The organism is Paenibacillus melissococcoides, from assembly GCA_944800085.1.
Classification (GTDB): Bacteria; Bacillota; Bacilli; order Paenibacillales; family Paenibacillaceae; genus Paenibacillus_B; species Paenibacillus_B melissococcoides.
In genome coordinates, this window is the sequence record CALYLO010000003.1 from 1 (window position 1) to 115,343 (window position 115,343).

The 115,343-nt window shown below is 56.8% G+C and carries 104 protein-coding genes, 1 other RNA gene and 1 pseudogene (1 of these 106 running past the window's edge); 88 read left to right on the forward strand and 18 right to left on the reverse strand.

What is annotated here, in order from left to right:
- The first annotated feature begins 101 nt into the window (after positions 1-101).
- The 9 genes from OCY70_RS11635 to OCY70_RS11675 all read left to right on the forward strand — a co-directional run bounded on the left by OCY70_RS11635 (position 102) and on the right by OCY70_RS11675 (position 7,507).
- Positions 102-644 carry a baseplate J/gp47 family protein gene (locus OCY70_RS11635; protein ID WP_261948764.1) on the forward strand — a complete coding sequence of 181 codons (543 nt, stop codon included), beginning with the start codon at positions 102-104 and terminating at the stop codon, positions 642-644.
- Positions 559-771 carry a hypothetical protein gene (locus OCY70_RS11640; protein WP_261948765.1) on the forward strand — a complete coding sequence of 71 codons (213 nt, stop codon included), beginning with the start codon at positions 559-561 and terminating at the stop codon, positions 769-771. The genes OCY70_RS11635 and OCY70_RS11640 overlap by 86 nt, the downstream gene beginning before the upstream one ends.
- Positions 772-1,292: 521 nt before the next feature.
- On the forward strand, positions 1,293-1,934 hold the full coding sequence (locus tag OCY70_RS11645) for a hypothetical protein (RefSeq protein ID WP_213431202.1): 642 nt from the start codon (positions 1,293-1,295) through the stop codon (positions 1,932-1,934).
- 17 nt (positions 1,935-1,951) lie between these two features.
- Positions 1,952-4,783: a hypothetical protein gene (locus OCY70_RS11650; protein WP_261944878.1), complete on the forward strand. Its 2,832-nt coding sequence runs from the start codon at positions 1,952-1,954 to the stop codon at positions 4,781-4,783.
- Between the two features lie 12 nt (positions 4,784-4,795).
- Positions 4,796-5,434: a hypothetical protein gene (locus OCY70_RS11655; protein WP_261944879.1), complete on the forward strand. Its 639-nt coding sequence runs from the start codon at positions 4,796-4,798 to the stop codon at positions 5,432-5,434.
- Positions 5,431-5,580 carry an XkdX family protein gene (locus OCY70_RS11660; RefSeq protein ID WP_213431628.1) on the forward strand — a complete coding sequence of 50 codons (150 nt, stop codon included), beginning with the start codon at positions 5,431-5,433 and terminating at the stop codon, positions 5,578-5,580. Before OCY70_RS11655 ends, OCY70_RS11660 begins: the two co-directional genes overlap by 4 nt.
- 80 nt (positions 5,581-5,660) lie before the next feature.
- Complete coding sequence (locus tag OCY70_RS11665; RefSeq protein ID WP_213431454.1) at positions 5,661-5,939, forward strand: hypothetical protein; 279 nt, start codon at positions 5,661-5,663, stop codon at positions 5,937-5,939.
- Between the two features lie 18 nt (positions 5,940-5,957).
- Positions 5,958-6,224 carry a phage holin family protein gene (locus OCY70_RS11670; RefSeq protein ID WP_213431455.1) on the forward strand — a complete coding sequence of 89 codons (267 nt, stop codon included), beginning with the start codon at positions 5,958-5,960 and terminating at the stop codon, positions 6,222-6,224.
- Positions 6,224-7,507, forward strand: coding sequence for an N-acetylmuramoyl-L-alanine amidase (locus tag OCY70_RS11675; RefSeq protein WP_261944880.1), 1,284 nt, complete (start codon positions 6,224-6,226; stop codon positions 7,505-7,507). Before OCY70_RS11670 ends, OCY70_RS11675 begins: the two co-directional genes overlap by 1 nt.
- Positions 7,508-7,622: 115 nt before the next feature.
- Here the strand turns inward: OCY70_RS11675 and OCY70_RS11680 are convergent, their stop codons facing one another.
- The gene (locus tag OCY70_RS11680; RefSeq protein ID WP_249725592.1) at positions 7,623-8,036 is read right to left on the reverse strand and encodes a stress protein; all 414 of its coding nucleotides are present in this window, start codon (positions 8,034-8,036) and stop codon (positions 7,623-7,625) included.
- A gap of 407 nt (positions 8,037-8,443) precedes the next feature.
- On the opposite strand from OCY70_RS11680, the gene OCY70_RS11685 reads away from it, so the two are divergent.
- A complete protein-coding gene (locus OCY70_RS11685; RefSeq protein WP_261944499.1) occupies positions 8,444-9,688 on the forward strand; it encodes an IS110 family transposase in 1,245 nt (414 codons plus the stop codon).
- 262 nt (positions 9,689-9,950) lie between these two features.
- Here the strand turns inward: OCY70_RS11685 and OCY70_RS11690 are convergent, their stop codons facing one another.
- From OCY70_RS11690 to OCY70_RS11705, 4 genes are all read right to left on the reverse strand, one after another.
- Positions 9,951-10,127 (reverse strand): hypothetical protein, encoded by a 177-nt coding sequence (locus OCY70_RS11690; RefSeq protein ID WP_213430905.1) that lies wholly within the window; start codon positions 10,125-10,127, stop codon positions 9,951-9,953.
- Positions 10,124-10,342 carry a hypothetical protein gene (locus tag OCY70_RS11695; RefSeq protein WP_213431355.1) on the reverse strand — a complete coding sequence of 73 codons (219 nt, stop codon included), beginning with the start codon at positions 10,340-10,342 and terminating at the stop codon, positions 10,124-10,126. The genes OCY70_RS11690 and OCY70_RS11695 overlap by 4 nt, the downstream gene beginning before the upstream one ends.
- A 75-nt stretch (positions 10,343-10,417) precedes the next feature.
- Positions 10,418-10,762, reverse strand: coding sequence for a hypothetical protein (locus OCY70_RS11700; RefSeq protein ID WP_213431354.1), 345 nt, complete (start codon positions 10,760-10,762; stop codon positions 10,418-10,420).
- A 55-nt stretch (positions 10,763-10,817) separates the two neighbouring features.
- Entirely contained in the window at positions 10,818-12,389 is a 1,572-nt protein-coding gene (locus tag OCY70_RS11705) for an IS5 family transposase (protein ID WP_390905248.1), read from the reverse strand.
- Between the two features lie 329 nt (positions 12,390-12,718).
- On the opposite strand from OCY70_RS11705, the gene hemW reads away from it, so the two are divergent.
- Positions 12,719-13,930 carry a radical SAM family heme chaperone HemW gene (hemW, locus tag OCY70_RS11710; protein WP_261944881.1) on the forward strand — a complete coding sequence of 404 codons (1,212 nt, stop codon included), beginning with the start codon at positions 12,719-12,721 and terminating at the stop codon, positions 13,928-13,930.
- 93 nt (positions 13,931-14,023) lie between these two features.
- Here the strand turns inward: hemW and OCY70_RS11715 are convergent, their stop codons facing one another.
- A complete protein-coding gene (locus OCY70_RS11715; RefSeq protein ID WP_213431352.1) occupies positions 14,024-14,206 on the reverse strand; it encodes a hypothetical protein in 183 nt (60 codons plus the stop codon).
- Positions 14,207-14,464: 258 nt separating this feature from the next.
- Here OCY70_RS11715 and OCY70_RS11720 point away from each other — a divergent pair, with 258 nt between their 5' ends.
- Positions 14,465-14,926 (forward strand): N-acetyltransferase, encoded by a 462-nt coding sequence (locus OCY70_RS11720; RefSeq protein ID WP_213431351.1) that lies wholly within the window; start codon positions 14,465-14,467, stop codon positions 14,924-14,926.
- Positions 14,927-15,449: 523 nt separating this feature from the next.
- Here the strand turns inward: OCY70_RS11720 and OCY70_RS11725 are convergent.
- Positions 15,450-16,694: an IS110 family transposase gene (locus OCY70_RS11725; RefSeq protein ID WP_261944499.1), complete on the reverse strand. Its 1,245-nt coding sequence runs from the start codon at positions 16,692-16,694 to the stop codon at positions 15,450-15,452.
- A 407-nt stretch (positions 16,695-17,101) separates the two neighbouring features.
- Here OCY70_RS11725 and hrcA point away from each other — a divergent pair, with 407 nt between their 5' ends.
- The 8 genes from hrcA (at position 17,102) to OCY70_RS11765 (ending at position 27,481) form a co-directional block, all read left to right on the forward strand.
- Entirely contained in the window at positions 17,102-18,130 is a 1,029-nt protein-coding gene (gene hrcA / locus OCY70_RS11730; RefSeq protein ID WP_213428714.1) for a heat-inducible transcriptional repressor HrcA, read from the forward strand.
- A 17-nt stretch (positions 18,131-18,147) separates the two neighbouring features.
- Positions 18,148-19,722 (forward strand): TCP-1/cpn60 chaperonin family protein, encoded by a 1,575-nt coding sequence (locus OCY70_RS11735; RefSeq protein WP_213428712.1) that lies wholly within the window; start codon positions 18,148-18,150, stop codon positions 19,720-19,722.
- Between the two features lie 59 nt (positions 19,723-19,781).
- Positions 19,782-20,375, forward strand: coding sequence for a nucleotide exchange factor GrpE (grpE, locus tag OCY70_RS11740; protein ID WP_213428710.1), 594 nt, complete (start codon positions 19,782-19,784; stop codon positions 20,373-20,375).
- 75 nt (positions 20,376-20,450) lie between these two features.
- Entirely contained in the window at positions 20,451-22,286 is a 1,836-nt protein-coding gene (dnaK, locus tag OCY70_RS11745; RefSeq protein WP_213428708.1) for a molecular chaperone DnaK, read from the forward strand.
- 185 nt (positions 22,287-22,471) lie between these two features.
- Positions 22,472-23,596, forward strand: a complete 1,125-nt coding sequence (gene dnaJ / locus OCY70_RS11750) for a molecular chaperone DnaJ (RefSeq protein ID WP_213428706.1) — start codon at positions 22,472-22,474, stop codon at positions 23,594-23,596.
- Between the two features lie 258 nt (positions 23,597-23,854).
- Positions 23,855-25,624, forward strand: a complete 1,770-nt coding sequence (locus OCY70_RS11755; RefSeq protein ID WP_213428704.1) for an ABC transporter ATP-binding protein — start codon at positions 23,855-23,857, stop codon at positions 25,622-25,624.
- A 43-nt stretch (positions 25,625-25,667) separates the two neighbouring features.
- Positions 25,668-26,342 (forward strand): response regulator transcription factor, encoded by a 675-nt coding sequence (locus OCY70_RS11760; RefSeq protein WP_213428703.1) that lies wholly within the window; start codon positions 25,668-25,670, stop codon positions 26,340-26,342.
- Positions 26,339-27,481 (forward strand): sensor histidine kinase, encoded by a 1,143-nt coding sequence (locus OCY70_RS11765; RefSeq protein ID WP_213428701.1) that lies wholly within the window; start codon positions 26,339-26,341, stop codon positions 27,479-27,481. Before OCY70_RS11760 ends, OCY70_RS11765 begins: the two co-directional genes overlap by 4 nt.
- A 136-nt stretch (positions 27,482-27,617) precedes the next feature.
- Here the strand turns inward: OCY70_RS11765 and OCY70_RS11770 are convergent, their stop codons facing one another.
- The 4 genes from OCY70_RS11770 to OCY70_RS11785 all read right to left on the reverse strand — a co-directional run bounded on the left by OCY70_RS11770 (position 27,618) and on the right by OCY70_RS11785 (position 31,523).
- Positions 27,618-28,328: a glycerophosphodiester phosphodiesterase gene (locus tag OCY70_RS11770; protein ID WP_249725188.1), complete on the reverse strand. Its 711-nt coding sequence runs from the start codon at positions 28,326-28,328 to the stop codon at positions 27,618-27,620.
- 80 nt (positions 28,329-28,408) lie between these two features.
- On the reverse strand, positions 28,409-29,746 hold the full coding sequence (locus tag OCY70_RS11775; protein WP_213428696.1) for an ABC transporter substrate-binding protein: 1,338 nt from the start codon (positions 29,744-29,746) through the stop codon (positions 28,409-28,411).
- A gap of 50 nt (positions 29,747-29,796) precedes the next feature.
- Positions 29,797-30,618 (reverse strand): carbohydrate ABC transporter permease, encoded by an 822-nt coding sequence (locus OCY70_RS11780; protein WP_213428695.1) that lies wholly within the window; start codon positions 30,616-30,618, stop codon positions 29,797-29,799.
- A complete protein-coding gene (locus tag OCY70_RS11785; RefSeq protein WP_213428693.1) occupies positions 30,615-31,523 on the reverse strand; it encodes a carbohydrate ABC transporter permease in 909 nt (302 codons plus the stop codon). Before OCY70_RS11785 ends, OCY70_RS11780 begins: the two co-directional genes overlap by 4 nt.
- 314 nt (positions 31,524-31,837) lie before the next feature.
- On the opposite strand from OCY70_RS11785, the gene OCY70_RS11790 reads away from it, so the two are divergent.
- The 9 genes from OCY70_RS11790 to deoC all read left to right on the forward strand — a co-directional run bounded on the left by OCY70_RS11790 (position 31,838) and on the right by deoC (position 38,408).
- Complete coding sequence (locus tag OCY70_RS11790) at positions 31,838-32,410, forward strand: glycerol-3-phosphate responsive antiterminator (RefSeq protein ID WP_213428691.1); 573 nt, start codon at positions 31,838-31,840, stop codon at positions 32,408-32,410.
- 100 nt (positions 32,411-32,510) lie between these two features.
- A complete protein-coding gene (locus tag OCY70_RS11795; RefSeq protein ID WP_213428690.1) occupies positions 32,511-32,708 on the forward strand; it encodes a YfhD family protein in 198 nt (65 codons plus the stop codon).
- Positions 32,705-32,899: a hypothetical protein gene (locus OCY70_RS11800; RefSeq protein ID WP_213428689.1), complete on the forward strand. Its 195-nt coding sequence runs from the start codon at positions 32,705-32,707 to the stop codon at positions 32,897-32,899. Before OCY70_RS11795 ends, OCY70_RS11800 begins: the two co-directional genes overlap by 4 nt.
- A 155-nt stretch (positions 32,900-33,054) precedes the next feature.
- A complete protein-coding gene (prmA, locus tag OCY70_RS11805; RefSeq protein ID WP_213428687.1) occupies positions 33,055-34,032 on the forward strand; it encodes a 50S ribosomal protein L11 methyltransferase in 978 nt (325 codons plus the stop codon).
- 37 nt (positions 34,033-34,069) lie between these two features.
- On the forward strand, positions 34,070-34,753 hold the full coding sequence (locus OCY70_RS11810) for a site-2 protease family protein (protein WP_261944882.1): 684 nt from the start codon (positions 34,070-34,072) through the stop codon (positions 34,751-34,753).
- A 105-nt stretch (positions 34,754-34,858) separates the two neighbouring features.
- The gene (locus tag OCY70_RS11815; protein ID WP_213428684.1) at positions 34,859-35,623 is read left to right on the forward strand and encodes a 16S rRNA (uracil(1498)-N(3))-methyltransferase; all 765 of its coding nucleotides are present in this window, start codon (positions 34,859-34,861) and stop codon (positions 35,621-35,623) included.
- A gap of 3 nt (positions 35,624-35,626) precedes the next feature.
- Positions 35,627-36,976 carry a tRNA (N(6)-L-threonylcarbamoyladenosine(37)-C(2))-methylthiotransferase MtaB gene (gene mtaB, locus OCY70_RS11820; RefSeq protein WP_213428683.1) on the forward strand — a complete coding sequence of 450 codons (1,350 nt, stop codon included), beginning with the start codon at positions 35,627-35,629 and terminating at the stop codon, positions 36,974-36,976.
- 152 nt (positions 36,977-37,128) lie between these two features.
- On the forward strand, positions 37,129-37,563 hold the full coding sequence (locus tag OCY70_RS11825; protein ID WP_213428681.1) for an NUDIX hydrolase: 435 nt from the start codon (positions 37,129-37,131) through the stop codon (positions 37,561-37,563).
- A 131-nt stretch (positions 37,564-37,694) separates the two neighbouring features.
- Positions 37,695-38,408: a deoxyribose-phosphate aldolase gene (gene deoC, locus OCY70_RS11830; protein ID WP_213428680.1), complete on the forward strand. Its 714-nt coding sequence runs from the start codon at positions 37,695-37,697 to the stop codon at positions 38,406-38,408.
- Here the strand turns inward: deoC and OCY70_RS11835 are convergent.
- A complete protein-coding gene (locus OCY70_RS11835; protein ID WP_213428679.1) occupies positions 38,341-39,306 on the reverse strand; it encodes a Na/Pi cotransporter family protein in 966 nt (321 codons plus the stop codon). The genes deoC and OCY70_RS11835 overlap by 68 nt on opposite strands.
- 149 nt (positions 39,307-39,455) lie before the next feature.
- On the opposite strand from OCY70_RS11835, the gene OCY70_RS11840 reads away from it, so the two are divergent.
- The gene (locus OCY70_RS11840) at positions 39,456-40,844 is read left to right on the forward strand and encodes a class I SAM-dependent rRNA methyltransferase (protein ID WP_213428678.1); all 1,389 of its coding nucleotides are present in this window, start codon (positions 39,456-39,458) and stop codon (positions 40,842-40,844) included.
- Between the two features lie 84 nt (positions 40,845-40,928).
- Here the strand turns inward: OCY70_RS11840 and OCY70_RS11845 are convergent, their stop codons facing one another.
- Positions 40,929-41,894: a DUF1835 domain-containing protein gene (locus tag OCY70_RS11845; RefSeq protein ID WP_213428677.1), complete on the reverse strand. Its 966-nt coding sequence runs from the start codon at positions 41,892-41,894 to the stop codon at positions 40,929-40,931.
- Positions 41,895-42,216: 322 nt separating this feature from the next.
- On the opposite strand from OCY70_RS11845, the gene addB reads away from it, so the two are divergent.
- The 5 genes from addB to OCY70_RS11870 all read left to right on the forward strand — a co-directional run bounded on the left by addB (position 42,217) and on the right by OCY70_RS11870 (position 55,936).
- Positions 42,217-45,759 (forward strand): helicase-exonuclease AddAB subunit AddB, encoded by a 3,543-nt coding sequence (gene addB / locus OCY70_RS11850; protein WP_213428675.1) that lies wholly within the window; start codon positions 42,217-42,219, stop codon positions 45,757-45,759.
- Entirely contained in the window at positions 45,740-50,086 is a 4,347-nt protein-coding gene (gene addA, locus OCY70_RS11855; protein ID WP_213428673.1) for a helicase-exonuclease AddAB subunit AddA, read from the forward strand. Before addB ends, addA begins: the two co-directional genes overlap by 20 nt.
- A gap of 364 nt (positions 50,087-50,450) precedes the next feature.
- Positions 50,451-51,647, forward strand: coding sequence for an exonuclease SbcCD subunit D (locus OCY70_RS11860; RefSeq protein WP_213428671.1), 1,197 nt, complete (start codon positions 50,451-50,453; stop codon positions 51,645-51,647).
- The gene (locus tag OCY70_RS11865; protein ID WP_213428670.1) at positions 51,644-55,123 is read left to right on the forward strand and encodes an AAA family ATPase; all 3,480 of its coding nucleotides are present in this window, start codon (positions 51,644-51,646) and stop codon (positions 55,121-55,123) included. Before OCY70_RS11860 ends, OCY70_RS11865 begins: the two co-directional genes overlap by 4 nt.
- Before the next feature lie 387 nt (positions 55,124-55,510).
- On the forward strand, positions 55,511-55,936 hold the full coding sequence (locus OCY70_RS11870; protein WP_373871464.1) for a hypothetical protein: 426 nt from the start codon (positions 55,511-55,513) through the stop codon (positions 55,934-55,936).
- Positions 55,937-55,991: 55 nt separating this feature from the next.
- Here OCY70_RS11870 and OCY70_RS11875 read toward each other — a convergent pair whose 3' ends face one another.
- Positions 55,992-56,759, reverse strand: a complete 768-nt coding sequence (locus OCY70_RS11875) for an alpha/beta hydrolase (RefSeq protein ID WP_213428668.1) — start codon at positions 56,757-56,759, stop codon at positions 55,992-55,994.
- 115 nt (positions 56,760-56,874) lie between these two features.
- Here OCY70_RS11875 and OCY70_RS11880 point away from each other — a divergent pair, with 115 nt between their 5' ends.
- The 27 genes and pseudogenes from OCY70_RS11880 to OCY70_RS12010 form a co-directional block, all read left to right on the forward strand.
- Positions 56,875-57,225, forward strand: coding sequence for a histidine triad nucleotide-binding protein (locus OCY70_RS11880; RefSeq protein ID WP_213428667.1), 351 nt, complete (start codon positions 56,875-56,877; stop codon positions 57,223-57,225).
- A 170-nt stretch (positions 57,226-57,395) separates the two neighbouring features.
- The gene (gene rpsU / locus OCY70_RS11885; protein WP_005547957.1) at positions 57,396-57,569 is read left to right on the forward strand and encodes a 30S ribosomal protein S21; all 174 of its coding nucleotides are present in this window, start codon (positions 57,396-57,398) and stop codon (positions 57,567-57,569) included.
- Between the two features lie 15 nt (positions 57,570-57,584).
- On the forward strand, positions 57,585-58,028 hold the full coding sequence (locus tag OCY70_RS11890) for a GatB/YqeY domain-containing protein (protein ID WP_006676232.1): 444 nt from the start codon (positions 57,585-57,587) through the stop codon (positions 58,026-58,028).
- A 148-nt stretch (positions 58,029-58,176) separates the two neighbouring features.
- A complete protein-coding gene (locus OCY70_RS11895; RefSeq protein WP_213428665.1) occupies positions 58,177-59,550 on the forward strand; it encodes an NfeD family protein in 1,374 nt (457 codons plus the stop codon).
- A gap of 139 nt (positions 59,551-59,689) precedes the next feature.
- Entirely contained in the window at positions 59,690-60,682 is a 993-nt protein-coding gene (gene floA / locus OCY70_RS11900) for a flotillin-like protein FloA (protein ID WP_213428663.1), read from the forward strand.
- 10 nt (positions 60,683-60,692) lie between these two features.
- Positions 60,693-61,190, forward strand: coding sequence for a hypothetical protein (locus OCY70_RS11905; protein ID WP_213428657.1), 498 nt, complete (start codon positions 60,693-60,695; stop codon positions 61,188-61,190).
- A 440-nt stretch (positions 61,191-61,630) separates the two neighbouring features.
- Complete coding sequence (locus tag OCY70_RS11910) at positions 61,631-62,836, forward strand: IS4 family transposase (RefSeq protein ID WP_261944567.1); 1,206 nt, start codon at positions 61,631-61,633, stop codon at positions 62,834-62,836.
- Between the two features lie 863 nt (positions 62,837-63,699).
- Entirely contained in the window at positions 63,700-63,993 is a 294-nt protein-coding gene (gene yqfC / locus OCY70_RS11915) for a sporulation protein YqfC (RefSeq protein WP_006675584.1), read from the forward strand.
- Positions 63,990-65,231: a sporulation protein YqfD gene (gene yqfD, locus OCY70_RS11920; RefSeq protein ID WP_213430171.1), complete on the forward strand. Its 1,242-nt coding sequence runs from the start codon at positions 63,990-63,992 to the stop codon at positions 65,229-65,231. Before yqfC ends, yqfD begins: the two co-directional genes overlap by 4 nt.
- Positions 65,232-65,257: 26 nt before the next feature.
- Positions 65,258-66,226 (forward strand): PhoH family protein, encoded by a 969-nt coding sequence (locus OCY70_RS11925; protein WP_168178990.1) that lies wholly within the window; start codon positions 65,258-65,260, stop codon positions 66,224-66,226.
- A gap of 15 nt (positions 66,227-66,241) precedes the next feature.
- Positions 66,242-68,650 (forward strand): HD family phosphohydrolase, encoded by a 2,409-nt coding sequence (locus OCY70_RS11930; RefSeq protein ID WP_213430172.1) that lies wholly within the window; start codon positions 66,242-66,244, stop codon positions 68,648-68,650.
- Between the two features lie 25 nt (positions 68,651-68,675).
- Complete coding sequence (gene ybeY / locus OCY70_RS11935; protein WP_213430173.1) at positions 68,676-69,179, forward strand: rRNA maturation RNase YbeY; 504 nt, start codon at positions 68,676-68,678, stop codon at positions 69,177-69,179.
- Between the two features lie 10 nt (positions 69,180-69,189).
- Positions 69,190-69,549 (forward strand): diacylglycerol kinase family protein, encoded by a 360-nt coding sequence (locus OCY70_RS11940; protein WP_306433970.1) that lies wholly within the window; start codon positions 69,190-69,192, stop codon positions 69,547-69,549.
- A 199-nt stretch (positions 69,550-69,748) separates the two neighbouring features.
- Complete coding sequence (gene era / locus OCY70_RS11945; protein WP_213430174.1) at positions 69,749-70,678, forward strand: GTPase Era; 930 nt, start codon at positions 69,749-69,751, stop codon at positions 70,676-70,678.
- A 134-nt stretch (positions 70,679-70,812) separates the two neighbouring features.
- Entirely contained in the window at positions 70,813-70,953 is a 141-nt protein-coding gene (locus OCY70_RS11950; RefSeq protein ID WP_093471043.1) for a YqzL family protein, read from the forward strand.
- Between the two features lie 126 nt (positions 70,954-71,079).
- Positions 71,080-71,844, forward strand: a complete 765-nt coding sequence (gene recO / locus OCY70_RS11955; protein ID WP_213430175.1) for a DNA repair protein RecO — start codon at positions 71,080-71,082, stop codon at positions 71,842-71,844.
- A gap of 339 nt (positions 71,845-72,183) precedes the next feature.
- On the forward strand, positions 72,184-73,071 hold the full coding sequence (gene glyQ / locus OCY70_RS11960) for a glycine--tRNA ligase subunit alpha (RefSeq protein WP_213430176.1): 888 nt from the start codon (positions 72,184-72,186) through the stop codon (positions 73,069-73,071).
- Positions 73,064-75,136: a glycine--tRNA ligase subunit beta gene (gene glyS, locus OCY70_RS11965; protein WP_213430177.1), complete on the forward strand. Its 2,073-nt coding sequence runs from the start codon at positions 73,064-73,066 to the stop codon at positions 75,134-75,136. The genes glyQ and glyS overlap by 8 nt, the downstream gene beginning before the upstream one ends.
- Before the next feature lie 228 nt (positions 75,137-75,364).
- On the forward strand, positions 75,365-75,844 hold the full coding sequence (locus OCY70_RS11970; protein ID WP_240764831.1) for a YaiI/YqxD family protein: 480 nt from the start codon (positions 75,365-75,367) through the stop codon (positions 75,842-75,844).
- 22 nt (positions 75,845-75,866) lie between these two features.
- Positions 75,867-77,732 carry a DNA primase gene (gene dnaG, locus OCY70_RS11975; RefSeq protein ID WP_213430178.1) on the forward strand — a complete coding sequence of 622 codons (1,866 nt, stop codon included), beginning with the start codon at positions 75,867-75,869 and terminating at the stop codon, positions 77,730-77,732.
- Positions 77,733-77,767: 35 nt separating this feature from the next.
- Positions 77,768-78,892, forward strand: coding sequence for an RNA polymerase sigma factor RpoD (gene rpoD / locus OCY70_RS11980; protein WP_006675596.1), 1,125 nt, complete (start codon positions 77,768-77,770; stop codon positions 78,890-78,892).
- A gap of 142 nt (positions 78,893-79,034) precedes the next feature.
- Positions 79,035-79,922, forward strand: coding sequence for a hypothetical protein (locus OCY70_RS11985; protein WP_213430179.1), 888 nt, complete (start codon positions 79,035-79,037; stop codon positions 79,920-79,922).
- Positions 79,882-80,655 carry a tRNA (adenine(22)-N(1))-methyltransferase gene (locus OCY70_RS11990; protein ID WP_213430180.1) on the forward strand — a complete coding sequence of 258 codons (774 nt, stop codon included), beginning with the start codon at positions 79,882-79,884 and terminating at the stop codon, positions 80,653-80,655. The genes OCY70_RS11985 and OCY70_RS11990 overlap by 41 nt, the downstream gene beginning before the upstream one ends.
- Entirely contained in the window at positions 80,631-81,746 is a 1,116-nt protein-coding gene (locus OCY70_RS11995; RefSeq protein ID WP_213430181.1) for a Nif3-like dinuclear metal center hexameric protein, read from the forward strand. Before OCY70_RS11990 ends, OCY70_RS11995 begins: the two co-directional genes overlap by 25 nt.
- 54 nt (positions 81,747-81,800) lie before the next feature.
- Positions 81,801-82,206: RNase P RNA component class A (rnpB, locus tag OCY70_RS12000), an RNA gene on the forward strand.
- Between the two features lie 454 nt (positions 82,207-82,660).
- Positions 82,661-83,866, forward strand: a complete 1,206-nt coding sequence (locus OCY70_RS12005) for an IS4 family transposase (RefSeq protein WP_261944567.1) — start codon at positions 82,661-82,663, stop codon at positions 83,864-83,866.
- Positions 83,867-84,250: 384 nt separating this feature from the next.
- Positions 84,251-84,604: pseudogene (locus OCY70_RS12010) on the forward strand (transposase); the annotation flags it as partial.
- Between the two features lie 144 nt (positions 84,605-84,748).
- On the opposite strand, the gene OCY70_RS12015 reads toward OCY70_RS12010, so the two are convergent.
- The gene (locus tag OCY70_RS12015) at positions 84,749-86,656 is read right to left on the reverse strand and encodes a S8 family peptidase (protein WP_213427934.1); all 1,908 of its coding nucleotides are present in this window, start codon (positions 86,654-86,656) and stop codon (positions 84,749-84,751) included.
- Between the two features lie 258 nt (positions 86,657-86,914).
- Between OCY70_RS12015 and OCY70_RS12020 the strand changes: the two genes are divergently transcribed.
- The 12 genes from OCY70_RS12020 to OCY70_RS12075 all read left to right on the forward strand — a co-directional run bounded on the left by OCY70_RS12020 (position 86,915) and on the right by OCY70_RS12075 (position 96,375).
- Complete coding sequence (locus tag OCY70_RS12020; RefSeq protein WP_213427933.1) at positions 86,915-87,415, forward strand: DUF3907 family protein; 501 nt, start codon at positions 86,915-86,917, stop codon at positions 87,413-87,415.
- Between the two features lie 159 nt (positions 87,416-87,574).
- Positions 87,575-87,781: a DUF1540 domain-containing protein gene (locus OCY70_RS12025; protein WP_168178975.1), complete on the forward strand. Its 207-nt coding sequence runs from the start codon at positions 87,575-87,577 to the stop codon at positions 87,779-87,781.
- Between the two features lie 25 nt (positions 87,782-87,806).
- Positions 87,807-88,154: a hypothetical protein gene (locus tag OCY70_RS12030; RefSeq protein ID WP_213427932.1), complete on the forward strand. Its 348-nt coding sequence runs from the start codon at positions 87,807-87,809 to the stop codon at positions 88,152-88,154.
- 251 nt (positions 88,155-88,405) lie between these two features.
- Positions 88,406-89,563, forward strand: a complete 1,158-nt coding sequence (locus OCY70_RS12035) for a cysteine desulfurase family protein (RefSeq protein ID WP_213427939.1) — start codon at positions 88,406-88,408, stop codon at positions 89,561-89,563.
- Between the two features lie 24 nt (positions 89,564-89,587).
- On the forward strand, positions 89,588-90,874 hold the full coding sequence (gene thiI, locus OCY70_RS12040) for a tRNA uracil 4-sulfurtransferase ThiI (RefSeq protein WP_213427931.1): 1,287 nt from the start codon (positions 89,588-89,590) through the stop codon (positions 90,872-90,874).
- A gap of 94 nt (positions 90,875-90,968) precedes the next feature.
- A complete protein-coding gene (locus OCY70_RS12045; protein WP_213427930.1) occupies positions 90,969-91,637 on the forward strand; it encodes a TerC family protein in 669 nt (222 codons plus the stop codon).
- Between the two features lie 213 nt (positions 91,638-91,850).
- The gene (locus OCY70_RS12050; protein ID WP_213427929.1) at positions 91,851-92,336 is read left to right on the forward strand and encodes a glutamate synthase; all 486 of its coding nucleotides are present in this window, start codon (positions 91,851-91,853) and stop codon (positions 92,334-92,336) included.
- A 151-nt stretch (positions 92,337-92,487) separates the two neighbouring features.
- The gene (typA, locus tag OCY70_RS12055) at positions 92,488-94,329 is read left to right on the forward strand and encodes a translational GTPase TypA (RefSeq protein ID WP_213427928.1); all 1,842 of its coding nucleotides are present in this window, start codon (positions 92,488-92,490) and stop codon (positions 94,327-94,329) included.
- A gap of 37 nt (positions 94,330-94,366) precedes the next feature.
- The gene (locus OCY70_RS12060; RefSeq protein WP_006675609.1) at positions 94,367-94,657 is read left to right on the forward strand and encodes a YlaH-like family protein; all 291 of its coding nucleotides are present in this window, start codon (positions 94,367-94,369) and stop codon (positions 94,655-94,657) included.
- Between the two features lie 60 nt (positions 94,658-94,717).
- A complete protein-coding gene (locus tag OCY70_RS12065; protein WP_213427927.1) occupies positions 94,718-94,999 on the forward strand; it encodes a hypothetical protein in 282 nt (93 codons plus the stop codon).
- Between the two features lie 18 nt (positions 95,000-95,017).
- Positions 95,018-96,139, forward strand: a complete 1,122-nt coding sequence (locus OCY70_RS12070; protein WP_213427926.1) for an LCP family protein — start codon at positions 95,018-95,020, stop codon at positions 96,137-96,139.
- 83 nt (positions 96,140-96,222) lie between these two features.
- Entirely contained in the window at positions 96,223-96,375 is a 153-nt protein-coding gene (locus OCY70_RS12075; RefSeq protein WP_213427925.1) for a hypothetical protein, read from the forward strand.
- Positions 96,376-96,483: 108 nt separating this feature from the next.
- On the opposite strand, the gene OCY70_RS12080 is transcribed toward OCY70_RS12075, so the two are convergent.
- Positions 96,484-97,026: a YhcN/YlaJ family sporulation lipoprotein gene (locus OCY70_RS12080; protein ID WP_213427938.1), complete on the reverse strand. Its 543-nt coding sequence runs from the start codon at positions 97,024-97,026 to the stop codon at positions 96,484-96,486.
- 150 nt (positions 97,027-97,176) lie between these two features.
- On the opposite strand from OCY70_RS12080, the gene OCY70_RS12085 reads away from it, so the two are divergent.
- Together OCY70_RS12085 and OCY70_RS12090 are read left to right on the forward strand one after the other, a co-directional pair.
- Positions 97,177-98,505 (forward strand): PhoH family protein, encoded by a 1,329-nt coding sequence (locus tag OCY70_RS12085; RefSeq protein WP_213427924.1) that lies wholly within the window; start codon positions 97,177-97,179, stop codon positions 98,503-98,505.
- Between the two features lie 176 nt (positions 98,506-98,681).
- Positions 98,682-100,100, forward strand: a complete 1,419-nt coding sequence (locus tag OCY70_RS12090) for an extracellular solute-binding protein (RefSeq protein WP_213427923.1) — start codon at positions 98,682-98,684, stop codon at positions 100,098-100,100.
- A 28-nt stretch (positions 100,101-100,128) separates the two neighbouring features.
- Here OCY70_RS12090 and OCY70_RS12095 read toward each other — a convergent pair whose 3' ends face one another.
- Positions 100,129-101,241, reverse strand: coding sequence for a hypothetical protein (locus OCY70_RS12095; RefSeq protein ID WP_213427922.1), 1,113 nt, complete (start codon positions 101,239-101,241; stop codon positions 100,129-100,131).
- 221 nt (positions 101,242-101,462) lie between these two features.
- Between OCY70_RS12095 and OCY70_RS12100 the strand changes: the two genes are divergently transcribed.
- Complete coding sequence (locus OCY70_RS12100) at positions 101,463-102,581, forward strand: class I SAM-dependent methyltransferase (protein WP_213427921.1); 1,119 nt, start codon at positions 101,463-101,465, stop codon at positions 102,579-102,581.
- Positions 102,582-102,711: 130 nt separating this feature from the next.
- Here OCY70_RS12100 and OCY70_RS12105 read toward each other — a convergent pair whose 3' ends face one another.
- Entirely contained in the window at positions 102,712-102,948 is a 237-nt protein-coding gene (locus OCY70_RS12105) for a DUF2626 domain-containing protein (protein WP_040730274.1), read from the reverse strand.
- Positions 102,949-103,286: 338 nt separating this feature from the next.
- Here OCY70_RS12105 and OCY70_RS12110 point away from each other — a divergent pair, with 338 nt between their 5' ends.
- The 11 genes from OCY70_RS12110 to OCY70_RS12160 all read left to right on the forward strand — a co-directional run.
- Positions 103,287-103,931 (forward strand): RsfA family transcriptional regulator, encoded by a 645-nt coding sequence (locus OCY70_RS12110; protein ID WP_213427920.1) that lies wholly within the window; start codon positions 103,287-103,289, stop codon positions 103,929-103,931.
- Positions 103,932-104,124: 193 nt separating this feature from the next.
- On the forward strand, positions 104,125-105,099 hold the full coding sequence (locus OCY70_RS12115; RefSeq protein ID WP_213427919.1) for a ketopantoate reductase family protein: 975 nt from the start codon (positions 104,125-104,127) through the stop codon (positions 105,097-105,099).
- A 40-nt stretch (positions 105,100-105,139) separates the two neighbouring features.
- Positions 105,140-105,514, forward strand: coding sequence for a DUF3397 domain-containing protein (locus OCY70_RS12120; RefSeq protein ID WP_213427918.1), 375 nt, complete (start codon positions 105,140-105,142; stop codon positions 105,512-105,514).
- Between the two features lie 95 nt (positions 105,515-105,609).
- Entirely contained in the window at positions 105,610-107,238 is a 1,629-nt protein-coding gene (gene bshC / locus OCY70_RS12125) for a bacillithiol biosynthesis cysteine-adding enzyme BshC (RefSeq protein WP_213427917.1), read from the forward strand.
- 78 nt (positions 107,239-107,316) lie between these two features.
- Complete coding sequence (locus OCY70_RS12130) at positions 107,317-108,588, forward strand: adenosylhomocysteinase (RefSeq protein ID WP_213427916.1); 1,272 nt, start codon at positions 107,317-107,319, stop codon at positions 108,586-108,588.
- Between the two features lie 864 nt (positions 108,589-109,452).
- Positions 109,453-109,626 carry a hypothetical protein gene (locus OCY70_RS12135; RefSeq protein ID WP_213427914.1) on the forward strand — a complete coding sequence of 58 codons (174 nt, stop codon included), beginning with the start codon at positions 109,453-109,455 and terminating at the stop codon, positions 109,624-109,626.
- A 114-nt stretch (positions 109,627-109,740) separates the two neighbouring features.
- The gene (gene mraZ, locus OCY70_RS12140; RefSeq protein ID WP_213427913.1) at positions 109,741-110,172 is read left to right on the forward strand and encodes a division/cell wall cluster transcriptional repressor MraZ; all 432 of its coding nucleotides are present in this window, start codon (positions 109,741-109,743) and stop codon (positions 110,170-110,172) included.
- 328 nt (positions 110,173-110,500) lie between these two features.
- Positions 110,501-111,451, forward strand: a complete 951-nt coding sequence (rsmH, locus tag OCY70_RS12145) for a 16S rRNA (cytosine(1402)-N(4))-methyltransferase RsmH (RefSeq protein WP_213427912.1) — start codon at positions 110,501-110,503, stop codon at positions 111,449-111,451.
- Between the two features lie 18 nt (positions 111,452-111,469).
- Positions 111,470-111,856: a cell division protein FtsL gene (gene ftsL, locus OCY70_RS12150; RefSeq protein WP_213427911.1), complete on the forward strand. Its 387-nt coding sequence runs from the start codon at positions 111,470-111,472 to the stop codon at positions 111,854-111,856.
- Between the two features lie 14 nt (positions 111,857-111,870).
- Positions 111,871-114,054: a penicillin-binding protein gene (locus OCY70_RS12155; protein WP_213427937.1), complete on the forward strand. Its 2,184-nt coding sequence runs from the start codon at positions 111,871-111,873 to the stop codon at positions 114,052-114,054.
- Between the two features lie 69 nt (positions 114,055-114,123).
- Positions 114,124-115,343, forward strand: partial view of a stage V sporulation protein D gene (locus tag OCY70_RS12160; RefSeq protein WP_213427910.1) — the 5' portion only. It continues 709 nt past the right edge of the window; only the first 1,220 of its 1,929 coding nucleotides appear in the window; the start codon lies at positions 114,124-114,126; its stop codon lies beyond the right edge, outside the window.

The following is a 115,343-nucleotide window of genomic DNA, read 5'->3' on the forward strand; positions in this document are numbered from 1 at the left end:
TAGCATCGACATTCGTTTCGACAAGGAGAATCGAATGCTCCACATCTTTTTCACTGCGACCGCAGTAAATGGGGAGAAGGTAGAAAGCGAGGTGAGTTTGGATGCTTGATGCATCTGGATTCAAGCGGATGCGGTACAGCGATTTACTGGAGCAGATGGAAGAACAGGCGCGGGCAAAATACGGTGAAACCACGAATACATCGGCACTATCTCCACTCGGGATCATCCTACGGATATTCGCTTTTTTTCTGGCCTATGTTTGGCAGGGAGTGGAGCACGTATACTACGCGGCGTACCGAGACACAGCAACCGGCGTGAGTTTGGACCGCCTCGCTCCGCAAGTGGGGATTAAACGATTCCAAGAGGAATTTGCATACGGAGAGTTAACATTCATAGGAACGCCAGAATATACGATACCGGAAGGCACAATCGTCGGCACCGCCACAGGAAAATATTTCGTGACAAATGAGGATCTGACTCTCGATAATGACGGCAAGGGTTCTGTGGGGGGCGCGCCAAGAAGTGGGAACAGGATGGAACGTTGCAACTGGCACAATTGTGGCTTTGCTCAATCCCGATGCGAATATCCTCTCTGTCACGAATCCGAGGCCAACAACAGGCGGACGGGAGCGAGAGACGGATGAAGAATTTCGCGCCCGGTTCCAGCAATCGGTAGCGGGCGGCGGCGCGGACCTCTGTCGATGCCCTTGGGTGTCGAAGGGGACGCTATTACGGTTGTCTGGTGTTCGAGCGAGGCGCGGCCGTGATTAGAAAACACCTCACTATACTACAAGATGCGGCAGCTAGGCCCGGGATAATACGTTCCAGTGCTATGTGGTTGGGAGGCGTATGGAGCAAGAGATCGCAGCCGCCATTTTCGCAACAAAGGCGCTGGACGAGTTATCGAAGCACTACGGCGATATTGATTCGCGAGGTTACCCGGGATGTCGCTAGGTTACTAAGCAACAAGGTCAAGTTCAGCCGTGCTGAGGAAGTTTTGATTTCTGTTCATGCGAAGGATAAAGCGAACTGTTCAAATACCCGGCTGACGGTGACGAAAAGGTGATATCCGAAATCGTGCAGTACATCGGCGGGGAGCACGACGGTAAGTATTACAACGGCTTGTCCATGGGGGGCGGCCGTAATATACAAACAAATTAATTAGCGCGGTGTACAGGGTTCCAGGCGTGGATGATGTAGAATTGCTGCCTGAACGGTGATTCGAAAAACATTGAAATCGCCCCCTCATCAGGTGGCGAGGATTCGGGACCAGAATATCGAGGTGACCAGCCGTGTTTAGCGTGAAGGACATGCTTGGTCGGTTCACCGATGCGTATAACAAAAACCCTGAGAGCAATCTTGGAAAACTGGTGTCAATCCTACACTCTCAGCTTACAAGCCTGGAAGATACGCTGGACAAAATTCAGGAATGGCGAGACATTGACCGGGCCCGGGGAACAACCCTGGACAGGATCGGGGAAAACGTAGTGCAGCCGCGTGGAGCTGCTACCGACGAAATTTACAGAATTTTGTTGAAGTCGAAGGTAGCGCGAAACTTATCGAAGACGGACATTAACACGATCATTGAAGTTTTAGCTTTGGCCCTAGATTGCGATTTTTCGGAAATTCGAATCGAGGAAAAGCATGCGGACCCGAACGAACCGGAGCCGGCCGCACTTTCTTTGCTACGTGTGCCGATAGCTCGCCTGAACGAAGTGGGAATGTCACCGTACCAGTTCGCGCAGATCATCCAAAAAACAGTGGCTGCAGGCGTCCGGGTTGCACAAATTGATTTGTCTGGAACCTTTCTCCTGGCGTCGAAGCGAGCGGAAGTTGAAAAGAGCAAATTTGGGCTCGCGGATATCGCTATGACAACAGGCGGCACCCTTGGAACGGTCTATATGCCGGGCAATGACTACGAATTACCGATTTAGGGAGGGAGAAGATAGGAATGCCATTCAATAAAGAATTACCCGAATGGAAGGCAGCAGGAATACAACCTCCTGAGTCAAAACGGGTGAAGGGCTGGGAAGTTGAGGATCGGCCGCCAGCTGATTGGCTCAATTGGCACATGAATCGATCCTATGAGGCGCTGCAGGAGCTGCAGGAAAAGGCTGCGGAGAAGGATGATGTATCGAAGGCACTTAAAGATGCCAAGGAATACACGGACCAGAAGGCTCAGGCGGTTACCCCCGAAAGCATCGGGGCTGAAACGCCAACAGGGGCCCAAGAGAAAGCGGATGCTGCCCTTACAGTGGCGAAGCAGTACACCGATGAAAACATCAACGTATTAAGGGCGGATGTTGATAGCAATACGGACGAAATACGCAACCTAAAGCAATCTGTCGATCACGTTTTAGGCAAGCCCTTGGGGATTAAACCCGGCCTCCAGGTGGTGGAGGTCGAGAATGATACGCCGTTCCAGATGGGGGAGATAAAGGGCCGGACACTCATCAACCTACTAGGACGAGTTGGAGACTGTGAAAATACAGCCGATTGGTCTGCACCCGGACCCGGTGTTAAGGCTCTAAGCACCGAGCGGGTATACGGATCCTTTTCCATCGAAGTGGCGAGTACGAAGGAGGAACAGGCGGGATTTGGTATTCGTTCCAATGGTGCTGTAAAAGACCTGGATAAATACTATATTGCCGTCGGGTATATTCGAAACATATCCGCTCAGTATGTACACCTCTCCTTTGCAGAAGTGAAGAGCGAGGCCAATGTAACATCATGGTTCAAGTCGAATGGGACAGTCAAGTCCAATCAGTTCACATATGCATATGTCGCTGTTTCCCCCGTGGATCTCGCTGGCAAAGACAGGGTGGAAGTCTACGTCCGAGGCGTAGCATCAGAAGCAGGCCAAAAGATATCTGCGGATGGAATCGGGCTGTATGAGATCACCGAGGCCGAGTACAATGCAATTGAAGGCATGACACCGGAACAGGTGGCCAAACGCTATCCATACGTAGACAGCATGACGAACGTAACCAACCCATACGCCATCGTAACGGGAGGCAATCTGCTGCCGCCGTTTTATGAGTGGAACGGTGGAACATCCGGAATATTTTTGGAGCCGTACACACAAAAAGTAGTGTCTACAGGCGACCGGATGAACAGTGCTACGCAAATGCCAGCGGTAGAAGGCAAAACGTACACGTTGCGTATAGAACGCGAGGGCGACGGCGAAATCGGGCTTGATTTTCGGGATGATCATAACAACGTGTTATGGACATCTGAATTTGTCAAGCAAGATAATATAATCGCAACCGCGCCACAAGGGACAGCATATATGAATGCTTGGACGTCTGCGCCCGCAGCAGGGGAATTTATTTTCCGCAACCCGATGCTGACCGTTGGCACCAAACCGAAGCCCTTCACGCCGCAGCAACGCAGCATGCTCGCCTTTGAGACGGAGCTCGCCGCTCATCCCGTAAACGGCAGCAATCCCGATACGCTATTTATGAGAGACGATGGGCTGCCGTATGTGTTGGAGAAGTGGAGGAAGATTTCAAACTTCAACGATTTCGGCGAATATAGAATATCCTCAAACACAAGCACAACATTTAAAATCGTGAATGTAAGAAATGTAGATGTAAATATTAATCACCCTACATCATTTATGACAAAATACACAGGGAGCCCCCTGGAATATTCGTCCACCCCTGTGGTTACATGGACTGAACCTGACTTTTACCGCGTATCTCCAGCAAATTCAGGTGAGACAGAAACGCACTTGTGGGTTTCAATCTCCAACACAGACAGCGGATGGGGGCCGGATTACACTCCGACGCAAGATGAGATTAGGGCGTATTTCTACGGGTATCGCCTTTTGAAAGCTGACGGTAGTCTGTACGATGGGAACGGACAAAGATACTGGAATGTCATTAATCCCGATGGTTCTGTTGCTCCGGGCCAGTACACGACTGTATTGCCCACACAACCTCACAGCCAATGGACACCATACCGCCTCCAATACCTGAAAGCTAAGCCAACCGTCGAACCCGTCCGGAATTACGAGTTGGGCGCGACACTCTCCGGAGGCTCAAACATGGTTGAGGTCGGCAGCGGTATTGTGATTCGGGAGAAGACAACTCCTTACGGTAATTACATCAACGCGATAAATGCACCTGGTGGACGTTTGCAACATAGAACAACGAATCTCCTTGCAGTATACCGGTTTCAAACCAGAGATTTCGGCTGGACTTTCAAGGATAACATTTGGGACGGTGAGCCGTACCAGTACGCCGAGAACCCGATCCCTGCGCTTGCGAATGCAATCTACCACGTCACCTATACGATGCTCGATCCAACACTTGCGGCTGGAATCAGCGGCACCGTGGCGGCCAACCTGCGTGGGACTGTATCGGACTTGGTGCAGGATGTGGGCGACATCGGGCGGCGGCTGTCGGTGGTGGAGACGCAGAAGGCGGAGAAGGATGCGCCACCTCCTCTGCGGATTAAACCTACATTATTGAATGGGTGGGTAGATTATGGATCGCCTTTTGAACATTCGTTCTACTATAAGGATGATTCGAATGTTGTTTCGATTGAGGGCTTGATAGGTAGGGGAACGGCAGCGTTGGGTACATCTTTGTTTATACTTCCAACAGGGTTTAGACCTGACAAATCGCTTATTTTCCCTGTGCTTGGATGGGTAACAGGTGTAGGCGAGGCTCTTGTCCGCATTGACGTGGATCCAACGGGGATTGTAAAGATTGGCTCGCCTAATGCAAAAAATGATTATCTCTCATTGCAAGGTATATCGTTCCTTGCAAATAAATAAGGAGGACGTAAGATGAAAGAAGCAATCATAACCGACCTATCCGGCCGATACATCGAACCGACGCTCGTTGCGGACTCCGTAACGGGCGTTTTTGATCGGCGTGAACCGATTGAGCCAGACGAACCCGGCACACTTCGGCAGCCGGAACCGGAGCAGCGCGACGACGGTCAAGAGGATGAACCGGAAACGGTACTCGTAGGCTACACCGTAGCTGTGCCGATGCCTGACGGGCTGTATCAGCCTATATTCGATGTCGAGGGCTACAGAGCAGCGCAGGAGGCTTATGAGGCTGCATACGCCGAATACATGGCCGTGCTGGCCGAGCATGACCCGGAGAGCGACGATCCGCTGCCGGAGCCGCCGCAACCCGTGGACGGCCCAAGCTTCTGGCGGAACGGACTCACGGACGAGGAAATCGAAGCGCTGAATCCGGATCCGCAGCCGTCACAGACCGACGCGCTGGGCCAAGAATTGACGCAAATGAAAATCAGGAATATCCAGCAGCAGAGCGTCATTGATGACCTTGGCAGAATGTTGACCCAATCGCGGCTGGACAGCATGCAGAAAAAGCAGACTATCGACAGCCTGGGTGCGGAATTGACGAATGCTAAACTTGAAATTATTGAATTTAAAGGAGGGCAAACGGAATGAATTTCTGGAAACTTGCTTTTGATTGTGAATGGATCGACGCAGAGGGGCTATGCGCAGCCGTTAAGACGGAGGCCAACCGATTCGGGGAAATCACGCCGGAAGAGTACGAGAAGATTACTGGGATAAAATTTCCGACACAGGAATAAGCGCCACGCCATAGAGCAGGCGCTTTATTTATGCCCTCGGGATACCCGGGGGCTATTTATTTATCAATAGGGGGATCAGTATGGAGTTGACGGCAGTAGTAGCCATGATTGCCGCTATCAGCGGTATTGCGCTGGGCTGGATGGGCCGCAATAGAACAGTTAAGCATGATATTGTCCAGGAGGCCGGAGCAGACGCTGTACAGCGCACAGACGTCGAGTATATCAAGCGCGGGGTAGATGATATCCGTGTTGACTTACGAATGCAAGGGCAGCGCCTGGACGGGCTGGCGGAGCGTGTGACGCGGGTAGAAGAGTCATCGAAACAAGCACATAAGCGCATTGATCGCTTGGAAGAATAATAGAAGGGATGATATCGAATGGAGTGGCAAATGATTTTTGAATTGATTGATCCGGCCCTATTTGTCGTGGTTGGAGCCTGTTGGGTGATTGGGTACATGCTCAAGCAAACGCCGCCGGTGCCAGATTGGAGCATCGTATACATCGTTGTTGTGTTGGCGGTAGTGTTTACGGTTGGAACGCTTGGCTGGAGCGTTGAAGCTATCATACAGGGCATTCTTGCGGGGGCGTTCGCAGTATTCGGTCACCAGGCGGTAAAGCAGATGAAGAAGGGTGGTGAAAAGTAATGGTTGCGGCAATTGAGGAAGTGAAAAAGGTATTATGGGATGGCGGCCACGGAGGTAAGGACCCGGGATCCAGCGGGAACGGAGTTGTCGAAAAGAATATAGCGCTACAAGTTGCTACAGAAGCGGCGAAGCGATTGGAGCGGGACTACGAAGGTGTTAAATGCCTTCTTTCCCGTTCTTCTGATGTTTACTTGACATTGAAAGAGCGGACGGACAAGGCCAATGCTGCAGGAGCACATTTGCTTGTCAGCATCCATTGTAATGCTGGCGGTGGAAAGGGTGGATTCGAATCGTTCACATACAGCGGCACAAAGGACGCGGCTACAGCAGCGTTTCAAGACGTGCTGCACTCCGAAATCATGAAAAAGTTGAAACCGTTTGGAGTCATTGACAGAGGGCAGAAGAAAAAGGATCTACATGTGTGCCGGGAGTCACGCATGCCGGCCGTCCTGACCGAAAACCTATTTGTCGATGTTGCAGCAGATGCAGCACGGCTCAAGCGGCCAGAAGTTATTGAGGCGATTGTTGCGGGTCATGTGGCCGGGGTAGCCAAGTATCTAAAGTTGCAGCCGAAGAAAGCACAGCAGCCGCCAGCGAGCGGAGCGACCAACATCCTTGGCCCAGCATCGGCTACCGTCGAGCAGGCCCGAGAATGGGCCCGGAGCAAGAATGCCCCGGCTGAGTTTGTCGATCTAGCGGAATTGTACTGGGAACTGGCCCCGAAGCACGGCGGAGTGGACCCGGCGGTCGCCTACGTACAGTTCGGTCATGAGACGGGCTATCTCTATCGGGACGGGCGGAGCGCTGCCGGTATCGATGCCTCTTATAAAAATCCATGCGGCCTAAAGGTCACGGCGGGCGGCGGTGATTATCAGGCATCGGCGCACAAGCGCTTTACGGATTGGCGCGAGGGTATCACCGCCCATCTGGATCACCTTGCGCTTTATGCCGGAGCTGCTGGTTACCCGCGCGCGGGCACGCCTGACCCTCGGCATTTTGCGTATCTGTTAGGGACCGCCAAGACAGTGGAGTCGTTGGGTGGTAAATGGGCACCATCAACATCATATGGGCAGAAATTAGTGCAGTATTTAAAGGAGGTACAAGCAATGGAGAAACCGAAACAGCCGGACTACGTGGGACACTGGGCCGAAGCGTCTATTCGGCGTGTGATGGAAGCGGGGATCATGAATGGCCGTAACACTGGATTCGCGCCGAACGAGCCGATTACGCGGGCAGAGATTGCTGTTGTCGTGGATCGTATGTTGAAGCAGATGGGGAAATAAGCATTCTGGCCTCGCCGGGGATATGGGCGGGGCCTCTTTTCATCTGCGCAGTTTTTAAGAATTACCTCTCCAACCGAATTAAAAAGCCCCGGGAGGTCCCGAGGCTCTTACTCATTTATTTAACTGCTTCATCCATAGCTTTAGCATACTTCTCAAATTCAGCTTTATCCATATTGCCGTTCATTTGCAGCAGTACATTACCAGCTGCATGCGTATGCGAGAATGCCGCCGCTGTTGCCTTTCCTAGTTCATCGTAATAGGTTTTTACCTTCTCAAGATCGGAATTCTTATCGAAAATAAATAGCCGTCCGCCTTTATCTTCCCCCATGGCCAGAACGAGGATACGCTTGGACTCCTTGTCCAACTTAGGAGCCATCCCGTATTCTTTAGCTTCTAAGTCTCTCGCTTCAATCTCTAGCCCTGCATCCTTGAACTTCTGGACCATTTCATCGGCAGAGATGTTTTTGCCGCCCCCGCAGCCTACCAAGACTAAAACACACATTAGGAATATTGCACTTAATTTCTTCAAAATTCCCCCTCCTCGTATAGTATTTCCTGAAGGCAGTTTTGAGTCTTTTTCCAGTCCTTTATAGAAACATAGAATGCCTTCAAAATTTCCAGCTTGCACATTGAAAATTAATATGGGGACTGGACTTTCCGGAATGTCTCTGGACAATGGAACTTAGGGTTCCATTCGGGGAAATTCGTCTCCCTCCTGTAGTCCAATCTACTTTTTAAGTCTGTTTCTCCGGTACTCGCTTGCACTTCTTACCCGCTGGCTGTTCCCTTCGGCAACTCATGCCCGACTGTAGCAGCGTCGGGGCAGCTCGTGAACCGAAGCGTGTTCTCATATGCGAGGGTGATTGATCGGCGAGTGCGCCGGAGACAGTCCGGAGAGTCCGTTCCCTGAATCCCTTATAGAAAGGAGGAATTCTCTTGAAGCTTTTTGTCGGTATTGACGTCAGTTCCGAAGAACTGGAAGCCTGTTTGATGAAATCGGATGGCGACACCCTGGAGACCTTCAAGACCACCAACAATCTGCACGGCGCTTCTTACTTGCGGGATCGCATCATTTCTGCTGCGGTCAAGACAGCCTGCTCTGAGGTTCATATCGGGCTTGAAGCCACATCCGTCTACAGTTGGCATCCAGCCATGTACTTGCATGAGGATGAGGCCCTTCAACAATTGAATGCCAAGGTGTTCACCATTAATCCGAAGCTGATTAACAAATTCAAAGACGCTTATGCCGACCTGGACAAAACCGATCGCATCGATGCCTGGATCATTGCAGACCGCCTGCGTTTTGGCAGACTCACGACGACTATCGTGATGCAGGAACAGTACATCGCCTTGCAGCGGCTCACTCGCATGCGATTCCATCTCGTACACAACCTTACCCGCGAGAAGCAATACTTTTTGCAAAATCTGTTCTACAAGTGCAATGCTTTTCGCGCGGAGGTGGACAGTTCCGTGTTCGGCCATGCCATCATGGAAATGCTCTCGGAAAAGTATAGTCTGGATGAGATGGCGAATATGGATGTCGCCCGTTTGGCTGACTATCTCAAGGACAAGGGGAGAAATCGTTTCCCCGATCCCGAACACGTCGCCCGCTGTATTCAAAAGGCGGCTCGGGCCTCGTACCGTCTCTCGAAGGTTGTCGAGGATTCCATTGATTTGGTGCTGGGCACCTCAATTCAGTCGATCCGGAGCATCCAGAGTCAGCTTAAAGAGCTCGACAAGGCGATTGAGCGCATTTTAGACGGCATTTCCAGCAGCCAGTGCCTCCGTTCCATTCCGGGCATTGATCGGGTCTATGCCGCAGGCATCCTGGCCGAGATCGGCGACATCGACCGCTTCACGGATCAAGCCGCCTTGGCCAAGTATGCGGGTCTGACGTGGCGCAAGCACCAATCCGGCTCCTTCGAGGCGGAAGATACAAAGCGCATTCGTTCCGGCAACCGATTCCTTCGCTACTACCTTGTTGAAGCTGCCAACTCGGTAAAAAACCGCGACCCGGAATTCGGTGAGTACTACCGGAAGAAATTCAATGAAGTCCCTAAGCATCAACACAAACGTGCCCTCGTCTTAACGGCAAGAAAACTTGTGCGTCTGGTCGATGTGCTGCTACGCAACGACCAACTCTATACGCCCAGAAGGAAGGTGAAGCCGACAGAGCAATAATGCCTTGGCTCATGAATTTTCTTCTCTAATTCCCAGTTAAATTATGGTATTTTACTTAATTTTCGACTGGGTCTAGTTTGGTGATGCCTTTTTTGGGATTGATCCTGCTGCACGCCAAGGAAATTTTCCAATTCTCATCAATCAGGGACTTGACATCATACCGCTGGACTTTTCTTCAATTATATGACTATATGCCCATATATTCTATACCTTGAATTGGACTAAATAGAGAAAACCCCGGATCGCTCCGGGGTGAACAGTTTCATTTTTTCGGTCTCGACTTAATATAAATCCGTTCTTTCTTCATTTTTACGAAGCCTAACCCCATATCGGCCATCTCCATCTCCATCTCCTTCGCGCCCTGATTCCGTCTGTATGCCTCAACCTGCAGATTCTCCAATCGCTTCTGGAACTCCGACTTCTTCCCTTCGTTCGTCATTGTTCCTTCCTCCATTCTACCCTTGCCATCTGTTCATATTCTTCCAGCATTTTTAATTGCTCTTTTACGCGACGCTCCGCCACTTCTCGTGCTGCTTCCCGGGCTTTTTCTTCAGATAGGAAGCTTTCCCGCCTTACCCGTCTGTTCTTCCCTTCTCCGATGTTATAATCAAAGTACCAGCGATCCCCGCGTCGTTTGATTCGTGGTATTTCCATCCTCTTTCATCCTTTCATCCTTTATCAGTCGAATTATGATGTTACATCCAGCATACATCATGGGGCGGTTCCGCGCTATGATTTCGCCCAATCGAGTAGCGTTTCAATGTGTCCGATGCTAGCGTCACATATATAGGTGATACCGTAAGGTCCGTAGTATCCTGCAATGAGCATTCTGCCGTATTTCGTTTCGACTAAAAACTCAAAAGAATAAAAATGCTCCGACTTTGTTATGATTGATTTACGGATCTCGCCCTGATGAAGCTTTATTTCAAGACGGCGAACGTCCTCATTTTTCATTACATCCTTTAGTTCATCAATGGTCATGACCATCGCCCCCCTCTTTTTCGGCAACGCTTGTTCAATTCCGCTTTGTCTGCCGCAAGCCGCTCGCTGCGATTCGAATGTTTTCTTGTTCATCGATTTTTTCCTCCATTATATATATCGTTTCTTGCCTCTATAGTTCATCCACCGATTAGCCACCGTTTTCGGTGGATGAACGTCGCGTTTGACTCGATATGATAAAATACATTATGATAATTAGGGCTTGCTGAACATATTGCCTTTTAGGCCACAGAGGCTGACGGCACAGATTCAGCAGCAGTCTGAAAATCGGCAAAAAGAGAACGCGCAGCTTGCGTTCGAGATTCATAACAAGCAGTTGCAGAGCAATGACCGTTTCGCTTGTCTCTCGAAGGCGTGCTCGAATACGCCCCAGTCCGTAGGAGCGTTTGCCTTCTCCGAATTTTCCTTCGATCGCGTTACGCATTGAAGCATCCTGTCTGGCCTGGTTCCGTTCTGGTTCCGCTTCTTTCTTCGGACGTCCTAAGTTTGGACCACTCAGACGGATGCCGTGCTCCTTACAATAGCGAAGGTTCTCCCGGTTTCGGTAGATTTGGTCGGCTAGAATGGCTTCCGGATAACATCCATATCGCTGGACGAACGACTCCACGGAAGCTTTCAGTGTCATGCTTTCGTTGAAGTTATCCCAGGACAGCTTCTCCATCCGAGCGTAACCATCCACCAGACTGATCGCCAGCTTTGCTCCAAACTCGACGGGAGCATTCACTTTCCCGCGGACAATCGGCCGTACATGCGGTTGGGAAAGACTGACGATTCGATCTTCCACCGAGTGTGTCCGTTTGTCGTACATCTCTTGCTGTTGACGATACAGCTCGGAAATGACGAGCAATTGCCGATACTGCTGCGAACCCAGTTGATTCAAGCTGCTTTTCGCTGCCAGCATTTCGATGATGCCAAGATTACGCGAAACATAACGAAGCTGTTTGCCAACCGCTTTCCGGATGGATTTGGCACCCGTTCGCCGTTTCTTGGCGATCTCGAGGTAGCATTTGCGGGCGGTTTGACGATACGTTCTCGGTTTCTTGGCCTTCCCGACGAAAGGCTCGTGCAGAACATCGATGATCGCTTCGAGTTTTTCCCGCGCCTCGTTCAATAATTTCAAATCGGTCGGATACGAGATGTCGGCCGGTGCGCAGGTCGCGTCGAGCATCAAGGTGCCTTTGTTGCATGGTTTCTCTTTGCTTTTGCCGTCTTCATTAACGGATGTTCCATCAGAGCCATGGCCGCTGCCTGGAGGATCTTGAGGATCGCTCTTGTTTTGTTCCTGTTTCTTTCGCTCTGCGTCCTCTTCCAAAATCCAATCGTTGATTCGTTCAATGACATCCGCACCCAATCGCTTGCGGAAATGGGTCAACAGCGAGTGATGGAACGGAGGCTTATCTTGGAACGCCGGCAGCCCAAGGAAGTACTGGTAGTACGGATTTTCGGCGATCTGCTGGACCGTCTCTCGATCATCGAGCTGCATACGTTCCTGAATGTACAGCGCTCCCAAAGCCATACGAACAGACAAAGGGATCTGACCGCGCATTGATTTCTTGAACGACTTCGCGTAGAATTCTTCTGCCCGCCACCACGGGATGATAGCGGCCAGTTGAACCCAACGGTTCTCCTTATTTAATTTACCGCCAAACGGCAAGTAGAAATCTTCGAACAACTGAAGCTGGCTTTCGGTTCTACGATACATGTTGGTTCACTCCACGTGCACGATTTTTTGCAAGAAATTCGCATTTTCCTTGCATTTTATTTCGAGTTAGAGTCCAGAAATCCTTGTAAAACCTTAGAAAAATGATTGTTCAGCAAGCCCTAATTAAACCCTTATAAATGCTTGTTATATCAACGTTCACAGACTATGATAAGATTCAAGTAGATACAACAGAATAAACAGATTTCCATAAGAAGCGTTCATGGCCGTGCTTAAAATTGATGATAATAAGTAGCGGGGAGGGGGCGGATGCTCCCTCTTTTTTCAGAGACAACACGTAAGATAGAAGCAGGAAATGGGAGGGAATATGCATGACACGGAACGAACGAAGCGAAGGATCCCCTCCTTCGTCTGAAGGCCGCGCTCCGCGCGCGGTCTATATCCACATCCCGTTCTGCACGAATAAATGCCATTATTGCGATTTTAATTCCTATGTGCTTAAGGGACAGCCGGTGATGGACTACCTGAGAGCGCTGGAGCAAGAAATGGAGCATACCGTTCAGCAGCATCCCCCCGGGATGATTGATTCGATATTCGTCGGCGGAGGAACGCCGACCGTCTTGACGCCGGAGCAGATGGAGTATTTTCTGGCCTCGGTCCGGCGCGCCTTTCCGCAGTGGAGCCCGGATATCGAGTTCACGATGGAAGCCAACCCCGGCACGACCGATGAGGACAAGCTGGAGGTCATGCGGGAGGGCGGCGTGAACCGGATCAGCTTCGGAGTCCAATCCTTCAACAATGATCTGTTGACCGGCATCGGCCGCATTCATAAAACGGACGACGTCTACCGGAGCATCGACAACGCGAAGCGGGCCGGATTCGCTAATATGTCCATCGACCTGATGTTCGGCCTGCCGAACCAGACGGTAGAGATGGTAGAGCATAGCGTCAAGAAAGCGTTGGAGCTCGACCTCCCGCATCTGTCGATTTACAGTCTGAAGGTGGAAGAGAACACGATGTTCCATGCGATGTACCACCGCAATGAGCTGCCGCTTCCGAGCGAAGAGGAAGAGCTCGACATGTATATGCTCATCATGGATCGGATGAAGGCGGCCGGCTACGAGCAGTACGAGATCAGCAACTTCGCGCGGCCGGGCTACGCGAGCCGGCATAATACGACTTATTGGCGCAATGAGGACTACTATGGCCTCGGCGCCGGCGCGCACGGCTATGTCGGCCGACAGCGGCATCTGAACATCAAGGGCGTCACTCCATATAACGAAGCCTGCAAGCAAGGCTTGCCGCGCCTGGATTCATTCCGGGTCGAGGAAGCGGAAGCGATGGAAGATTACATGATGGTCGGCCTGCGGATGCTGGAAGGAGTAAGCAGCGAGCGCTTCGCGGAGCAATTCAACGGCGCGCTGCTCGACAAAGTGTTCGCTCAGCCGATTAAGCGGCTGCTGAAGAAGGGGCTGCTGGAGCCGACGGAAGCGGGCTATCGGTTGACAGAGCAGGGCTTGTTGTTCGGCAATGATGTGTTCGCCGCCTTTGTCGGCGCGCTGGCGCCAGGAACGGAGCAATAACGATAGGCATAGGTCCGCAGCAGACCGTGACCGCCGCAGCTTGATCGAATCAGGTTGCGGCGGTTTTGTTCTATTTTACGGCGGAAGCCGGGGCTAGCGCTTCAGCAGCAAACGCATGAAGAGGGCAACGGCGAAGCCCATGAACAGCGAACCGATAAGCACACCTGCGAAGGTGAACACGATGTCGCCCATCGAAGGCTCGATCATTTGCGGAATAACGAACATGGAGCCGATGACCGCGAAAAAGACGGTAATGAATAATACTCTTTTTGTCATACTGCGCTTACTCACCTGCCTTCTTATGACACGATGCGTTATTGCTAGTATGTCCCGGGCAAGGCGAGTCATGTACTTCATGAACAGGTTTCGCGGCGGCGGCCCGTCTTTGGCGGAAAAATGGATTGATAAGCGTGCAGGAGGCGATAGGGGAGCAGCTTGAGCGAAGGGGAAATTCTCCTTGAAAATCTATGCATCATATTGTATATTCATACATACACCACAATGTGAGGCAGGTCACACTCGGAGGGACTCAACATGTTACCCATCGTAAGAAAAGCTGTATCGGAAGACATTGACGCTTTAACGGAACTTATTCGTTTTTATGCAGAGCAAGGGATCATGCTTCCTCGTTCCCGCAAGGTGCTGGAGGCGCAATTGGAGCACTTCGTGGTGGCCGAGCTCGATGAGCGCCTGGTCGGCTGCGGCTCGCTGTGCCAGCTCGGTACCGATCTGGTCGAGATCCGCTCGCTGGGCATCGTGCCGGAATGCAAGGGCCGGGGCATCGGCTCGCTCCTGGTTGACAAGCTCCTGGAAGAAGCCGAGGCCCGTTCGATACCGAAGGTGATGGCCTTGACATATGAAGCGCGTTTTTTTCAGAAGAACGGATTCGAGATCGTGGAGAAGGAGATTTTCCCGGAAAAGGTATGGACCGACTGCGTCCACTGCAAAAAGCGGCACTGCTGCGATGAGATAGCTGTCTTGAAAGTACTCAACTGACTTGGCGGAGGTGAATATATGAAAAAACCAATCGACACCAAGATTCTGAAGAGAAGAGTAGTGTCCGATCTTGTATATATCGTGCTTTGTATTGGAGTAATTATTTATTTTTTGATAACAGAAGAACGGTCTCGATCTCATCTTTATTCCGATTATCGTGCTGGTGCTATTTGTGGTGATTTTTCGTTATAACTATAAAAAATGGAGAGACAGCAAGCCGCGAAATTAATGAAATATCAATGCATGCCCAAAGTACCGAACTGACTTGACAATCGTCTTGTCCGTTTGGTATTTTTGTAGTGACGGTTAGCACTCGACGATGATGAGTGCTAACGGATATCCTACTACATCTAAGTCCAGCGGTATGATGTCAAGTCCCTGATTGATGAGAATTGGAAAATTTCCTTGGCGTGCAGCAGGATCAATCCCAAAAAAGGCATCACCAAACTAGACCCAGTCGAAAATTAAGTAAAATACCATAATTTAACTGGGAATTAGAGAAGAAAATTCATGAGCCAAGGCATTATTGCTCTGTCGGCTTCACCTTCCTTCTGGGCGTATAGAGTTGGTCGTTGCGTAGCAGCACATCGACCAGACGCACAAGTTTTCTTGCCGTTAAGACGAGGGCACGTTTGTGTTGATGCTTAGGGACTTCATTGAATTTCTTCCGGTAGTACTCCCCGAATTCCGGGTCGCGGTTTTTTACCGAGTTGGCAGCTTCAACAAGGTAGTAGCGAAGGAATCGGTTGCCGGAACGAATGCGCTTTGTATCTTCCGCCTCGAAGGAGCCGGATTGGTGCTTGCGCCACGTCAGACCCGCATACTTGGCCAAGGCGGCTTGATCCGTGAAGCGGTCGATGTCGCCGATCTCGGCCAGGATGCCTGCGGCATAGACCCGATCAATGCCCGGAATGGAACGGAGGCACTGGCTGCTGGAAATGCCGTCTAAAATGCGCTCAATCGCCTTGTCGAGCTCTTTAAGCTGACTCTGGATGCTCCGGATCGACTGAATTGAGGTGCCCAGCACCAAATCAATGGAATCCTCGACAACCTTCGAGAGACGGTACGAGGCCCGAGCCGCCTTTTGAATACAGCGGGCGACGTGTTCGGGATCGGGGAAACGATTTCTCCCCTTGTCCTTGAGATAGTCAGCCAAACGGGCGACATCCATATTCGCCATCTCATCCAGACTATACTTTTCCGAGAGCATTTCCATGATGGCATGGCCGAACACGGAACTGTCCACCTCCGCGCGAAAAGCATTGCACTTGTAGAACAGATTTTGCAAAAAGTATTGCTTCTCGCGGGTAAGGTTGTGTACGAGATGGAATCGCATGCGAGTGAGCCGCTGCAAGGCGATGTACTGTTCCTGCATCACGATAGTCGTCGTGAGTCTGCCAAAACGCAGGCGGTCTGCAATGATCCAGGCATCGATGCGATCGGTTTTGTCCAGGTCGGCATAAGCGTCTTTGAATTTGTTAATCAGCTTCGGATTAATGGTGAACACCTTGGCATTCAATTGTTGAAGGGCCTCATCTTCATGCAAGTACATGGCTGGATGCCAGCTGTAGACGGATGTGGCTTCAAGCCCGATATGAACCTCAGAGCAGGCTGTCTTGACCGCAGCAGAAATGATGCGATCCCGCAAGTAAGAGGCGCCGTGCAGATTGTTGGTGGTCTTGAAGGTCTCCAGGGTGTCGCCATCCGATTTCATCAAACAGGCTTCCAGTTCTTCGGAACTGACGTCAATACCGACAAAAAGCTTCAAGAGAATTCCTCCTTTCTATAAGGGATTCAGGGAACGGACTCTCCGGACTGTCTCCGGCGGACTCGCCGATCAATCACCCTCGCATATGAGAACACGCTTCGGTTCATGAGCTGCCCCGACGCTGCTACAGTCGGGCATGAGTTGCCGAAGGGAACAGCCAGCGGGTAAGAAGTGCAAGCGAGTACCGGAGAAACAGACTTAAAAAGTAGATTGGACTACAGGAGGGAGACGAATTTCCCCGAATGGAACCCTAAGTTCCATTGTCCAGAGACATTCCGGAAAGTCCAGTCCCCATATTAATTTTCAATGTGCAAGCTGGAAATTTTGAAGGCATTCTATGTTCCTATAAAGGACTGGAAAAAGACTCAAAACTGCCTTCAGGAAATACTATACGAGGAGGGATGCGCATGTTGACGGAACGCCAGCGTATGATTTTGAATGCCATCATTGATGATTACATCCGTTCTGCGGAGCCTGTCGGATCTCGCAGCATATCGAAGCGGGGCGACGTGAATTTCAGCCCGGCCACGATTCGCAACGAGATGGCCGATCTGGAAGAGCTCGGTTATCTGGAGCAGCCGCATACGTCAGCAGGGCGCATTCCATCTCATAAAGGGTACCGTTATTATGTCGATCATCTCGTTCGCCTTGATCGTCTGTCCAGCGAAGATGTCACGCGGTTGAAATCCGCCTTCGCGGAGAAGATAACAGCAATGGAAGAGATTGTGCAGCATACGGCATCGATTTTGTCTCAATTGACCAATTATACGTCAATCGCGCTGGGGCCGGAAGTTTTCGACGCCTCGCTTCGTCATTTTCAGCTTCTGCCGCTGAACGAGAATACGGGGGTCGCGATTGTCGTGACAAGCACAGGCCATGTCGAGAACAAGACGGTGACGCTGCCTGAGGGCGTCTCCGCCTCCGAACTGGAGACCGTGGTCAACCTGCTGAACGCGAAGCTTGTCGGCGTTCCTCTATATAAGCTGCGCTCGCGGCTGTATAGCGAAATTGGATACGAAATGAACCAATATGTATCGCATGTCCAGGAGCTGATGGCTCTCGTGGAAGGCGTTTTGGCCGACAATAGCGATCATCGGCAAGTCTACTTGAGCGGGGCGACCAACATGCTGACTCAGCCGGAATTCCAGGATGTCGACAAGATCAAGACGATCTGGGAGCTGCTCGAGGAGACGCCGGCCCTGATCAAGGTCGTGGGCTCCGCCCCTTCCGGCATCCAGGTCCGCATCGGCCAAGAGAATGCGCATGCCGCGATTACGAACTGCAGCATGATTACCGCAACCTATTCGGTCGACGGACAGACGCTGGGTACGGTCGGTATCCTGGGGCCGACCCGGATGGAGTATGCGAAGGTCATCACGCTGATGAACCATCTGTCCGGCCAAATGGCGTTATTCATGCAGCAATGGTATAAATAATCGGGAGGGGGCGGCTTGTGACTCAAGGACAAGGACAAGTACAGGAGACCGATGAGCGCTATGCGACGCTCCTGAATAATGCCAATGCCGTCCGGGCGCTCGCCTCGGCTGTCGAGGGCACGCTTGGCCCGAAGGGGCTGGACGTCATGCTGGTCGGCGCGAATGGCGACGTCGTCATTACCAATGACGGCGTCACCATTTTGGAGAAAATGGATGTGAGCCATCCGGCAGCCCGGCTGCTCATCCAGGTGGCGCGCGCCCAGCAGAGCGAGGTCGGCGACGGCACGACGACGGCGACGGTACTGGCCGGCGCGTTGGTGCAGGAAGGCGTGGCCCAGGTGACGAGAGGCGTCCCCGCGGCGAAAGTCGTGACCGGGATGCTCGAGGGCATCCGCGTCGCGGCCGGCCGGCTGGCGGAACGCGCGCTTCGGCTCGACGGCTGGGACGACCCGAAGCTGCACCGAGCGGTATATATCGCGGGCCGGGAGCAGAGCGACATCGTCCGCCTCGTGCTGGAGGCGGGACAGGCGGTAGGCTGGGAGCAGCTGCAGGATCCGGCCTACCGGCTCGCCGAGCAGATTGTCGCGCACGAGAAGGCGGGCAATGAATGGTTCCACGGCGTGCTCCTGAAGCAGAAGCCGCTGCAGCGGGATTGGCTGCGGGAGCGGGCCGGCTGCCGGGTCCTCATCCTGCAGGATGCGCTCGAACCGGACACGCTCGACGAGCAGCTGCTGACGACCGAAGCCGGCTTCCAGCAGTATATGGCTCACCGCTCGGCATTCATGGAGCGGCTGCAGCGTCTTCACGAGCTGGGGGTCGGCTTCCTTGTGCTGGAGCGAGGGCTTCATCCGGAAGCGGAGCAATTTTGCCTCGACCATGATATGATGGTCGTGCAGCGTGTCAGCCGCGAAGATATTATGCGCGTCTGCCGCCTTACGGGCGGCAAGCCGCTGAAGCGGGCCGCCCTGGCCAAGGATGCGGCGGTGCTGGAGCCGCTGCTCGGCCGCACCGCCTGCGTGCGCTACGATGAGCGCCTGGAGCGCGTGCGGTTGTACGCCCCGCAGGCGGCCCTCAGCTCGGGCGGCACGACGGAGCCGGCGGGCATGCGCCGCGCGCAGGTGACGCTCATCGTGGGCGCGAGCACGCGCGAGGTCGTGGGCGAGCGGGCGCGCATCGCCCAGGATGCCGCGGCGGCGCTGCAAGCCGCGATCCAGAGCGGCGTCCTGCCGGGCGGCGGCACGACGGAGCTGGCGCTCTCTTACATGCTGGAGCGCTACCGGGAGACCGTCCGCGGCATGGAAGCCTTCGGCGTGGCCGCGGTGGCGCAGGCGCTGCGCAAGCCGATGGCCCAGATTGTGCTGAACGCCGGCTTCAATCCGCTGGAGAAGCTGGAGGAAGCGCGGGCGGCACAGACCGCGTCGGCATCCGATGCCATCGGCATTGACTGTGACAGCGGGGCGCTGCTGGATTATGTCGAGGCTGGCATCGTCGACCCGGCCGCCGTGAAGCTCCATGCGCTGCGGGCGGCCGGCGAAGTGGCCGCCGCCGTGCTGCGGATTCACACGGTCATTAAGATGAAGCCGGAAGCGTAAGGCTCCGGCTTCCCGGAGCAGGAAGATAGAAGCTTGACTACATAAGGGAGGTGCAAGGATTGAACCCGGAACAAGAAGAGAAGATCGACAGGAACGATCAGGTGGACTCGGAGGCTGTGGAAGCAGCCGACGTTGAACATAAGCAGGAGGCCGAGGAGGCATCCGAAGCAGAAGGCAAGGCAGCGGAGGAAGCACAGGGAGAGCCGGCAGAGCTGAAGGAGGCCCGCGCGCAAGCCGAGGAGCTGCAGCAGCGCCTGCTCCGCGCCCAGGCGGATTTCGATAATTTCCGCCGCCGCACGGTGAAGGAGAAGGAGGAACTGGCTCAGTACGCATCGTCCAAGCTGGTGACCCAACTGCTGCCGGTGCTCGACAACTTCGAGCGCGCCTTGGCCGCAGCCCAGACGGGCAGCGAAGAGCAATCGTTCGTCAAAGGCGTGGACATGATCTTCCGCCAATTCATGCAGGTGCTGGAGCAGGAAGGCGTGAAGGCGATGAACGCCGTGGGCGAGCCGTTCAACCCGGAATTCCATCAGGCGATTATGCAGGTGGAGTCGGAAGAGCATGAGGAAGGCATCGTCGTGGAAGAAGTCCAAAAGGGCTACATGCTCAAGGATAGGGTGCTTCGCCCGGCGATGGTCAAGGTAAGCGGCTAAGAGATGGCGGTCACATGCTATCCGCTTGGTTAATATGAAATAGATTGAGAGCCAGTTGAGGAGGTTACATTTGCAATGAGTAAAGTTATCGGTATTGACTTGGGAACGACCAACTCTTGTGTTGCGGTAATGGAGGGCGGCGAAGCCGTCGTCATTCCGAATCCGGAAGGCGCCCGCACAACCCCATCGGTTGTCGGCTTCAAAAAAGACGGGGAGCGCATCGTCGGGGAGACGGCGAAGCGCCAGGCGATTACGAACCCGGATCGCACGATCAGCTCGATTAAGCGTCATATGGGCTCGGCGCATAAGACGACGATCGACGACAAATCGTATACACCGCAAGAAATTTCTGCCATGATTTTGCAGAAGCTCAAATCCGACGCAGAGGCATATTTGGGCCAAACGGTAACCCAGGCGGTTATTACCGTACCGGCGTACTTCAACGATTCCCAACGCCAGGCGACGAAGGATGCCGGCAAGATCGCGGGTCTGGAAGTGCTCCGCATCGTGAACGAGCCGACAGCGGCTGCGCTTGCTTACGGCGCCGACAAAGAAGGCGACCATACCATTCTCGTCTACGACTTGGGCGGAGGCACATTTGACGTCTCGATTCTCGAGTTGGGCGACGGCTTCTTCGAAGTCAAAGCGACGAGCGGCGATAACCAGTTGGGCGGAGATGACTTCGACCAAGTGATTATCGACTACTTGGTAGCGGAGTTCAAGAAAGACCAGGGCATTGACCTGAGCAAAGATAAAGCGGCTGTGCAGCGTCTGAAGGATGCGGCGGAAAAAGCGAAAAAAGAGCTGTCCGGCGTCTTGACGACCACGATCAGCCTGCCGTTCATCACGGTCGTCGACGGCGTTCCTCAGCACTTGGAGCTGAACCTGACGCGCGCCAAGTTCGAGGAACTGTCCGCGCACCTCGTGGAGCGCACGCTCGGACCGACGCGCCAAGCGATGCAGGATGCGGGCATGACGCCGTCCGATATCGACAAAGTCGTCCTCGTCGGCGGATCGACCCGGATCCCGGCCGTCCAGGAAGCGATCAAAAAACTGACCGGCAAAGAGCCGCATAAAGGCGTGAATCCGGATGAAGTCGTCGCTCTGGGCGCAGCCGTACAGGCGGGCGTACTGACCGGCGACGTGAAGGACGTCGTCCTGCTTGACGTCACTCCGCTTTCCCTCGGTATCGAGACGGCAGGCGGCGTATTCACGAAGATGATCGAGCGCAATACGACGATCCCGACGAGCAAGTCGCAGATTTTCTCGACCTATGCGGACAATCAGACGAGCGTCGAGATCCATGTCCTGCAAGGGGAGCGCTCCATGGCGGCGGACAACAAGACGCTGGGACGCTTCATGCTGGGAGACATCCCGCCGGCGCCGCGCGGCGTGCCGCAGATCGAAGTTACGTTCGATATCGATGCGAACGGCATCGTCAAAGTATCCGCTCAGGATAAAGGAACCGGCAAGATGCAGAACATTACGATTACCTCCTCCAGCGGCTTGAATGACGAGGAAATCGACCGCATGATGAAGGAAGCGGAATTGCATGCGGAAGAAGACAAGAAGCGCAAAGAAATGGTCGAGGTGAAGAACAACGCCGACCAATTGGTATATACGACAGAGAAAACGTTGAAGGACTTGGGCGACAAGGTCGACCAAGCCGAAATCGACAAGGCGAACGAAGCCAAGGAAAATGTGAAAAAGGCGCTCGAAAGCGACAATATCGACGAAATCAAAGCGGCGACCGACAAGCTGTCCGAAGTCGTGCAGCAGCTGTCCGTGAAGCTGTATGAACAGGCGGCGCAAGCGCAGCAGGCCGGCCAACAGCAAGCGAATGACGGCGCGGCCCCAAAAGATAATGTAGTCGATGCCGATTACGAAGTCGTGGACGAAGACAAGAAATAAGCGCGGATGGACAGGGTCAAAGCCGGGTTTCGCCCGGCTTTGGCTTTGCCTGTTTACAATGAAGAATGCGGAACGGCATGGCGTTTGCGCCATGCGGCACCTGTCCGGCGGCGCGTCCCCTTCCGCAGGTTACGGCGGGACGGGGACGGAACACCGGGCTTTTAAGTTGCAATGGGGGTGGAAGAGTGGCGCAAAAGCGAGATTATTATGAAGTGCTCGGCGTAAGCAAAGGGGCTAGCGAGGATGAAATCAAAAAAGCCTACCGGAAGCTTGCGCGTGAATATCACCCTGACGTGAACAAGGCAGCGGACGCGGAAGAGAAGTTCAAGGAAGTGAAGGAAGCGTACGATGTGCTTGGCGACGATCAGAAGCGGGCGATGTATGACCAGTACGGGCATGTAGATCCGAATCAAGGCATGGGCGGAGGCGGGTTCTCCGGCGATTTCGGCGGATTCGGCGACATATTCGATATGTTCTTCGGCGGAGGAGGACGCACACGCGATCCGAATGCGCCGCAGCGAGGCAGCGATCTGCAGTATACGATGCAGATTGAATTCAAGGAAGCCGTCTTCGGCAAAGAGACGGATATTACGATTCCGCGGACAGAGCAATGCGACACCTGCTTCGGAACCGGGGCCAAGCCTGGCACGAAGCCGGATACCTGCTCGGCCTGCCGCGGAACGGGACAGCAGGAAGTCGTGCAAAATACGGCGTTCGGCCGTATGGTCAACCGGCGCACTTGTACGGTATGTCAAGGCAAGGGAAAGATTATCCGCGAGAAATGCGGCACCTGCCATGGCAATGGAACCGTGAAAAAGCAGCGCGTCATTCATGTGCGCATTCCGGCAGGGGTAGACGATGGCGCCCAACTGCGCATGAGCGGAGAAGGCGAGAGCGGATTGCGCGGCGGTCCGAACGGCGACTTGTACATTGTCATTCGCGTGAAGCCGCATGAATTTTTCGAGCGCGACGGCGACGACATCTACTGCGAGGTGCCGCTCACCTTTGCGCAGGCGGCGCTGGGCGACGAGATTGAAATCCCGACGCTGACCGAGAAGGTCAAGCTCAAAATTCCGGCCGGCACGCAGACAGGGACCTTCTTCCGGCTGCGCGGCAAAGGCGTTCCGCGCCTCCGGGGCCACGGTCAAGGCGATCAGCATGTCAAGGTGGTCATCGTGACGCCGACGAAGCTGAATGACGAACAGAAGGAGCTGCTCCGGCAGTTCGCGGCCAGCGGCGGCGAGCAGACGCACGGCGGGCACGAGGAGACGTTCTTCGATCGGATGAAGCGGGCGTTCCGGGGAGACTAGACCCCGGCCCCTCTTGATCACATGGTCCATATTTTTCCTCATCCAAATATAAGTTCATCCTATCGGTCGGAGATACGGATCAGGACCACAACGGCGCATAGAGGACACTCTATGCGATGGTTGTGGTCCTTTTTTGCCATCAGAGACCACTGGCTACCGGCGCCAGGAGAATGGCCTGTACGGTTTACATTCCGTTTACATTCGTCATCTATGATGGACTCCATAGCTTAGTTGGTGTGTAAAGAAGGAGCGGATGTAATGAGAAACGAATTCGATCAGACGAAAGGCTCGTTAGGCAATTGGAGGCAATTTCTGAATCTCATAAATGAGACCAAGCCGTCCAGGCTCATGTTATTCGTCGCTTTGCTGATGAGCATCGGCGGGGCGGCCGTATCGCTTGTCATTCCGATGTTCACCAAGGGGATGGTCGACAACTTCGCCATGTCGCAGCTGGATACGATGCAGATTGCGGCGTTGGCGATCGCGTTCATTGTCCAGACGGTGGCCGCCGGCTTGTCCATCTATATGCTCAATCTTATCGGACAACGCGTCGTCGCCGTCTTGCGAGACCGGCTGTGGAAGAAGATGCTGGTGCTCCCGGTGTCCTACTATGACCAGAACAAGACGGGCGAGACGGTCAGCCGCATAACGAATGACACGGGGATTGTAAAAGGATTCATAACGGAGCATCTGTCGAGCTTCTTCACCGGCATCATCTCTGTCATTGGCTCGCTCATTGTATTGTTGTATCTTGATTGGCAAATGACGGTCATTATGCTCCTCGTGATACCGCTCGCCGCCTTGGTGCTGTTCCCGCTTGGCAAGCAAATGTTCAATATATCCAAAGGACTGCAGGATGAGACGGCTTCCTTCACGGCCGTATTAAGTCAAGTGCTGTCGGGAATTCGATTGGTGAAAGCATCCAATGCCGAAGCGAGGGAATACGAGAACGGGCGCAAGGCCATTACTCGTCTGCTTCGCTTCGGCATTAAGGAAGGCGTCGTGCAGGCGTTGATTTCGCCCATTATCTCGTTCGTGCTAATGGTGCTGCTGGTCGTCATTATTGGCTACGGCGGCATGCGCGTATCGTCAGGGGCGCTGACCGCAGGCGAGCTGGTCGCCTTCATTTTGTACCTGATTCAGATTGTGATGCCGATGAGCCAGTTGTCCATGTTTTTCACGCAGCTCCAGAAGGCGATTGGAGCAACCGGCCATATGATTGCGATTTTACAGGCGCCGGAAGAAGAGCCTATGCATGGGAAAGAGGCCGGGCAGGCGAATTTACCGATTCATGCGGAGCATGTGCACTTTGCATATGCCGAAGGAGAGCCTATACTTGAAGACGTAAGCTTCACTATCAGTCCGGGCAAGGTAACGGCTATTGTCGGGCCTAGCGGGAGCGGCAAGACGACGCTGTTCTCCCTCTTCGAGCGCTTCTACCTGCCGACCTCCGGTGTCATCAAGCTGGGGAAGGAAGACATTAATGACTTCTCGCTGCATTCCTGGCGCGCTCTGATTGGTTATGTGTCGCAAGAGAGTCCGCTGATTGACGGGACGATTCGGGACAATATTTGTTATGGGATGAATCGGGATGTGACGGAAGAGGATCTGAAGCAGGCGGCCGCAATGGCTTATGCGGACGGCTTCATTGAAGAGCTGACCGACGGATACGATACGGAAGTGGGCGAGCGCGGCATGAAGCTGTCAGGCGGACAGCGCCAGCGGATTGCTATCGCGCGGGCGCTGCTTCGCAATCCGCGCATCCTGATGCTGGACGAGGCGACGTCGAGCTTGGACAGCAAGTCCGAGATTGTCGTTCAGAAGGCGCTGAACAATCTGATGAAGGGACGGACGACGCTGGTCATTGCCCACCGGCTGTCTACTGTCGTAGACGCGGATCAGATTCTGTTCATCGACAAAGGCAAGCTGACAGGATGCGGCACGCATGAACAATTGCTGGAGAGCCATTCCATGTATCGGGAGTTCGCAATGCAGCAGCTTAAAATTCAGGAACAGTACGGAGCTTAGAGCGATAACGCGCCCAACGGCGAGAAAGGCGGTATTGTGCAGGATGGCAACCATTCTTGTCGTAGATGACGATCCTCATATTCGGGAATTTGTCACCGTATTATTGCAGAAGGAGGGCTTCCGGACGATGGAAGCCTCTGACGGCGTGGAGGCGCTCCGTCTGATGGAGTCGGACAGAGCCGATCTGGTCGTGCTCGATATCATGATGCCGAATATGGATGGATGGGAATTATGCCGCGAGCTGAAAGCGCTGCATGATATTCCGTTGTTGATGCTGACCGCCAAGGGAGACACGTCGCAGAAGGTGAAAGGCTTCAATCTGGGAACCGACGATTATTTAGTGAAGCCGTTCGAGCCTATGGAATTGGTCGTGCGGGTCAGGGCGCTGCTGAGAAGGTATCAGATTGCCGCATCGCAGATTGTTCACATCGGCCGGGTGACGGTGAATCGTCAGACATTCGAGATCACCTCGGGCAGCGATACGTTCTCTTTGCCGCTGAAGGAATTCGAGCTGCTCTTCAAGCTCGGCGCAGTTCCCGGGAGGACATGCTCCAGAGAGCAGTTAATTGAGGAGATATGGGGTTATGATTATGAGGGGAACGAGCGGACGCTGGACGTGCACATTAACCGCCTGCGCGAGCGATTCTCCCCAAGCGAGCATGGATTCCGGATCAAGACCATTCGCGGGCTCGGTTATCGGCTAGAGGTGCTCGAATGAGGCTGCCCGAACGATTCAACAGGTTCAAGACAACGAAGACGTGGAGAAGGATTAAGTTCATAGGCAGCATTGGCGTCTTCCTGTTGTTCATGTTCGCGTCATGGTCGATTGCCTATCTCATCAATCCGACACTGCTAAGGTGGTTCGGATGGGAATTGACGGCATACGGGGCCTTTATCATGACAGGGACGGTAGGTCTCCTGATTCTGTGGGCCATAATCGGGATCTTTATGCCTTTTGCGCGCAATAAGCATCTCCTCTTCTATCATTCCATCATCGAAGCCGTCAACCGGATTTCCAAGGGAGATTTCGATGTGACGATCAAGATGAATGAAGATTTTGAACGTGAATACGGCATGCTGATCGAGAGCATCAACAAGATGGCTGGCGAGCTGGGAGTAATGGAGAAGATGCGCCAGGAATTTATTTCGAATGTGTCCCATGAGATTCAATCGCCGCTTACGTCGATTCGCGGATTTGCCCATGCCTTGCAAAATGACGAATTGAGCGAGAAGGAGCGCCGGCATTACTTGCAGATTATCGAGATGGAAACGACAAGACTGTCAAAGTTAAGCGACAATTTGCTGAGGCTGACGTCCTTGGAATCGGAGCATCATCCGATCAAGCCCCAATCGTATCGCCTGGATCAGCAGTTGCGCAATCTTGTATTGGCGAGTGAACCGCAGTGGGCGGCCAAAGCATTGGATATCGAGTTGAACCTGGATAAGGTTCATATTACGGCAGATGAGGATATGCTGAGCCAGGTGTGGGTCAATCTGATTCATAATGCCATCAAGTTCACGCCGGAGAGGGGCTTCATTCACATTGGGCTGACGGTGCACGAGCCCCATGTTGAAGTGAGGATTGAAGATAGCGGCATTGGAATCGATAAGGAGCATATCCCGCATCTGTTCGAGCGCTTCTTCAAGGCCGACGCGTCCCGCAACCGGATGCAAGGAGGCAGCGGATTGGGGCTATCCATCGTGCAGAAGATTGTTCAGCTCCATCAGGGAACGATTGCCGTAAGCAGCGAGAGAGGAAAGGGGTCTGTCTTTCGCGTGAAGCTCCCGCTGCGCATGCCGGACCACAATTATCATGTTGACAAAGAAGCGCCCATGGTTCGAGCGAACAAGGCTTAGCTTGACCGTCGTATTCCTCTTGCGCTCACGGCGAACGCGGATATGTTTCCGGAATAAGGCAGCGAAATGCAGCATAACCATGCCCGATTCGGCAGTCCGGATCGGGCATGGTCATGAGGAACAAGGTGCCGGCCTGCTATCCCAGCCGATCCGGCACGTTGGAGAAGATGCCGTCGATGCCGGCTTGCCGGAGCATGGCGGCCCACTCCGGCCGGTCGACGGTGTAGGCGTACACCTTGGAGCCTGCCCCATGGCATTCCGCGATGAAGTCCGCGTCCGCGAACGAGAAATGGGGATGGACGCTGTAGACCGGGAAGGGCAGCGACTGGATATATTGCCCCGGACGGCAGAGGCGATCGGCCATGAGCACGCCGAGCTTCACGCCGGGCTCCAGGCGGGCGAGCTTATCCAGTGCCTGATGGTCGAAGGAGGAGACGATAATCCGATCCAGCAGGCCGCGCTTCTTGGCGGCGTCAAGAAGCTTTTGTTCGATTCCGTCATAGAAGAAAGGGATGTTCTTAATCTCGATGTTGGTAATGAGATCCTGATCCTGCACCAGATCGAGATAGTCATCGAGCAGCGGGATCCGTTCCTCCTTGAAGTCCGTGTGGAACCAGCTTCCCGCGTCAAGCCCGCCCAGCTCCTCCCAAGTCAGGTCCGCAATGTAGCCTTGGCCTGATGTCGTGCGGGCGACATTTTCGTCATGGATGATGACGAGCCGGCCGTCCTTCGTCTGTTGAATATCAAGCTCGATGCCGGCGCAGCCGCGATCGAGTGCCGCCCGAAAAGCGGCCATCGTATTTTCCGGCGCATACCCCGATGCGCCCCGGTGGGCAAATATGAACATGTCGCCAACCTCCAGCTTCATGATGGGGGCGGACAGGGAAACGGCGTGATCCGCCGCATCCTTGCCCGCCGTGCTCCTGCTTATTTCGGCGCGTTCACATTGTTGTCCTCTTCGATGAGCTTGTCGATTTTCGCGGTCAAGTCGTCAACGACCTTCTGCGGAGCGTCTCCCTGGTAGAGCTTCTCGATCGCCGTCGCGACTTCGTTGCGCGTCTCCGGGAAGACGGAGATCAGCGCGCCGCGGGTAGCCGAGCCGGCCTTCGTATTCTGAAGCTGCTTCACGGTCGTCAGGAATTGCGGCGCTTGCTCGTATTTCTCCTTCAGGACGGGCTCCTCATGCGCGGCCTTCGTAATCGGGAAGTAGCCGGTGCCCGCCGCCCATTCGGCCTGAACGGCAGGGGTCGTTCCATATTTCATGAAGTCCCAGGCCGCTTCCTTCTCTTCTTCGGCGACGCTGTTCATCAGCCAGAGCGAGGCGCCGCCCACGATGACGCCATTGGCCTCCTTGCCGTCCGGCGCCGGAAGGAAGCCCGTGCCGACTTCGAAGGGCGAAGCCTGCATGACGCCGGCGATGCCCGCGGTCGAATCCATATACATGGCGACCTTCCCGGCGCTGAAGGCAGCCCGGATATCATCCCACTGCCGCCCGTAGTTGCCGAGCGTGCCCTCCTTGTTCATATCGTCGAGCCATTGGAAGATGCCGAGGCTTTCCGGGGAATTGAGCAGCGACTTGGTTGCGAGACTGTCGCGCCCGTTGCCGTTATCCACGAAATCGGCTCCTTGATTCGCCAGCAACTGCTCGATGAACCAGCCATAGATGAGCAGTGCGAACCCTTTTTCATTTTTCCCGTTGTCGGTCAGCTTCTTGGCCATTTCCCGGATTTCCCCGAACGTCTTCGGCGGCGAATCCGGATCGAGTCCGGCCGCTTTGAATTTGTCCTTGTTGTAGATTAAGATAGCGTTCGAAGTGTTGAACGGCAGCGAGTAGAGCTTGCCGTCGATTTGATAATAGCTGAGGATATTCTCCTCCCATTGGGACAAGTCGAATTTGTCTTGGTCAATCAGGTCCTGAACCGGCTGGATATAACCGCTGTTAACCATATACTTCGTTCCGATCTCCTGCACCTGCATCAGCGTCGGCGCCTCGGACGTGCCGCCCACCGCCTTCAGCTTCGTCAACGATTCCTCGTACGAGCCTTGGAAAATCGCATCGACGAAGTATTTATCCTGCGATGCATTGTAGTCGTTCGCCATCTTGGCGATCAGTTCCCCGGCATTGCCGCTCATGGCATGCCAGAAGGTGACCTTGATTCGTCCGTCATCCGATTTTCTCGCTTCCGAGCCGGACGAATTCGTGCAGCCGATAGCGGACAGCGACAGCACCGCCAGCAGCAGCATCAGTACGCTTGCTTTTTTCACTTCCATATCCCCCTCGCGAAATTTTGATCATGCCGGCTAATCATGCTGATTTATCCTTTTAATGCCCCGGACATCAAGCCGCGCTTGAGCTGCTTGAGACTGAGGAACAAGAAAAGCAAGGTTGGCACGAGCACGATGACGACGCCGGCCATGACGCCGGGCCAATTCGTGTTCGTCTCCTGGGCCTGCATCATTTTCAAGCCAATCTGCACGGTGCGGACCGAATTGTTGGTGGTCGTCAGCAGCGGCCACAAATACATATTCCAGGTCGTCAAAAATCCGTATACGCCGAGCGCGCTCAGCATCGGCAGAGAAAGCGGGACGACGAACGACACCAGATACCGCAGCCGGCCGCAGCCTTCCAATTGGGCCGATTCATGCAGCTCCTGCGGCAGCGTCAGGAAATGCTGGCGGAGCAGAAAGACGCCGAAAGCGAGCGCGAAGAACGGCATCGACAATCCTTGGTACGTATTGACCCAATTCAGCCCGACGATGGTCAAATAGTTCGGAATCATCGTCGCTTCCCACGGGATCATCATCGTCGAGATCAACAGGAAGAACACGAAGTTGCGCCCTTTGAACGGAATAAAGACGATGGCGTAGGCCGCGAGGCTGCATACGATAAGCTGGCCGATCATGACGGTGAGCGAGACGATCAGGCTGTTCACCATGAACTTGAGCAGCGGCACGCTCTTGAGCGCGATCGTGAAATTGTCGAATACGAAGCTGGCAGGGAACAGCTTGCCCGTCATAATCTCCTCGGTCGTCATCAGGCTGGCCAGGAGAGCATAAATGATCGGGAAGAACATGAGGCCGGCCGCCGCCAGCAGCAATATGTAAAACACCCATTTCTGGTACAGCGCCATTCTCATTGATAATGCACCTTCTTTTCGCCGACTTTGAACTGAATCAGCGTCGCCAGCAGCACGATCAGGAACAGAATAATCGCTTGCGCGCTCGCGATGCCGAATTTGTAGTGAATAAAGGCGTTCTGATAGATGGAATACACAATGAGATTGGTTGATTCCGCAGGTCCGCCCTTGGTCAGGATATCGATCTGTCCGAACGATTGAAAGGAATGGATGACGGTCACGATGATGACAAAAAACAGCGTCGGCGAGACCATCGGCAGCGTAATGCGGAACAAGCGGGACCAGTAGCCGGCGCCGTCAATGCGGGCGCTCTCGTAAATGTCCTCGGGTATGCTCTGCAGGCCGCCGAGGAGGATGATGTAATTGAAGCCGACGCCCATCCAGATGCTGGTCGCTGCGATGGAGATGAGCGCCCACTTCGGATCGGTCAGCCAATGGATCGGCGGCAGTCCGACCCAACCAAGCATATGATTCAGGAACCCGATGCTGGGGTGGAACAGGAACAGGAAGATCATTGAGCCTGCGGCCACCGACACGCCGACCGTGGAAGAGAAGATCACGCGAAAAAACTCGATTCCCCGCAGCTTCTCGCTTGAGATGACAGCCAGAAAGAAGGCGAAGGCGACACCCGGCGGCACCGTGTAAAGCACGAACAGGAACGTGCCGGTCATGCTTGTCAGGAAGCTGTCGGACTGGAACAGGCCGGCATAATTATCCAAGCCGACGAACATGACCGGAACGCCGCGCGCGTTCGTGGAGAAGAAGCTGTAATAAAGCGTTTTCAACATGGGGTAGAACGTAAAGGCCGATAAAATGATGAGCATCGGACTTAAATAGAGCAGGCCCGCTGCCAGGAGGCGCAGCGGCGAATCTTTCTTGCGGAGGGTTGTGGCAGATGGATACATTTGACGATTCCCCTTTCTTAACCAGCGCAACGGTCAGAAAAAAAGAAGACCACAGAACGACCAAATGGCGGCAGCCAATTGGAACAAGCGTGGTCTTCTCCGTTTCCCGAAACCGGACTATTAACTTGCATCCCAGTATAATTCACACAATATTAAAAATCAATACAAATTATGGGTATTTGTTGTGATGCTTGCGCTTGACGAATTGGAGATCATGTTGACGGGGCGGCGCGAGGGCATTACGATAGCGGTAGAAGCAGCAAGATAGCCGCATCAGAGAAAAACTGAGCTACAGACCGAAGGGAGAGCGAGCGATGCACTTCGCCAACCAGGCCATCCTGCCGGCCGTAAGGCAGATGAAGGATATGGAAAAGCTGCTGGTCAGTCCGTTCGAATACATTGTGCTGTTGGATGTTCATATCGCGCAGCTGAAGCCTATTTTTCAGATGATTCGTCCGCATAACAAGAAGCTGCTGCTGCATGTGGATCTGATTCAGGGACTGCAGAACGACAGCTACGCGGCGGAATATTTGTGTCAGGAATTTACGCCGTACGGGCTTCTGTCGACGAAGGCGAGCGTCATTATCCGCGCGAAGCAAAAGGGCGTCGTCGCCATCCAGCGCATTTTCCTGATCGACAACAGTTCGTTCGAGAAGAGCGGCGCCTTGCTGGAAAAGACGAATCCCGACTATATCGAGGTGCTGCCGAGCCCGATGCTGCCTTATTTGAAGCAGTTGAAGACCGGACGCGACATTCCGCTTCTCGCCGGCGGCTTCATCCGGACCGAGGACGATGTGAACAGGGCGCTTCAAGCGGGCGCCGTGGCGGTCACGACCTCCAGCCAGACGCTCTGGAAGCAGTACGCTGCCGCGGGATCGCGTCAGTAATCAGCGGCAAGGGCGGCTGAGGCCATCGTATAAAGTCCCCGCTTCCGACTCATGTTATAGATGACCATCTATGAAATGATGAGGCAAAGGAGGAAGGGCCATGACCAATTACCGGGACAGCCGCCGGAAGAACCATCTCAACGGCTTCGAGGAGCAGCCGGATCTCGCCGTCGGCAAGACCAATGCGTCTGCCGGCAAGAACGAAGACGTGGAATTCTCGATCGAGCAGGCGGATGCCGACGATCTGGAGGCGCTTGAGCGGGCCAGACAAGCGGATGAACGGGCGGAACGTCCATGAGACATATCGAAGCAAAGTTCCAGGACGAATCGAAGGCCGAAGCTTGCAGGCGCAAGCTGAACGCGCTGCGGGCGCATGCGATTCAGGTCGTTCCCCGGGAAGACGGATATATCGTCACGGCCGATGTGAACCATGCCGTGCTTGATCAGGCGTATGCCGTGATGCGCGATTCCGAGGGCACGCTCTTGTAAGGCAACAGAACTCCTGCGGCGAGCGGGTAAGACCGCTCGTTGTGTGGAGTTTTATTTTTGTGTACAATAAATAGAATGTGCGGACGGTTATCAATCGTACGGGGCACACCGTCAAACTTGTCGGCACCGATCTTATTCATAGGGGGAATACCATCGTGCGCTGGCATGAATTAACGATACATACAAAGGAAGAAGCGGTCGAGATGATCTCGAACTTCCTGCATGAGGCGGGAGCGGGAGGCGTCTCGATCGAGGAATCCGGAACGCTGAACAAGGAGCGGGACACGACCTATGGCGAGCTGTATATCGCCCCGCTGAACGATATTCCCGAAGGCGAGGCGAAGATTCAAGGCTACTTCGCCGAAGGAACGGATCTGGCGGCTATCGAGGGCGAGGTGGCCGGCCGCATTCGGGAACTTCGGACGTACGGAATCGATCCGGGCGAGGCTTCCATGTCCTGGCGTTCCGTTCATGAAGACGATTGGGCGGATGCCTGGAAGCAATATTTCAAGCCGGCGCGCATTACGAGCAAGCTCACGATCAAGCCGTCCTGGGAGCCCTATACGCCGACGGCGGAGGAGATGGTCATCGAGCTCGATCCCGGCATGGCCTTCGGCACCGGAACCCATCCGACGACCTCGCTCTGTCTCCAGGCGCTGGAAAGCGTGATTCAGGGCGGGGAAGACATCATCGATGTCGGAACCGGCTCCGGCATTCTGGCGATCGGGGCGTGCAAGCTCGGCGCCCGGCATGTGCTTGCCATTGACCTGGACCCGGTAGCGGTCAAGAGCGCCCGGGAAAATGCGGCAATGAACGGGCTCAATGACGCGGTTACCGTACGGGAGGGAGATCTCCTCCACATGCTGAAGGCGAGCGGAACGGAAGAAGCCCCGGCGCTTGGCGTCACGCTTCCTGTCCAGATCGCGGTCGCCAACATTTTGGCCGAGGTGATTCTGCTGTTCGTGGAGGATGTGTTCGCGGCGCTGCAGCCGGGCGGAATCTACATTGCCTCGGGGATTTACAAGAACAAAGAAGAGGCGGTAGAGCGGGAGCTGATCCGCCGCGGCTTCCTCATCGATGCGAAGCATCGCGAGGAGGACTGGGTTGCTTTCGTCGCCAAAAAACCAATGTAATAGAGATCACATGCAATAGAAGAAAGCGAGGGAAGATATGGATTTTTTGAACAACTTGTTCGCCGTCAAGCTGGAGATGCTGCCGTTTCTCGTGTCGGTTCTGCTGATCGCCTTTACGGTCCATGAATTCGCGCATGCCTATTTTGCCTGGAAATTCGGGGATCCGACCGCAAAGATGCTGGGCCGCGTCAGTCTGAATCCGGCGAAGCATGTCGACTTCCTCGGCATGCTGTTCTTCGTCATCGCCGGCTTCGGCTGGGCGAAGCCGGTGCCGGTCAACCGGGATAACTTCAAGCATCCGCGGCTGATGGGCATCGTCGTGTCGGCCGCCGGACCGATCAGCAACCTGCTGCTGGCCTTTATCGGGACCATCGTGATTCATCTCGGTCTCAAGTTTGGCTTCGTCCAGTTAGGATCTCCGGATCGCGTCCATCTGGCCGTCTATTACTTTTTGAATTATTTCATCACTTATAACGTGCTGCTGTTCCTGTTCAATCTCATTCCGCTGCCGCCGCTGGACGGGTACCGCATTGTCGAGGATCTGGCGCCGCGCAGCCTGCGTCTGCGATTGCAGCAGTTCGAGCAATGGTCGATTCTTATTTTCTTCATGCTTGTATTCATTCCGCCGCTGCGGAATATGACGCTTACGCCGCTCTTCAGTTTGATCGAGCCGATCGTCTTTAACTTTTCGCGGACCGCCGCTTATCTGGTCGGCATGTAGACTGCCGTCCCGGCAGGCGGATGAATGGCGTGGACTTTCTGGAAATATCGCTGCAAATCTAGCGCATTGCGCGCAAAACGTGTATGATGAGGAATGTTGATTACGATGCAAAAATACTTTGTCAGCCCCGAAGCGTTCGGGGATCAGCACATACGGATTACCGGCGCGGATGCGCATCATATCGTCAATGTGATGCGGGCCAAGCCGGGCTTCACTTTTCTGGTGAGCGACGGGGCCGGCCGCGAGGCCGTAGCCGTGTTCGAGAGCGGCGACGGCGAGACGGCCATCGCCCGGCTGGAGGAGCTGGTCGCTGCCGATCGGGAAGCCGCAGTCGAGGTGACTATCGCCCAGAGTCTGCCGAAGGGCGACAAGATGGAACTGATTATACAGAAATGCACGGAGCTGGGAGCGGCGGGATTCCTTCCGTTCCTGTCGGAACGCACGGTCGTGCAGTATGACGCGAGGAAGGAAGCCAAGCGGCTGGAGCGCTGGACCAAGATTGCGAAGGAAGCGGCCGAGCAGTCGCATCGCAACCGCGTTCCCGCCATTGCGTCGCCTGCGGCCTGGGCGAAGCTGACCGGGCAGTTCGCGGACTATGATCTCGTGCTGATTTGCTATGAGGACGAGCAGGGTACGCGCCTCCGCGACGTGCTCGAGCCTTTCTGCGAAGCGCAGGGCGCCCGGGAGGCAGCCCGCATTCTGGTCGTAATCGGACCGGAAGGCGGGTTTTCGCTGCGTGAGGTGGAAGCGGCCGCGGCGGCGGGCGCGGTCTGTGTCAGTCTCGGGCGCCGCATCCTGCGGACGGAGACGGCGGGCCTGGCGGCCTGTGCCTGCATCATGTATCAATTCGGAGAAATGGGAGGAAGTTGAACAATGCCATCGGTAGCGTTTTATACGTTGGGCTGCAAGGTGAACTTCTATGATACGGAAGCCATTTGGCAGCTGTTCAAGCAAGAAGGTTATGAGCAAGTCGACTTTGAAGCGACGGCTGACGTCTATTTGATCAATACATGTACCGTTACAAATACCGGCGACAAGAAGAGCCGCCAGATTATCCGGCGGGCCGTCCGCCGCAATCCGGACGCCATCATTGCGGTGACCGGCTGCTATGCGCAGACCTCTCCGGCGGAGATTCTCGACATTCCGGGCGTCGATCTCGTCATCGGCACGCAGGATCGGGACAAGCTGATGGATTACATCGCCCAGCTTCAAGCCGAGCGCCAGCCGATTAACGCCGTGCGCAACATTATGAAGACGCGCGCGTTCGAGGAGCTGGACGTGCCGGATTTCGCGGAGCGGACACGCGCATTTTTGAAGATTCAGGAAGGCTGCAACAATTTCTGCACCTTCTGCATCATTCCGTGGTCCCGCGGGCTGTCCCGCAGCCGCGGCCCGCAAAGCGTCCTGAACCAGGCTTGCCAGCTCGTGGCGGCAGGCTACAAGGAGATTGTGTTGACCGGCATCCATACCGGAGGCTACGGCGACGATCTCGAGAACTATGATCTGACCGATCTGCTCTGGGATCTGGACCGCATCGAAGGATTGGAACGGGTGCGCATCAGCTCGATCGAAGCGAGCCAGATCGACGATCGGATGATCGACGTGCTGAACCGTTCGTCGAAAATGTGCCGCCATCTTCATATTCCGCTGCAGGCGGGCAACAATGAAGTGCTGAAGCGCATGCGGCGCAAATATACGGTCGAGGAGTTCGGCGACAAAATCGCCCGCATCCGCGAGGCGATGCCGAACGTGGCGATTACGACGGACGTGATCGTCGGCTTCCCGGGGGAGACGGACGAGCAGTTCCGGGAAGGCTACGAATTCATGAAGCGGGTCGGATTCTCCGAGATGCACGTCTTCCCGTACTCCAAGCGTACCGGAACGCCAGCGGCGCGCATGGAGGATCAGGTGGACGAGGAAGTGAAGCATGCCCGCGTTCACGATCTGATCGATCTGTCGGAGCAGATGCAGCTCGCATACGCCGAGAAGTTCGTCGGGCAAGTGCTTGACGTCATTCCGGAACGCGATTATAAAGGGGCGCCGGGAAGCGGCCAAGTGATGGGCTATTCCGACAACTACCTGCAGATCGTGTTCGACGGCGACGAGTCGCTGATCGGCCGGCTCTGCCGCGTCAAGGTGACGAAGGCAGGCGTGAACGAATGCTTCGGCGTGCTGACTCGGGTGCTCGGGGAAGAGACGGGCCCGCAGGCAGCCAATATGTAATGAGGTAGAACACAGAGGATTCCACTGTCGCTTCGTGTGCAAGGAGCAGGTGAAATCCTCTTTCCTTTCGGTTACGATATACCTATTCAGCAGTTGCAATTCGGCGGGCAGTAAGTGGACAGGAGCGCGCCGCACACTTTTTATGTTGGAGGATGTTCGCTATGAAAGAAATATCAGCGGGAGGCGTCGTCTACCGGCGGCGCGGAGAGCGGATCGAGTTCCAGTTGATCCAGGATCGTTACGGCAAGACTTCTTTGGCCAAGGGAAAAATGGAGCCCGGGGAGACCATCGAGCAGACGGCTCTGCGGGAAATCCGGGAGGAGACCGGGATTGAAGGAAGCATCGTTGGCAAACTGGACACGATCCGCTATCAATACACATCGCCGGAAGCCGGCACGGTGGACAAAGAGGTTCATTATTTTCTGGTCGAGGCGAAGGCCGGGCAGCTCACGCCCCAGGTGGAGGAGATCCGGAGCGTCGAATGGTACGAGCCCCAAGCGGCATGGGCGAAGCAGACCGAATCCGGGTATGATAACAATGACGTCATTCTGAGCAAGGCGTTTGTGCAAATGGGGATTGCCTTGTAAACGGCCGTTGTTCGGCTTGCCGGCCCCAGAGCGCAAGTGCCATGGCGGACGTCGGTAACAGGTACACGCAGGTGAATACGTGCAGTAACCGTACGCTTTAACTCTAATCTGATTGCGAAGGGGGATTTCAGATGAACGAACAAATCCATTTGGCCAGCCTGATTGACCACACCTTCCTGAAGCCGGAAGCGGTGCGGAGCGATATTGAGAAATTGTGCGACGAGGCGCGGCGGCACGGCTTTTACAGCGTCTGCGTAAATGGGACCTGGGTTCCGCTCTGCCGCGAGCGGCTTGCCGGATCCGACGTGCGCATCGCGGCCGTATGCGGGTTCCCGCTCGGAGCCGGCGCATCCTCCGCCAAGGCGTTCGAAGCGGCAAGAGCCGTGGAGGACGGAGCGTCGGAGATCGATATGGTGCTCCAGATCGGCCGCCTCCTAGACGGCGACGTGAAGGCGGTGGAAGCCGATATCGCCCAAGTGGTCCGCATGGTGGAAGGGAAGGCTATCGTCAAAGTCATCCTGGAGACGGGAATGCTGACGACCGGGCAAAAGATCGAGGCGTGCAAAGCCTCGGAAGCCGCAGGGGCGCATTTCGTCAAGACGTCGACCGGGTTCGGCCGCGGCGGGGCGACCGTCGAGGATATTCGGCTTATGCGCGGGAACGTGTCGCCGCATATCGGCGTGAAGGCTTCGGGCGGCGTAAGGGATACGGCGACGGCGCTCGCCATGATCGAGGCCGGCGCGACCCGAATCGGAACGAGCTCGGGAATCGCGATCGTTACCGGAGCCGGTCCCACAGCTTCAGATAGCACAGCGGGAGCGCCAGGACAGAGCTCGCAATATTGAATACCGTCTGGGCGCGGGCGATCTGGGCGGCCGGATCGTCGGTGAACCAGGCGGACAGCGCATGGAGCTGGCCGATTAGCGGATAGAACAGGATCGCTCCGCCCACATTAAGGACGATATGGCTCCATGCGACGAATTGGCCGTGACGGCTTCCGCCGAGCGATGCGATGAGCGCGGTGAAGCAGGTGCCGACATTGGAGCCGATGACGATGGCGATGCCGATCTCGACCGGCAGGGCGCCGGTAGCGGACAAGCCCATCGCCATGACGATGATGGCCGCGCTGCTGTGAACGGCGGCCGTAATGATCATGCCGGCCGCCAGCGCCCAGAGCAGATTGTCGTTGGACCGCTCGAGGAACCAGGTGAACATGCCGCGGTGCTGCAGCGGCCCCCCAATCTGCTTCATCCATTCGATGCCGAGCAGAATGAGGGCGAACCCGGCGGCGGCCAGCGAGCCGAACTGCAGCGGATGCAGCAGGGAGGCGAGCCGCTTCGGCAGGGGCAGTCGGTACTCGCCGCCCAGAATCGCCGCGCTCCAGCAGGCGAGCGAGCCGATGAGCAGCGGCAGCGCGTAGCGGCTGATGTTGAGGCCGATCAGCTCGGTCGTCAGGCAGGTGCCGACATTCGTGCCGAGGATGATGCCTAGCGAGCGCGAGAAGCTCATCAGCCCGGCGTTCACCAGCCCGATGGTGATGACCGTGATGGCGGTGCTGCTCTGCAGCAGCGCCGTCATGCCGGAGCTGAACAGCATGCCGTGCAGCGGCGTCCGCGTGGAACGGTGCAGGAAGCGGTTCAAATAAGGCCCTGCCCAGGCGTGAAGGGCGAGCTCCATCGTCTTCATGCCAGAAAGAAACACAGCCATTCCGCCTAATAGCGGATACCAGATTTCTGCGAACATATGCCGGACTCCTTCGTCATTCCACACAAAATGCGGTTCTATCATTCGAGCTGGAACAGCTTGAGAGGAAAGAAGTGAACAGCCTATACTGTCACTGTATGCTTGCGGATGGACAACAATGACAAGCCCGGCTGAAGCCGAGAGGGGACATGCAATTGAAGCAATCTACGACAGCAACCGTAATCTTGAGCCGGAATCGCAAAAAACGGACGGAGCATGGGCACCCGTGGGTGTTCCAATCCGAAGTCGAGCGCGTGGAAGGCAACCCGCAGCCGGGGGCGCTGGTCGACGTCCTGAACGCCCAAGGCCAATATGTGGCGACCGGATACTATAACCCGGCTTCCAAAATCATTGTGCGGGTCATTGGCTATCAGCCTGCCGACGCGATGGATGCCGGCTTTTTCAAGGAGCGGCTCCGGCAGTGCCTGGAGCATCGCAACCGGTTCCTGCCCGGAGCGACGGCCTACCGGCTCGTCTATGGCGAAGCCGATTTTCTGCCGGGACTGATCGTTGATCGGTTCGGCGAAGTGCTCGTCGTGCAAATATTGACGCTCGGAATGGACCTGGCGCGCGATGCGATTGTGCAGGCCTTGGCCGAGGTGATGAATCCGCGCGGCATTTACGAACGAAGCGATGTGCCGATTCGGGAAAAGGAAGGCCTCGAACAGAGAACGGGCGCGCTGTACGGGGAATGCCCGCGCCATGTGCGGATTACCGAGAACGGACTGGAGCTTGAAATCGATATAGTCGAAGGGCAGAAGACAGGCTATTTCTTCGACCAGCGCGAGAACCGGGCGGCGATCGCGCCGCTGATGACCGGTTGGGGAGCGCGCAGCGGGATTACGCTGGCCGATATCGAGACGGAGGCAGGCGTACGCACCGTGCCGGTCAACGCGAACGGCAAGGAAGTAACCTATCCGTGGTGGAATGGAGCCACGGTGCTGGAATGCTTCTCTCACACGGGAAGCTTCACGCTGCATGCTTGCAAATATGGAGCCAAGAAGGTGACTTGTCTCGATATTTCCGAGCATGCGATCGAGAGCGCGAAGCGCAATGTGGAGCTGAACGGATTTGCGGATCGGGTGGAATTCGTGGTGGCGGACGCGTTTGCGTATTTGCGGGAGCAAGTGCAGGGAAGAGAGGAGCGCCTGGAGCGCGGGACGAGCAAGGCGAAGACGGATACGTCGAAGCCGATGACCGCGGGCGGCGGCCGCACCTGGGACGTCGTCATTCTCGATCCGCCCGCGTTCGCCAAGACGAGGCAGGCGGCGGAAGGGGCGTACCGCGGCTACAAGGACATCAACCTTCACGGGATGAAGCTCGTGAATGAGGGCGGATATCTGGTGACGGCGAGCTGCTCCTATCATATGAAGCCGGAGCGCTTCCTGCAGGCGATCCAGGATGCGGCCCATGACGCGGGCAAGGTGCTGCGCCTCATCGATTGGCGCACGGCGGGGAAGGATCATCCGCAGGTGGCCGGGGTCGAAGAAGGGCATTACTTGAAATTCGGCATTTTCGAAGTCCGCTCCAGACGATAGGATGACGAAGAAGCACCTCATGGCGACATCGCCGCGAGGTGCTTCTTGCGGTTGCGGTATGAAAGTGCAATGGACAAGCGGAGCTTATGGACCCGGATTGGTTACGAACGCGCCGCCAAGCCAGCGCGCATATCCCCGTTCGCGGGCCCGATTGATCTCGCCGCTGCGCACTCTCCGGCCCGCCTCGGTAAGCAGCAGCCGTCCGGCGGACGGCTCGACCGGCCGCAGCGGCTCCGGCAGCGGATCGGAAGCCGCGGACAGGGACAATAGCGGGGCTTCTCCGGAAGTCAACCGGCGCAAATATCCCCAATACTGCATGTCGCCGAGTCCGTACTCCGGCACATGCGGGCGGATATGCCCATACAGCTCCAGGAAGGAGCTGGCGCCATCGGCGACGGCATCCAGCGTAAGCCGCTCCACGACGCCCAGACCGTCGCCGCGCGAAGGGAAGCGGCGGAGATGGAAGCGCATCGCATCCACGATGGCATCATAAGGAGCTTCCACTGAGCCGGATTCGTCGATCCAGCGCACCAACTTGCGCGGATTCGGGCTCGTATAGGCAAGCCAGGCATGGTTCATCCATGAGATCGCTTCCACGTTCAGCCGAATGCCGTGCTCGCGATAGCGCGCCAATTGGTCCGCGTCGAGGGCCCCGAAGCCGTGGCAGCGGTCGTGCCCGGGCAAGGCGGAAATATCGATCCAGTAGACGGCCGCTTCCGGGTGCTCACGGGACAGGCGCTCCGTTAGCCGCAGCAGCATCGCGACATCGAACAGATCATGTTCGAACCAGAGAGCGATGTCCGGTTGCCGCAGCACGTCCGCTTTCCAGGACCGCTCCTGCTCGTTGCTCATTTGAAGGTAGAGGGATGCGGGCAGGCCGCACATTTTTTCCAATTGAAGCGCGCGATAGGCCAGATAACGTTCAAAGATGGGATAGACGGGTCCTTCGGTCAGCAGCTCGCGATAGACCCATACTTCTTCGTCCCAGCGCTCCCGGGCGATCGGACGAAGCCGCTCTGCCACAATATCTCCATTCACGATATGAATCACGCGGTGTGCCTCCTTTTCTCTCCGGCGGTATCTTCAGCCAGGGGATTGAATTCCTTCCTGCACATTCCAAACGTGTGTTCCAGTCTGCTCGCGATAATATGCTATAATAAAGCAAGGTTTCCGTATAAGAGACGATTTGCGCAGTCTCTGTCTAATGAGGAAATACCGGGAATCCGGCCTTTTTGGACTTATTCTTATTTTTAATCCTTTCTTGCGATTTGTAAATACACTTTTGCACACGGCATTTGTGGAAAAAGCCAGCAGACGGCATGGCAGCGTACATATCTATTGGTCAGTTGTACGGGAAAGCGGGGGATATACATTGGCTTTGCATTTCGTAATCGGACGCTCGGGGAGCGGCAAGTCGGCGCATCTGCTGAATGAGATCCGGCAGAGGCTGGAGAATCAGCCGGAAGGTCCGCCCATGATTCTGCTCGTGCCCGAGCAGGGAACGTTCCAGGCGGAGCATGCGCTCGTCACCTCGGAGCGCCTGTCAGGGATGCTTCGGACGCAAGTCCTGAGCTTCCGGCGCTTGGCGTACCGCGTGATGCAGGAGACTGGCGGCACGGCGCTCACGCCGATTGGGGAGGAAGGCAAGAAGATGCTGCTGTACAAAATTTTGCAGCGGCGCAAGTCGGATCTGCCCCTGTTCGCCGGAGCGGCGGAGCAATTCGGCTTCATCGAAAAGTTGAATGATCTGTTCGACGAGATGAAGCGGTACCGGATCCAGGCTTCCGAGCTGGATGAGCATGCGTCGTTCGTCCAGGAGCATGTGGACGGGCAGCCGCTCCTGTCGGCCAAGCTGCACGATTTGTCCGCCGTGCTGCACGAGTTCGAGACCGAGCTGGAGCAGCATTATTTGGACGGCGAGGATGTGCTTGTCCGGTTGGCGGAAGGCATTCCGCACTCGGACTTTGTCCGTCAGGCGGAGATATGGATTGACGGGTTCAACGGCTTCACGCCCCAGGAATATGCCGTGCTGGCATCGCTGCTTCTGCATGCCCGCCGCGTCACCGTAGCGCTCTGCCTGGATCGGCCTTACGCCTTGGGGGAGGAGCCTCATGAGCTGAACCTGTTCCATCCTACGGCGACGACCTTTCTCAAATTGAGCAGCATCGCCGATACGCTCGGCGTCGATATGGGAGAAGTCGTACGGTTGGGCGGACAGGGCAGATTGCCAAGATTCGCTTCCTCGCCGATGCTCGCCCATCTGGAGCGCCATTTCGACCGGCGTTCGGCTTATCGCCCTGCCTCCCCCGCCGGGGAGCGGGCGGAGATTCGCGTTCATGCCGCGGTGAACCGCCGCGCGGAAGTGGAAGGGGCGGCGCGCGACATTTTGCGCCGGGCGCAGAGAGAGGGCGTCCGCTGGCGGGAGATGGCCGTCATGGTCAGGAACTTGCCGGATTACGCGGAATTGATCGGCACGGTCTTCGGCGATGCGGGCATTCCTTATTTCGCGGATCAGAAGCAGGCGGTGCTCCATCATCCGTTCGTCGAGATGACGCGCGCCGCGCTGGACATTCTGATCGGCCGCTGGCGCTATGACGCGGTGTTCCGCTTCGTGAAGACGGACTTCGTCCTGCCGGAAGACGGGAGCGTGACGAGGGAGTCATTCGATCGGCTCGAGAACTATGTGCTGGCCTGCGGCATCGAGGGCTCGAAATGGACGAACGGACTCCCGTGGCCTGCCGAACCGCGGCAGTCGCTGGATCCTGACGATCCGGCGGCCGAAGAGAAGGCCGAGAGCGTGCCGGAGCAGGCGCCGGAATGGGCGGAGCGGTGCCGCCGCCGGATTGTCGAGCCGCTCTCCGCCCTGCAGCGCTCGCTCGCGCGAAGCCGGCATGTGCAGGACATGTGCGAGGCGCTGTACACGTTCTGGATCCGCCTCGGGGTTCCGGACAAGCTGGAGCGGATGAGCCAGGAGGCGCTGCTGGACGGCGACGTGCAGCGTTCCCGGGAGCATCGCCAGATCTGGGGCGAGATGCTGGATATTTTGGATCAGATGGTGGAGATGCTGGGCGGCGAGAAGATGCCGCTCGAGCTGTTCGCCGGGATGCTGGAGACCGGCTTCGAGAGCGTGAAGCTGGCGCTCGTGCCTCCCGCGCTCGATCAGGTGCTGATCGCGTCCATGGATCGGACGCGTTCGAGCCAGATCAAGCATCTGTACGTGCTTGGAGTCAACGACGGGGTTATGCCTGCGCGTCCGATAGAGGATGGGCTGCTGACCGAGTATGAGCGGGATCTGCTGCTCACGATCGGGATGGAGCTGGCGCCCGGCATCCGGCGCAAGCTGCTGGACGAGCGCTTCGTCATCTATCATGCCTTCACTTCGCCGAGCGAGAGCTTGTGGCTCAGCTACGCGCTGGCCGACGAGGAGGGCCGCTCGCTGCTCCCTTCGGAGACGGTGCGGCAGATTCGGGGGCTGTTCCCGGGCATGCAGGAGGAGCTTCTGTTGGCCGAGCCGAATGAATTTGTGCCGGAAGCGGAGCAGGCCGATTTCATCGCCTATCCGGAAGCGGCGCTTAGACAATTGATCGCCCAGTTAAGGGAATGGCGGCAAGGCCGCCCGATCGCGGATCTGTGGTGGGATGTGTACCGGTGGTTCGCCGCGCAGCCGGCTTGGCGGGATCGGCTGAAGACGGTGCTCGGATCGCTCGCTTACCGCAACCAGGCGCAGGGGCTGACGGCCGACACGAGCCGGAAGCTGTACGGACAGCTATTGCGGACGAGCGTCTCCCGCATGGAGCGGTTCGTCGCCTGCCCGTTCTCGCATTTTGCCTCCCATGGATTGAAGCTGAAGGAACGAAGGCTGTATCGGCTGGAGGCGCCGGATATCGGCCAGCTCTTCCATGCGGCGCTAAGCCGCTTCGCCGGCGAGCTGCAGGCCCAGCAGCGCTCCTGGGCGGAGCTGACGCCCCGGGAATGCGAGGCGGAAGCGGATCGCATCGTCGATCTGCTGGCGCCCCGGCTTCAGGGGGAGATTTTGCTCAGCTCCGAGCGGTACGGCCATATATCGGGCAAGCTGAAGCGCATCGTCGGACGGGCTGCCGCCGTAATGGGCGAGCATGCCAAGCGGGGGCAATTCGAGCCGGTGGCGCTGGAGATGGATTTCGGTCCCGACAAGCCGCTGCCGCCGCTCCGCTTCACGCTGGACAACGGCTGCACGATGGAGATTATCGGCCGCATCGACCGCGTCGACAAGGCGGAGAGCGAGCGGGGCGTCCTGCTGCGGGTGATCGATTACAAGTCGAGCCAGACGGACCTGGCGCTCCATGAAGTGTACTACGGGCTGTCGCTGCAGATGCTGACCTATTTGGACGTGCTCCTCACCTATGCGGAGGAGTGGCTCGGCACGGAGGCGGCAGCCGCCGGAACGCTTTATTTCCATGTGCATAATCCGCTCCTTCAGGCGGCCAACGGCTTGAATGAGGAGCAGGCTTACGAGCAGCTGCTCAAGCGATTCAAAATGAAGGGGCTCGTCCTGGCCGACCGCGAGACCGTCCGCCTGATGGACGGATCGGTCGAGCAAGGGCATTCCCAGGTGCTTCCGCTGGCGGTGAAGGCGGACGGATCGTTCTACAGCAATTCCTCCGTCGCGACGGAGGAGCAGTGGGAGCTGCTTCGGGGGACCGTCCGCTCGGTCATCCGGGATATCGGCACGCGCATCACGAACGGCGATGTGGTGATCGAACCATACCGGAGCGGCACGGCGACGGCATGCGATTTTTGTTCCTACAAGCCGGTCTGCCAATTCGACGAATTGGTTGACGGCAATCAATATCATCTGCTGCCGCGTCTGGGCAGAGACGAAGTATGGGCGAAGCTGAAGGGAGGAGAAGCGGACGATGGACATGAACCGCGATGAACGGAATAGCCGCGAATATGAGAGCGGCGGCGAGGCCGGCGTGACTTCCGGCTTGCCGTCCGCCGCTGCCCCTGGGGAGGATGGCGAAGCGCGCGTCCTGACAGCCGAAGCGGCGTCCGTGGGCGAAAGGCCTGCGAAGCTGCCGCCGAGGCCGGCCGAGAGCACGTGGACCGAGGAGCAGTGGCAAGCCATCGTCGACGGCGGCGAGAACATTTTGGTCGCGGCGGCAGCCGGATCCGGAAAGACGGCCGTATTGGTCGAGCGCATTATCCGCCGCATCAGCGACGAGTCGGCGATGCTGCATGTCGATCAGCTGCTCGTCGCCACCTTCACCAAGGCCGCCGCGGCCGAGATGCGCGAGCGCATCCGGCTGGCGCTGGAGCGCAAGCTTGAGGAGAATCCGGATTCGGAGCATTTGCGCCGCCAGCTCGCCCTGCTGAACCGCGCCTCGATCACGACGCTGCACTCCTTCTGTCTGGAGGTGATTCAGCGGCATTTCCAGGCGGTCCAGTTGGACCCGGCTTTCCGGGTCGCGAACGAGACCGAGATCGAGCTGCTGCGCCAGGACGTGCTGGAGGAGCTTTTTGAAGAGCGCTATGCCGGCAAGGATCCGTCCTTCGCGCGGATGGTCGATTGGTTCAGCGGAGAGCGCAATGACGAAGCGGCTTTCCGGCTCGTCCAACGGCTTTATGATTTCTCCCGGAGCCATCCATGGCCGGAGGAATGGCTGGGCAGCATGACGGCTTCGTTCAGCCCGGCGGACATCGCCGAGCTGGGCCGCTCCCCGTGGGCGGAGAGCATTATGGCGGCGGCGCGGCTGACGCTGAACGGCATCGTCGAGCTGCTGCGCCAGGCGATCGCCCTGACGACGGCTCCCGGCGGTCCGGAGCCGTACCGCGCCGCGCTGGAGCAGGAGCTGGCCGGAGCGGCCGCGCTGGCGGACGCAGCCGCGTCCGTCCCGTGGGAACGGATGCAGGAGTCGTTCGGACTGCTGAGCTTCGGACGGCTGGCGGCCTGCCGCGGGGATCAATATGACAAAGAGCTGCAGGAGCAAGTGAAGCGTCTGCGCGATCAGGCGAAGAAACGCCTGCAGCAGGTGCGCGACGAGCTCTTCCGGCGGACGCCGGAGCAGTTCCTGCAGGAGCTCCATGCGATCCGGCCGGTGCTCGAAGCGCTGACCTCGGTCGTGCGCGAATTCGGCGCCCGGTTCGAGGCGGCCAAGCGGGCGAAGGGATGGCTTGATTTTGCCGATTTGGAGCATTACTGCCTGCGCATTTTGCGCGATCCTTCCTCCACGCCGGAACGGCCGGTGCCGTCCGCCGCGGCGATGTTGTATCAAGAGCAATTCGCCGAGATATTGCTGGACGAGTATCAGGATACGAATATGGTCCAGGAAGCGATCGTGGACTTGATTACCCGGCCCGGACAGGGCAACCGGTTCATGGTGGGCGACGTGAAGCAGAGTATTTACCGCTTCCGCCTGGCGGAGCCGGGCTTGTTCCAGAGCAAGTATACCTCTTACGGGAAGAAAGGCCGCGGGGATGGCATCCGCATCGATCTGGCCCGCAACTTCCGCAGCCGCCAAGGTATCGTCGATACGGTCAATATGGTGTTCCGCCAGATTATGAACGCCGACGTGGCGGAGCTGACCTATGATTCCGCGGCAGAGCTCGTATGCGGAGCGTCCTACCCGTCCGCCGAGGAGATTGCGGCGGGAAGCCGCCGCGATCGGGACGAGTTCGGCATGCCGTATTTCGCGACCGAGCTGCTGCTGATTGACAAGGGCGTGCCAGCACCCGCGGATGAGACGGCGGAGGATGAGGACGGCGAGACGGAACGGGCGGCATTGGATGCCGCCGAGCTGGAGACTGCGCGGCTGGAGGCAAGGGCGATCGCTTTGCGCATCCGCCGCATGACGGGGGACGAAGGGGAGCCCCCTTATCTCGTGTACGATAAGGAACAGGAACGGATGCGCCCGGTCACGTACCGGGATATGGTCATTCTGCTGCGGGCGACTCAAGCCTGGGCGCCGCTGATGATGGAGGAGCTGAGACGGGAAGGAATTCCGGCTTATGCCGAGTTCAGCACCGGTTATTTTACGGCGACGGAAGTGGAGATCGTGCTGTCCCTGCTGCGCGTCATCGACAATCCGCAGCAGGATATTCCGCTCGCCGCGGTGCTGCGTTCGCCGATCGTCAGCTTGAAGGAGGAGGAGCTGGCCCGGATTCGGCTGTACGGGAAGGGCAAGCCGTTCTATTACGCGGTCATGGAAGCGGCACGGGCGGAAGCGGAGGACGGTTCTCCGGCGGCGATGCAGTTGGAGCTGGAGTTCCCTCTCCCAGCAGATGAGGGCGCCGATTCGGCCCCTCGGCAGGGCGGCGGGGACTGGCAGGCGAAGCTGAACCGCTTCCTCGATCGGCTGGAGCAGTGGCGGAATGCCGCGCGGCAAGGGCGGCTGTCCGACCTCATCTGGAGAGTGTACCGGGAGACCGGCTACTACGAGTGGGTCGGGGGACTGGCCGGCGGCCTGCAGCGCCAGGCGAACCTGCGCGCCCTGTATGATCGCGCCCGGCAGTATGAATCGTCCTCGATCCGGGGACTGTTCCGCTTCCTGCGGTTCATCGACCAGATGCGGGATACCGGCGGGGATCTCGGGACGGCCCGCGCGCTCGGCGAGAGGGAGGACGTCGTCCGCATGATGACGATTCACAAGAGCAAGGGGCTCGAATTCCCGGTCGTCATCGTCGCGGGGCTGTCGAAGCGGTTCAATCAGCAGGATCTGAACGCGTCCTTCCTGATGCATAAGCAGCTCGGCTTCGGTCCGAAGTATGTCGACGAGGAGAAGCGGGTCGCTTATCCGACGCTGCCGAATCTGGCCATTCGCCGGCAGATGAGGCTGGAGCTGCTGGCCGAGGAGCAGCGCGTGCTCTACGTTGCCTTGACCCGGCCGAAGGAGAAGCTGATTCTGATCGGCACGGTGCAGGACGCGGAGAAGTCGATTCGGAAATGGGGCGAGGCGCTTGATGTCGAGCGGCTGCTGCTGCCGGATTATTTGGTGGCGGAGGCCCGGTCGTATCTCGACTGGATCGGGCCCGCGATCATCCGGCACCCGGCCGCGGCCGAGTGGCGCCGGTATGCCGGCCTGCCGAACCGGAACGGGGAATGCCTGCTGGATGATCCGTCCCGGTGGCAGCTGGCGATGGTGCCGGCATCCGTCCTTGCGGCGGGCGAACGGCTGGCGGACATGCCGGATGACGAAGAGCGTCTGCGCCGCATGAAGGCGCTGCGCCGGCTGGAGACGGATGACGCGTTCCCCCGTTCCGCTTGGGCGGAGCAGATCGGGGAGCGGCTATCCTGGCGTGATCCGCACCGCATCGTGACGCTGCTGCCGTCGAAGACATCCGTCACCGAGATGAAGCGGCTGGCCGCTTCTGATGATTGGCCGCCGGAGGACTGGATTGGCGCTCCGGCCGGGCTGGAAGAAGAAGCGGAGGGAGCAGAGACGGTAGCAGTGACGGAGCACGGTGAGAAAGAGGCGGCGGAGGCGGCAATGGGCGGCAATGAACCGGGCGCAGCGCCCGGAGCGGCTTCAGGCGGCGATCAGGCAGGGTGCGGACCGTATGCCGATCCGTCCCGCACCTTGTATCTGCGGCGGCCGAGGTTCATGGAACGGCGCGGCATCACGCCGGTCGAACGGGGGACGGCCTACCATCTGCTGATGCAGCATCTTCCGCTGGATCGCCGCCTGACGGCGTACGAGGTGAAGCATACTCTCGACGATCTGGTAGCCCGGCTCATTATGACCCGGACGCAGGCGGATGCGCTGGATGCGGAGAGCGTCGCCGCTTTCTTCGACAGCGAGGTCGGCCGGCAGTTGGCCGAAGCGTCGTGGGTGAAGCGGGAGCTGCCGTTCAGCTACGGTCTGACGGCAACGGAAGCATACACGATCGAGGGCCTGCGCCGGCGCGAATCGATGACGGCCGCCGCCGAAGCGCTGGGAAGCGGGAGCGCTTCCGTATCGGGGAACGAGCCGCGCTTCGTCGCGACCCCGGCCTTCGCCGCGATGGATTCATCCGGGCAGCTCGATCGGGAGACGGTGCTCGTGCAAGGGATTATCGATTGCCTGTTCGAATGGAACGGCGAGCTGATTCTGCTCGACTACAAGACGGACAAAGTGTTGGCCCATCGGGGCGGTCTCCGCGGGCTGACGGAGCATTACCGGTTCCAGCTGGAGCTGTATGCGCGGGCGATTGAAGATATATGGAAACGGCCGGTCAAGCGGAAGGTGCTGTACTTCTTCGACGCGAAGCAGGCTTGCGAGCTGTAAAGATGAGTGCGGGCTGCGGCCGCCTGCCAGTGGCCGGCCGTCTGCGCTCCAATCGGCGGAAGTCCTTTCGAGGTTAACGGGGACAGGGTTCGCGTTCCGGGCTTCCCGTTCAGCGCGTCGTCCGGGTCCGAAGCCGTTAACACGTGTTCGGTCGTTCGTCCAGGCGTGGAGCGGGGGATCGTATGCGTGTGTCCGGGCTTTCGTTCGCGTCCTGGTATGGCGCCCGCTTGCTTGTGTTCTACCCCTGTCTTTGTTCGGGCCTGGGGTAAGGCTGCGGTTGGCGACAGAGCCGCCAAAGCCGGGCGGCGCTTCTGGCGCTTCTATGGTTGGTTTGATTTCGTTTGGCGAGGATGGTGATAGATTCATGCGTATTTTACATACCGCGGATTGGCATTTCGGGCGGACGCTGGAAGGGCGGAGCCGCCTGCAGGAGCAGGCGGCGTTCGTCGACGAGCTGGTTGCGCTGACCGAGGAGGAGCGGGTCGATCTCGTTCTGATCGCGGGGGATGTCTACGATTCCGTCAATCCTCCGGCTGCCGCGGAGCAGCTATTCTATGAGGCGGCGGCCCGCTTGTCGGACGGGGGCAGACGCCCGATTGTCATTATTTCCGGCAATCATGATCATCCGGAACGGTTATCCGCTTCCGCCCCGCTCGTCGGGGAGCGGGGCGTCTTCCTTATCGGCCAGCCGACGCTGGAGGCGGTCGTCGTGCCGTGCGCCCGGACGGGGGAAGAGGCGGTTATCGCCGCCCTGCCCTACCCGTCGGAAGCGCGGCTGGGCGAGCTGCTGTCGGATGAGGCCGAGGAGCAGGCGGTGCGCCGGGCCTACAGCGCCCGCGTGTCGCAATTGCTGGCGCGGCAGGCGCAGCGGTTCCGGCCGACGGCGGTCAATCTCGCGATGAGCCATCTGTATGTGCTGGGCGGAGCGGAGTCCGACTCGGAGCGCCCGATTCAGGTCGGCGGCGCTTATACGGTCGATCCATCCGCCTTCGCCTGCCAGGGCGCGCCGGCCGCGCCCCAATATACGGCGCTGGGGCATTTGCACCGGCCCCAGTACGTCAAGGGGCCGGGCGTTATCCGCTACAGCGGCTCGCCGCTCGCCTACAGCTTCTCGGAGGCCGGGCAGGCGAAGTCGGTGACGCTGCTCGATCTGGCGCCTGGCGCGGAAGCGGTCCCCGAGGAGCGCTATCTGTCTTCCGGCCGTCCGCTTGCGGAATGGAATGCCCGCGGAGGCTATGAGGAAGTGATGCGCTGGATCGAGGAAGGGCGGGACAGCCGCGCCTGGCTGGATGTGAGCCTGACGCTGACCGAGGCCTTGACGATGGATCAGATTCAGAAGCTGCGCCGCGCCCATGACGGCATCGTTCATATCCGGCCGGTATATGCGGAAGCGGAACGGGAGGCGGAGGACGAGGTGCGGCTGAGCGAGCTGCCTGTGCAGGAGATGTTCCGCCGTTTCTATGAGCGGCAGACCGGCGGCGCTCAACCGGATGATGCGCTCGTGGCCTGCTTCCTTGAGCTGATTGAGCCTGAAGCCGAAGAGAAGGAGGAGAGCGCATGAAGCCGATCGAATTGAGGCTGGCCGGACTGCAGAGCTACCGCGAAGAACAGCGGATCGACTTCGAGAAGCTGTGCGAGACCGGGTTGTTCGGCATCTTCGGCCCGACGGGAAGCGGCAAATCCTCCATCCTCGACGCAATGACATTGGCGCTGTACGGCAAGGTCGAGCGTGCGGCGGGCGGAACTCAGGGAATTTTGAACCAGATGGAGAATACGGTATCGGTCTCCTTCACCTTCGCTCTGCACGGCGCGGGCAGCAAGCGCACGTTCCGGGTCGAGCGGCGCTTCAAGCGCACCGGCGACGTGACGGTGGGCAGCACCTTGACCCGCTTCATCGAGCTCCGGCCGGAAGGGGATATCGTGCTGGCGGACAAGCTGGCGGATGTGAACCGCTGCGTGGAAGAGCAGATCGGGCTGAAGATGGACGATTTCACGCGGGCGGTCGTGCTGCCTCAGGGCAAATTCGCCGAGTTCCTCTCCTTGAAGGGAAGCGAGCGCCGTCAGATGCTGCAGCGGCTGTTCTCGCTGGAGAAATACGGCGATGAGCTGGCTGCCCGGCTGGCTCGCCGCGTGAAGGAAACCGATGTCCGCTTGAAGACGTGCCTGGCCGAGCGGCAAGGGCTGGGCGACGCCTCCGAAGAGGCGGTCCGCGAGGCGGAGACGGCGCTGGCCGCGGCGGTGCGCCACGCCGAGGAGGCGAGAGCTGCCCGTCTGGAAGCGGAACGGGTTCACCGGGAGCTGACCGAGCTGCGGGAACGCCTTCAGGAGCGGGAGCGGCTGCTTGCGAGAAGGGGCGAGTTGGAGCGGGAGGCGCCGAAGCGCGCGGCGGAGCGGACGGAGCTGGAGCGGGCGCGGGAAGCAGAGGCGCTGCTTCCGTATGTTACCGAGCTGGAAGAGCTGGAAGCGCGGCTGGAGAAGGCGGCCGCCGGGCACGAGGCGGCCCGGGGCGCCGCAGCCGCGGCCGCGGAGCGGGCAGCGCAGGCGCTTCGGGCGGCCGACGATGCGCTCCGGCGCAAGGAAGCGGAGGAGCCGGAGCTGATGAGCCGCCATGCCCGCCTGCAGGAAGTGGTCCGCCTGTATCAGGACAGCCTGCGGCTGCGGGAAGAGGCGGAGCAGTGGACCGCGAAGCGGACCGGGGCCGCCGGCCGGGCGGAGCGGGCGGAAGCGGAAGCGGCGCGGGCCCGCGAGATGCTGCGGAAGGCGGCTGACCGGCAGGCGGAGCTGCGCGAAGCGATGCAGGCGCGCGAGAAGCCGGCCGAGGAGCGCGAGCGGTTCCAGCAGGCGGTGAGCGAGCGGCAGCTGCTGGCCGTGCAGCACGGCCGGTGCCGGGAGCTGGAGGAGAGCTGCGGCAAGCTGGCCGCCCGGACGGAGCAGGCCGGGCAGACATGGCTCGAGCTGCTGCAGGCGTTAACGGGCGATGTGTTGGCCGGACAAGCGGCGGCGCTGGAGGGCCGGCGTCTTGAGTCGGCGTGGCAGCGGCTCCATGCGCAGGCAAGCGATGCGCTGGAGGAAGCGGAACGCGAGCTGGCGGCCGCGAGGGAACGCCAGTGGCAGCAGGCCGCCGAGGAGATGGCGGCCAAGCTGGCCTCCCGGCTGCAGGACGGCCAGCCGTGCCCGGTCTGCGGCTCGACGTGCCATGCTCATCCGGCGCGGATGCCGGCCGCTTCCGAAGCGGTCCGCGAAGGCTGGCCGGAATGGGAGGAAGCGAGAGACAAGCGGCGGGAGGCCGTGAGGCTGGCCGAGCAGGGCAAGGAGCGCTGCGCCGGGGCGGTGCGCCAATGGAGCGAGCGGTTGGCGGAGCTGAACAGCCGGCTGCGTCCGATGCTGCGCCTCTGGGAAGAGGGCGCTGCCTCCTTGCCGTCAGCGGCGGCGCAGATGGCGGCCGCCTTGGAGGAAGGCGTTCCGGTTCCGGGCGATCCGGACGGTACGGGCCCAGGCGGCCAAGAAGCGGATGTCTCCTTGGAGGCGGCGATATCGAGCCTGCAGGAGCGGACCGCCGCCTGGGAGCGCGGCATAGACCAGAGCGTGCAGCGGATGACCGACAGCCAATGGGAGCTGCAGCAGGCATGGTCGGCATATGAGTCGGCCGAGGCGGCCCGGCGGGAAGGCGAGGCCGAATGGAAGCGGGCCGGAGCCGAATATGCCCGTTCAGCGGGGCGATGGGCAGCCCGGTATGAGCCGGCCGGCTGGAGCTTGGGGGAGATGGATGCGATCGCCGAGCGGTGGCGCGAGGATGAAGCGTTCGTGAACGATTGCCGGGCCCGGCTGGACAAAGGGGCCGTCTATGTCGAGGAGATGCAGCAGCGGCTGCGCCAGCTTGAAGCGGACATCCAGCAGGCGGAGATGCAGCGCGTCCAGGCGGAATCCGAGCTCAATGGCGTGAACCGGCTGCTGTCCGAGTACCGGCAGCGGCTCGAGCCGTGGGCAGGCGGTCCGCCGATCGAACGGCAGGCCGCCGAGACGGAAGCGCAGTTGAATGCGCTGCGGGAACAAGCCGCCCGTACCGCCAGAGAAGCGGAAGCGGCGCGCCAGGCTCAGGGGGAGGCGGAACGGAGCGCGGCCCTGGCGGAGCAGCAGCGCGCCGACCTCGGCGAGCGCGCGGACGGTGCGCGAGAGCGTCTAGCCGTGAAGCTGGCCGCTTCCCCGTTCGAGGCTGCCGGTGAAGTAATGGCGGCGCGCCGCAGTCCGGATCGCTGCCTGGAGCTGGAAGAGGGGCTGGCGGCCTATGACGAGGAGCTGCGCGACCTTCAAGCGCGGCTGGCCCGCTTGGCGGAGCAGCTCGGCGGCCGCGCCGTGTCGGCAGCGGAGTGGCAGGAAGCGAAGGAGCGGTGGGAGCTGGCGGTCGAACGGGACGAAGCGGCGCTTGGAAGCCGTGCCCGGGCCGAACGCGACGCCGAGTATATCCGCAGCAAGCATGAGCGCTGGATGGAGCTCGAGCGCGAGCGGCTGCGCATGGAGGAGCAGCTGGGAAGACTTCAGCAGCTGCAGAGCATATTCCGCGGCAACGCCTTCGTCGAATTCATCGCGGAGGAGCAGTTGATGCAGGTAAGCCGAGCCGCGTCGGAACGGCTGAAAAACTTGACCAAGCAGCGGTATGCGCTCGAAGTCGATTCCGGCGGCGGCTTCGTCATCCGGGACGACGGCAACGGAGGCATCCGGCGGCCGGTATCCACGCTGTCCGGAGGCGAGACCTTCCTGACCTCCTTGGCGCTCGCGCTGGCCTTGTCGGCCCAGATTCAATTGCGGGGAATGTATCCGCTCGAATTTTTCTTCTTGGACGAAGGGTTCGGCACGCTCGATCCCGAGCTGCTTGACACTGTCGTCACCGCGCTGGAAAAGCTTCATCACGATCGGCTGGCGGTCGGGGTTATCAGCCATGTGCCGGAGCTGCGGGCCCGCTTGGCGCGCAAGCTGACCGTGCTGCCGGCGGAGCTGACCGGTTCCGGTTCCCGCATCCGGATGGATGAAGCGGATTGAAGCGGCGCGAACGAACGGAGTGTGAGCTTCGTCACAGTAACAGTTGTGACCCGCTGTTATAATACAGATAGCCGACATCTTATTTAATGCACCTCGATGACCGTACTGCTTCTGCAAGCGGCGCAGGCTCTATCCAGCCGCATTTCGCTTGCAGGTGCACTACGTTCATAGCGTCCGTGACGCTGCCCGCTTGCGAGCGGGGGACGAGGTGCTCTTTTTTTTGTCTTCAAGAGGATCCGGTAGTGCGTTCATGCGGCTCTCCTGGCGGGGAGAACCGTTTTTTTTTGAGCCGACGCCACAGGAGCCGTTCCCTCCTCTGCACCTCTGGGCGATTGGGCGAATACAGTAACGTATATCAACTTTTCGTGCAGAAAGTGGGAGAGCGTGATGGAGAAGAAGGTTACGGGCGTGAAGCCGATTGTCAAACCGGCTCCCGTCGAGAAGAAGGGGTGCGCGGCGGGAGAGAAGCACCCGATGTATGAACTGTGCCTGAAGCATATGCACCGGTATGTGAAGGTTCACACCCATGACGGCTGCTGTTATCACGGGATTGTGGAGCATGTGGACGACGAGTATCTTTACCTTGCGGTTCCGGCGGGGCAATGGATGCATTACGGGGGAGCGGCGGCTTCGATGGATCGCGCCTTTGTGCCGTACGGCTACTATGGCGGAGGCTATCCCGGCTATTACCCGGGTTATTATTATGGCGGCTATTATCCGGGGTATTCCCCGTACGGATACTACCGGCCGTTCAACCGCTTGATTTTGCCGCTGGCTGCGCTGACGGCCTTGGCGCTGCTGCCGTATTATTGAGCGGGGAAAGGCTTTGTCTGCTTCGGTCGAACGACCGATGCAGACGGGCCTTCTGTTACGTTCCCGATCCATGGAGCGATGCGATCCAATCGACGATCGTGCCGACCGTTTCCCGAATTTGCTCATCGTCCGATATGGTCGCGCCCTTGTCCTTCTTTTGCATGCCGTAATCCCCGAACTGCGCGTGATTGCCACCCTCGATGACATCCTCCTCGAAGGAAGCCGGCATATAGGATTTACTGTTCGTATACCGCTCCAGATTGAGCACCCCATCCTGGGAGCCGTAGATGGACAAAACCGGGATGTTCAGTTGGCTGATGTCGCTGTTAGGGTATGAGGCCAGAAACACGATGCCCTGAACGTTGATCGTGCTGTTCTTCACAAATTCAGCCGCCATCGTACCGCCGAGCGAATGCCCGCCGATAATATTGATCCCGCGGGGATTCAACAGCGGAAGCGCGCGCTTGGCGCCCTGGATATCGAGCACCGCCAGATTGAGCGGCATCTCGATAATATACGTATTGACCCCTTTGGAGGCCAAGGAGCGAGCCAACACCGCGTAGCTTTCCGGCTGGACCAATCCGCCCGGATAGAAAATAAAATTGGCCGCCGGCTCGGCGGTCGTCTCGAACCGCAGCACGCCGTCTTCCTTCGTCACGGTGACATCTTCGCCGGGAGCCATGGCCTGCTCCGCCTTCGTGCCCGCGGGATAGGGGCGCAAATAGATGGCGAGAGCGCCGGCGAGCACAAGCAGGACGGCAATGGCCCCGATAAGGATGCGCGTCCCTCTGCGGCGCCTCGGCCGGTTATGAGGTGAAGACATCGGGATAACCTCCTTTCAGTTGGACGAGCCCTCAGTTTTTGATATGATAACAGTATCCGAGAATAACCGACTGATCCGCTATCAGATGGTGAGAAAATAGAAGGAGGCCGTTCAAATGGACTGTATTTTTTGCAAAATTATCGAAGGTTCGATCCCTTCCAAAAAGGTACTGGAAAATGATCATGTCGTCGCCTTTCACGACATTACTCCCCAAGCGCCTGTACATATTCTTATTATCCCTAAAAAGCATATCGCAACCATGAACGATGTACAAGCAGAGGATGCTTCCCTGATGGGGGAAATCCACCTGGCCGCCCAGCAGATCGCCCGGGATATGGGCATTGCCGATACGGGTTACCGCCTGATCAACAATTGCGGGAAGGACAGCGGACAGGTTGTGTTCCATCTTCACTTTCACCTGCTGGGAGGAGAGCCGCTGGGCGCTCTGATAGGGCCGAAAGCGTAGCGGACAGGAAGGGGATTTGCAGCGACCGGATCCCTATTCCTGCTGTCCGATGCATAAATCTAGACAGATTGCGCCGTCAAGGTTGACACTCACTTTTACAATCACATATAATGTAGGTTGATAACCGTGTTGTTGTTCTTGGACGGTCTGGTCGGAGGGAGGGAAAACTGGTGTCTGAAACGAAAGTTCGCAAAAACGAGACAATCGATGCTGCACTTCGTCGCTTTAAGCGCTCCATTGCAAAAGATGGCGTGTTGGCTGAAGTTAAAAAGCGTAAGCACTATGAAAAGCCAAGCGTTAAGCGCAAGAAGAAGTCCGAGGCTGCCCGCAAGAGAAAGTTCTAGGAGGAATTAGCACCAATGGATCTTAGCCAACGATTGAACGAAGATATGAAGCAAGCGATGAAAAGTCAAGACAAGTTCAAACTCTCCACCATCCGGATGGTACGTTCGGCGATCAAGAATGTTGAGATAGATGTTAAGAGAACTTTGAATGACGATGAAGTGCTTGAGATTCTAGGTCGTGAAATCAAACAGCGGAAAGATGCCCTCCAACAATTTGAAAGCGCAGGTCGAGACGATTTAGCTGATTCATTGAAAGACGAAATCGAGATTTTGACGCAGTATCTTCCTGCCCAACTTTCCGAAGAAGAGATTAAAGAGATTGTACAGAAGGCTATCCAAGAGACCGGTGCTTCTTCGAAAGCCGACATGGGGAAATTGATGGGTGCCCTGATGCCGAAGGTAAAAGGGCGCGCCGACGGAAAGCTGGTCAATACGATAGTTCAACAATATCTGCAGTAAGCGTCTTTGACAGCCTTATGAACGAACAAAAACACTCCTTTTCACGAAAGGGAGTGTTTTTTTCTAGCGAATTTCCTGGAACGGACATGAGGATTGTAACGTATTACTGCATAGACTGTCTGAATAGGGAAGGGGGTACACTAGAGAGATGAAACACCCGTTCAAGCATCGATTTGCGGCGATAAGCATCCTATGGCTGATGACCGCATCCGTTCTGTTCGGCATGCTGGGAACCGCTGTCTCGCCGGTTCAGGCCGAGGGAGAGGCGGGCAAGGGCAGCGCGGTCGTGATTCCAATCAAGGGGACGGTCGATCCGGTCATGAAGTCTTTCCTGTTCCGTGCGCTTGAGGAGGCGGAGCAGCTTCAGCCGGAAGCGGTCATTTTCGATATGGACACTCCCGGAGGATATGTAGATGTATCGATGGAGCTGAGCCAGCGGATTATCGAGAGCCCTGCGCGCACGGTCGTGCTCGTTCACGGCAAGGCGGCTTCGGCGGGGAGCTTCCTGGCGCTCAGCGCGAACGAGATCGCGATGACCCCGGGAAGCGCTATCGGCTCTGCGGCGCTCGTCGATTCGTCTCACAAGTATGTGGACGATCCGAAGGCCGTCGCGCTGTGGGTCAGCCAGATGGTATCCGCCGCGGAGAAGAACGGCCGGGATGCCGGCGTCGCTGCGGCGATGGCGGATCTGCAGGCCAAGGTGGAGCTACCGCAGTTGAACCGCACGAAGCAGCCGGGAGAGGTTCTGTCCCTGAGCGTCCATGAGGCGAAGCAGGCAGGATATTTGGAATATGAGGCTTCTTCCGTGCAAGATTTGCTGTCCCAATTGAAGCTCGACGGCGCTCAAATCGTTCACATCGAGCCCTCGGCAGCGGAACGAGTCGCTTCCTATGTCGTCACTCCGGCGGTTGCGACGCTGCTGCTGTTCCTCGGCATCGCGGGCGTGGCGATTGAACTGATCGTCCCAGGCTTTGGCGTTCCGGGCGTACTGGGCGTCATCGGATTCGGTTTATACTTTTTTGGGCATTTTATTGCCGGACTAGCGGGGGTGGAGACCATCGTATTGCTGGTGATTGGGTTATTGCTGCTGGCGCTGGAGATGTTTATTCCAAGCTTCGGAATTCTGGGCATCCTGGGTGCGATCAGCTTGATTTCCGGGGTCGTCCGCGCGGCCTACGATACGGGGAACGCGCTCATGTCCCTGGGCACCGCCTTCGTCGCAGCCGTTGTCGTCGTCGTCATTATTGCCCGCATCTTCAAGCATCGCGGCATCTGGAACCGGTTCATCCTCAAGGATGCGCTTACGACGGAGCAAGGCTTTGTATCGACCACCGATCACACGGAGCTGATCGGCAAGGTAGGAAAGGCGCTTACGCCGCTTCGTCCGGCGGGGACCATCCTGCTCGACGGCCATAAATATGACGTTGTCACGGACGGCGCTTTTGTCGGAAAAGATGAGCAGGTCGTCGTCGTGATGACGGAGGGGGCGCGCATTGTCGTCAGCCCGCATGAAGGCTCTTGAGAGAGAGGAGGCTGCATACATTTTAGTGTCTCCAGATGATTCATTGACCCTGGAACGCTTTCATTGTATCGTTGAAAAGAATCGACTGCCGATACGGCAGTCCCGCATTTACATATTACAAATGGAGGTTTGACTGCGTATGGATCCACTTGTTAGCACCCTGCTTATCGGGGCGATTATTGTTATCGCTCTAAGTGTGTTTTTCAGCTTTTTCCCGGTCATGCTCTGGATATCCGCCATTGCATCCGGAGTCCGCATCGGCATTATTACGTTGGTGGCGATGCGACTGCGCCGGGTCACCCCGAGCCGGATCGTCAATCCGATGATCAAGGCGACGAAGGCGGGACTTGGCTTGTCCATCAACCAACTGGAGAGCCATTACCTTGCCGGAGGTAATGTTGACCGTGTTGTCAATGCCCTTATCGCGGCGCAGCGGGCCAACATCAGCCTCGAATTCGAGCGTGCCGCCGCGATCGATTTGGCGGGCCGCGACGTTCTGCAGGCGGTGCAAATGAGCGTTAACCCGCGCGTCATCGAGACGCCGATCGTCGCTGCGGTGGCGAAGGACGGGATCGAGGTCAAGGTTCGCGCCCGCGTGACGGTTCGGGCCAATATCGACCGTCTCGTCGGGGGCGCCGGGGAAGAGACGATTATCGCCCGTGTCGGCGAAGGTATCGTTACGACGGTCGGTTCGAGCTCCACGCACAAGGATGTTTTGGAGAATCCCGACCTTATTTCCCGCACTGTGCTTGGCAAAGGTCTTGATGCCGGAACCGCGTTCGAAATTCTGTCCATCGATATCGCCGATGTCGACGTAGGCAAGAACATCGGTGCGCATCTGCAGACCGAGCAAGCGGAAGCAGACAAGCGCATCGCTCAGGCGAAGGCCGAGGAGCGCCGCGCGATGGCGGTCGCGGAAGAGCAGGAGATGAAGGCCCGCGTCGTCGAGATGCGCGCTCGCGTCGTTCAGTCCGAATCCGAGGTTCCGATCGCGATGGCGGATGCTCTTCGCACAGGCAAGCTCGGGGTCATGGATTACATGAACCTGAAAAACATCGAAGCCGACACCCATATGCGCGGCACGCTCGGCAAAATGGGCGAAAACGGCAGCGGCAACAAATCGGAAAGCTAGGCGATGAGCCATGGATATCTTTGAAAAGGTATTGCGTTTTCTGTTGAACAATCCATTTCTGGCTGTCATTCTGATCGGCTTTGTGTTCTCCATCTTACGGAAGGGCAACAAGCCGGCCAATCGGATGCCGAGCTTCGGCGGCGATACGGCGGGGCAGCGGCCGGGCTCCGAACCGGACGATCGCGATGCTGAGCCAGATGACATGCACGAAGAGGAGCGGTCCTATCCGGTCTACCCGGTCTATAGGGAGGAGGAGCGCGGCTCCCTGGCCGGGATGCCGCAAGGATATTCTTCGGAGGACAGCATTACGCTGGAAGAGAGAGTTGCCGCGATGAAGCCTGCGGTGCGTCCGGCCGGCGCTGCGCGGCATGAGAATTCAAGCAAGAAGGAATCCGCCGCTGCCGCCCACGCCGCGATTCGCCCGGAGGAGGCGCTGAAGGGCGTGCTCTGGTCCGAGATTTTGGAACCGCCGCGGGCAAAGCGGCCATATGGCCGCCGCTCTTCCTGAGCGGATCTACTCGGTACGAAGCGGCTTCTCGCCTGTTCGGGATGCTCGCCTGTTCAGCGGTGACTATGTTTTTGTTGAGTCGGCTCTGAGCGCCGCAAGCTAGGCCCGCGCGGGAATGATGTTACGGGGTACCGTACGCTTCGCGGGTCTGGCTTTTTTCGTTGCGTGGGCAGGGAATGGCGTTAGGGACTTCTCTATTGGCTGGTATACTGCTTGAATCCTGCTCAAATGCAGGATTTTTCTCTTGTTGAAGCGATTTGGGTGAAAATTGCTGCGAAACAGCACTAGCCTTGCACCAAACCTGACATGAAAAATATATTTCTCATTAATTACTTTTTCTTCAATTTATTGATCGATTATATCTGGTAACTCATAAAAAAATCTCCTAATGTTGAAGGATAGGCATGTTACCCATTCCCTCACCAAAAGGAGAAAAGACCATGGGTACTATACCAGATCAGACCGTCATTTGTAAATGCCTAAATTTGATTCAGCTCTCGGACGACGAATTCCCAATCTTCAATTATCGACGAAAGTTTACACTCGTGAGAGCGATCAAACTACTCATTGATGCTCAATTGAATAAACGCACGGACCTCGAAGATATCTGCAACGCGTTGCGTGCGAACGAACAGCTGCAGCAGGCGATCCACTTGAAATCCATTAGCGCTTCCCAACTCGTACGTACACTCAGAGCGTTGCCTTTACCGGTGTTGCAGCAGCTATGGATTCAAGTGACACAACGTTTGCAACAACTTTATCCGAAGCAGGGTATCCCCGGCATCGGGAAACTGAGCATTGTCGATTCAACGGTACTTACACTCCCTGATGTCGCTGGAAAATGGGCCTACTGCTCCAAACACAGCAACGGGGTAAAGATCCACACCAAACTTGCTGTTTGCGACCCGGATACCGTCTATCCCGAAAACATTGTTTGTTCCACACGAGGCGTTGCTGACAGCGAAGTGGCTTTGGATCTGGTGATCGATAAAGATGCCATTCATGTTTTGGATCGCGGGTACATCACATATGGTCACTATAAGCAGTGGCTGGATGATAATCTACGCTTCGTGGCACGCATTAAGAAAAGCAACAAGACGGCGATCATCTGCGAGCACGAGATCGATGAAACGACGCCTGTGGTGCGTGATGCTGACGTGATCGTGAGCTACAAGGATGAAGAAGGCCATGTGATAGAAGCCCAGCTCCGGTTAGTGGAGTATACCGATGAGAAGAACCGCCAGTACCGTGTGCTTACGAATGTCTGGGATAAGTCCGCAGCCCAAATCTGCGAGATTTATCGGCGCCGCTGGATGATTGAATTATTCTTTAAATGGATGAAGCAACATATGAGCTTAGTCCATTTGTACAGTTTCCATCCAGAGGCAGTATGGAACCAGATTTTTTTAGCCTTCATCGCATATGGTTTAGTCATGTTGGTCCGGAAGGAGGCTGACACCACTCAAACGCTATGGTCATTTCTAAAGCTGCTTCGGGTCTATATGAATAAAACGTGGGATCAATTTTTGATGGCACTGCACCGCAAACCAACCAAGCACTCGAAGGGCAGGCGGAAGAAACGAAAGGGTGGTCGACCACGAAAACACCCAAAGCAATGTAAGACCGTTAAAGTGGTGATTAAATAGGTAATAATGGCATATTAACATTTGATGGTAACATGTTCCTATGGTTTAGTAGGAGATCGACTTTTGGCTTTGCTAGGAAAAAAGAAACTGTAAATATATATAAATAATGATTATTAGTTCCGTATCTGGAGTTTAAAGTCTTCTTCATGTCAGGTTCTATGCAACGCTAGTGGCGAAACAGCAGCATTTTGGCCTGATTTGGGCTCAGCAACCCGATAACGAGTGATTTTCCTGCAGATGTGCAGGATTTCTTGTTCGGTGACTCGATGTCCAGAAAATGCTGTAAAATTGCAGTTTTCAGCATTCATCCGCGCCAACCAGGTCCCTTTTTAACCAGATAGCTCGACAGGGTTTATTACGTAACCGATAGCCTCCATTCAGCCCGTTGTCCCCCAACCCGCTAACCAGCCCCAGACCTAGCCAAGGCCCCTGTAACCACTTTTCGCGGGCGATGGCCAAATCTCGAGCGAGGGGCCATTGGCCTGCTTCCAGGCCGCCGGCGGAAAAGCGATGCCAAGCCGTAATGATGCTGCCGCAACGCGCCCTTGAAATTCGATGCCCCTCTAAACGACTCACTCCCTCCAATGAAGAAACACCCCTTGCCCGGCGATGCGCCCTCGTCGTCCCACGCTCCTACGTTCCCGCGTTCCCGCATGACGGCAGCGAGCTTTCGTGGTCCCGCGTTCCCGCGTGACGGCAGCGAGCTTTCGTGGTCCCGCGTTCCCCGTGACGGCAGGAGCTTTCGTCGTCCCGCGTTCCCGCGTCGAGCTTTCGCCGTCTCCCTTTCATCCGTTCTCCCATATTTCATAATCCGGCCTTGTTCCGCATAGGTTGTAAAGTACAGGAAGGGGGCCTTTGCCACAATGAGCCGCATTGCCCGCAAATTGCGCCAGTGGTCCGTAAATTGGTTCGATCTGCCGCAGGATATGATCACGGATATGCCCCGTCTGGTCATGACCGGCAATCGCAAGCTGGTCGTAGAGAACCATCAGGGCATTCTTCACTTCTCCGATCAGCATATGCGACTCGCCTTGGCAGCGGGCCAACTGGAAGTGTACGGAACCGACTTGACGATTCGCGCCATCTATACCGAGGAAATCTGTATCGAGGGCGTTATTAACGATATCAAGTATCACGGAACGGGGGGAACGTCGTGAAAGCTCCTTCATTTGCCCGCCTGCGCGGCTATGTCCGTGCCAGTCTGCGCGGCGACAAAATCGAAGCCTTTATCAATGCAGCCGCGGTGCAACAAATCAGAGTTTGGGATGTCCGGCGTCTCCCGGACGGCCAGGCGGAATGTAATTTGCTGATCAGTGATTTTTGGCGCCTTCGTTCGCTGTTGAAGAAGACAGGCTGCCGCATCCATGTGGAGCAGCGGTTCGGCCTGCCATTCTCTATCGTGCGCATCCGCCGGCGGAAGTTTTTTGTCATGGGCGGAATTCTTTTTTTGCTCGGATTGTACATGCTGTCTTCCCTCGTCTGGAGCATCGAAGTCACGGGCAATGTCCGCATTCCGACGGAGGAAGTGCTGAAGCAGGCGAGGCAGCAGGGCATCTACCCGTTCCAATGGACCTTCCGGCTGCGCGATCCGGACGCCGTCTCCAAGGCGATGAATACGCAGCTCAAGGGCGTCTCGTGGATTGGCATTGAGCGGAACGGGACAAGAATCCGGATTCATGTCGTGGAATCGACCCTGCCTGAAAATAAGGGGCTCGTTAACCCGCGCCATCTTGTGGCCAAGACGGACGGGATTATTACGCATATTATCGCAGAGCGGGGCCGTCCGGCCGTGAGACAGCATTCTCGGGTGAAGAAGGGCGATATTCTCATCTCGGGACGAATCGGAACCGAGGAGCTGCCGAGCACGGTGGCGGCCAAGGGAGAGGTGCGGGCGCTCGTATGGCATGAATATGACGTTGCCGTTCCTCTTGTCACCAAGCGCAAAGTATATACCGGGGAGGAAAAGGAGCTCCGCTATGTGACGGCAGGAGACAGACGGCTGCAGATCGCCGGCTACGGGGGCATTCCGTTCGACAGCTACGAGACGATCGTGGAAGCGAAGCGGCTCCAATGGAGGCAATGGGTGCTGCCGTTCGGTTGGCAGACGGAGGTCCTGAAGGAAGCTCATATCATCTCGGAGGAGCGAAGCGAGCAGGAGGCGGCTGCCGCGGGGCTGCAGGAGGCCCGCGCCGATGTGTTGGCCAAGAACGGTCCCGATGCGCGCATTCATGAGGAAAAAATTTTGCATCAGAAGGCGGACAATGGTAAAGTGGTCATGAAGGTGCTTTTTGAAGTGGAGCAGTCGATTGCGGAAGAATTGCCGATTGTGCCGGAGGCACAGCCGGATCCGGGTGCGCAGGATGAAGAAGCGGCGCCTCCACAAGCGAGAGGATAATGAACGTTTAAGGAGACTGAGAGTTTTTGACGCAACCAACAATTGTCAAGCTTACACTGCAGAACGTTGCCGAGGGACTGGCTCTCTTCGGCCCGCAGGACAAGTACCTGCGCATGATTCAGAGCGGCACGGACGCGAACGTGATGTCGCGGGATGCGGAGATTTCCATTTCGGGAGAGGCGATGGAGGTTGAGAAGCTGCAGCAGCTGTTTGAAGTTCTGCTGGAGCTTGTTCGGAACAACATTGCTCTGTCCGAACGCGACATTCAGTACGCCATCGATTTGGCGCAGGATTGGAAAGTCCACGAACTGCTCGATCTGTTCAGAGGCGAGATCGCCCACACATACCGGGGCAAGCCGATACGGGTGAAGACGATCGGGCAGCGGCATTATGTATCCACCATTAAGAAGAAGGACATCGTGTTCGGCATCGGTCCGGCCGGGACAGGCAAGACGTATTTGGCCGTCGTCCTGGCGGTGATGGCGCTGAAGGAAGGAGCGGTCAAGCGGATTGTATTGACCCGCCCGGCCGTAGAGGCCGGCGAGAATCTGGGCTTCCTTCCGGGGGATCTGCAGGAAAAGGTAGATCCGTATTTGCGGCCGCTGTATGATGCGCTGTATGACGTCATGGGCCTTGATCAAGTCGGGAAAGCATTGGAACGGGGACTGATCGAGGTCGCGCCGCTAGCTTACATGCGCGGCCGCACGCTTGATGACGCGTTCATTATTTTGGACGAAGCCCAGAATACGACGCCCGAGCAGATGAAGATGTTCCTGACACGGCTCGGATTCGGCTCGAAGATGGTCATCACCGGAGACATCACCCAGATCGATCTGCCGCGCGGCAAGCGCTCGGGCCTGGTGGAGGCTTCTCATATTTTGCATGAGATTGAAGAAATCGGCTTTGTGCACTTTGCCGAGCAGGATGTCGTTCGTCATTCCTTAGTGCAGAAAATTATTACAGCTTATCAGAAGGATAGCGAAAACCAAGGATAGAGAGGGTTGTTCTCTATGCTAAAGACAAATCGTTCCGGCGACGGAAGCAAGCCGGCCCGGCAAGTGAATATGTCCGGTTGGAAATACAGCGTGGGCGTGCGCTTTCTTTTGTTTTTTCTCATCACGCTGCTGTTCTATATCAGCTTGGCTCCGAGCGTGCTGCCGGAGAAATTCGATATCGAGGTCAACGTCCGGAGCGAGAAGGACATTATCGCGCCGATTCAGATACCGGACAAGAAGGCGACGCTCAAAGCCCAGGATCAGGCGGCCGAACGGGTGCAGCCGATTTACGATATCGTTGCTTTGCGCAACGAGCGTCTGTCAGACAGCATATTCGATCGGATCGAGCAACTGAACTCGGACGAGACGATCTCTTATTCCCAGAAGGTGGACGTGTTCCGCCGGGAGATTCCGGAGATGGTGAAGGATCATATGCGCCAGTTCCTGACGACGGGACGGAATACCAACACCTATTCCAGCGTGATGCTGGAGGAAATAAGCAAGCGTCTCGAAGAGCAGACTTATCGTATTCCCGAGGAAACGTACATCAAGATCGCGAGACTGACCAAGGAAGATATTACGGAGATGAAAGCGGTGGCGCGGGAGCTCGTATCGAAGCTGATGAGCGATGCGGTGCCCGAAGCGGCGATCGCCCGGGCGAAGGTGCCCGAATACGTCAACGCCAGCTCGCTGAACAAGCGCTCGGCGCGCGAAGTCGTGCAGGAACTGGTCCGGCTTGTCATTACGCCGAACAAGTTCTACGACGATGAAGCGACGAAGGAAGCGAAGGTTCAGGCGCGCGAGAATACGCCGCCGGTATTTATTAAGCAGGGCGATATTTTCGTCAAAAAGGGCCAACTGATTACGCAAGAAATGTATGATTTGCTGCGTGAGAACGATCTGCTGAAGACCGAGGTCAACTATTGGCCGCAATTCGGCCTGCTGCTTCTGTCGGCGCTGTTCTCGCTCGTCTTGTTCATGTTCATGCGCCAGGCGAGCCATACGCATTTCAAATTCAACAATGTCCAGCTGCTGATGCTGCTGCTTATTTTCACGATCAATATCATTGCCGTCCATATTATCGCGTACTCGCAGACGGAGGACGCGGTATTTATCGGCTACGCGGCGCCGGTCGCCATGGGCGTCATGCTGATTACGCTCCTGATCGATCTGCCGCTCGCCTATATCAGCGCGGTCGTGCTGAGCGTCGTCTCCAGCATTATTTTGAACACGCATCAGGGCGCGGTGTTCGATTTCCATTTCGGATTTTTCGCCCTCGTCACATCCTATGCGGCGATATTCGCGATTCACCGGGCGAGCCAGCGCTCGACGATATTGAAGGCGGGCATTATGGTATGCATCTTCGGCAGCTTGACGGTGCTGACGCTGTCCATGCTGAACGGGGACGCGCTCAATCAGCGCGAGACGATGCTCGCCGCGGCGTTCGCCTTTGCGAGCGGGCTGTTGAATGCGGTGCTGGTCATGGGATTGATGCCGTTTTTCGAAGTGACCTTCGGCATTTTGTCCGCGCTGAAGCTGGTCGAGCTGTCGAACCCGAACCATCCGCTGCTGCGGAAGCTCCTGACCGAGACGCCGGGCACGTATCATCACAGCGTCATGGTCGGCAATCTGGCCGAGCAGGCGGCCGAAGCGATCGGCGCCAACGGGCTGCTCTGCCGCGTGGGCGCGTTCTATCACGACATCGGCAAGACGAAGCGTCCGAGCTATTTCATCGAGAATCAGACGAATATGGACAATCCGCATGATTTCATCGATCCGAAGCTGAGCACCTCGATTATTGTCGCGCATGCCCGCGACGGCGCCGAGATGCTCAAGGACTACAAGCTGCCGAAGCCGATACGGGATATCGCCGAGCAGCACCATGGCACGACATTTTTGAAGTACTTCTATTACAAGGCGCTGAAGCTGGCCAAGGAGCAGGGCAAGGAGCCCGATTTCACGGAAGATGACTTCCGTTATCCGGGACCGAAGGCGCAATCGAAGGAAGCGGCCGTCGTCGGCATCGCCGATTGCGTGGAAGCGGCGGTCCGTTCGCTCCGCCACCCGACCGTGGAGCAGATTGAATCGATGATTCAAAAAATCATTAAAGACCGTCTGGATGACAATCAATTCAATGAATGCGATCTGACCCTGCGCGAGCTGGACATTATCGGTCAGTCGCTGAAGCAGACCGTCATGGGGATATTCCATTCCCGCATCGAATATCCGGACGATCCGAAGGCCAAGCAGGACGGAGCCAAGCCGGAAACGACTGCGGAGGGCGCCTCCGGCGAGAAGAAGGAGCGGCAGGCGGACGAGGCGGTTGTCGAGGCGCAGTCCGACCAGGCGCCAAGGCCGGGAGCCGAGCCGAAGCCGGAAGCGTCAAGCAGCGAACCGGGTTCGCAACCGGACGATAAATCGTAAAGCGTGATGAAGGAGAGTACGGAACATGCACACAGTGAAGCTGGAATGGAACAATGATCAGGAGAAGCTTCCGATTGAACCGCCCCTCATCGAGCTGTTGGAGAGGATATTGCAGGAAGCGGCCCGAGCGGAAGGCGTGGATGGAGGAGAGGTTGCCCTCACCTTCGTCGACGACGCGGCCATCCACGAGCTGAACCGCGAGTATCGCGGCATCGATCGTCCGACGGACGTGCTGTCCTTCGCCATGCGCGAATCGACCGATGAAGAGATGGACATCTTATACGAAGTGGAAGAGGATGCTGAGCTGGAAGGCCTGAACGATGATTTGCTCGGGGATATTATTATTTCCACGGAACGCGCGCAGTCCCAGGCCGAGGAATACGGGCATTCGTTTGAACGGGAAATCGGATTTTTGTTCGTGCACGGCTTCCTTCATCTGCTCGGCTATGATCATCAGGACGAGAAGAGCGAGCGCGAGATGATGGACAAGCAGGAGGCGGTTCTTGGCCGGGTTGGGCTGATCCGCTAATGAGACGGCCGTGGGCGGATACATTCCGCTGGGTGCGGAAGGCATTCTCTATGCCTTCCGCACCCAGCGGAATATGCGCGTTCATGCGGCCGCCGCCGTGGCCGCCTGTCTGTTGGGAGCGGGCTTCGGGATATCGGCCGGCGAATGGCTGTGGCTTGCGCTCGCGATCACGCTGGTGGTGTCGGCCGAATTGATGAATACCGCGGTGGAATCGGCGGTCGATCTCACGATGCCCGACCCGCATCCTCTTGCTAAAATTGCGAAGGATACCGCCGCGGGAGCCGTGTTCGTGACGGCGGTATTTGCCGTTATTGTCGGGGCGGTCTTGTTCGCCGGACGTCTGCTGCAGCTGCTGCGGAGCTTCTTTTAAGGGAGTTCCCGCATTGGCTTGTGATTGCGAAGCGATGCGGGAAGTTACCCGCATTAGCTGCCCCCCGGCAGAACCCGAATCGAATCGCAGCGAACCGATGGAACGCATCGCAAGCGGTGACTGCCGGAATTGCATTATTTTGCAGCGGCGGTCACCGCTTGCTTACATATATGATAAAATAAACGGGAGGCAACTTGCGTTGAACACATTTCAAGACGAACCGAGATCGAACCGAACTTCATTCAAATCCGGCTTTGTAGCCATCGTCGGCCGGCCCAATGTCGGCAAATCGACGCTAATGAATCATGTGATCGGGCAGAAAATCGCCATTATGTCCGATAAGCCGCAGACCACGCGGAATAAAATCCACGGCGTCTATACGACAGAGGACACGCAAATCGTCTTTCTGGATACGCCGGGCATTCACAAGCGCAAATCGAAGCTGGGCGACTATATGAACCAGGTGGCCTACAACACCTTGAACGAGGTCGAGGTCATTTTGTTTCTTGTCGATGTTTCAGCGGGTCTAGGCAGTGGGGATAAATTTGTTATGGAGCAGCTGGCGAAGGTGAAGACGCCGGTCATTCTCGTGATGAACAAAATTGACCAGGTGCATCCCGATGAGCTGCCTGCAATGATTACGTCGTATAATGAATTGTTCGAGTTCGCGGAGATCGTGCCTGTCTCTGCGCTTCACGGCAATAATGTCAACCGGCTGTTGGAAGTGCTCGGCTCCTACATGCCGGAAGGTCCGAAGTACTATCCGGACGATCAGATTACCGATCATCCGGAGCAGTTCGTCGTGGCGGAGCTGATCCGGGAGAAAATCTTGCACTTGACCCGGGAGGAGATCCCGCACTCGATTGCGGTCGCCATCGAGGATATGAGAGTGCAGGACAACGGCGTCGTCTATATTTCCGCCGTTATTTATGTGGAGCGCGATTCGCAGAAGGGCATCGTCATCGGCAAGCAAGGAGCGCTCCTGAAGGAGATTGGCAAGCTTGCCCGCCACGATATTGAGCATTTGCTCGGCTCGAAAACGTTCATGGAGCTATGGGTCAAAGTGAAGAAGGACTGGCGCAATCAAGAGCGGATTCTTCGCGATCTCGGCTTCCGCCACGATGCGTAACAACGGCGGCAGGCGGATTCTTCGCGCATAAATCCGTGCCGATCGTGACCAAATATTGCATGGGATAATCTTGATACCGCAGCGCAACCTAAGGATGGAACGCATAGTCATTTCCAACGAAAGGGGATATACGGATGCATGATTTCTCGTGGAACGTATTTGCCATGACGGGAGATGTTGATGCTTATTTGTTGTATAAGCAGTCCAGACAGCTGTCGGAAACGGAAGAATCTTCGCTAGACGTACCGCCGTTGGAGAATTCAGCGGAATCATAGATTTATAGAGGTTGTTCAAAACGTCCGCTTTCGAGTGCAAGCAACCTTCTCGGTGCTGACAACCGGCCTTTTTGAACGCTTATTAACACAGAATTCAGGAAATGGAATGCGCATGGGAGGACGAGCGTGCTATATCGGGTGGAAGGAATCGTCATCCGCAGTATGGATTACGGGGAAGGGAACAAGATCATCACGCTATGCACCAAGTCGCACGGCAAAGTCGGCGTCCTGGTGCGGGGAGCCAAGAAGGTGCGCAGCCGTCATGCGGCTGCCACTCAGCTCTTTACATATGGGGAATATGTCTTTTTCCGCGGGATGGGGCATATCGGCACCTTGAATTCATGCGAGATTCTGGAGGGGCATCATACGGTGCGCGAGCAGCTTCACCTGGCCGCCTACGCTTCTTACGCAGCCGAATTGGTGGACCGGGCCTTGCAGGACGAGGAGGCCGGCGGCGCCATGTTCGATCAGCTGCATGCGTATTTGGAGGCGTTGGAGGCCGGCAAGGATGCGCAGGTGACGACGCATCTGCTGGAGATGAAGCTATGGCAGCGCACCGGCGTCGCGCCGCAGCTCTACGCCTGCGTCAGCTGCGGCAGGGAGGACGAGCTGACCGGAGTCGGCTGGCGTCTCGGCGGCGCGCTCTGCCGTGCCTGCCTGATGCGGGAGCATGACCAATATAAGGCGGGTCCCGCGATGCTGACCCTGCTCCGCCAGTTCGAGAAGACGGATCTTCGCCGGCTGGGGAATGTGACTCTGAAGCCGGAGACGAAGCTGCGGCTGCGCGCTTTCATGCGCGGCTATATGGACACGCATGTCGGCGTCCGCTTGAAGTCTCAGCAGTTCCTCGATCAGATGGAGAAGTATGATTTGGCCAATCTTGACGAGTAGGATGCCATTCGTTATAATGAATCCAAGCTGTAGATAGATTGGCTTGCGTTGAAGAAGGAAGTAGTTCGTCCAAGCTTCGAGACATTAGCGATCCGGGGATGGTGGGAGCCCGGACGAACGGGCGAATGAACAGGCACTTTGGAGCAAGGAACGGAGAAAGTGGAATGATTGCGGCTTGCGCGCACGCACTTATGCGCAATGGCTGAGGCAATCGTTCAAGTAGGGTGGAACCGCGGGAAGTTAACTCTCGTCCCTACGTCTGGCAGCAGACGTAGGGCGGGAGTTTTTTTGCGCGCTCGTCGGGCATGCCGCGAATGTATAGGCAAAGGAGAGAAAGCCATGAATTTTCAGCAAATGATTTTGACGCTTCAACAATTCTGGTCCGAGCAGAACTGCATCCTCGTGCAGCCTTATGACGTCGAAAAGGGCGCCGGCACGATGAATCCGATGACGTTTTTGCGCTCCATCGGGCCCGAGCCGTGGAATGTCGCCTACGTGGAGCCATCCCGCCGCCCGGCGGACGGCCGCTATGGGGAGAACCCGAACCGGCTGTATCAGCATCATCAATTCCAGGTGATTCTGAAGCCTTCGCCGGACAATATTCAGGAGCTCTATCTCGACAGCTTGCGCCGCCTCGGCATCGATCCGCTCCAGCACGACATCCGGTTCGTCGAGGATAACTGGGAAGCTCCGACGCTGGGCGCGTGGGGTCTCGGCTGGGAAGTATGGCTCGACGGAATGGAGATTACGCAGTTCACTTATTTCCAGCAGGTCGGGGGCATCGACGCGCACCCGGTATCGGTCGAGATTACGTACGGGCTGGAGCGCCTGGCTTCTTATATTCAAGAAAAAGAGAATGTGTTCGATCTGGAATGGGTCGATGGAGTCACTTACGGCGACGTCTTCCACCAGCCGGAATACGAGCATTCGAAATATACGTTTGAAGTGAGCGACACGGCGATGCTGTTCTCGCTATTCACGATGTATGAGCAGGAAGCGAACCGGGCAATGGAGCAGCATCTCGTGTTCCCGGCCTACGATTATGTGCTCAAATGCTCGCACACCTTTAATTTGCTGGATGCGCGCGGAGCCATCAGCGTGACCGAACGCACCGGATATATTGTCCGGGTGCGCAATCTGGCCCGCCAGGTTGCGGCCACGTATTTGGAGGAACGGGAGAAGCTCGGCTTCCCGCTGTTGAAGAAGGGAGAGGAACGCCATGCCTAAAGATATATTGTTGGAGCTTGGACTGGAAGAAGTGCCGGCACGCTTCATGCGCCCTGCGATGGAGCAGCTGCAGAGCCGGATGGAACGCTGGCTGACCGAATCGCGGATCGGATTCGCCGGCATTCAAGTGTATGGGACGCCTCGCCGCCTGGCTGTCATCGTTCGCGAGGCGGCCGATAAGCAGACGGATATTCACGAGGAAGTGAAGGGCCCGGCCCGCAAGATCGCGCTTGACGAGAACGGCGCCTGGACCAAGGCCGCGCTTGGCTTCGCCCGCAGTCAGGGCATTGAGCCGGAGCAGCTCTTTTTCCGGGAGCTGAACGGCGTTGAATACGTGTACGCCAACAAGAGCAGCATCGGGACGGAGACATCCGCCGTGCTGGGCGAAGGCCTCGCTTCGCTTATTCAGGCGATGACCTTCCCGAAAAACATGCGTTGGGGAGACAAGGAAATGCGCTACGTTCGCCCGATCCGCTGGATCGTGGCGCTGCATGGAACCGATACGATTCCATTGGAGATTGCCGGCGTGCAGGCAGGGAACGTATCCCGCGGCCACCGCTTCCTCGGCGGAGAGGTGACGATTGACGAGCCGGCTCGCTATGTGGAACGCTTGCGCGGGCAGTATGTGATCGCGGACGCCGATGAGCGGGTGGCGGAGATTACGCGCCAGATTGACGCGTTGGCCGCGGAGAAGGGCTGGCACATCGCCGTCAAGGACGATCTGCTGGAAGAGGTGCTGTTCCTGGTCGAGTATCCGACCGTGCTGTACGGCACATTCGATGAAGCGTTCCTGCACATTCCGCAGGATGTCCTGATTACGTCGATGCGCGAGCATCAGCGTTACTTCCCGGTACTGAATGCGGAGGGGCAGCTGCTGCCATACTTCGTGACCGTCCGGAACGGCGATGCGGCCGGACTGGATCAAGTCGTCAAAGGCAACGAGAAGGTGCTTCGCGCCCGCTTGTCGGACGCCAAATTCTTCTACGAGGAAGATCAGAAGCTGCGCATTATCGATTGCGTGCATAAGCTTGATTCGATCGTGTTCCACGAGGAGCTTGGCACCATCGGCGACAAAATCCGCCGGCTGCATGCGATTGCCGACGCGCTCGCCCTGGCGGTGGAGACCGATCGGGAGACGGCGCTGTGGGTGAGCCGGGCGGCGGATATTTGCAAGTTCGACCTCGTCACGCAAATGGTCTATGAATTTCCGGAGCTGCAGGGCATGATGGGAGAGGATTATGCCCGCAAGGCCGGGGAGCCGGAAGCGGTCGCCCGCGCCATCAATGAGCATTACAAGCCGCGGTATTCCGGGGATCCGGCGCCGGACACGCTGGTGGGCTGCATTATCAGCCTCGCGGATAAGCTGGATACGCTCGTCGGCTGCTTCGCCATCGGCATCATTCCGACAGGATCGCAGGATCCGTACGGCCTGCGCCGCCAAGCGACCGGGATTGTCCAGGTGCTGTTGGAGCGCGGCCTGCCGCTGACGCTTCATATGATGCTCGATATCGCGCTGGACGTGCATGAGAAGGCGCAATTGCTGAAGCGGAGCAGCGAGGAGGTTCGGCGGGATCTCGTTGAATTTTTCGGCTTGCGCGTGAAAAATGTGCTCGCGGACTCCGTCCGGTACGATGTCGTCGACGCGATCATGGCCTCGGGCTATGACGATGTGAAGCAGACGGTGGCCCGAGCCGAGGCGCTGATGCAGGCAGTCACCGCCGAGGAGTTCAAGCTGACGGCCGAATCGTTCAACCGGGTATGCAATCTGGCGGCCAAGGCGGAATCGGAAGCGATCGATGCCGAACGGTTCGAGCATGATGCGGAGCGAGAGCTGTTCGCGCGCTGGACCGAAGTGCACGAGGCCTATGAAGCGGCGTTCGCGGATGCGGCCGAAGCGCTTGCCGTGCTGGGACGGCTTCAAGATCCGGTCAACCGCTTTTTCGACCAGGTGATGGTCATGGCGGAGGATGAGGCGGTCCGGGCGAACCGGCTGGCTCTGCTCGCCAACATCGCGGCCGATATCCGGCGGTATGCCGATTTCTCGAAGCTCGTCTGGGCATCCTGAACATGCAACGCGGCCGGCGCAGCGACATGCGCCGGCATGGCTGGAACATGAAGAAGATCTTCTTCGACATGTTCCTTCCTTTTTGTCCGGGCTTCGACAAAAAACGGCGAATTCCCTTCGGAAATTCACGTTTGCGAAGCAGGATTTTTACGGCTTGCAGCGTATATAATAGTAACGGTGAAAATATAAGTTTCCGTTGACGCCTTCTTTATGAAATGGGTGAGTCGCATGTCTGACAAGCTTCGTATTTTGGTGGATGCGGATGCCTGCCCGGTCAAAAACGAGATTATCGCCGCTGCGCTGGAGCAGGAGGCCGCCGTTTTGTTCGTCGCTTCTTATGCGGCCTTTGCCCCGGATTGGCAGTTGGCGAACTACGACATTCATACCGTATTTGTCGATCAGGCGTTCCAGGCGGCGGATATCTATATCGCGAATGCAGCGCGGTCAGGAGACATAGTCGTGACAAGCGACTATGGGTTGGCCGCGCTCTGTCTGCCGCGCGGAGCTTCCGTATTGATGCCGCGGGGCGGCGAATTGACCGCCGATAATGTGGATGAATATTTGTCGAGGCGGCATTTTTCGGCCAAGGCCCGCAGGGCGGGACTTCGCACGAAGGGGCCCCGGGCGATGAGCGAACAGGACCGGATCAACTTCCAACATAAGTTGACAAAACTTTTGCAACGGGAGCAGGAGAAATTGAGCCCGTAGCGAAATAGTAATACGTGTTTAGATGAAGGTGGTTGGACGAACAGTGAGCAATTACGGACTGATTCCCGACGAAGTGCTGGATGAAGTGCTGAAGCGCAATGACATTGTGGATGTCGTCGGCCAATATGTCCATTTGTCGAAGCACGGTAAGTATTTGAAGGGATTGTGTCCGTTCCATTCGGAGAAGACGCCCTCCTTCACCGTTACGCCGGAGAAGCAGATTTTCCATTGCTACGGCTGCGGCAAGAGCGGCAATGTCATTCACTTCATGATGGGCATTGAAGGATATTCTTTTCCGGAGGCGGTTCGGCGGCTCGCCGAAGCGGCGAACATGCCGGTGACTTGGGGGACGGGATACGCGAAGGCGGAACGGGATCCTTACCATGAGGCGAAGGAGCGGTTGATCGAGGCTCATGAGCTTGCGGCGAAGCTGTATCATTATATTTTAATGTATACGACGCATGGCCAGGCTGCCCTCCAATATTTGCGGAACCGGGGAATTCATGACAAGCTGATCGAGCAGTTTCAGATCGGGTATGCCCCTCCGCAGTGGGATACGCTTGTGCAGCTGCTCGGGAAGCGCGAATTCGACCTGGAAGCCATGGAGAAGGGCGGTCTTGTCTCGAAGCGGCAGAACGGCAGCGGTTACGTGGATCGCTTCCGGGACCGGATTATGTTCCCGATCTGGAACCGGAATGGCCAATCCATCGCTTTTGCCGGCCGAATATTGGGGGAAGGACAACCCAAATATTTGAACTCGCCCGAGACGATGCTGTTCAACAAATCCAAAGTGCTGTACAACTTGCATCATGCGCGGCCTTATATTAAGCGAACCGGCCATATCATTTTGTTCGAAGGGTATGCGGATGTCATCCAAGCCTGGGACGCCGAAGTGCATCATGCGGTGGCGACCATGGGGACGGCGCTGACGCCCGATCATATTACCCTGATGAAGCGGATGGCGGACAGCGTGACCTTGTGCTACGACGGCGATGATGCCGGACAAGCCGCGGCGATGAAGGCGATCCCGATGCTGGAGGAGGCAGGGCTTCACGTTGCGGTAGCCTTGATACCCGACCGGATGGATCCCGACGACTTCATTAAGGCGCATGGCGGCGAACGATTCCGTCATACCGTAACGGCAGCGGCAGTCACTCCTACGAAATTCAAGCTTATTTCTTTGCGGAGGAATCATATACTGCTAGAGGATGACGGGAAGCGGCGCTTCAAGGATGAAGCGATGCGCGTCATCGCGGCGGTTGAATCGCCGGTGGAACGCGAGCTTCATTTGAAGGAGCTGGCGCAGCAGCTTGATTTGCAGGGCGAATCGTCGTTCGACGCGCTCAAGCAGGAGTGCGCCACGATAAGACAGCGGCAAAAAATGAACGGGCACGGGGATAATCACGACAATTGGTGGAATAATGGTAGAAATGATAAGCGTACCATTGCCCAGCCTGCGCTGCGCCCGGCCTATGTCTATGCGGAGCGGAGCCTGCTGGCTCTCATGTTCCAGGATATCGAGGTTGCCGATTACGTGGAGCGGCATCTTGGTGATCGGTTTAACGCAGATGATCATGCGGCACTCGCCGCTTATCTATATGCTTATTACGCGCAAGGCAAGGAGCCGGATTTCAGCCGGTTCCTGGCAACATTGCATGACGAACGCTTGGAGAAAGTCGCTGCCTCCATATCGCTCTCCGAAGTATCTCTTCGTTATGATACCGAGCTGCTGGATGATTATATTATGCAGATTCTTAAAGTGCCCAGACAGCGCGAGATCGAGCGCAAAAGAGAAGAAATGGTGCAAGCGGAACGTTCCGGCGAAGTATTGCGCGCGGCGCAAATCGCACAAGAAATTATAGCCCTAGAGCAAGAACTGAAGCGGTAGCAGGCGGAGGATTCTAGGGAGGAGGGAGTCGGAAAATGGCGAATGATCAACATACTGGACTTGAAACGGAAACGGCGCTGGAACATGCGAAGGACCAGTTGATTGAACTCGGCAAAAAGCGAGGATCGCTCAGCTACAAAGAGATAGCCGAGAAAATGGCGACGTTCGACCAAGACCCGGAACAAATGGATGAGTTCTACGAGCAGCTCTCCGATCTGGGTATTGAAGTAAGTGAAGCCGATGATGAAATGGGCGTTCGTGCCAACGACCGTGATAATGATGATTCGGACGATTTTCATTTTGATGATGATCTGTCACTGCCGCCGGGCATCAAAATCAATGACCCGGTGCGGATGTATCTTAAAGAGATCGGCCGTGTTCCGCTCTTGTCGGCCGAAGAAGAAATTGAACTTGCGAAGCGGATTGAGCAGGGCGATTCGGAAGCGAAGAAGCGCTTGACCGAGGCCAATCTGCGGTTGGTCGTCAGCATTGCCAAGCGTTATGTCGGGAGAGGCATGCTGTTCCTCGATCTGATACAAGAAGGAAATATGGGGCTTATCAAAGCGGTCGAGAAATTCGACCACAGCAAAGGATATAAATTCAGCACCTATGCGACCTGGTGGATTCGCCAAGCGATTACGCGGGCGATCGCGGATCAGGCGCGCACGATCCGGATTCCGGTTCATATGGTCGAGACGATCAACAAGCTGGTTCGCGTATCCCGTCAACTGCTTCAGGAGCTGGGGCGCGAACCGACGCCGGAAGAGATTGCGGCCGAGATGGAATTGAGCGTAGAGAAGGTGCGCGAGATTATGAAGATTGCGCAGGAGCCGGTATCCTTGGAGACGCCAATCGGCGAAGAGGACGACTCGCATCTGGGCGATTTCATCGAGGATCAGGAAGCTCTGGCTCCGGCGGATGCCGCCGCGTACGAGCTGCTGAAGGAGCAGTTGGAGGATGTGCTTGACACGCTCACCGAGCGTGAGGAGAATGTGCTTCGCCTGCGCTTCGGCCTGGACGACGGCCGGACGAGAACGTTGGAAGAAGTCGGCAAGGTATTTGGCGTTACCCGCGAGCGGATTCGTCAAATCGAGGCGAAGGCTCTCCGCAAGCTGCGTCACCCAAGCCGCAGCAAGCGGTTAAAAGACTTCCTAGAATAATGGTGTGCAAGAGACCTTCTGATGCCCTTGCCGGCGTGATGAAGGTCTTTTGCATAGAGGAAGCAGCGAAGGAGCCGCTGTCCTCGGCCGATCGGCCTACATGGCAGGACGGCGGCATGACGTTCCTGGAGGTGTACAGGCAATGGATCCTCAGCAACGCCAATGGATGGCCCAGGAGATCGCCCGCTGGCGGAAAAACCGGCTGCTGCCTGCAGCCTATTGCAATTTCCTGGCGCAGCTGTACGATGTGCCCCTGGATGCGCAGGAGGAAGGTTCGAATGAGACCGTCCGTTCCTGGGCGGATCGCATCGCCTCCTTGCGGCCAACGACCTGGATGGTTGTTTTTATCATTTTTGTATTGTTTTGTATTATCGGATTTCATTTTACCGCTTTTGCGGCCCCAATGCAAATTAGCGTCATTGCGGCCCCTGCGCTTGTGCTGGCCGCCTTGGCCTGGTCGGGCCGGAAGACGAATCTGCGGAGGTCCCGCGGCCGGGCGCTGATGGCTTGCCTGACTCTATCCGGAGGCGGCTGGCTTGTGCTGCAGGTCCAGGGATGGACAGCCTGGTGGCTGCCGAACGCGGTCTGGCTCGTTGTCTCCGCGCTCCTCTGGCTGCTGTGCGGCATGCTGGCGCGTTCCGGACTGATGCAGGGAGCGGGCTGGCTGCATGCCGCGGCCGCTTACGGCTGCATCCTCCAGATCGCGATGCCGGATCTGACCCTCGGCGAGAGCCAATGGCTGTGGCTGCCGGAGAGCGGCTTGTTCGTCTGGATGGCATGGACGGTTCACCGCCTGTCTCCGCGGGTCGCGGCAGGCCTTCTTATCGCCTCCGCCGGACTCTGGTTCATGCCGGAGGCGGCCTGGCTGGCGGCTCGCTCATGGAGTCAGCCGGAAGCGGAACAAGAACTGCTCTCCTTCCTGTTGGGAAAATGGATCATCTTATGGTGTAGTGCTTTTTATTTCAGAAAACAGTGGGTGAAATGGATACGTGAACATCAAACTGTCCAAGCGGCTGCAGCAGATCGCTGATTGGGTGCCGGCTGGAAGCCGTCTGGCCGATATCGGCTCGGATCATGCATTGCTGCCGGCCTATTTGGCGGAACAACAACGAATTGAGATGGCGGTGGCCGGAGAGGTGAATCAAGGGCCGTATGAGGCGGCCTGCCGCCAGATTGAAGGCGCCCGGTTAAGTGATCGGGTAAGCGTGCGGCGGGGAGACGGATTGGCCGTCATCTCGCCCGGCGAAGTCGATGTCATATCGATCGCGGGGATGGGCGGGGGGCTTATCGTCCAGATTTTAGCGGCCGATCCGGGCAAGCTGGCGGGAGTGACCCGCTTGGTCCTGCAGCCGAATGTCGGCGAGGCCCATGTGAGAGCCTGGCTGCGCCGGGAAGGCTGGAATCTGATGGAGGAAGCCTTGATCGAGGAAGACGGCAAGCTGTATGAGGTGCTGCTGGCCGAACGCGCGCGCAGCAAGGAAGAGGCCGTACAGCATGATCGCCGCTTGTACGCTCCCCGCGAGTTGAACGCGCAGGTGACGTTGACGGAGGAATGGCTGGTGCAGCTCGGCCCGATGCTGTCGGCTGCGCCAACGCCGGAGTTCATGAAGAAGTGGCAGCTTGAAGTTCGCAAAAGAGAGCGCATTCTGCGCACGATGGAGCAGGCTGCGACCGAAGAAGCCAGACAGCGCCGCGCGATGTTCGCGGACAGTCTGGCACAATTGGAGGCGATATTGGCATGTATGCACACGCGCAAACCGTAATTCAATGGATGGAGCAGCTCGCTCCCAAATCGATGGCGGTTCCCGATGACCGCATCGGCCTGCAATTGGGCACGTTGAACAAAAAGGTGTCCCGGGTGCTTGTCGCCCTGGACGTGACCGAAGAGGTCGTGGATGAAGCGATCCGGCTGGAGGCGGAGCTGATTATTGCCCATCACGCCATTATTTATCGGCCGCTTCCCCATCTGCAGACCGACACGCCGGCCGGCAAACTGATGGAGAAGCTGATCAAGCATGATATCGCGGTCTACATTTCTCATACGAACTATGACGTTGCTCCGGGCGGGATGAACGATCTGATGGCGGATCGGCTCCAACTGGCCGAGGTGGAGGTGCTGGAGAAGCTGCACGAGGAGCCACTGCAGAAGCTGGTCGTCTTCGTGCCGACCACCCATGCCGATTCGGTGCGGATGGCGATCCTGGATGCCGGGGCCGGTCATATCGGGGCGTACAGCCATTGCAGCTTCTCACAGCCGGGCACGGGAACGTTCCGGCCGCAGGAGGGAACCAATCCGTTCATCGGCGAATCCGGGAAGCTGGAGTCCGTCGAGGAAGTGCGGATCGAGACGATCGTTCCGAAGTCGCGCCGCAGCCGGGTGCTGCAGGCGATGTTCAAGGCCCATCCCTATGAGGAGGTGGCCTATGATCTGTATCCGGTCGATCTGGAAGGGACGGTCTATGGACTCGGCCGGGTGGGCAAGCTGCCGGCTCCTATGACCCTGCAAGCCTTTGCCGAGCAGGTGAAGAAGGCTTTCGACGTGCCGCATGTCCGCGTCGTAGGAAGCCCGGAGCGCGAAGTGAAGAAGATCGCCGTGCTGGGCGGCTCAGGCTCCCGCTATGTCCGGCATGCGCTGTTCCACGGCGCCGACGTCCTCGTCACCGGCGATATCGACTATCATACGGCGCATGATGCCCTGGCTGCGGGTCTCGCCATCGTCGATCCGGGGCATAACGCCGAGAAGATGATGAAGGAGGATGTCGCTTCGCGCCTGCAGCAGGCGGCTGACAAGCAGGGCGTGAAGACGGTGTTCCATGCTTCCTCCGTAATTACCGAACCGTTTCAATTTATGTAAAAGTTACTGGTTGAGTTTCTGGCCGGAACCTAGTATACTAACGATTGTTGACGGAAAGTTTGACAGACAATCGCTGGTGACTTGCGTCACGAGAGGAAAGTCCGGGCTCCATAGGGCAAGGATGCTGGATAACGTCCAGTCAGCGCAAGCTGAAGGATAGTGCCACAGAAATGGACCGCCGATGGCCGTCTTCATGACGGCACAGGCAAGGGTGGAACCGTGGTGTAAGAGACCACGAGGAACGCTGGTGACTTCGTTCCTGGTAAACCCCATCTGGAGCAAGACCTAATGGGACGCACGCCTGTCTGTACAGGCACCTCGGCCCGAGGCGCGTCTGGGTTGGTCGCTTGAGCGGTGCAGCAATGCACGGCCTAGATAGATGATTGTCGCTTAGTAGTGGAAGGGTTGCCCCCGCGATACCACGATGAGTACAGAACCCGGCTTATGGCAAGCTTTCCGAAGCTGCAACTTTCTATGTTATCCAATACACGAACACACCCGCAGGGATATCCTGCGGGTATCAGACTGTCGACAAAGTCCTGTCGACAGTCTTTTTTTCTAATGAAGGGTGGGGCCGGGGGAGGCAGGACAGGTTAGGGCAAGCTGCTCCGCGCATGAAGCAAGCTAGTCCCCGTATGAAATTGCTGCACAGGCGCAGCATTTTTAACCTCAAGAGGCTAAATTCCGAGAAAATCCTGCAAAATTACATTATTTCGCCATTTTGAACGCTCTTTGTACTTTGCCGTAGGCTAATTGCACTAGCCTTGCACCAAACCTGACATGAAAAATATATTTCTCATTAATTACTTTTTCTTCAATTTATTGATCGATTATATCTGGTAACTCATAAAAAAATCTCCTAATGTTGAAGGATAGGCATGTTACCCAATCCCTCACCAAAAGGAGAAAAGACCATGGGTACTATACCAGATCAGACCGTCATTTGTAAATGCCTAAATTTGATTCAGCTCTCGGACGACGAATTCCCAATCTTCAATTATCGACGAAAGTTTACACTCGTGAGAGCGATCAAACTACTCATTGATGCTCAATTGAATAAACGCACGGACCTCGAAGATATCTGCAACGCGTTGCGTGCGAACGAACAGCTGCAGCAGGCGATCCACTTGAAATCCATTAGCGCTTCCCAACTCGTACGTACACTCAGAGCGTTGCCTTTACCGGTGTTGCAGCAGCTATGGATTCAAGTGACACAACGTTTGCAACAACTTTATCCGAAGCAGGGTATCCCCGGCATCGGGAAACTGAGCATTGTCGATTCAACGGTACTTACACTCCCTGATGTCGCTGGAAAATGGGCCTACTGCTCCAAACACAGCAACGGGGTAAAGATCCACACCAAACTTGCTGTTTGCGACCCGGATACCGTCTATCCCGAAAACATTGTTTGTTCCACACGAGGCGTTGCTGACAGCGAAGTGGCTTTGGATCTGGTGATCGATAAAGATGCCATTCATGTTTTGGATCGCGGGTACATCACATATGGTCACTATAAGCAGTGGCTGGATGATAATCTACGCTTCGTGGCACGCATTAAGAAAAGCAACAAGACGGCGATCATCTGCGAGCACGAGATCGATGAAACGACGCCTGTGGTGCGTGATGCTGACGTGATCGTGAGCTACAAGGATGAAGAAGGCCATGTGATAGAAGCCCAGCTCCGGTTAGTGGAGTATACCGATGAGAAGAACCGCCAGTACCGTGTGCTTACGAATGTCTGGGATAAGTCCGCAGCCCAAATCTGCGAGATTTATCGGCGCCGCTGGATGATTGAATTATTCTTTAAATGGATGAAGCAACATATGAGCTTAGTCCATTTGTACAGTTTCCATCCAGAGGCAGTATGGAACCAGATTTTTTTAGCCTTCATCGCATATGGTTTAGTCATGTTGGTCCGGAAGGAGGCTGACACCACTCAAACGCTATGGTCATTTCTAAAGCTGCTTCGGGTCTATATGAATAAAACGTGGGATCAATTTTTGATGGCACTGCACCGCAAACCAACCAAGCACTCGAAGGGCAGGCGGAAGAAACGAAAGGGTGGTCGACCACGAAAACACCCAAAGCAATGTAAGACCGTTAAAGTGGTGATTAAATAGGTAATAATGGCATATTAACATTTGATGGTAACATGTTCCTATGGTTTAGTAGGAGATCGACTTTTGGCTTTGCTAGGAAAAAAGAAACTGTAAATATATATAAATAATGATTATTAGTTCCGTATCTGGAGTTTAAAGTCTTCTTCATGTCAGGTTCTATGCAACGCTAGTGGGCTAATTGCTGCATTTTTGCAGCAATCTAATTTTCGCAACCTCGTGTTAATGAAATTGGTGCATTCTTGCAGTATTGGCGGAGCAAATGACTAGAGTGGCGGGAGATTCTGCAGCTTTAGTGGATCAGATGACTAGAGTGGCGGGAGATACTGCAGCTTTAGTGGAGCGGGATGACTAGAGCGGCGGGATTAACGCAGCTTCTGCCTCTGTCGGAACGGGTTTGTACTCGGGGTTAAAGTAACACTTGGAAATGTTCATGACAGCCAAGTCTTCGAAGATGTTCTTGAAGAGGCTGCTCATCTGGTTCCGGCTCCACAAGCGGTTGCGGCGGATGCAGACTACAAGATGCCAGCTATTTGCAAAACGCTGCAAGAACGAGAGATTCGTCCTGTCCTGCCCTATACCCGTCCTCAAACGAAAGAAGGCTTCTTTAAAAAGCATGAATACGTGTACGATGAGCATTACGACTGTAACTTATGTCAAGGAAATGCGGTACTGTCTTACGAAACAACGAACCGTGATGGTTATAAAATGTATCGCTCGAACCCGGCAATCTGTAAAAATGGAGACCTGGCTCTGGAAGACCGGTCGCACCTCTCCTAACTTGTAAATATGGATAAAAAGCGTAAAGAACTCCCGCTATTACGCGGGAGTCCCCTTGTCTTCAATCTGACACCCGCAGGGATATCCTGCGGGTGTTTTACATTTTTACATGCCGATGAAGCGGGAGATGAAGCGGTTCAGCTTCCGCTCGATGTTTTGCGGGTACAGGGACAGGGAGAAGTTGCCCTGGTCGGCCATGCTCAACGCGCGGGCGACATCGATTTTGCCATAGCCGAAATCGATGTCCTTGCCTGGCGTGCCCAGGTCCGTCGCGCTCTGGCGCATAATCTCGTACACCTCGGTATTTTTGAGCCCAGGGTTGATCGAACGAATAAGCGCCGCCAGCGCCGTCACATGCGGAGAGGCCATGGACGTGCCTGACAAGGCGGCATATTGATTGTTCGGGTAGGTGCTGGCGATCGAGGTTCCGGGCGCCACGACATCGACGTAATTGCCGTAATTGGAATAAGAGGCGCGCGTGTCATCGGCGTCAGTCGCAGAGACGGCGAAGACTTCGGGATAAGCTGCCGGGTAGCCCGGGCGCTTCGTATTGTCGTTGCCGGTCGCGGCGATGAGCACGACATCGCGCTCGAAGGCGTATTTGACGGCATCATGGAGGAATGCCCCATCCACATAGTTGCCAAGGCTCAGGTTAATGACCTTGGCTCCGTTATCGGTGGCCCAAATAATCCCTTCCGCGACCGAATAGGTCGTTCCCGATCCGGTGCTGTCCAGCGCCTTGACCGGCAGGATCGGATTCGTCCAGGTCATGCCTGCGACGCCTTCGCGATTGTTCACATTGGCTCCGATAATGCCGGCTACATGGGTGCCGTGGCCGACATCGTCCTGCGGCGGAGCTCCCGGATCGAACACATTATACCCGTCCAGGAGCCGGCCCTTCAGATCATGATGCTTCAAGTCGACTCCGGTGTCGACGATCCCGATAATGACATTGTCCGCCCCTTTGCTGATGGACCAGCCCCGGTTCGTCTGAATGCTGGGCAAGTTCCATTGATAGGGCTTGTACAAGACGTCGTTCGGTTCTTCGACCGCCACGCCGGCCGGGTCGTTGCCGACAAACGGCAATACGCTGGTTGGGCGGTTCTCCCCGTTCGTCAGGTACAAAAAATGGGGCTCGACATACAGCGGGTCATATTGGGCGAAATATTGGGTCATTTGTTCCGCCGTCATCCAATGGGAGCGGAACACATAGGTAGATCCGATCCTATGCTTGCGCGGCTGTTCGCTTCCGGTCTCCCGCATCATGCGCTTCAACGCATCCGCCGTCGGCTCGTCCCGGAACCGCACCACGACTTCGTTCTCATAGTAATGGCTCGTTCCGGCATTGTCTTCTCCGTCCTTCACCTTCACGTCCCGCATCGAATCCGCATCTACGGATTTGACCCGGAACTTGGACTCCGGCGGATAAGGGACGAGGCGCAAATTTTTCTGCTGAAGCTTGCGCACGTTCTGAACGACATGCTGATTCACGAGGGCCACGATCGCATGCTTCTTCCCGGGGGCCGGTATCCCCATAACGATATGATGCTTGCCTTGTATCGTAATTTGCGGGGACATGTACGATTGCTGCTTTTTGACGGATGATTCCGCGATTTTCAACTGCTCGTTCAGTTTTTGATTGCCGGTCCGCGTCGTATCCTGCGGCAGTTTCCCTTTGACCCATTCCGATCCTTTGCCGAAATCGATCCATCTCATATAAATGAAATGAGGATGTGCTTGAATGAATTCCTCGGCGAGCGTATTCATCTGCTTCGCTGTCTGCCCGTGCCACTCTTCAAGCGCCGAATCGATGTCTCTGCGGGCATCCATGGCGAACAAGCGCTCCGTAAAATGCATATCCTGTTGAAGGACCTGATTTTTGATTTGAAGTTCCTGCATCGCGGCAGTACGTCCGTTCTCCACCGGAGCGCGGTTCGCGGACCACAGTAACGGTATGGCCAGAACTGCCGTTCCCAGAGCGGCAATGCCTACCCAATGGCGGGGTTTCAACATATGATGTTCCTCCTTGTCCGGGCCGTATCCATCCGCTCCGGCATACTCAATATTGTGGTGTGCGGAGCGCGGGGCATGGAAGATTTGGCTTTAGCTTGAGACGTTGCGGGCCAAATTATTCGGACGGCAAAAGGAAGCCAAACATTGGTTGCGGACAGTACCTTTTTGCTTATATTTATGGTAGGATAAAATGGCAAAATCGTATTCGTTTGGAGCGTTCAGGTATGCAATGACGCGATTAAGGGAGGAGCTTTTTCCATGTCAGCATCCACGGTAAGACAGCAATGCGAGTTGGCCCGGGGCCATGTGGGGCAAGCAGCAGACCAACTGGAGCAGTTTTTGAACGGGCATACGCTGGCCCAACTGGCCGGCGGGCAGACAGATGAAGAAACGTTGGCTTTTTACAAAGGACTACTGGCAGATTTCCGGCATTTGCTCGTTTTTTCCGAGGTCAGTTACGAGCGGATCGGCGTAGCGCTGCGGCGGGCGAATTTCGAGCAGCCGTTTGCGGAGAAAGCGCTGTATGAGCTGTATCATCATTGCGTCCATGCCTTCTTCAATCCGAAGCATGAAGCGTACACCGAGGATGGGCGGTATGCTTATACCGGCCGGGAAGCGATCCGCTTCCGCATGGCCCCCGATCCTGAGGTGAAGCGGCTGGTTCGGGAGTTGTCCCGGCTGTTCGAAGAGCTTCGGGAGGAGCTAAGCTATTACGAAAGCGATTATATGTCAGAGCGGCGCATGCAGCTTACCCAATGAATGGGCGAAGCTTGGGCGGCGGCCGGCCGCACAAATAACGGAATTAGAGTCAATGACGCTTCGGGTTGGAACGGAGCGTCTTTTTGTGTTGGAAATGGTATGGCGGCACGGCATAGGGGCGGCGGCGGCAGGACATCCTGTGTAACGGAGGTGACTGACATGAGTGACAAGCCATTGGTGAATTGCAGTGTATCCAACTGCAAGTTCTGGGGCGATTACCGCTGTCAAGCCAGCGAGATTATGATTGAAATCGATAAGCATGCAGCCGCGAATTTGAAGTCGGAATTCGGTGAAGAGTATGGCCCCCACAAAGATATAGCTTCCAAATCATCCGTAACCTGCTGCCAAACGTTTGAACCGAAATAACCTACGGTACGGGAGGGACAAAGGGATGAAAGCGAAAGGCCGCCGCCACAAAAAGAACCGCCAGCGCGAGTCGATCGCGCGGGATACCGAATTTGCTGCCGAAGCCGGAACTCTGTCGCCTTGGGAGGCGATGAACGCCGACGCTGAGGCTGAGAAGGAACGGGGAAAAATCGATCATATTTGCGGAGTGGGCGCCGTTGCCGTAGGGTTTTCTATTGTATCGGTCATCATGTTTCCATATGTGCTTGGCCTGAGCGGCATCGCGCTTGGAGGCCTGTCGTATTTGCAAGGGAGCCGTTCCTTGGGGATGATCGCCATCATCGTTGGCAGTTTCGCCATCGTGCTTCGCCTGCTGCTGCTGGCATCCATGTAATCACACTCTGTTCAGGGCTTGTAACCGCCGCGGCGGGGACAAGCTCTTTTATAATATAGAAGAAAGGTCGCCGTTCCGAACATCCTCTTCAAAAAAGATGGTGCGATCCGAAGAAAACGTGTAAAATAACAAGTAATGTCGAAGTTGCAGGGGATCAACAACGGCGGAAGCGGGGATAGTGGCTGCGCTTCCCATGCTGTTTTGATCTTTTTTTTTAAAGGAGGATTAGCTTGAAAACATCAACGGCGTCAATGCTATATTTTGATCATAGCGCATCCACGCCTCCGCATCCGGACGTCATTCGGACGATGACGGAAGTGATGGAGCAAATATATGCCAATCCCTCTTCGATTCATCAAATGGGAGGCCAGGCGGAGCAGTTGGTCCGGCGGGCGCGCGAAGTCGTGGCCGGCGCGTTGAACGCCTCCCCGAACAGCGTCATTTTCACGTCCGGGGCGACCGAGAGCAACAACCTCGCCATATTGGGTACGGTGCGCGCTCTTGCCGGGGGGCGCTCGCGGCATGTAATCACGTCGGCAGTCGAGCATGCCTCCGTCTACGAATGCTTCCGGGAGCTGGAGCGGGAGGGCGTCGCCGTCACGTATTTGCCCGTAGATGATCATGGGCGCATCCGTCCGGAGGAGCTGGAAGCGGCGATCCGGCCGGACACGGCGCTCATTTCGCTGATGCATGTCAATAACGAGACCGGATCGGTGCAGCCTCTTGCCGAGGCAGGCCGCATCGTGCGCGCGCATCCAGGCATCGTGTTCCACGTGGACGGCGTGCAGGGCCTGGGCAAGCTGCCGATCGATCTGGAGGGTTGGGGCGTGCATTTGTACAGCCTCTCCGGGCATAAAATCCGGGGGCCGAAAGGAGTCGGCGCCTTGCTGCGGCGGGGACAAGCTCCGTTGAAGCCCTTGTTCGCGGGAGGAGCGCAGGAGCACCGTCTCCGTCCGGGCACCGTCAATGTGCCGGGCGTCATCGCCCTGTCCAAGGCGGTCCGTCTCGCCGTCGAAGAGCAGCAGGCGAATTACGAGCGCTGGTCCGAGCTGCGCGGACTGCTGCTTCGCCGGTTGGAGCAGTTGGATCCGCTTGTGGTGAACAGTCCGCCGCTTCCCCTTGCCGCGCCGCACATCGTCAATCTGTCGTTCCCCGGCATGAAGTCCGAAGTGGTGGTGCACGCGCTGGAAGAACTGGGCGTTGTTGTCTCCACCCAATCGGCATGCTCTTCCAAGCTGCACCAGCCGAGCCGGGTGCTGATGGCGATGACGAACGATGCGGAACGCGCGGCGAGCGGGCTTCGCATCAGCATGGGCGCCGATACCGATACGGCAAGCATCGAACGGCTGGCCGACGCATTGGCGCAAGTGACGAAGCGGCTCGCTCCCATGCGGACAAGCCGAAGATAAACAGGGGAAAGGACCGAACCAGCTATGAAATACGATATGATACTTCTCCGTTACGGGGAATTGGCCATCAAAGGAAAGAACCGCAGCAGATTTGAAAAAGCCGCTTACCAGCATGTCAAGTTCGTGCTGGCGCCCTTCCCGCAGGCCAAAATTATCCGGGTATACGGCCGAATGTACGTGGAATTGAACGGAGAACCGATAGATGAGGTGGTTGGCGCCCTTCGCCGGGTGTTCGGCATCGTGTCGCTAAGCCCGGTAAAGCGGGCTCCTTCGGAGCTGGAACCGATTGTGGAGACGGCGCTGCAGCTTATGGCCGAGATGAATCCGGGGGAAAACACGACCTTCAAGGTCACGGCCCGGAGAGCCTGGAAAGCCTTCCCGCATGGATCGCAGGAAATGAACCATCTGGTCGGCGCCCCGATTCTGCGCAAATATCCGCAGCTTACCGTCGATGTCCGCCAGCCGGATATCGAGCTGCATGTCGAGGTGCGCGAGGAAGGGACCTATCTGTTCAATGAGGTCATTCTGGGCGCGGGGGGCTTCCCGCTGGCATCCAACGGGCGGGCCATGCTGCTGCTGTCCGGCGGAATTGACAGCCCCGTAGCCGGGTACCAGGCGCTGCGCAAAGGTCTGGAAATCGAGGCGATTCATTTCCACAGCTATCCGTTCACGAGCGAACGCGCTAAGCAAAAGGTGCTGGATCTGGCCCAGGTGCTGGCCAACTACGCCGGACGGATGCGGGTGCACCTCGTCCCGTTCACCGAGATTCAGACGCGGCTGCATCAGGAAGCGCCGGATAATTTGATGATCACGCTGATGCGGCGGGCGATGATGCGCATCTCGACCCGCTTGGCCGAACAGCGCAAAGCCGGGGCCCTCATCTCGGGGGACAGCCTCGGGCAAGTGGCGAGCCAGACGCTCGGGAGCATGAACGTCATCGGGCGCGTGACCGATCTGCCGCTTCTGCGTCCGCTCGTCACGATGGACAAGAATGAAATTATCCGCATTGCGGAGCAGATCGGAACCTATGACCTGTCCATCCTGCCGTATGAGGATTGCTGCACCTTGTTCGTGCCGAAATCGCCTTCCACGAATCCGAATCTGCGCGTCGTCGAATATGCCGAGCATTCCTTGAAGGATTATGAAGCGCTGCTCGAAGCGGCGGTGGCGCAGACAGAGTCCCTCGTCCTGCGGGCCGGGGGAAGTCCGGACCAGGCGATTGTCCTGTCCGGGGAACGGCAAGATTCGTCCGAAGCGGCAGCATCGGGCAAGCCGGACGGCGAGCCCGCCCGGACGGATGACTGGTTCTAACAGGCAATACAGGATTCTTATGCGGTTCATGCGAAAATAAACGTCATAGCCTGTCTCCTCTGCTCATACATGTAGTAGACAGGGGGGACGGACTGTGGACTCGATATGGATTATAGGGGAAATACTGTTGATCAACACGGTGCTGAGCGGGGACAATGCGGTCATTATCGCCATGGCTTCCCGCCACCTTCCCGAACATTACCGCCGCCAAGCGGTATGGTGGGGCGTGGGAGGCGCCGTGCTGATGCGCTGCGTGCTTACGGTGGCGGCCGTCACGCTGCTGCGAATCCCGCTGCTCCAAGCGGCAGGCGGAGCCATGCTCTTCGCCATCGCCGTCCAATTGACCGCCTCGCCCCGGCAAGAGCCGGAAGCGATGAGAGAGGCCGGCTCCTTATGGACGGCGATTCGCACCGTTCTGATCGCGGATTTCGTGATGAGTCTGGATAACGTGCTGGCTATCGCGGCCATTGCGAAGGGACGAATGGAATTCATCATCCTCGGCATTGCGCTCAGTATTCCGCTTATCGTATGGGGCAGCGCGATCATCAGCCGCTGGCTGGAGCGGCTGCCGCTGCTCATGTATGCGGGAGCCGGGATTCTGGCATACACCGCCGGGGAGATGATTGCGTCCGATACGAAGATCATCGCCTGGTTAGACCGGCCGGGTCTTCGCCTCGAAGAGAGCCTTCCTTGGGTAATGGTCGGACTGGCATTGCTTCTCAGTGTATTTTTTCGCGGCAGGGGCAAGATCGGAACAGAATAACACCCGTGCGGTGCGATGATGCGGTCCTGCACACAGCCGCTGCCCCCTTTGGGGAACGGCTGTTTTTTTGCGCCATTTGCGGAATTTGCAAATTTTCAGGTGATGGTGGTATTTTTCCGCACTTTCATATACACTAGAAAAGATAAAAATGACGCACCGAAAGCCGCACGCTGTCTGTCAAATCGTAACCATGATGCATGGAGGTATTGTCGAATGGGCAAAAATCAACAAGTAATCGGCATCGTTATCCTCGCAGCAGGCTTATTTATATTGTTGGGGAAATGGGGAGTCTTTGCTTTTATCGGCGGCGCCTTGTGGCCGCTCATTATGTTTCTTGCCGGATTGGGCGCTTACGCTCTCGTTCGGGCCAGAATCGCCCCGCCCGTGACGATGGTGCCTGCGGGCATGCTGACTGTCTATGGCGTTCTGTTCATGCTGACGCATTGGATTAGCGCCGGTCTGTTCGCATGGCTGTGGCCTCTGCTTCTGATTGGGGTCGGGGTTGGCCTGTACGGCTATTATGTGGAAGATCCGCTCCATCCGCGCAACGCATGGCTCGGTTCGCTGTTGTTCGGCGGGGCAGGGATCGGCATTTTTATCCTGATGCTCATGATTACAATCAGCCTCTACATGATTGCGATTGCGCTCATCGTGGTTGGAGCCGCCCTCGTGTTCGGCCGCTTGGGCCGAAGATATTAAGAGGCTTGCCGCAACATGGAGACATCATTCCGTCCGAGTAGAAACGCCGCTTCATTCCGGCGTTTTTCTTGATGAATCGCCTTGTTCGCCTTGCCGCGGACGAGGAGATTCCAATGCTTGTCATTCACATCCAGAAGGGAAAGGTTCAAGTATGCAAGATCGACAAAACATTCGCAATATCGCTATTATCGCCCACGTTGACCATGGCAAGACGACGCTCGTGGACAAGCTTCTCCAGCAGTCCGGAACGTACCGCGAGAATGAAATGGTTCAGGAACGCGTCATGGACTCCAACGATCTGGAGCGTGAACGCGGCATTACGATTTTGGCCAAAAATACGGCGATTACGTATAAAGATTACCTGATTAATATTGTGGATACTCCGGGTCACGCCGACTTCGGCGGAGAAGTCGAGCGCATTATGAAAATGGTCGACGGGGTGCTGCTGGTCGTCGATGCCTTCGAAGGCTGCATGCCGCAGACGAAGTTCGTGCTCCGCAAAGCCCTGGAGCATAATCTGACGCCGATCGTCGTCGTCAATAAAATCGACCGTCCGAATGCCCGGCCGCATGAAGTCATTGACGAAGTGCTTGAATTGTTCATCGAGCTCGAGGCCAATGACGACCAGCTCGACTTCCCGGTCGTCTACGCGTCCGCTCTGAACGGGACGTCGAGCTTGTCGCCAGAGCAGCAGGACAGCAACATGCAATCGCTCTATGACACGATCGTGGAGCATATCCCCGCTCCGGCGGAGAACCCGGATGAGCCGCTCCAGTTCCTCGTTACGCTGCTGGACTACAATGAATATATGGGCCGGATTGCGATCGGACGCGTGAACCGGGGCCGCATCCGCCAGGGGCAGGCCGTCGCCGTCATCAACCGCGAGGGTCAAGTGAAGCAGGCGCGGATTGAGAAGTTGTTCGGCTTCCAAGGATTGAAGCGGATCGAGCGCGACGAGGCCGGGGCCGGAGATATCGTGGCCATTGCCGGAATCAAGGACATCAATATCGGCGAGACGCTGGCCGATCCGGCGCATCCGGAGGCACTGCCTGTCCTTCATATCGACGAGCCTACGCTGCAGATGACCTTCCTCGTGAACAACAGTCCGTTCGCCGGAAGAGAAGGAAAATGGATTACGTCCCGCAAGCTGCGCGAACGGCTGATGAAGGAACTGGAGACCGATGTCAGCTTGCGGGTGGAGGATACCGATAGTCCGGATGCCTTCATCGTCTCCGGGCGGGGCGAGCTTCACCTGGGCATTCTGATCGAGAATATGCGCCGTGAAGGCTATGAACTCCAGGTGTCGAAGCCGGAGGTCATCGTCAAAGTGATCGACGGCAAAAAAATGGAGCCGATCGAGCGGCTCGTGATCGACATTCCGGAGGATAGCACCGGTCCGGTCATGGAGAGCTTGGGCACCCGGCGGGCCGAGATGGTCAATATGATCAATCATGGGAACGGCCAGGTCCGCCTGGAATTTCTGATTCCGGCCCGCGGGCTGATCGGGTACCGGACCACTTTCCTGACGCTGACTCGCGGCTACGGCATTATGAACCATGCCTTCGACCATTACGGTCCTTATGTCGGCGGCCAGGTAGGCGGACGGCACCAAGGGGTGCTGGTCTCGACCGAGACGGGCACAAGCACGATGTACGGCATGCTGTCGGTCGAGGATCGCGGCGTGCTGTTCCTTCAGCCGGGCACCGAAGTGTATGAGGGCATGATCGTCGGCGAGCATAATCGCGACAACGATATCGTCGTCAACATCTGCAAAGAGAAGGCCTTGACGAACGTCCGGTCGGCGACGAAGGACGAGACGGTCCGCATGAAGACGCCGCGCCTGTTCTCGCTGGAGCAGGCTCTGGAATATTTGAACGATGATGAATACTGCGAGATTACTCCATCCACGGTCCGGCTTCGCAAAAAAATTCTGAACAAGAGCGAACGCGAACGGGCAGAAAAAGTGCGCAAAATGTCCGAATCCCATGTATAATGAAATTTGGACAACGTTGGAAAAGGAGTGACCCTCGATGCAAGCGTGGTTGGCATCCCATCCATATATAAGCTACGTGCTTATTTTTGCGTTCATGGTGTACATCTTCAATAAAGTGTTCCGTACGCAGCAGAAGCTGCCCTTGCTCAAAGAAATTTTGGTGTATCTGTTTATGGCGGTCGGGGCGTTCATTCTTCTTATTTTCCAGATCGACAAGCTGCCGATCGTGCAGTGTCTGTCCGTGGCTGTCATCTTAATGTTCATGGTGCGCATCCGCTACTTCGTGGAAGAGCGGCGGCGCAAAAAAGAAGCGAATAATCAAGGCTGATTAGGATTGACCCGCTGCCGGAAGGCAGCGGGCATCTGAACAGAAGGGACGAGGGCGCATATGATGAAGCTGCCGGTTGCGCTGTTCAATTGGCTGCAGATGAAGATCGTGGCAGATGCCCGCCCCGAGGATGGGGCGGCCAAGGAGACGGTTGCTTTTTTTGAAGATATTTTGCGCGAAGATCATCGGCTGGGATCCGTCGCCGCGGAATGGAACGAGGCGGAAGACCGCTATGTCGTGACCTATGAACGGGACGGGGCCGCGCATTCCGAGCGGTTCGAGCGGGAAGAAGCCGAACGGCTGTGGAAAGACATTGAAGCGAATCCGAAATACAACGAGTAACATGATGTGGGAGGAATTATGAATTCATCGACACCATTGCCGCCGAGAAAACAACAGAGCGTAAAAGCAGCTTCGGCACGCAAAGGCATGCCGAAATGGGTCAAGGGCATTCTCATTGCGATTATCATTCTATCTCTCGGCGTTATCAGTTACGCCGGATACATATTGCTGTATGCCAACAACAAGCTGGATGACATCTCCACCGCCAAGGTCGGAGGAGAGGGAGCAAGCACGGTTCAGGCCACGCTGACGCCGAAGAGCGAACCCTTCTCGTTCGTGCTGCTCGGGCTGGATTACCGGCCGGAGCTTCCGGGGAAGCGGACGGATGTCATCATGGTCGGAGCGATTCATCCCGACACGCAGGAAGCGGTCCTTGTGTCGCTGCCGCGGGACACGTACTTCAATATTCCGGGTTACGGGCCGGATAAGCTGAATCATTTTTATCCTAACTTCTATGTGATGAAAGAGCGGGGCACCTTGGACAGCGAGACGCCGGAAGACGAGATGCGGGTGATGCTCGGCCAATATTTAGGCATCGATCTGGACTATACGGCCGTCATTAACTTCAAAGGCTTCGTCGACCTGGTCGATGCGGTCGGCGGCGTTGATGTCAATGTCGATCAAGACATGTGCTACGTTGACAAGGAAGACGGCACCAATATTAATTTGAGCAAGGGTTTTCAACATCTGGACGGCAAAAACGCGCTCGACTTCGTCCGTTACCGCAAATCGAACTGGCGATGCAGTCCTCAGACGCCGGGAACGACCGATTTCGACCGGAATAAGCGCCAGAATGCCGTGCTGAAGGAGATTGTCAGCAATATGCAGTCTCTGGGCGGCCTGACGAAGGCGACGGATGTCATTGACGCCTTGGCGGACAATTTCACGATCGATATGATGCCGTCCCAGATTCGCAGCGCCCTGACAACGTATATTACGATTGATAAGGATAATATTCATTACATCTCGGTCGACGGAGACTGGAAGAGTCCTTATATTTATCCGTTCGAGGATAAATTGGAAGAGGCCAAGCAGGCGCTTAAGGACGTTCTGGCAGGCAAATCGCTGAAGGAGCCGGCCGTTCCGGAGGGGACCACGGATCCGGCGGAGACGCCTGCCTCCCCTTCCCCTGCGGCCTAGTTATACAAGTTGTATGCAATTTTTGCTTCACCGATTAATACAATAGAGTGACAGGGAGCGAACTTGTGTAGGAGGTCGAAGCCATGCCGAAGCAGCCAGCCGCGATGCACGATGGACAGCAGGATAGAATGCTGAACTTGCCGGGCAGCGGCCTGCTGCCGCACGACGCCGACGAGGCCTCCAGCCGGCGCGCGCCTATGGATGGGACGAGATCGGCGCCCATGCAAAAAGCCTAGTGCATACTAGGCTTTTTGCTGTATTTAGGAACGTTGGCTATTGTCCTGTCTGGAACGGCTGCAGCCGCGTCCTTATCTTGCCTTGGCCGCTGCGGCTGACGGCTGGCGTTACCGCGCCTGCTGGGAGCGGGCTCCGTCCGTCGGGGCCGGTTCCGGCACATTCGACTCGATCTGCTTGACGTCATTCGGAATTTGCGGAACGATGCGTCCCACAATATCGGCGAGCTCGTTCGCGAAGCCGGATATCGGCCGGCCCTGCCGAATATCGGCGGCCATCTCGCGAAGTCTTGCATTAATGTCCATATCGGCCGTCACAAGCGCGTTGGCTCCATACTTATCCTTGCTCAAGGCCTCGGCCACGGAATATTTTACTGTTCCTACGCGGGAGCGTTCCATCCCGGAATCGACATCAATGCCGACGATCGCCGTATTTCCGAAGACGACGCAGTTTGCGTTTTTGACGCCGGGAACTTTGCGGGCCAGATTGGCCAGATGTTGGCTTACCGCCCCCGCGTCTTGAATGTTGCCCTTGCCGTCCTGGATCGGCTGAGCCTGACCTCCCGCGTAACCTCCCGGTGTCGCTTGCCTGTTCGCATTGCCGCATCCGGCGAGCATTCCTACGATCACGATAGCAACCAGCAATCTATGCATCACGTATCAACCTTTCCTTTTGTTTGACCCTAAAAAATGAGACTTCCGATTGAGTATAGTGTGAACGGCCGCGGCATTTTTTATGTAATGCAAAAATGAATCGCCATGCCCTCCCTCTTGGAACGGTCTGTTCGGCGAAAGGAGAATCCAATGAGCAAAATATTTGTATTGGATACGAACGTGCTGCTGCATGATCCGAATGCGCTGTTTGCTTTTCAAGACAATGAAGTGATCATTCCTGCTGTCGTGCTCGAAGAAATGGATTCCAAAAAACGCAATGCCGATGAACTCGGACGCAATGCGAGAACCGTCTCGCGGCTGCTGGACGGCTTGCGGGAACACGGTCATCTGCATCATGGCGTCCGGCTCCCCAACGGAGGCACGCTGAAGGTGGAATTGAATCATCGCAGCTTCGTCAAGGTGCAGGAAATGTTCGGAGAGGTATCCAACGATAACCGCATCCTGGCCGTCGCCCTGAATTATCAATTGGAGCAAAAGCATGCCGAGCATCCGGCGGAGGTCATTCTCGTCAGCAAGGATGTGCTTGTCCGGATTAAGGCCGATGTGCTTGGATTGCATACCGAAGACTATTTGTCCGACCGGACGGTTCAATCGGAAGATGAATTATACAGCGGGCTGTTCTCCGTTCATGTTCACCCCGGCATTATCGATGAATTCTACTCTTGCCGGATGCTCCAGTTGAAGCAGCTCGGTCTGCGGCTGCATCCGCATCAATTCGTCATTTTGAAGGACGAGATCGGCACGAGCAAATCGGCCTTGCTCAAGGTCAATGCCGAGGCCACCAAGCTGGAGCCGCTCTATTTGAGCAATGATCCGGTATGGGGAATTACGGCGCGCAACGCCCAGCAGCGGATGGCGCTCGAACTGCTGTTCAACGACGACATTCCTCTGGTGACGCTGACCGGGAAAGCGGGCACGGGGAAGACGCTTCTGGCGTTGGCCGCCGGGCTGATGAAGGTGGAAGATGAGCGGAGGTACAAGAAGCTGCTGATTGCGCGGCCGGTCGTGCCCATGGGCAAGGATATCGGATATTTGCCCGGCGAGAAGGAGGAGAAGCTGCGCCCGTGGATGCAGCCGATTTACGATAATCTGGAGTTCCTGTTCGATACGAAAAAATCCGGGGATATCGACAAAATCCTGGTCGGCATGAACAACATTCAGGTGGAGGCGCTGACCTACATTCGTGGCCGCTCCATTCCGGGACAATTCATTATTATCGACGAGGCGCAAAATTTATCCAAGCATGAGGTCAAGACGATTGTCTCCCGGGTGGGAGAAGGCAGTAAAATTATACTGATGGGCGATCCGGCACAGATTGACCATCCGTATCTCGATGCGGCGAGCAATGGCCTGACTCATCTGGTGGAACGCTTCAAAGCCGAGGCGATCAGCGGCCATGTGACGCTTGAGAAGGGGGAGCGATCTCGCCTTGCCCAGATTGCGGCCGATTTGCTGTAAATCTTCACGACAGACGCAGCCGGCGCGTCACAGGCTGGACAGGAACGGCCCGGGGCGAAATAGTGCTCCGGGCTTATTATTTTGCCATGATCGGATTCCAGGGTAAGGACAACGTAGGCCAACGGTGCTACAATAGATATCAGGAGAAGTGAGGTACGGACGGAAGGGAGAGGGCGATGCCGCAATTCAAAAAAACGCTGGTTACGATCATGATGGTCTTCGTATCGCTGCTGTTGTTGTTCCAGTTCAGCGGCAGCGTCCCGCAGCAGGCCGAGCAGGCTGCCTCTCCGGACACCGACGTGAAACCGTCGCCGGACAGCGCGGGCCCCAAGCCGTTGAAGCAATTGAAGGTGACGGTGCAGCTCACGCCGATGTCCTTCATCCAGCTTCGGCGCTTGAACCAGATGTTCATGGACGAGACCGGCATTTACGTCGAGCTGGTGAACAGTTCCGCTCAGCAGGTAGAGGAAGAGTGGCCGAAGGCGATGCAGATGGAGCAGAGAGCCGATATTTTACTGCTTGACAGTGAATCGGTCATCCCGTATGCGCGAAAAGGCTGGATTCTGCCGCTGGATCCGTCGATGAGCGGGGGGGACGCGGTGCCGGCATGGTTAAGCGACCGGGTGCGGTGGAACGGTTATGCCTGGGGCATGCCGGTTCAACTGGATCCTTATGTGCTCGTGTGGAACAAAAATATAGTGAAATCCGCCGGGGGCTCCTCCGTTCTGCCCAGCGATTGGAGCGGGTGGAAGCGGCTGTTCGACGAGAATGCGCCGGCAAAGGCCGAGGCGCTGCCGGAAGCGCCGGACAACCAGCCTACGTCCGCCATCATTCCGCCGCCGGCTATCCCTCCGGAGGCGGGCGATCGGCTGCCGCAGCAATGGTTCGCGTGGCATGAGGAAGATAACCGGGCCTTGCTCTCGCTCTTCTGGAGGCTTGGCTTGCTTCATCCGGACTTTGCGGCAGCTCCCCGGGGTCCGGAATGGGCCGGGAGGCAGGAAGACAGCACCGAGGCCTCTGAGGTCCGGTGGAAGCAGACGCTGCCGGAGCTCGAGCCGTATCTGGCGCATTTCCAGCCCTGGAGCGCGGAATCGAGCCACATGGATACGTGGGAGAAGCTGAAGGCGGGAGAGATCGCCTTCGCGATCGTCCCGTATTCGGAAGCGGCGCTGGAAGCGAGCGCTCCGCTGGCCGTCGAGCCGGCCGGGGAGGCTTCGCCGCCGGCGGGACAATGGGTGACGAGCCGCAGCTATGTCCTGGCGTCGCATACGGAAGCGGAGCAGGAGGCAAAACGCTGGATCGCTTATATGACCCAATGGCCTGTCCAGCAGGAATGGCTTGATACGCTGTCCGTCCTTCCCGTTCATGAGCAAGCGTATCTCTCGCAGAGCGGCGAGCGGCTGCTGCCGGAGCCGTTTCGGCCGAAGCAGGAAGGGAAGCGCCATGTATACAAGGAGGCGGAAGGGCTGGAGCGATGGTCCGGGGCCGCCGGCCGCTGGATGGCCGGGCGGCTCACGACGAAGCAACTGCAGTTGGAATGGATGCAGCATATGAACGCAGAGACGGAGAACACAACAACCATCAACCGGCAATGAAGCCTCGATTGATGGTTGTTTGCGTTGCTTACCATTTCATGGACAGATTGACCGTCATCCGCTTGTCTTCCACGATCACATCGGTGGCTTCGATGAACGAGACCAGCCGCTGCGGATAGAAGCCGAGATCGAATTCCTCTTCCAATTGCGAGCGGGTCGTATCCGGCAGCTCCAGGCCATTGAACATCAGGCGGTCGACATGGAACAGCATCATATTCTCAGGCTTGCTCTCCAGCGTATAATGGCCTTGAACGAATACGCTCAGTCCGGCGCTCTCCCCTTCGGCGGATACCGAACCTTCCTGGAAGCGGAAGAAGAACTGCTCGAAAATCGGATCCTGCTCGCGCAAAAACTGATTCAGTTCTTCCTCCTGGATCGTAATGGTATACTTAGTACCATCGATTTGCAGATTGCCGCTCTTCTTCACGAATTCCGGCAGCTTCTGCATCGCATCGGCGAGGGCGCGGAAATGGCGGCGCACCTCATACATGCCGATGTTCTGCCAATAGGAGGTGAACTCCTGGATAAGCCGGCTCATCGCTTCCGGATCGCTGCTGTTCGCCAGATTGGAATCAAGCTCCCGCTGCAGGGCGTTCACTCTGTCGCGCTGCCGGATAAGCTGTTCCTTGACCTGCGACAATTCCCGTTCCGTGCGGGCTAACGTATCGCGAAGCCGGTTCAGATTTTGCAATTGCTCGGAATACGTCTCCAATAGTTCTTGATCGGTCTTGAACAGGAACTGATAGTAATCGAACAGCAGCCAGATAGAGTGTTCGTCGCGGGCGGAGAGCAGAGCCTGAAGCAACATGTCGCGCTCTCCCATATAGTAGGCGCGGAGCACGCGGCCCGCCTGCTCCCGCTTCTGATCGAAGGCGGCCGCCTGCTTGCGCAGGGCGTCTTCCGTCTGGCGGCGCTCTCCCGCCGCGGCCGACTCCTTCGCGGCGATACGCTCGATCTCTTTGTTAAGCTCGGTGACCGACAAGCTCTGCTGGAGCAGCTTGCGCTCCGCTTCGGTCGGTTCCTTGCTCCAGCCTGTATGAACCGTCGATTCCGCACGAGTGGCACCGGGCACCGCAATGGAGAAGAGAAGTATGAATGCGAGTCCCAACAGCGCATAGCGCGCACGCTGTGCCAGTGACATCGGGTTCCCCCCTTACAAACGATATGCACAACTCATCGTATGTCTTGTCCAGACGGGATATGACCTTTTTCCCGGCTCCGTATGCGGGGCGGGACCGGGAAAGGGCACACGGCCATTCCGCCGCTGCGTGACCCGGCATCGGGCCGCCGGCAGGGCACGGAAGGCGCCAAGTCCCGGTCGAGCATGGTCTATTTTTCGCAAGAATAGAAAGGATGGTTGCCATGTCTCATTATCCTTCTAATTCCATTCTCATTCAATATCTAATTGATCGCATCCGCGATTCCGCCAAGGCAGCCATTCCCTTTTCGGCCTTGATGGAAAGCTGCCTGTACCATCCGGAAGGCGGCTATTACATGTCAAGCCGCCCCAAAATCGGCAAGGCGGGCGATTTCTATACGAGCTCGAACGTGGGGAGCGCGATGGGAGAGATGATCGCGGTCTATATTCAGCGCCAGGCCGCAGAGAGAGGCTGGGCGCCGGACACGTTCACGATCGTCGAGTGGGGAGCGGGCAACGGCCGCTTGGCCGGACACATCAACGAGCGCCTGCGCCGCGATCGCTGCAACGGCTGCAGGTATGCCATCGTGGAAGCGAGTCCCTATCATGCGCAGTTGGCCAAGGAGCGGCTGAGCGGCGAAGACCTCCCCGTCTCCTGGTGGACCGAGGCCGATTATCGGCGCGAGGCGGGGGGGAGCCGGCTCTTCGTCCTCGCGAACGAGCTGCTCGATGCATTCCCGGTCGAGCGCATCCGCGCATCCGGCGGACAGATCGAGCAATGCTTCGTTGTCTGGGAGGAAGCGGAGCAGAGCTTCCTTCCTGTCTGGCTTCCGGCAGAACCGGAAGTGAAGCGGTGGCTGAACCGATATCGGATCGAGCTGCCGGAGGGCCGGATCTGCGACGCCGGCATCGCCATGAGCGGCTGGCTCGGCACGATGCTCCGTCAGGCATCCGAGGCGGAATTCATCTTCATCGATTATGGCGATGTAACGGAGGAATTGACGGCGGAGCATCGCGCCGACGGGACGCTGCTGTGCTATCACCGGCACCGTGCCCATGACAACCCGTGGATACATATCGGCGAGCAGGATATAACGGCTATGGTCGATTTCAGCGTCTGTCAACAGGCCGCCCTCGAAGCCGGGGCGCTGATCCGGAATTACATGACGCAGCAAGCCTTCCTGCTGGAGCAAGGTCTGCTGCAGGAACTGGTCGATCATGCGCAGCCCGATCCGTTCAGTCCGGAAGCGCGCCGCAACCGGGCGATCCGGCAGCTGCTCCTGAGCGATCACTTGAGCGAACGGTTCCGCGTGCTGCTGCTGGCGCGGGATGCTTCCGCTTAGCCGCCGGCGCCGCGGACGGCAAGCGGAGATTGCCTGAAAATAAAGAACGGCCGAAGCCCGAAGGCTTCGGCCGTATCTGTTATGTGCTGCTCATCAGCAGATCCTGAATCGTCACCTCGGCGTAGCCGCCTTAGAATGGCTTGCCCATTACGAATACGGTCCAGTAAGAGAAGCCGGTGAAGCATACAAGCATGTACCCCCAGAACAGAAGTATATATGTACGCTCGGACAATTTCAGATATCCCAACAACACAAAGAAGGCGGTCTGCATGAAGAAGAGCAGAGCCATCTCGATCATGTCTCCAGCAAACGCCATTAGACCGATGACTAATGTCCAGAAGCCGAGTACGCGATACATTCGTGCCACGATTCATCCTCCTCTCGTTACGATCGGTCCCACTTTTCTAATGATATTATAGCGTTCGCAATTGGTTATGTAAACGATTAACCGTGACGAAAAACCAAATAATTTGTTCAGATCTTCATAAATGTGATATAAAGCATGGACACCCGCACGTATGTTTCCTAGGAAAAATGGATATACATTTTAGTATCCGATAGATTCTATGAAATCTAGCATGGGCATAGAGATGGAATAAGCGGTTATTTCAAGGGCAGTATACTCCGCTCCGATAATCGGATGGCGAACGCGGCGTAGCTGCTTGCGACCGATATGAATGATGGAAGTCGTTAGGAGGTTATTTCATGACAGCAATAAGGCAAGATGCATGGACCGCAGATGATGATTTGATTTTAGCGGAAGTTACACTTCGGCACATCCGGGAAGGCAGTACCCAGTTGGCCGCTTTTGAGGAAGTGGGAGAAAAGATTGGACGCACGTCCGCAGCGTGCGGATTCCGTTGGAACAGCTGCGTCCGCAAAAAGTACGAGGCGGCGATACAGCTCGCCAAAGCGCAGCGGCAGAAGCGCAATTATTTGAAAAAGCAGCCGCTGGGCGCTCAGGTCGCCTCTCTTACGCTGCAAGAGGGAGAAGACGCCGATTTGAAAGGCGAGATGTTGACGGAAGAATCATTGTCGATGGACATGGTTATCCGCTATTTGCGCCAGATGCGCAACAATGTGCAGGAAATGACCCGCCAAATCAAGCACATGGAAAAAGAGCTGCAAGAAAAGGAAGAATATTGCGCTCGACTGCAGCGGGAAAATGAGGAGCTCTCCAAGCAAGTGAACGTGGTAGAGACCGACTACCGTACGGTGAACGATGATTATAAAGCGCTCATTCAAATTATGGACCGTGCCCGCCGGCTGGCTATCCTGAGCGAGGAAGACGATGATGTGAAGACGCGGTTCCGGATGGACGCCAACGGCAATTTGGAGCGAATCGAATAGGATCCGGCTTCCGTCCCCGGCATAGGCAGGACGGCGCAAGGAAAGCACCTGGCGAGAGAATTCTCTCACTTGGCGCTTTTTTTGTGTTTTTGCGGATTCTTTGATATAACAAGAACACTGATAGTGCGTGCTCAATCATTCATATATAACGAGAACGAGCCGATAGAAGATCGGAAGAAGGAGAGAGACGAACATGATTGTCGATATTATCGGGGGAGGCGCGCTCGGCCTCTTGTTCGCGGGGCGGCTGCTGGCCGGCAGGCAGGCCGGGGTCCGGCTGTGGACGAGAACGGAGGAGCAGGCGGAGAAGATCCGCGCCGAAGGCTTCGAGGTGGCGGAGATGTCAGGGGAGCGATCCCATTATCAAGGGATAGAAGCGTTCCCGCTTCCGTTGGCGCCAACCCGGCTGAGCCGCCATGGCTTGGAGGCCGGGATGGTATGGCTGTTCGTGAAGCAGACGCATATCGGACCCGAGCTGCTCGCGGCGCTGGGGGAGATGCCGCGCCAGGCTAACGCCACCCTCGTCTGCTTCCAGAACGGGGTCGGCCATGCCGAAGCGTTGGCGGGGGTATGGCCTTCCCGCTCGCTTGCGGTCGCGGTTACGACGGAGGCCGCCGCCAGAGAGGGCGCGAACCGGATACGTCATACCGGATCCGGGGCAACCTGGATCGGCCCGGCAGCGGCCGAGGAGGACGCGCGGGCTCATGCCTTGAATTTTTCCTGCATTTCTGCGAAGAACTTGTTGGAAAAGGCAGGAATTGAGGCGTTTGTGTCGAACAACATCGAAGACATGGTCTATCAAAAGCTGCTCGTCAACGCCGTCATCAATCCGCTGACCGCGCTGCTGCGCGTCAAAAACGGCGAATTGCTGGACAAGGCGGAACGGATCGAGCTTATGCGGGATTTGTTGGGGGAAGCGGCCAGGGTCTATCATGCCGCCGGCATCCCGGTGAATGAAGAGGACGCATGGAAGCGGATTATGGACGTGTGCCGCCTTACGGCCGGCAACACCTCTTCCATGCTGCAAGATATATTGGCCGGCCGGCCGACGGAATGCGAGGCGATAACGGGCGCGGTTATCCGGCTCGGCAAGCGCCATGGAGCCGGAACCCCGCTGCATCGGACGATATACCGCTTGATCCGGGCTGCCGAGCCAAGACACCGCTAGCATCTACTTCTTCTGTCCAAAGGAGTGAGTCACACCGCCCATGTATACCATTTTCGTATTTTTATCGGCACTGCCGTTTTTTCCGTTCATCATCGTGTGGATTGCCGGCTCCTACTGGGTCAGGCCCAAGAAAAAAGCGTTCATGCTGGCGATGGACGTGACGACATTCTTCCTTATCGCATCGGTTGGGGGCCTCTATAATACGGTAACAGGCTCTTCCGCCGGATTTTATTGGATCTGTCTCATGCTGCTCCTTGCCATCGGCTTGCTTGGCGGTCTTCAGCACCGCAAATACGGCAAAATTCATGTCCAGCGGATGGCGAGGACAATCTGGAGACTGGCCTTCTTCATTCTCAGCATCCTATACATCATTCTGCTCCTCATCGGCATTATCGCATATGTCGCGAGCGTGTAGCCCCTTCGGGAAGCGCCTGCCCAAGCAGAGTCTCCTTTGACGTACCCAAGCCGCGTTGTGTACAATCGAGACGATAGACAGAGGAGGCGGCTTACATGACTTGGCCTATATTGAACATACCTATACAGCAATCATTGGCAAGACGATACATAGATCGGGACGAAGCGATTATCGAATCGCTATATGAATACCATCCGGATCGCGATTGGGAGGCGCGCGTCCGCTGGGTGGATGAAGCGGCGCATCCGCGGGCGGATCGCAAGCGGCTTGTCTCCGTCCTGCGCCGATATAACAAGGCAAGGAACGATCATCCGGCCGTGGCGGCATCGCTGGATCGGCTGGAGCGGGACGACGCGCTCGTCGTCGTCGGCGGACAGCAGGGCGGGTTGTTTACCGGCCCGCTGCTCGTCGTCTACAAGGCGGTATCGATGATCCGCATGGCCCAGGAGGCGGAGGCGAGACTGGGCCGTCCGGTCATTCCGATCTTCTGGATCGCGGGAGAGGATCATGACTTCGATGAAGTGAATCATGCGTGCTTCCTCACGCCGGAGCCTTCTGTCGCCCGGGTCCGGGTGGAGAAGAGGGAGGGAACGCGAGCGCCGGTCAGCAGCATTCGGCTGGATGAGGAGCAATGGGAAGCGGTATTGAACGAGGTGGACGCCTTGCTTCCCCCTACGGAGTTCAAGCCGGGGCTGATGGAGCGGGTGCGGGAAGCTTCGGCCGGGGGCGCGTCGCTTACCGATGCGTGCGCCGTGCTGCTCGGAAGCATGTTCGGATCCTACGGCCTCGTGTTCCTCGATTCGGCCGATCCGGAGCTGCGCGAGGTCGAAGGCCCGATGTTCCGCAGCCTCATCGCGCAGAATGACCGGCTGAGACAGGCCTATGGCCAGAGCGAGCGCGAGCTGGCTTCGCGCGGCTTCCCGACTCAGGCGGACCGCGCCGAGAACGGAGCGAATCTGTTCCTGATTCACGAGGGAGAGCGGCATCTGCTGTTCAAGGAAGAGGGAGGCTTTACCGACCGGCACCGGACGCTGCTCCGCAGCGAGGATGAGCTGATGGCTGCCGCCGAAGCGGCGCCCCATCTGTTGAGCAATAATGTGCTGACCCGCCCGTTGATGCAGGAATATTTGTTCCCGGTGCTGGCCACCGTCCTCGGTCCCGGCGAGATTGCGTACTGGGCGCAGACGAAGGAGGCTTTCCGCGCGCTCGGCATGCGGATGCCGCTGCTCTGGCCGCGCATGGGCTTCACCTGCCTGGAAGGGACCGTGAACAAGCTGCTCGGGAAATATGAATTGACGGCCGAAGACATCATCGGGCATTATGAGGAGAGGAAGGAAGCGTGGCTGACGGCTCAGGATGAACTGGGGCTCGATGAACAGTTCGCTTCGCTTCGCCATGATGTCGATGCCCGCTATGAAGAGCTGCTTGCCCGGCTGAACGAGGCGCTCCCCGCGCTCGGCCGCCTGGGGGACACGAACCGGACGAAGGTGCTGGAGCAGATCGACTTCCTGCACCACCGGGCGAAGGATGCGCTCCAGAAGCAGCATGAATCGGGTCTTCGCCAATGGGAGCGGATGAGGCTGACGCTCTATCCGCAGGATCGGCCGCAGGAGCGCGTCTACAATATGCTGATGTATGCCTGCCGCTACGGGGACGGCTGGTTCAAGCCGCTCATGGAAGCTCCCGTGCTGTGGAACGGGGAGAACCGCTTGGTTGCGTTGTAACCATGGCCGCCTATCCGGGTCAACGGGTGCGCATCTGCTGAATACGATAGCTATAACAAGAAGGGAAGGGTGTAGAGGATGAGTCAGACAAAAGCAGCGGACCAAAGCATTATCCGCAACATTGCATTGGCCCCTGAAGGGCAGTTGAAGATCGATTGGGTGCAAGCCCATATGCCGGTGCTGAACCGGATTCGCAAGCAATTCGAAGCGGAGCAGCCGTTCAAGGGCTTGAAGGTGGCGATCTCGCTCCATCTGGAAGCGAAGACGGCCTACCTGGCCAAGGTCGTTCAGGCCGGCGGCGCGGATGTGACGATTACCGGCAGCAACCCGTTGTCGACGCAGGACGATGTCTGTGCCGCGCTGGTTGAAGACGGTATTACTGTCTATGCGAAGTACAATCCGGAACCGGAAGAATACAAGCAGCTGCTTCTGCGCACGCTGGAGACGAAGCCGGACCTGATTATCGACGACGGCGGCGATCTGATCTCGATTCTGCATTCGGAGCGTCCGGATCTGCGCGAGCGGGTGCGCGGCGGCGCCGAGGAGACGACGACAGGCATTCTCCGTCTGAAGGCGATGGAGAAGGAGGGCACGCTCCAATTCCCGATGGTCGCCGTCAATGACGCCTTCTGCAAATACTTGTTCGACAACCGGTACGGCACAGGCCAATCGGTGTGGGACGGCATCAACCGGACAACGAATCTCGTCGTGGCCGGCAAGACGGTCGTCGTCGTCGGTTATGGCTGGTGCGGCAAGGGCGTGGCGATGCGCGCGAAAGGCCTCGGCGCGAACGTCGTCGTGACGGAGATCGACGCCATTAAGGCCGTCGAAGCGTACATGGACGGATTCACCGTGCTTCCGATGAGCGAAGCGGCTCGCGCAGGCGATATTTTCGTGACGGTCACGGGGAACCGCGATGTCATTCGCGGCGAGCATTACGACGTGATGAAGGATGGCGCGATTTTGTCCAACGCCGGCCATTTCGATGTGGAAGTGAACAAGCCGGAGCTGGAAGCGCGCGCGCAGAATGTGCGCACGGTCCGCAAAAATATCGAAGAATACAAGCTGAAGGACGGACGCAGCATTTATCTGCTGGCGGAAGGCCGCCTCGTCAACCTGGCAGCGGGGGACGGGCACCCGGCAGAGATTATGGATATGACATTTGCCCTGCAGGCGCTGTCGCTGAAATATGTGAACGAGCACTACGAGCGCATCGGCAGCAAGGTTGTCAATGTGCCGTACGAACTGGATGAGCAGGTCGCCCGCTTCAAGCTGGAGTCGCTCGGCATTTCGATCGACACGCTGTCTGCTGAACAGCAATCGTATTTAGCGAGCTGGCAAGAGCAGTAATAGCCGCGTTACGGGCCGCCCTTTTCTTTGCTTCATTCAAAGCGAAGAACAGGGCGGTTTTTTGGATATTATAGAATTTATAAATTTTTTGGGGGAGGAAGCAGGTCTTCCGCCTTGTTTCTGTTTTTGGTCAGGTTAGAATATGAAGAGGAACATCTTGAAACGAATCATTTTTGGATCAAAACTTGGCACTCTGAGCGTTTTCAATCGCGATTTTTTCTATTGAGAGACGAGATCCATCCCATAAAAATGAAGTGCCGAAAATCCCCATGACTTTCTCAACAGCCCGATTTACGGGAACCAAGAGACTGCGTCGGATCCTGGGGCATCATCGCTTTCTGGAGACATCGTCGCCTCCTGGAGGTATCATTGCCTTCCAGAGACATCGTTGCCTCCTGGGGCTTGAACATGTGGAGGGAATTACTGCTATTTACAGAAATTTCAGCTCAATGAGTCCACATCCCGAGGAAATGCTGCACATCTACATCATTTTAGGCCCTTTTGCTCCAAGTCGAAGGGAAACGGGTGAAATTGCTGCAGTTTTGCAGGATTCCCTTTCTGCTGAAGTCGTCCCTATCGAATTGCTTTATTTAAGCAGGATTTTGCTTCCCGAATAGGCGTGTCTTGAGAAATCATGCAGTTTTGCCTATTTCGCCTACCGGATAGGAGTGTCTGGAAAGCGGTTTTGTGGATTAGCCTACCGGATAGGAGTGTCTGGAAGGCAGTTTTGCGGATTTCGCCTACCGAATCGACGTGTTTTGAGAAATCGTGCAGTTTTCAGGCTGTTGGCCCCTTTTTTTATATCAGTCAAAGCCCGCCCGCACTTCCGCAGGGAAGGTACAGTTCTCCAGCGAGCTCGGTTCCGTGCAGTCGGAAATCGAGCAGCTCGTCGGGCGCAAGCGGTATTTCGATAATCATGCGGCCATGTCGACCCATCCCTATGAGACTGTGCTGCTTGTGAAGCGGAGAAGAGGCCGGCGGCGGCACCCGCAGGATGAAGCAATAAGCGCTGAAGCCGATACCGGGAACAAAAAGTAACAGAAATAAAAATCCTGCTGACAAGCAGGATTTTTTATATTTACGGCGAAGTATTCTTTTGTTGTGGGGGAAAGTGGGGCATCGTGGTGGATTTAGGGGGAGGAGTGGTGGCAGATGTTCATGGGTGAATATCAACATAGCATCGATGACAAAGGCCGCCTGATCATTCCCGCCAAGCTGCGTGACTCCTTGGGCTCCACCTTCATACTCACGCGCGGCCTGGATCAATGTCTGTTCGTCTACCCGATGGAAGAATGGGGGCTGCTCGAAGCGAAATTGAAGGCCCTTCCCTTGATGAAGGCGGACGCGCGGGCGTTTACCCGCTTTTTCTTCTCCGGCGCCACCGAATGCGAGTGGGACAAGCAGGGCCGGATCAACATTCCCGCCCACCTGCGCCAGCATGCCAAGCTGGACAAGGAATGCATGATTATCGGCGTGCAGAGCCGGGTGGAGATTTGGAGCAAGGACGCTTGGGAACAATATATGCAGCAGTCCGCGTCCACCTTTGAAGAAATAGCCGAGACATTGGTTGACTTTGATTTTTGAGTGGTTGTTCAAAAAGTCCGCTTTTGATCACGAAGTGATGCAGGCAGTATCTCGGCATCGAATCTTGCATTCACTCTTGAAAAGCATATGCTTCCGAAGTATGTTTCCTACGGAAACATTGTAGCTGCTCATGTAGTCTTGCCTACACTGCGCTGCTCCTCACAAGTTTTGCGCAGCAAAACTCGCTTCGAAAGCCTAGGCTTCGAGTTCTTGCAACCTTCTCGGTGCTGAAAACCGGCCTTTTGAACTTCTATTTCTAGGGGTAGCGAACCGTGACAAGATGAAAGACAACTTAGACGGGAACAGGAAAAACTAGGAGGAATAACATGTGTTTCACCATATAACGGTGTTAAAAGAGGAGGCTGTGAACGGGCTGAATGTGCGCCCTGACGGCATCTATGTCGATTGCACGCTGGGAGGGGCAGGGCATAGCTCGGCCATTGCATCCATGCTGTCCGCGGACGGCCGGCTGATCGCGCTCGATCAGGACGATTGGGCTCTGGACAATGCCGCGAACGTGCTGGCTCCCTACCTCGATCGGGTGACGTTGATCAAGACGAATTTCCGCCATATCGAGGACGCGCTGCGTCAGGCAGAGGCGCCGCTTCTTGATGGGGTGCCGCAGGTAGACGGCATTCTGTTCGATCTCGGGGTATCGTCGCCGCAGCTTGATGAAGGAGAGCGCGGCTTCAGCTATCAGCATGACGCGCCGCTGGACATGCGGATGGATCGGAGCACTTCGCTGACGGCCCGCGAGATTGTGAACGAGTGGTCCGAAGAGAAGATCGCCCGCATCCTGTTCGAGTATGGGGAAGAGAAATTTTCGCGCCGCATCGCCCGCCGCATCGCGGAGGCGAGGGCGGATCATCCGATCGAGACGACCGGCGAGCTGGCCGAGCTGGTCAAGGCCGGGATTCCGGCGGCAGCCCGAAGGACCGGAGGCCATCCGGCCAAGCGCAGCTTCCAGGCGCTCCGCATCGCCGTCAACGACGAGCTGGGCGCGTTCGAGCAGGCGCTCCATCAAGCCATCCGTTGCTTGAAGCCGGGCGGAAGGGTCGCTGTCATTACCTTCCATTCCTTGGAGGATCGGATATGCAAGCAGACATTCAACCAGTATATGAACCGCTGCACTTGTCCGCCGGATCTGCCGATGTGCGCCTGCGGCAAGGAGGATTTTTTGACTTTGCCTAAGCGCAAGCCGATTGTTCCGGGCGCGGAAGAGTTGGAGCGCAACCCGCGTTCTCGCTCCGCGAGATTACGGGTTGCCGAGAAATTGTAATGAGGGGGAGAGCAGAAGATGGCTTATACTCGCGGTAATTTGGCCGTCCGGCCGGAGAGACAGCAGCAGCCGAGGCCCAAGGTTCGCCAGACAACGAAGACCGTCGTCCGCAAGAACACATTGCCGACGAGGGAGAAGCTGTTGTATCTGCTGACCATTCTATTGTGCACGGCCGTAGCGCTCGTGCTTATCGGGCGATATGCCCAGATCTACGACATGAACCGGAATATCCAGAATTTGAAGCGGGAAACGGTATCGCTGCAGGATCAGACCTCCGTATTGAGAGTAGAAGTCGAGAAGCTGTCGGACTGGAAACGGGTTGAAGAGATCGCGCGGAAGAACGGGCTGGTATTTCCGGACACGCCGCTAGAGATCCAAGTATACAAACAAGCCATAGGGGATTGAATCGAGGGATGAAGATGGTCAAACGAATCAAGTTGCGCACGTTGACAATCGGGGGCTTATTCACCCTCTTTTTTATTGTCATCGTGACCCGACTGTTTTGGTATCAAGTGTGGAATCAAGATTTTTGGATGGAGCTGGCGAAAAATTCGTGGTCGACGGAGCAGACCCTCGAGCCGGTCCGCGGGACGATCTATGATCAGAACGGGGAAGTGCTCGCCATGGATGCCCCTGCGTATACGGTCGCGGTCAATCCGAGCTTGATTCAGGAGTTAAAAACAGAGGATAAACTGGTCGAGGATGATATTGACGTGGAGCGGCTTATCGTCCAAGAGCTCCACAAGGTGCTGGGCAAGCCGGAGAACGAGCTCTATGACATTGTCCGCAAAAAGAGCCCGGAGACCGGAAAGTATTTGGTTCATCGCGAGGTGCGGAACGAGGGCTGGAAGATCGAGGAGGAGACCGCGCAGAAGCTGCGCGACTTCACGGAGTCGCTCAAGGAAAAGACCAAGCTGCAGGATATCGGGCTGTATCTGATGCCGGAGGTAAAGCGGTTCTATGCCAAAAACAATCTGGCCGCGCACGTCCTAGGTTATACCGACAAAAACGGAAAACCGGTCGGCGGCATCGAGGAGCTGTATAATGAGCAATTGGCCGGCATAGCCGGGTCAATCCAGTACGAGAAGGACCGGATGGGCAACAAGCTCCCCAAGGCGTCAGAGGTATACACGCCGGCCCGGGACGGGGACAATCTCTATTTGACGATCGATCGCACGATCCAGCAGTATATCGAGGAAGAGATCCGGAAGGTGTACAATGAATATTCCCCGCATACGATTACGGTTATCGCCGCGGATCCGAAGACCGGCGACATTTTAGGCCTGGCGAACAGGCCGTCGTTCAATCCGAATTCGTATTGGGATTTTGACAATGAGCGCGCCTTTTTCAACCCGGCGGTGCAGGGCGGCTATGAGCCGGGATCGACGTTCAAGATCGTGACGCTCGCGGCGGCGGTTCAGGAAGGCTTGTTCGATCCGGATGCCTATTTCCAATCGGGGAAAATTTATGCGGGCGGACGCGAGGTTCACGACGTCAGTACGTCATGGGGCACGATCACCTATCTGGAAGGCTTGAAGCGTTCCAGTAACGTCGCCTTCATCAAGCTCGGCTTCGAGATGCTGAAGGAGGAGCGGTTCAAGTCCTATATCGACAAGTTCGGCTTCGGGCAAAAGACGGGCGTCGAGATTCCATGGGAATACGAGGGCTTCGTTCAGTTCCAATATCCGGCAGACGTCGTGGCGGCTTCGTACGGCCACGGCCAGATTAAAGTGACGCCGATTCAGCAGATTATGGCCGTCTCGGCGGTGGCGAACGGCGGCAAGCTGATGAAGCCGCATATCGTGAAGAAGATCGAGGACCCGGTGACTGGCGAAGTGACCGAGCGGGAGCCGGAAGTGGTGCGGCAAGTGATCGATCCGGAGATTGCAAAGCAGGTCAGCGAATATCTGGAGCAGGTCGTCGCAGATCAGGAGATCGGCACCGGGAAGAACGCTTATATCGAAGGCTACCGGGTCGCGGGCAAGACGGGAACCGCGCTCAAGGTTATTAACGGGGAGTACGATACGACGCGCGCGGTCGTGTCCTTCGTCGGCTTCGCTCCGGTGGAGGATCCCCGCATCGCCGTCATCGTCGTCGTCGACGATCCGCAGAAATATTGGGAAGGCGGCGGCTTCGTCTCGCCGATTATTTTCAAAAATATCGTCTCCAAATCGCTGCGCTATATGGGCGTGCCGACATCCCATGAGATGAAGCAGGGCGAGGAGGGCAAATCCGAAGGCGCGACCCGGCTGGTCAAGGCGCCGAACATCCAGGGGCTGAAGCCGCATGAAGCGAAGAAGCGGCTGGCCGAGCAGGGTATCGTCTTCCAGACGGTCGGCGCAGGCAAGGAAGTGAAGCGCCAGTTCCCGGCGCCGGGCGAATATTTGGGCTCCGGACAGCGGGTCTACCTGCTGACCGACGAGCCGGAAAATCTGAAAATGCCGGATATGAAAGGCAAATCGCTGCGCGATGTCATGGAAATCGCCTCGCTGCTGGGCATCGAGGTGCGGATCGAGGGCGAAGGCTACGTGACCGAGCAGAAAGCCTCGACCGACAACGGCAAGCGCGTCGTCGACATAAAATTGGAGCCTAGAAGGCCATAGCTTGTTCTATCCCCTGGTTGTCCCGAATAGGTTGGTTATGAACCCAAGTGGGACAAAGGAGGGGTTACCGTGAAATTATCCAGTGTCACGGTCCGCAAGCGGCTGTTCATCGGCACCGGACTCGTGTCTCTTGGCTTTCTAGCGCTCGTCGTTCGTCTTGCCTATGTCCAGCTGTGGGAGGGCGGGGAAATTACGGCCAAGGCGGAGGAGCTGTGGCGCAGAGACATCCCGGTTACGGCCAAGCGCGGGGAAGTGCTCGATCGGAACGGGGTGCGTCTGGCCTATAACGTGACTTCGCCGACGATTATGGCCGTTCCCGCCCAGATTCAGGATGCCGCGGCGACGGCTGCCCGGCTGGCACCGGTGCTGCAAATGAAAACGGAAGATGTCGAACAAATGATTAAGGTACGCAGGTCTATCGTCCATATTAAGCCGGGAGGCCGCAAAATATCGCTGGAAACGGCCCAGCAGGTCCGGGAAATGAACTTGCCCGGCATTGTTGTGGCAGAGGATAATAAAAGATATTATCCCTTTGGGGATCTGGCCTCCCATATTCTCGGCTTTACCGGCATCGACAATCAAGGGCTGACGGGCATCGAGCAGAGGTACAATGACGCCCTTAGCGGGCTGCAGGGAAGCGTGTCTTACCTGTCCGACGCGAAGGGCCGCCAGATGCCGAATTCCTCGGAGACGTACGCCCCGCCGCGAGATGGATTAAATTTGCAATTGACGATTGACAAGCAAATACAGACAATAATGGAGCGGGAACTTGATCAGGCGATGCTCGAATTGAAGCCGAAGCATGTCATCTCGATTGCGATGGATCCGAACAACGGCGAGATATTGGCGATGGCGAGCCGCCCGAATTATGAACCGGCGCGGTACAAGGAGTATTCCTCGGAGGTGTATAACCGCAACCTGCCGATCTGGATGACGTACGAGCCAGGGTCTACTTTCAAGATCATTACGCTCGCCGCGGCGCTCGAGGAAGGCAAGGTCGATTTGTACAACGAGCATTTCTTTGACCCCGGGAGCATCGAGGTCGGGGGAGCTCGGCTCCGCTGCTGGAAGAGAGGCGGCCACGGCAGCCAGACCTTCCTCGAGGTGGTCGGCAATTCATGCAACCCCGGCTTTGTGACGCTGGGACAGCGGTTAGGCAAGGAGACGCTGTTTGAGTACATACGGAATTTTGGCTTCGGCCAAAAATCGGGCATTGACCTGAGCGGGGAAGCGACGGGGATTTTGTTCAAGCTGAACCGGGTCGGCCCGGTCGAATTGGCGACGACCTC

Excerpts from the sequence above, each read along its gene's own strand:
- OCY70_RS11635 (WP_261948764.1), top strand. The coding sequence starts at position 102 with ATGCTTGATGCATCTGGATTCAAGCGGATGCGGTACAGCGATTTACTG.
- OCY70_RS11650 (WP_261944878.1), top strand. The coding sequence starts at position 1,952 with ATGCCATTCAATAAAGAATTACCCGAATGGAAGGCAGCAGGAATACAA.
- OCY70_RS11655 (WP_261944879.1), top strand. The coding sequence starts at position 4,796 with ATGAAAGAAGCAATCATAACCGACCTATCCGGCCGATACATCGAACCG.
- OCY70_RS11660 (WP_213431628.1), top strand. The coding sequence starts at position 5,431 with ATGAATTTCTGGAAACTTGCTTTTGATTGTGAATGGATCGACGCAGAG.
- OCY70_RS11665 (WP_213431454.1), top strand. The coding sequence starts at position 5,661 with ATGGAGTTGACGGCAGTAGTAGCCATGATTGCCGCTATCAGCGGTATT.
- OCY70_RS11670 (WP_213431455.1), top strand. The coding sequence starts at position 5,958 with ATGGAGTGGCAAATGATTTTTGAATTGATTGATCCGGCCCTATTTGTC.
- OCY70_RS11675 (WP_261944880.1), top strand. The coding sequence starts at position 6,224 with ATGGTTGCGGCAATTGAGGAAGTGAAAAAGGTATTATGGGATGGCGGC.
- OCY70_RS11690 (WP_213430905.1), bottom strand. The coding sequence starts at position 10,127 with ATGACGAACGAAGGGAAGAAGTCGGAGTTCCAGAAGCGATTGGAGAAT.
- OCY70_RS11695 (WP_213431355.1), bottom strand. The coding sequence starts at position 10,342 with ATGGAAATACCACGAATCAAACGACGCGGGGATCGCTGGTACTTTGAT.
- OCY70_RS11700 (WP_213431354.1), bottom strand. The coding sequence starts at position 10,762 with ATGAACAAGAAAACATTCGAATCGCAGCGAGCGGCTTGCGGCAGACAA.
- OCY70_RS11705 (WP_390905248.1), bottom strand. The coding sequence starts at position 12,389 with ATGTATCGTAGAACCGAAAGCCAGCTTCAGTTGTTCGAAGATTTCTAC.
- hemW (WP_261944881.1), top strand. The coding sequence starts at position 12,719 with ATGACACGGAACGAACGAAGCGAAGGATCCCCTCCTTCGTCTGAAGGC.
- OCY70_RS11715 (WP_213431352.1), bottom strand. The coding sequence starts at position 14,206 with ATGACAAAAAGAGTATTATTCATTACCGTCTTTTTCGCGGTCATCGGC.
- OCY70_RS11720 (WP_213431351.1), top strand. The coding sequence starts at position 14,465 with ATGTTACCCATCGTAAGAAAAGCTGTATCGGAAGACATTGACGCTTTA.
- hrcA (WP_213428714.1), top strand. The coding sequence starts at position 17,102 with ATGTTGACGGAACGCCAGCGTATGATTTTGAATGCCATCATTGATGAT.
- dnaK (WP_213428708.1), top strand. The coding sequence starts at position 20,451 with ATGAGTAAAGTTATCGGTATTGACTTGGGAACGACCAACTCTTGTGTT.
- OCY70_RS11755 (WP_213428704.1), top strand. The coding sequence starts at position 23,855 with ATGAGAAACGAATTCGATCAGACGAAAGGCTCGTTAGGCAATTGGAGG.
- OCY70_RS11760 (WP_213428703.1), top strand. The coding sequence starts at position 25,668 with ATGGCAACCATTCTTGTCGTAGATGACGATCCTCATATTCGGGAATTT.
- OCY70_RS11765 (WP_213428701.1), top strand. The coding sequence starts at position 26,339 with ATGAGGCTGCCCGAACGATTCAACAGGTTCAAGACAACGAAGACGTGG.
- OCY70_RS11770 (WP_249725188.1), bottom strand. The coding sequence starts at position 28,328 with ATGTTCATATTTGCCCACCGGGGCGCATCGGGGTATGCGCCGGAAAAT.
- OCY70_RS11780 (WP_213428695.1), bottom strand. The coding sequence starts at position 30,618 with ATGAGAATGGCGCTGTACCAGAAATGGGTGTTTTACATATTGCTGCTG.
- OCY70_RS11785 (WP_213428693.1), bottom strand. The coding sequence starts at position 31,523 with ATGTATCCATCTGCCACAACCCTCCGCAAGAAAGATTCGCCGCTGCGC.
- OCY70_RS11790 (WP_213428691.1), top strand. The coding sequence starts at position 31,838 with ATGCACTTCGCCAACCAGGCCATCCTGCCGGCCGTAAGGCAGATGAAG.
- OCY70_RS11795 (WP_213428690.1), top strand. The coding sequence starts at position 32,511 with ATGACCAATTACCGGGACAGCCGCCGGAAGAACCATCTCAACGGCTTC.
- OCY70_RS11800 (WP_213428689.1), top strand. The coding sequence starts at position 32,705 with ATGAGACATATCGAAGCAAAGTTCCAGGACGAATCGAAGGCCGAAGCT.
- OCY70_RS11810 (WP_261944882.1), top strand. The coding sequence starts at position 34,070 with ATGGATTTTTTGAACAACTTGTTCGCCGTCAAGCTGGAGATGCTGCCG.
- OCY70_RS11815 (WP_213428684.1), top strand. The coding sequence starts at position 34,859 with ATGCAAAAATACTTTGTCAGCCCCGAAGCGTTCGGGGATCAGCACATA.
- mtaB (WP_213428683.1), top strand. The coding sequence starts at position 35,627 with ATGCCATCGGTAGCGTTTTATACGTTGGGCTGCAAGGTGAACTTCTAT.
- OCY70_RS11825 (WP_213428681.1), top strand. The coding sequence starts at position 37,129 with ATGTTCGCTATGAAAGAAATATCAGCGGGAGGCGTCGTCTACCGGCGG.
- deoC (WP_213428680.1), top strand. The coding sequence starts at position 37,695 with ATGAACGAACAAATCCATTTGGCCAGCCTGATTGACCACACCTTCCTG.
- OCY70_RS11835 (WP_213428679.1), bottom strand. The coding sequence starts at position 39,306 with ATGTTCGCAGAAATCTGGTATCCGCTATTAGGCGGAATGGCTGTGTTT.
- OCY70_RS11840 (WP_213428678.1), top strand. The coding sequence starts at position 39,456 with ATGCAATTGAAGCAATCTACGACAGCAACCGTAATCTTGAGCCGGAAT.
- addA (WP_213428673.1), top strand. The coding sequence starts at position 45,740 with ATGGACATGAACCGCGATGAACGGAATAGCCGCGAATATGAGAGCGGC.
- OCY70_RS11860 (WP_213428671.1), top strand. The coding sequence starts at position 50,451 with ATGCGTATTTTACATACCGCGGATTGGCATTTCGGGCGGACGCTGGAA.
- OCY70_RS11865 (WP_213428670.1), top strand. The coding sequence starts at position 51,644 with ATGAAGCCGATCGAATTGAGGCTGGCCGGACTGCAGAGCTACCGCGAA.
- OCY70_RS11870 (WP_373871464.1), top strand. The coding sequence starts at position 55,511 with ATGGAGAAGAAGGTTACGGGCGTGAAGCCGATTGTCAAACCGGCTCCC.
- OCY70_RS11875 (WP_213428668.1), bottom strand. The coding sequence starts at position 56,759 with ATGTCTTCACCTCATAACCGGCCGAGGCGCCGCAGAGGGACGCGCATC.
- OCY70_RS11880 (WP_213428667.1), top strand. The coding sequence starts at position 56,875 with ATGGACTGTATTTTTTGCAAAATTATCGAAGGTTCGATCCCTTCCAAA.
- OCY70_RS11890 (WP_006676232.1), top strand. The coding sequence starts at position 57,585 with ATGGATCTTAGCCAACGATTGAACGAAGATATGAAGCAAGCGATGAAA.
- OCY70_RS11895 (WP_213428665.1), top strand. The coding sequence starts at position 58,177 with ATGAAACACCCGTTCAAGCATCGATTTGCGGCGATAAGCATCCTATGG.
- floA (WP_213428663.1), top strand. The coding sequence starts at position 59,690 with ATGGATCCACTTGTTAGCACCCTGCTTATCGGGGCGATTATTGTTATC.
- OCY70_RS11905 (WP_213428657.1), top strand. The coding sequence starts at position 60,693 with ATGGATATCTTTGAAAAGGTATTGCGTTTTCTGTTGAACAATCCATTT.
- OCY70_RS11910 (WP_261944567.1), top strand. The coding sequence starts at position 61,631 with ATGGGTACTATACCAGATCAGACCGTCATTTGTAAATGCCTAAATTTG.
- yqfC (WP_006675584.1), top strand. The coding sequence starts at position 63,700 with ATGAGCCGCATTGCCCGCAAATTGCGCCAGTGGTCCGTAAATTGGTTC.
- OCY70_RS11930 (WP_213430172.1), top strand. The coding sequence starts at position 66,242 with ATGCTAAAGACAAATCGTTCCGGCGACGGAAGCAAGCCGGCCCGGCAA.
- ybeY (WP_213430173.1), top strand. The coding sequence starts at position 68,676 with ATGCACACAGTGAAGCTGGAATGGAACAATGATCAGGAGAAGCTTCCG.
- OCY70_RS11950 (WP_093471043.1), top strand. The coding sequence starts at position 70,813 with ATGCATGATTTCTCGTGGAACGTATTTGCCATGACGGGAGATGTTGAT.
- glyQ (WP_213430176.1), top strand. The coding sequence starts at position 72,184 with ATGAATTTTCAGCAAATGATTTTGACGCTTCAACAATTCTGGTCCGAG.
- glyS (WP_213430177.1), top strand. The coding sequence starts at position 73,064 with ATGCCTAAAGATATATTGTTGGAGCTTGGACTGGAAGAAGTGCCGGCA.
- OCY70_RS11970 (WP_240764831.1), top strand. The coding sequence starts at position 75,365 with ATGTCTGACAAGCTTCGTATTTTGGTGGATGCGGATGCCTGCCCGGTC.
- dnaG (WP_213430178.1), top strand. The coding sequence starts at position 75,867 with ATGAAGGTGGTTGGACGAACAGTGAGCAATTACGGACTGATTCCCGAC.
- rpoD (WP_006675596.1), top strand. The coding sequence starts at position 77,768 with ATGGCGAATGATCAACATACTGGACTTGAAACGGAAACGGCGCTGGAA.
- OCY70_RS11985 (WP_213430179.1), top strand. The coding sequence starts at position 79,035 with ATGGATCCTCAGCAACGCCAATGGATGGCCCAGGAGATCGCCCGCTGG.
- OCY70_RS11995 (WP_213430181.1), top strand. The coding sequence starts at position 80,631 with ATGTATGCACACGCGCAAACCGTAATTCAATGGATGGAGCAGCTCGCT.
- OCY70_RS12005 (WP_261944567.1), top strand. The coding sequence starts at position 82,661 with ATGGGTACTATACCAGATCAGACCGTCATTTGTAAATGCCTAAATTTG.
- OCY70_RS12015 (WP_213427934.1), bottom strand. The coding sequence starts at position 86,656 with ATGTTGAAACCCCGCCATTGGGTAGGCATTGCCGCTCTGGGAACGGCA.
- OCY70_RS12020 (WP_213427933.1), top strand. The coding sequence starts at position 86,915 with ATGTCAGCATCCACGGTAAGACAGCAATGCGAGTTGGCCCGGGGCCAT.
- OCY70_RS12025 (WP_168178975.1), top strand. The coding sequence starts at position 87,575 with ATGAGTGACAAGCCATTGGTGAATTGCAGTGTATCCAACTGCAAGTTC.
- OCY70_RS12030 (WP_213427932.1), top strand. The coding sequence starts at position 87,807 with ATGAAAGCGAAAGGCCGCCGCCACAAAAAGAACCGCCAGCGCGAGTCG.
- OCY70_RS12035 (WP_213427939.1), top strand. The coding sequence starts at position 88,406 with ATGCTATATTTTGATCATAGCGCATCCACGCCTCCGCATCCGGACGTC.
- thiI (WP_213427931.1), top strand. The coding sequence starts at position 89,588 with ATGAAATACGATATGATACTTCTCCGTTACGGGGAATTGGCCATCAAA.
- OCY70_RS12050 (WP_213427929.1), top strand. The coding sequence starts at position 91,851 with ATGGGCAAAAATCAACAAGTAATCGGCATCGTTATCCTCGCAGCAGGC.
- typA (WP_213427928.1), top strand. The coding sequence starts at position 92,488 with ATGCAAGATCGACAAAACATTCGCAATATCGCTATTATCGCCCACGTT.
- OCY70_RS12060 (WP_006675609.1), top strand. The coding sequence starts at position 94,367 with ATGCAAGCGTGGTTGGCATCCCATCCATATATAAGCTACGTGCTTATT.
- OCY70_RS12065 (WP_213427927.1), top strand. The coding sequence starts at position 94,718 with ATGATGAAGCTGCCGGTTGCGCTGTTCAATTGGCTGCAGATGAAGATC.
- OCY70_RS12070 (WP_213427926.1), top strand. The coding sequence starts at position 95,018 with ATGAATTCATCGACACCATTGCCGCCGAGAAAACAACAGAGCGTAAAA.
- OCY70_RS12075 (WP_213427925.1), top strand. The coding sequence starts at position 96,223 with ATGCCGAAGCAGCCAGCCGCGATGCACGATGGACAGCAGGATAGAATG.
- OCY70_RS12080 (WP_213427938.1), bottom strand. The coding sequence starts at position 97,026 with ATGCATAGATTGCTGGTTGCTATCGTGATCGTAGGAATGCTCGCCGGA.
- OCY70_RS12085 (WP_213427924.1), top strand. The coding sequence starts at position 97,177 with ATGAGCAAAATATTTGTATTGGATACGAACGTGCTGCTGCATGATCCG.
- OCY70_RS12090 (WP_213427923.1), top strand. The coding sequence starts at position 98,682 with ATGCCGCAATTCAAAAAAACGCTGGTTACGATCATGATGGTCTTCGTA.
- OCY70_RS12095 (WP_213427922.1), bottom strand. The coding sequence starts at position 101,241 with ATGTCACTGGCACAGCGTGCGCGCTATGCGCTGTTGGGACTCGCATTC.
- OCY70_RS12100 (WP_213427921.1), top strand. The coding sequence starts at position 101,463 with ATGTCTCATTATCCTTCTAATTCCATTCTCATTCAATATCTAATTGAT.
- OCY70_RS12110 (WP_213427920.1), top strand. The coding sequence starts at position 103,287 with ATGACAGCAATAAGGCAAGATGCATGGACCGCAGATGATGATTTGATT.
- OCY70_RS12115 (WP_213427919.1), top strand. The coding sequence starts at position 104,125 with ATGATTGTCGATATTATCGGGGGAGGCGCGCTCGGCCTCTTGTTCGCG.
- OCY70_RS12120 (WP_213427918.1), top strand. The coding sequence starts at position 105,140 with ATGTATACCATTTTCGTATTTTTATCGGCACTGCCGTTTTTTCCGTTC.
- bshC (WP_213427917.1), top strand. The coding sequence starts at position 105,610 with ATGACTTGGCCTATATTGAACATACCTATACAGCAATCATTGGCAAGA.
- OCY70_RS12130 (WP_213427916.1), top strand. The coding sequence starts at position 107,317 with ATGAGTCAGACAAAAGCAGCGGACCAAAGCATTATCCGCAACATTGCA.
- mraZ (WP_213427913.1), top strand. The coding sequence starts at position 109,741 with ATGTTCATGGGTGAATATCAACATAGCATCGATGACAAAGGCCGCCTG.
- ftsL (WP_213427911.1), top strand. The coding sequence starts at position 111,470 with ATGGCTTATACTCGCGGTAATTTGGCCGTCCGGCCGGAGAGACAGCAG.
- OCY70_RS12155 (WP_213427937.1), top strand. The coding sequence starts at position 111,871 with ATGGTCAAACGAATCAAGTTGCGCACGTTGACAATCGGGGGCTTATTC.